Here is a 111,586-nt window from a genome sequence, read left to right as displayed (position 1 = left end):
TCGAGGCGACCTCGATCGACTTGCGCAACTCGTAAAGGTCGAAGATCTCGTGGGCATCGAGCTCGCGGCAGAAGAAGCCCTTGCCTGGCATGAAGCGCAGGAAGCCTTCGGTATTGAGGCGGTTCAGCGCCTCGCGCAGCGGCGTCCGGCTGACGCCGAGGCGTTTGGCCAGCTCGCCCTCGTTGAGCCGTTCGCCCGGCTTGAACGCGTAGCTCACGGCCATCGCCTTGAGCTGTTCATAAACCCGATCGACGATGCTGTCCGACGCCAGTTCCAGATTGCTCTTCATAGACTGCATTTTATACCGGGCCTGCGGAAGCGATGGCAATGCAAACAAGACATGAGCCACGCTTGTTCAGAGCTTTGCGACAGCGGACTCTCAAGCAAAGACGCGCGGGCGCAGCCCGGCATGAAACCAGGTGATCATGGAATAGATGTCGTAGACCGGCAGCCCGACCTCGGCCTGAAGCGCAGCCGCGTAAGGCGGCATGTTGGTGCATTCGAGCACGATGGCGCCGACATCGGGATGTCTGGCGACAAGCTCCTTGCCGGCCTCGACCACGTCGCGCTCGGCTTGCGCGACGTCCATGTCGTCCTTCTCGGCCTTGATCAGGACGCGGAAGAACTCCTTGCCGTTCTCGGTGCCGACCAGCGGCGTGTCGAGCGGCACGCCGGCGCCTTCGAGATGGGCCGGCGACAGCGTCGAGCCCGACACCGTGACGAGGCCGACGCGCTTGCCCGGCGGCAAGGTCGCCTGCACCCACGGCACCTGCATCAGCGACGAGGTCGCGACGGGAACGCCGACCGCGGCTGCGATCTCCTTCTGGAACAGCGAGAGAAAGCCGCAATTGGTGGTGATGGCCTCGGCCCCGAGCCGTACCAGATCCTTGGCCGCGTCGATGAAGTCGGGCAGCAGGCCGGCCGCGCCCTTCAGCACCACCTTCTCCGGCGACGCGCCACTGACGACGCGATACAGCACCGGGAACGGCCAGGTCGTGCCGTTGCCCATGTCGCCGGGGATGCGGGGGAAGCGCGCCTCCAGCATCAGGATGCCGAGCGGCGCGCCGTAGATGGCCTTGCCGCCACGGGCGATGCGGGAGGATGGAGTGGCTGCGGTGCTCATGGCTGCGCTCACAGGAAACGATCGGGCGCGAAGGGGCCGAGCGGAATCTCCGGCTGCTTGCCGCTCAGAAGCTGAGCGACGAGACGGCCCGTCCGCGCCGAGCCGACCAGCCCGACATGGCCGTGGCCGAAGGCATAGACGATGTCGCGCGAGGCCCGCGCATTGCCGATGCAGGGACGTCCGTCCGGCATGCTCGGCCGATGACCGAACCACGTTTTTATGCGCGAGGCGGGGATGTCCTTGGGCAGCTTGGGAAACATGCTGAGAAGGTGGTCACGCAGGATCTCGGCGCGCTTCCAGTTCGGCGCGGCCTCGAGGCCAGCGATCTCGACGGTGCCGGCGGCCCGCAGGCCCCTGTCGGTCCAGTTCACCACCATCTTGGCATCCGACGCCATCATCGAGCTGCGCGGCCCCGATTCCGGATTCTCGATCATGACGTGATAGCCGCGTTCGGTCTCCAGCGGCAACGGATCGCCAACGGACGCCGTGAGCTGCTTCGACCTCGCGCCGGCCGCGACCACCGCAGCATCGCAGGCAATCTCGCCGGTCTCGGTGAGGACAGCGACGAGCCTGTCGCCGGAGAGTTTTAGGCCCGTCGCCTTGGCCCGCACGTGCTTCGCTCCGCTGGCGAGCGCGTGATTGGCGAGCGCTGCGACATAGGCGCCCGGATTGCGGCAGCGGCCGGCCTCCTCCACCACCACGCCAAAGGTGTAGCGCGGGTGCAGGTCCGGCTCGCGCTGGCGCATCTCGTCGGCGTTCAGCTCCAACCATTCGACGCCGACCTTCTTGCGTAGCCGCCAGCCGAGATCGTTGTCGAAATTGCCGCGCGACGGGAACACGTGCATGACGCCGTTGCGCTCGATCAATTCGGGCACCCCGGCCTCTTCGGCGAGCTTCCTGTGCAGCAGCGGCGCATCCTTCAGCAGATCGCGCAGCGCAAAGGCTGTCGTCTCGATACGCGCCTCGGTCCAGCCCGACAGCAGATACTTGATCAGCCAGGGCAGCGCCTTTGGCAGATAAGACCAGCGGATCGCCAGCGGCCCGAGCGGGTCCATGAGATAGCCCGGCACCTTCTTCCAGACGCCGGGCTCGGCGGGCGGGATCACCGAATGCGACGACAGCCAGCCGGCATTGCCATAGCTCGCCGCCTGTACGCCGCCGGGCTCGCCCGGGTCGATCAGGGTGACGCGGTGGCCCTCGCGCAGCGCCTCGATGGCGCTGATCACGCCGACCGCGCCGGCACCGATGATGGCGACGTGACGGCTGGCCGGCATCGCGTCAGGCCTTCACCGCTGGAACAAAATCCTTGCCGACCGAGATCGCGCGCGGATCGATGATGCAGTGGAGGATCGACGGCTTGCCGGAGGCGAGCGCCCGCTCGAAGGCCGGTGCGAATTCTTCGGTGCGTTCGACCCGCTCGCCGTGGCCGCCGAACGCCTTCGCATACATCGCAAAGTCGGGGTTCTTGAGCTGGGTGCCGACGACACGGCCGGGATAGTCGCGCTCCTGATGCATGCGGATGGTGCCGTACTGCGAATTGTCGACGATGATGACGACCAGGGGTGCATCGTACTGCACGGCGGTGGCGAATTCCTGGCCGTTCATCAGGAAGCAGCCGTCGCCGGCAAAGGCGACGACGACTCGATCCGGGTATTGGCGCTTGGCCAGCACGCCGGCCGGCACGCCGTAGCCCATCGAACCCGAGGTCGGCGCGAGCTGCGCGGCGAAGCTGTGGAAGCGGTGGTGGCGATGGATCCATCCGGCATAATTGCCGGCGCCGTTGCAGACGATCGCGTCCTTGGGCAAGCGGTCGCGCAGCCAAGTCATGACCTGGCCGTACTGGAATGTGCCCGGCAGCTCGCGCGCCTTCTCGGTCCAGGCGAGATAATCGGCATGCGCCTTCGCCGCCTCGCCCTTCCATGCGACGGCCCCGGCAGGCGTCAGCGTCTCGACGGCGGCGGCGAAGGCGGCCGGCGTCGCCTGGATCGCCAGCGCCGGCTGATAGACCCGGCCGAGCTCTTCGGAGCCCGGATGCACATGAATCAGCTTCTGCTGCGGCGTCGGAATGTCCAGCAGCGTGTAGGACGAGGACGGCATTTCCGACATGCGGCCGCCGATCAGCAGGATGACATCGGCACCCTCAACGCGCGCCTTCAGGCCCGGGCTCGGTCCGATACCGAGATCGCCGGCATAATGCGAATGATCGGCATCGATTAGCGAGGCCCGGCGGAACGAGGTTGCGACCGGCAGGTCGAACCGCTCCGCAAAGCGCGCGATGCTCTTGCTCGCCTCATCGGTCCAGCGCGAACCGCCGAGGATGACGAGCGGCGCCTTGGCGCTTGCGAGCATGGCGCCGAGCTTGTCGATGTCGGCCGGTGCGGGCCAGCTCACGGCGGGCTCGATGCGCATGGCATCGGCAACGGCCGCGGTCTCGGTCAGCATGTTCTCCGGCAGCGCGATCACCACGGGACCGGGGCGGCCCTGCATGGCGACACGGAAGGCGCGCGCCACCAGCTCCGGAATGCGGTCGGGGCGATCGATCTCGACCGCCCACTTCGCCATGGGGCCGAACACCGCCTTGTAGTCGAGCTCCTGGAATGCCTCGCGCTCGCGCATGCCGGTGTCGACCTGGCCGACGAACAGGATCATCGGCGTCGAATCCTGCATCGCGATGTGGACGCCATGGCTGGCATTGGTCGCGCCGGGCCCGCGGGTGACGAAGCAGACGCCGGGCCGGCCCGTGAGCTTGCCATAGGCCTCCGCCATCATCGCAGCGCCGCCTTCGGCGCGGCAGATCACGACATCGATCGGGCTGTCATGCAGCGCATCGAGCGCTGCCAGATAGCTCTCGCCCGGCACGCAGGTGACGCGCTCGACCCCTTGCGCAACCAGCTGGTCGATCAGGATCTGGCCGCCGGTGCGGGTGTTGCGAATGGTCATGTCGGCTCCCTCAAGGCTCCAGCGATGCGCCTCATCGCTTGGCGAGAATGTCGTTCGAAGCTGGCGTATGACAGGCCGGCAGGAGGCGCAAGATCGAAAGGCTTGCCGCAGCCTGCGCAGGCGTCATGCCCGCCCCTGCTGTTTGCACTAGCGCCCATTCGCGATGATGCGGCGGCAATGGTCGAGTGCTGCGCCGATGAGATTGTCGCTCGCCTCCGGCGTGCGGAACGCCGAATGCGCCGACAACGTCACATTCGGCAGCTTCGTCAGCGGATGGCCTGCCGGGAGCGGCTCGACCGTGAAGACGTCGAGGCCGGCATGGGCGATGTGGCCCGCGCGCAAGGCGTCGAGCATTGCGTCCTCGTCGACCACCGCGCCGCGCGCGGTGTTGATCAGGATGCTGCCGGGCCGCATCATCGCGATGCGCTCGCGCGACAGAAAGCCCTTGGTCTCGTCGTTGAGGAGCAGATGCAGCGAGACGACGTGGCTGTCCGCGAGCAGCTGCTCCAGCGGAACGAAGGCGACGCCCGCATGCGTCTTCGGCGACCTGTTCCAGGCCATCACCTTCATGCCGCAGCCGAGCGCCATGCGCGCCGTTTCCGCCGCGATGCCGCCGAAGCCGATCAGGCCGAGCGTCTTGCCGGTGAGCTGCATCGCATCGCGACGCAGCCAGTTGCCCTCGCGCATGCCGCGATCCATCTCGCCGAAATTCCGGGCGGAGGCCCACATCAGCGCGATGGCGCATTCTGCGACCGCGGTGTCGCCATAACCCTTGATGGTGTGAACGGAGATGCCGCGACCAGCCAGCTCTTCCGGATTCATGTAGCTGCGCGCGCCGGTGCCGAGGAAGACGACGTGCTTCAAGGCGGTGCATTTGGCGGCGATCGCGGTCGGCACCGCGGTGTGATCGACGATCATGATCTCGACCCCGTCGAGCAGGCCGGGCAGGTCGTCGGGCTTGATGGAAGGATTCCGGTTGATGCCGACCGGCAGGTCCTGGATGCCCAGCAGCTTTTCGGTCACCGCAGCAAGAGTGTCGTTGGCGTCGACGAAGAGAGCGCGCACTCGGGTCTTTCCCTGTCCGTTAAAAAATACCGTATTGCATTTTAGTCTGAATACAGAAATAGTCCAGACGCCGGGTTCGAGTCCAGAAGCGCAGGAGAACTGCCATGAATCGCAGGGACGCACTCACCACTGTTGCCCTCGCCGGTGCCGCGATGGCCGCAACGGGTTCGGCAAAGGCTGATACTGCAGCCAGTTCGACGCTCGAGCGCATCAAGAAGAGCGGCGTGCTCCGGGTCGCCGTCATCGCCGGCCAGGATCCCTATTTCCACAAGGACCTCACCACCAATCAATGGTCGGGTGCCTGCATCGACATGGCCAACGATATCGCCGCCAAGCTCGGCGCCAAGCTCGAGACGCTGGAATCGACCTGGGGCAACCAGATCCTGGATCTCCAGGCCGAGAAGATCGACCTCGCCTTTGCCGTCAATCCGACGCCGGAGCGCTCGCTGGTCATCGACTTCTCGACGCCCATCCTGGTGCACTCCTTCACCGTCATCACCAAGAAGGGCTTTGCCAAGCCGCAGACCTGGGCGGAGATCAACAAGCCCGAAGTCAAGATCGCCGTGGACATCGGCTCGACCCACGAGACCATCGCGCGACGCTACTGCCCGAAGGCGACGATCCTCGGCTTCAAGGAGCGCAACGAGGCGATCCTCGCGGTTGCGACCGGACGGGCCGACTGCAACATCTCGCTGGCCGTGCTGTCGGTCGCGACCTTGAAGAAGAATCCGACGCTCGGCGATCTGACGGTGCCGCGGCCGCTATTGACCCTGCCGACCAACCTGGGAATCCGCGCCGAAGCCGACCGGCGCTACAAGGACTTCCTCAGCGCCTGGGCCGATTACAACCGCTCGCTGGGCCAGACCCGCGAATGGATGTTGAAGGGTTTCCAGGCGGTCGGTCTCGGCGCGGACGACATTCCCGGCGAAGTGCAGTTCTGAGCCGGCGCTCGTAAATCCAGGGCACAGCCACCAGGCATCATGACGCCGCGATCAGCGGCCTCGATGATGTGATGTCCACATACCCGCAGCCATGATTGAGAGGGGCGCCGCCCCCAGCGTGCAAACTTCGGTTTCTTCCACTACGATCCGGTCGAACCAATCCTTGGGAGCACCGGAATGCGGACCATCGGCCTGATCGGGGGCATGAGCTGGGAGAGCACCGCGCTCTACTACAAGCTCATCAATGAGCGCGTCCGCGACCGCATGGGCAAGCTGCATTCGGCCCCGCTGCTGATGTACTCCTATGATTTCCAAGGGATCAAGGAGATGCAGTATGCCGGCCGCTGGAGCGAGGCGGCGGCCAGCCTCGCGGAGGTGGCGCGGCGGCTCGAAAACGCCGGCGCGCGTGCGATCGTGCTGTGCACCAACACGATGCACAAATTGGCCCCCGAGATCATTTCGGGCCTGACCGTTCCATTCATCCACATCGGCGATGCCACGGCGGAACGAATTCGGGCGAAAGGGTACCGGCGGGTCGGACTGCTCGGCACCAGATTCACGATGGAGGAGCAGTTCTACATCGACCGGCTGCGCGCGCATGATCTCGACGTCCTGATTCCTCCCCCCGACGCGCGCGCCGACGTGAACCGCATCATCTACGACGAGCTGTGCCTTGGCCTGGTCACCGATCCCTCGCGCCGGCGCTATCGGGACGTGATGGCAGCGCTCGTCGCGGCGGGAGCGGAGTGCATCATCCTCGGCTGCACCGAGATCACGATGCTGGTCGGCCCGGACGACACGACGGTCGAGACATTCGACACCACCGCGATTCACGCCGAGACGGCGGCCGATTTCGCCATCGGATGACCTCTAACCAGACAGCGATGCTCGAACGCATGCCGCTCCCATCGAAGCGCACCAACGATCCCGAGCGCACCAAGCGCGACATCCTCGAGGTGGCGATGCAGGAATTCGCCCGCGAAGGCTATTCCGGTGCGCGGGTCGACGCGATCGCCGCAAGGACGCGCACGTCGAAGCGGATGATCTACTATTATTTCGGCGGCAAGGAGCAGCTCTACCTCGCGGTGCTGGAGGAAGCCTATCGCAGCATCCGTGCGCTGGAGGACCAGCTCGACATCGAAAGCTGCGATGCCCGCGAGGGCTTGCGGCGCCTGATCGAAGCCACATTCGACCATGACGAACGCAATCCGAGCTTCATCCGCCTCGTCAGCATCGAGAACATCCACCACGGCAAGCATCTGAAGCAGAACCTGCAACTGCGCCAGCTCAACGCCAGCGTGATCGCGACGCTCGACGGCATCCTCAAGCGCGGCCGCAGCGAAGGCATCTTCCGCGACGACGTCGACGCCATCGATTTGCACCTCGCCATCAGCTCCTACTGCTTCTTCCGCGTAGCCAACCGCCACACCTTCGGCGCCCTGTTCGACCGCGACCTCAGCGAGCCCGGGGTGCTGGCGAAAAGCCGGACGCAGATCGTGGAGATGATATTGGCTTGGCTGGGAGCGAAGTGAGACGGCACCGACTCGGCCTGGCGAAAGCCAGGACGACGATCATCCTCAACCACCCTTCTTCTGCCGCGTGCTCGCCAGCAGCACCAGCATGAAGGAGGCCGCCGTCATCAGCGTCGAGATCGCGGCGATGGTCGGATCGATCTCGTCGCGCAGCGCGGTGAACATGCGCTTGGTCAGTGGCTGGTACTGGCCACCGGAGATGAACAGCGCGACGATGGTCTCGTCCATCGCCGAGATGAAGGCGAAGATGCCGCCGGCAACCACGCTGGACTTGATCTGCGGCAAGGTCACCGCGAAGAAGCTGCGCAGGCGGTTCATGCCGAGGCTGCGCGCCACCATCTCCTGCGCCGGATCGAAGCTCTGCAGGCCCGCCAGCACCGAGATGACGACGTAAGGCAGACCCAGCATCACGTTCGCCAGCACGAGGCCGGGCATGGTCGCGACAAGGCCCACCTTGGCGTAGACGAAGAAGATGCCGACCGCGGTGATGATGATCGGCACCACCAGCGGCAGCAGCAGCGTCATGTGGATGATTCGCATGATGCGCAGCTTCGACTGGCTGATGGCATAGGCGGCGGCCACGCCGAGCGGCGTCGCGATCACGACGGTAAGGAGCGCCACCGTCAGCGTCACCTGCGTCGCCTGCATCCAGGCCGGGTTGGCGAAATATTGCTGATACCAGCGCAGCGAGAGCGACGGCGGCGGGAAGGTCAGGAAGCGCGCGCTGGAGAACGAGATCGGCGCGATGATCAGCACGGGCAGGATCAGATAGACCAGCACCAGCGCGCTGATCACGTAGAGGACAATCCGTGCGGGCGAGGCGCGCATCATTTCTGCCCCAGCACGCGATCGAGCGAGATGAAGCGGCTGACCACGAAGAAGATCGCGAGCACGCTGACGAGCAGCACCACCGCGACCGCACTCGCTGCGCCGAACTGGTTGTAGAGCTCGACATTGCGGCTCACCAGCATCGACACCATCACCGTGCGGCCGCCGCCGAGCAATTCAGGCGTGATGTAGAAGCCCAAGCACAGCACGAACACCATGGTGCAGCCGGCGAGCACGCCCGGCATCGACAGCGGCAGGAACACGCGGAAAAATGTCAGCGACGGGCTCGCGCCAAGGCTGGCGCCGGCCTGCATCAGGTCGGCCGGGATCTTCTGCATGGTCGCATAGAGCGGCAGCACCATGAACGGCAGCAGGATGTGCACGGTCGCAACCACCGTGCCGAACGTGTTATGGACCAGCGCGAGCGGCTCCGAGATGACGTCGAGATAGCGCAGGAACTGGTTGATCACCCCGGTGCGTTGAAGCAGTGCCAGCCAGGCATAGGCCCGCACCAGCACGCTGGTCCAGAACGGCAGCACGACCAGCGCCAGGATCAGGATGCTCCAGCCCTTCGGCACCGAGTTGGCGAGATAGGCCACGGGATAGCCGAGCAGCAGCGCGATCAGCGTGACCGCGAGGCTGATCTCGAATGTCAGCGCAAAGCTGCGCCAATAGATGTCTTCCGTGAAGACGCGGCGATAGTTCTCCAGCGTGAAGCCGTCATGATAGACCGACTGCCAGGCCAGCCAGCCGACCGGCAGCACGATCAGAGCCAGGATCACCAGCAGCGCCGGCGACACCAGTGCCAGCATCAGCGCATGTTCGCGGCGCTGATGCTTCTGGGAGGGATCTGGCACGGATGTCGTCGGCATTGGCGCTCTTTACTTCTGCATGAACGACGCCCAGCGCTTCTCGGCGGCTTCGCCCGCGGGCGAGGACCACCAGGCGTAGGACATCAGCGCCTGCTTGGCCGCGTTGGACGGCTCGCTCGGCAATTGCGCCGCGCGCTCGGGCTTGATCACATTGGTCTCGAATGCCTTGGGATTGCCCGGGCCGTAGTCGATGTGGAGCGGCAGATTGGCCTGGTGCACGGGATCGACGGCCTCGTTGATGAACTTCACCGCGGTGGCGAGATTCGGCGCGCCTTTGAGGATACAGAGCGAGGTGCTCTGCAAAATGCCCTGGTTGTAGGTGAAGGACACTTTTGCGCCCTCCTTGGCGACAGCGCTGACGCGGCCGTTCCAGGCCATCTCCATGTCGACCTCGCCGTCATTGAGCAGCTGCGCCGACTGCGCGCCCGAGGTCCACCACACCGTGATATGCGGCCTGATCTCCTCCAGCTTCTTGAAGGCGCGGTCGACGTCGAGCGGATAGAGCTTGTCCGGCGCGACACCGTCGGCCATCAGCGCGGCTTCGAGCGTTGCGAAGGGATGGTTGCGCAGCGCGCGGCGGCCCGGAAACTTCTTCACGTCCCAGAAATCCGCCCAGCTGTTCGGCGCATCCTTCGGGAACGTCTTCTGGCTGTAGGCCAGCACGCTGGAATAGAACTCGTAGGACACCGAATAGGGACTGCGATAGGCCTCCGGCATCGCCGCGCCGTTCGGAATCTTCGAGAAGTCGAGCTTCTCCATCAATCCCTGCTCGCCCCCGCGCAGGCAGTTGCCGGTCGGCGTGTCCACCACGTCCCAGATCGGCTTGCCGCTGCCGACCTGCGTCTTGATCGCGGGCCAGGCATCGGGAATGGAATCCTGGTTGATGGTGATGCCGAGCTTCTTGGCGGAGGGATCGAGGATCGCCACCGTCTGCGCCTGCTGATAGGCGCCGCCCTGCGAGACGAAGGTGATCTGCTCGGCGGCGCCGGCCGCCGTGCCGCCACATGCGAGCGCGCCCAGCAGCGCGCAGCCAAATCCAACATTCCGTGTCGTCGTCATCCTTGCCTCCTCCAGCGTCAAAGTGAACTCATCGACCGATCGCATCGAGAAACTGGTACCAGCCGGCGACCATGCGGACGGCCGGCTCCCGCAGCGGATAGAACGGAATGGGCTTCATGCGGCCGACGTCGAGCAGGCCGACGTCGGGGCTCTCGCCGCGCACGAAGGCTGCGAGATAGCGGCCCATCAGGCTGGACATTGCAACGCCGGCGCCGTTGTAGCCGAGCGCGACCAGCGTGCGGTCGTCGATCCGGCCGATATGCGGCACCGAGTCCAGCGTCATCGCGACGAGGCCCGACCATTTGTAGGCGAGCGGGACCTCGGCGAGATCTGGGAAGATGCCGACCATCGCCTTGCGCAGCGCGTCGAAGGCGGCTTGCGAATCCTGCTTGCCGAAGGCGCCGCGACCACCAAAGATCACCCGGTTGTCGACCATACGGAACCAGCGCATCATGCGCTTGGTCTCGGTATAGGTTCGCCCGCTGGGCATCAGCTTTCCCGCGAGATTGCGCGGCAATTGTTCGGTCGCGACCATGGCGCTGCGGAACGGGATCAAGGTGCGCTGCATGTGCGCGGTCGCACCGGTGAGATCCGAATAGCTGTTGGTGGCGATGATTGCCTGCTTGGCGCGCACAGCGCCTTGCGGCGTCTCGGCGACGATTCCGCCGTTCTCGCGCCTGAGCTTGACGACCGGCGACTCCTGAAAGATCGGAACGCCGCGGCTTGCAACGCCATTTGCAAGGCCGCGCAGATAGTTCAGCGGATGAACGCCGCCCGAGCCGGGATTGAGCACACCGCCCACAAAGATGCCGGAGCCGGTCTCGTCGCGCACGCCGTTCTTGTCGAGAATGCGGACCTCGGCAGAGCCCATCTCGCGCGTCATCCAGTTGGCTTCCTCGATCGCCGCCTTCAGCGTCGTCTCGTTATGGGCGGCCTTGACCTGGCCGCTGCGCGTCAGATGCGCGCTGGTGATGCCGAACTCGGACACCAGTTCCTCGACCATGTCGGTCGATTCATGCGCGATCTTGTACATGCGCCGCGCCATGGCGCGGCCGTGCACGGCATCGATCTCACGGAACGAGAGGCGGAATTTTGCGGTGATCACCCCGCCATTGCGGCCGCTCGCGCCCCAGCCGGGCCGGTTGGCCTCGAGCACGACCGGCGACAGGCCATCCTTGGCGATGTGATGCGCGGCGGAAAGTCCGGTGTAGCCGGCGCCGATGATCACCACATCCGCCTGCTGCTCGCCCGACAGCACGGGAAACGTGCGCGCCGGCTCTGCCGTGGCTTCCCACAGCGAGTTGACCGATGGCAGTGCGCGCCAGTCCCGTGTCATGTCCGCCTTCACGGATTTACGCCGCCGGCCCGATCGCCGCGTCGGCGAGCGCCTTCAACGTCGGATAATGGAAGTCCGGCTTGGTCAGCGTCTCGACGGCCGGCGTGCCGCCGAAACCGGCGATGCCCTGACGGCGCTCGATCCAGCAAACCTTGTAGCCGAGCTTCCGCGCGATCCCGATGTCGTGATACTGGCTCTGCGCGACGTGCAGGATGTCGGACTGCTTGTAGCCGAAAGCGGATTGGCGGCCCTTGTTGTAGGCGAAGAACTCAGGGTTCGGCTTGGCGACGCCGGTGTCATCCGCGCAGACCGTGTCGTCGAAGGGATCGCCGAGCGCATGCGCGTAACAGGAGAGCGCCACGCGGTCGGCATTGGTCATCGCCACCAGGCGGAACCTCGTGCGCAGGCGCTTGAGCGCCTCGACCGAATCCGCGAACGGCCCCCAGCGCAGCACCGAGAGCTGGAACGCATCGCAGGCCGCATCGTCGGCGGGCAACCCGAGCTCGGTGGCGAGATGGCGATAGACGTGGAACATCGCCTCGCTGGAGCGCTCGTAATGCTTGTCGCGGCCGCGCTTGTAGGGTTCGAAGATCTGGTCATCGCTGAGCTCGGCTGGCGTCTTTCCCGAGATCTTGCGAACCGCGGAGATCACGCCGGTCTCGAAATCGATCAAGGTGCCGACGACATCGAAGGTGAGAACCTTGAAATTGCTGAACGCGGCTTGGGTCGACATGTCAGTTTCTTCTCTCAGGTTGAACAAGGCTTGAGTTCAGTCCACCCTGGGCACGACGATGGTGTCCTCGGGGTGAAGGGTGACGGTGAGGCTGCCGCCGAGCGGGGGGATGCGGCTATAGGCCTGGTGATAGCTCGGCTGGCGCAGGCTGAGCGCGATGCCGTTGGCCAGCGCCAGGAAGATGCGCAGGCTCTCGCCCTGATAGACGATGTCGGTGACCGTCCCGGTCAGCCGGTTGCAGGCGGCATCCTGCGCGCCGTCGTCGATCAGAAGCTTCTCGCTGTGAACGGCGAGCATGAGGGCGTCGCCTGAGGGAATGGCGCGGGCGCTGCGCAGCAATGCATTGCCGAGCGCGACGCAGGCCGCATCGACGCGACGGACCGGCAACATCGTCGCCTCGCCGATAAAGCTCGCGACGAAGGAATCGGCGGGATGATCGTGCAGCCGTTCGGGCGCGTCGATCTGGATCAGCCGGCCATCCTTCATCACCGCGACGCGGTCGCTCATGGTCAGCGCCTCGCGCTGGTCATGGGTGACATAGATGATGGTGGCGCCGATGCGCTTGTGCAGCGTGCGCAGCTCGATCTGCATGGATTCGCGGAGCTGCTTGTCGAGCGCGGAGAGCGGCTCGTCCATCAGGATCAGGCGCGGCTCGAAGATCATGGCCCGCGCCAGCGCCACACGCTGGCGCTGGCCGCCGGAGAGCTGGGCAATGCCGCGCTCCGCATAGCCGGCAAGGCCGACCATGCTGAGCGCCGCGCGCACCTTGTCCGGCCAGCTCGTTTTCGGCAGGCGACGCGCACGCAAGGGGAAGGCGACGTTCTCGCCGACGCTCATATGCGGGAACAGCGCGTAGTTCTGGAAGACGACACCGATGTCGCGCTTGTGCGGCGGCATGTAAGTGACGTCACGGCCGCCGAAGAGAATCGTGCCCGACGTCGGAAGGATGAAGCCGCCCAAAATGCCGAGCAGCGTGGTCTTGCCGGAGCCTGACGGGCCGAGCAAGGAGACGAACTCGCCGGCGCCGACATTGAGGGAGACGTCATCGAGAGCGCGAACGGCGCCATAGGTCTTGCTGGCGGACCTGATCTCGACGCTTTCCGCTCGTTTGTCCAACGATCGACCTCGCCTCTCCCAGAATGGCGTGCCTCACTGCGCGCCATAAGCCTGCTTTATAGACAGCGAATTTGGCCATTCACGATCGAAGCGTGCACCGCACCATCTCTTCTCCCGCAAGCCCTGTCGTTAGGCTGTCATGCCAATGACACCAGACTTGCCAAAACCCGGCAATTGCCAAATTCTCACCGGCCTTATAACATGAAGTTATGCCTGAGCTGCGCCGCATGCTGCCGTCCAGCAACGCCCTGTTCGTCTTCGACGCAGCGGCGCGCAACGGCAGCTTCACGGCGGCCGCCGCCGAGTTGAACGTCACGCAGCCGGCGGTGAGCCGGATGCTCGGCCAGTTCGAGGAGCATCTCGGTGTCCGCCTGTTCGACCGCACGGCGGGCCGCGCCGTGCTCACCGAGGAAGGCGAGTTGCTCTATCGCCGCGTGCTGGAAGGCTTTCGCAGCATCGAGAGCGGCCTCGTCGAGATTGAGCGGCGCCGCAAGGGCACCGAGACGGTGACGCTGTCGGTCTCCTCCGCCTTCACCACGCATTGGTTGATGCCGCGCATCGACAAGCTCCAGAAGCAGTTTCCGCAAGTCGATCTGCGCTTCCAGCTGATCTCCGGCGCGCTGCGCGGGCCGGTGGAGAATGTCGATCTTGGCATGCGCTTCCGCGATCGCGACGAGCCGTCGTCCGGCGGCACGCTGATCATGAAGGAGGTCATGCTGCCGATGTGCAGCCCCGCCTATCTCGGCGAGACCGACCCCGCCGAAGGCAACACCATCATCCGCCTTGCCGAGACGCCGGGCGACTGGGCCGCCGATTACGCATCGCTTCTCACCGGACGCCGCGGCGCCGCCAAGGCGCTGAGCTTCACCGACTACGCCGTCGTGGTGCAGGCCGCCCTGCTCGGTCAAGGCATCGCGCTCGGCTGGCTGACCGTTGCCTCGCACTGGCTCCTCACCGGCGCACTGGTGCCGGCCTCCGACAGGCTCACCACCACACGGCGCCTCTGTGAATTCCTGCCGCCGCGCAACCGGGCGATGCGACCCATCGCCGCCGAGATCCGCGACTGGATCATCGCGCAGATGAAGAGCGAGATCGCCGCGATCGACCGGCTCTATCCGAAGCTCGGCGCGATGGCGGCGTGTTATTGAGGGAGCGAGGCAATGCTCTCGCTCGAAGATGAGGTCGTCATGCCCGGGCTTGTCCGGGGCATCCACGTTCTTCGTGCGACGTGGTTAGGCGTGGATGGCCGGGACAAGCCCGGCCATGACGTTTTGAGACGCGGAGGCACAAATCACCGATGCTCGATCGCGCGGATCGCGCCGCGGAGCTCGGCGAGGCCGCGGAGGCGGCCGATCGCGGTATAGCCGGGATTGGTGCGCTTGGTCGCAGCGAGATCATCCAGCATGCGGTGGCCGTGGTCGGGGCGGAACACGATCCTCTGGTCGGGCGCACGCCGCGCGTTCTCCTTCAACAGCGCCTTGAGCACCGCGACCATGTCGACGTCACCGTCGAGATGATCGGACTCGTAGAACGACAGGCCGTCGACTTCGCGCTTGGTGGCGCGCAGATGGGCAAAGGCGATGCGGGGGCCGAAACGCTCCGCCATCCCGGGCAGATCGTTCTCCGCGCGCACGCCGAGCGACCCCGTGCACAGGCAGATGCCGTTGGCCTTGGACGGCACGGCGTCGAACAGCGCCTGATAATCGTCCGCGCTGGAGGCTATGCGCGGCAAGCCGAACAGCGGCCGCGGCGGGTCGTCCGGATGCAGCGTCAACGACACGCCGAGCTGCTCGGCGACCGGCGTCACGCGCGCCAGGAATTCGGTGAGATGCTGCCGCAGGATCTTTGGCGTGATGTCGCGATAGGTTTCCAGCCTGTCGCGGAATTGCGGAATGGTCATCGGCTCGGTGGTCGAGCCCGGCAGCGCGCTGGCGATGACCATCACGAGATAGTCGATGTCGGCCTGGCTCATCTGCTCGAACAGCTTTTTCGCGCGCGCCTGCTGCTCAGGCGAGTACTCCTGAAGCGCGGCCGGGCGCTTGAGGATATGCAGCTCGAATGCCGCAAAGCGGTCCTGGTCGAAGCGCATGGCGCGGGCGCCGTTCGGCAATTCCCATTCCAGATCCGTGCGGCACCAGTCCACGACCGGCATGAAATTGTAGCAGATGCTCTTGATGCCGCTTGCGGCCACCGCCTCCATGCTCGCGATCCACGCCTCGATCGACTTCGTCGCTTTGCCGCCGAGCCGCTTGACGTCGTCGGGAATGGGAATCGATTCCACCACCGACCATGTCAGCTGCGAGCGGCCGGGCTGGCCGTTCTCGATGAAGTTCTTGCGCTCCTCGACGGCCTTGCGGGTCCAGGCTTCGCCGATCGGCACCTGATGCAGTGCCGAGACGATTTCGCTCGCGCCGGCCTGCCTGACATCGTCGAGCGAGACGGGATCATCCGGCCCGTACCAGCGCCATCCCTCCAGCATCATGGGCCTCTCCTATCAATTCGCGGTCAGCACGACCTTGACGCTCTGCGAGCGATCGAGCGCCAGCCTGAGCGCATCGGGCGCGGTCGACAGCGGCCGCTCGGCGGTCACTAGCGACAGCACGTCGACGCTGCCGTCGGCGATCAGCTCCACCGCAGTCATGAACTCGAAGCCGAACCGGAACGAGCCGCGCAGGTCGATCTCCTTGGCCATCACCGCATTCGACGGCGTCGGAATCTGCCCGCCCGGCAGATTGCCGATCTGCACCACGACGCCGCCGCGCCTGACGATACCGATCGCGCTGGCAAGGCCTGCGGCAGTGCCCGAGACCTCGAAGGCGACGTCATAGGGGCGCGAAGCGGCCTGCGCCTTCAGCCCCTCCTCGCCACCAGCGACGTTCTCGACGTGCGAGGCGCCGAGCTTGGTCGCGAAGGCGAGCGGCGCCGGCGCGATGTCGGCCACCGTGACGTCAGTCATGCCGGCGCGGTGGGCGGCGAGCATGGTCAGAAGCCCGATCGGACCGGCGCCGAAGATGATGCCGCGCTTGCCCTCGATGTTGCCGGCACGCGCGACCGCGTGCAGGCAGACCGCGAGCGGCTCCGCCAGCGCCGCAGCCTGATAGGACACGTGATCGGGAATCTTCACGCACTGTGCAGGAACGGCGTCGAAATAGTTGGCGAAGCCGCCCTGCATGTGCGGCGTCTTGGAGGCCGAGCCCATGAAATAGATGTTCTCGCAGTTCGGCCGGCCCTCGCGGCAAGCGACGCACCGGCCGCACCAGCGCGACGGGTTGACCGCGACGCGATCGCCGACCTTCAGATTGGCAGCAGTGCCGGAGATCTCCACGACCTCGCCCGAGATTTCATGACCCAGCACCAGCGGCGACTTCACCACGAAGTCACCGGTGCGGGCATGGCGGAAGTAGTGCATGTCCGAACCGCAGATGCCGCCCGCGCCGAAGCGGAGTCGCACCATGCCGTCTGCGAGCTTGTCGAGCGGATGCTCGACCATGCGCAAATCTTCGGGACCAAACAGGGTCGCGGCGAGAGCAGTAGAGGTCATTTGGACAGTCCCATGTATTTCGGCAGCCAGAGGGTCAGTTCGGGGATGAAGGTGATCGCGATCAGCGCGAGCATCAGCGGCACCAGCCAGGGCAGGATCGCCACCGTCGTGCGCTCGACCGAGAGCTTTGCCACGCGGGCGAGCACGAACAGCACCATGCCGAGCGGCGGGTGCAACAGGCCGATCATCAGGTTCAGCGTCATGATCAGGCCGAAATGAATCGGATCGATGCCGAGCTTGAGCACGATCGGCAGCAGGATCGGCACCAGAATGGTGATCGCCGCCGTGGTATCGATGAAGCAGCCGACGAACAGGATCAGGACGTTGGCGAGCGCCAGGAACACCCATTTGTTCTGGGTGATGCTGAGCATCCAGTCCGACAGCATCTGGGCCGCCTGCGACACCGTCAGCAGCCAGGCGAAGATCGAGGCTGCCGTGACGATGAACAGCACCGAGGCGGTGGTCTCGATAGTGTCGAACGTCGCCTTGGCGACGGTCCGGAACGTCATGGTGCGATAGCGCACGAGGCCGAGGAACAGCGACCAGATCACCGCGGCGACCGCGGCTTCCGTCGGCGTGAACCAGCCGAGCGTCATGCCGCCGATCAGGATCACCGGCGCCATCAGCGCCATCACCGCCGAGAAGTCGAAATACCAGTCGATCAGGAGCAGCGTGCCGAGTCCGATCACGACCGCCATGTTGACCGAGAGGCCGGCGAGCACCATCAGCCAGATCGCCATCGGGAAGGACAGCACGATCAGGATCTCGAGGCCGGCCGAGCCGAGCTGCGGCCAGGAGAACGGCGTGTCGCTGCCCCATTTGTTCTTGTGCGCGAAATAGGTGACGGTGACCATCATGAACAGCGTCAGCACGACGCCGGGAATGACGCCGCCCAGGAACAGCGCGCCGATCGAGACGTTCGCCATCATGCCGTAGATCACGAAGGGCAGCGACGGCGGGATGATGGGCCCGAGCGTCGCCGAGGCCGCGGTGACGCCGACCGAGAACTCGGTCGAGTAGCCGTGGTCCTTCATCGCCTTGATCTCGATGGTGCCGAGACCGGCGGCGTCGGCGATCGCGGTGCCGGACATGCCTGAGAAGATCACCGAGCCGATGATGTTGACGTGGCCGAGGCCACCGCGCATCCAGCCGACCAGCGCGACGGCGAATTTGTAGATGCGGCCCGTGACGCCGGCGATGTTCATGAGATTGCCGGCCAGGATGAAGAACGGCACGGCGAGCAGCGGAAAGCTTTCGACGCCGGCGATCATGCGCTGCGCCAGCGTGACGTCGGGCGTCACGCCGCTGACCAGGATGTAGAGCAGCGACGACACGGCCATGGCGATCGCCACGGGCACGCCGAGCAGCATCAGGACGAGAAAGCCTCCGAGCAACAGCAGCATGGCGTTATCCTTCCGATCCGTCGTAGGCACCGGGACGTTCGAGGACCGAGTAGCCCTGCCGCCAGTTCTGTACGGCCACCTGCACGGAGCGTGCGAACATCAGCACGAAGCCGAGCAGCACGGCGTAATAGACGTAGTCCTTGGGAAGATTGATCGTGGTCATCTGCTCGTCGCCGATGATCTGGATGTAGACCCAGACCAGTTTGATGGCGTAGCCGAAGAAGGCGATCCGGATCAGGTCGATGGCCGTCGACAGCGCGCGCGCCACGAGGTGCGGCAGATAGCGATAGACCAGGTCGACCTGGATGTGCCGCGACAGCCGCACGCACATCGAAGAGCCGATGAAGACCACGCCGATCAGGCAATAGGTCGCGATCTCCTCGGTCCAGGCGTAGCTGTCGTTGAGCACGTAACGGGTGAAGAACTGGAGGAAGACGGCGAGCGCCATCACCCAGAAGATCGCGAGCGCCACCCAGTCCTCGAACGCGTAGACGCCGAGATCGACCTTCGGCGTCGCCTCTTCCTCGAACGTATGCGCGATCTCGTCTGCGGTGATCTGCCGGTGGATTTCGGCGGTGGACATGGGGTGCTCCTGAAACCTGACCGTCGTTCCGGGGCTCGCGAAGCGAGAACCCGGAACCTCGAGATTCTCAGGTGCGCAATTGCGCACCATAGTTCGGTCCTGCGGACCGCTCCGGGATGACGACTATGTCGTCACTTCACCGCCTGGATCTTTTCCCAGTCGGCCTTGCGATAACCGAAGGTCTCGAACGCGACGTTCTTCAGCACGGTGTCGCGGAACTCGTTCTTGTCGACCTCGGTCACGGTCAGGCCCTTCTCCTTGAAGAAGGCGACCAGCTTGGCTTCGTTCTGCTTGATCTCGCCGGTCGCCTTGGCGGCGGCTTCCTGGGCCACGTCGGTGAAGGTCTTCTTGTCCTCGTCGGAGAGCTTCTTCCAGAGCGCGCCGGCGATCACGGTGTTGAGGTGGTCGACGATGTGGCCGGTCAGCACGATGTGCTTCTGCACCTCGTAGAACTTCTTGGCCTCGATCGTGGTCAGCGGATTCTCCTGCGCCTCGACGGTGCCGTTCTGGAGCGCGAGATAGACTTCGGCGAAGGCGATCGGCGCGGTGTTGGCGCCGCAGGCGCGCGGCATGGCGAGGTAGGCCGGCACGTCGGGCACGCGCATCTTCAGGCCCTTCATGTCGGCGCAGGTCTTGATCGGCTTGTTCGACGAGGTCTGGCGCACGCCGTAATAGGTCACCGCGACGATATGGTGGCCGCTCTTGTCCTCATAGCCCTTGGTGAGCTCCTTGAAGATGTCGCTCTTGGTGTAGGCGAGCAGATGATCGGCGTCGCGGAAGGTGTAGGGATAATAGGTCACGCCGATCGGCGCGAAGCTCTTGGCCGCGAAGCTGGAGCCCGAGATGATGATGTCGACCGAGCCGAGCGCGAGGCCCTGGTTGATGTCGGCTTCCTTGCCGAGCTGGGAGGCCGGATAGACCTCGATCTGGTAGCGCCCGTTGGTGCGCTTGCCGATTTCCTGCGCGGCCCAGACCGATGCGGTGTGGAACGGCTCCGAGGTCTCGTAGACATGGGCCCATTTGAGCTTGGTCTGCGCCAGGCCTGCGCCGGTCGCAGCCAGCAGCGTGGCGGCGGACATCGCCGCGGCAATCGTCATCTTCTTCAACATCGACTTTTCCTCCATCGTTCTAGTCTGCTTCTTGTTCGCCCACCCCTAAAAGGATGCGGGCCGCCCAATCTCATCGCCGACGCGCATCTCTGCTCGCGGTTCGCTTCTTTGGCGCCTGTTTCGGCTTTGCCGGTTTGGCCGCAACTCGCACCGTGCGGCTGCGCCCGGACGACGATCCTGCCGGAGTCTCGGCACCGAAATTCTGCGCAAAGCGCGCCTGGGAGCGCGCCAAGTGCTCGCGCATCGCCTCGCGGGCTGCATCGGGATCATGCGCCGCGATCGCATCGCGCACCGCGCGATGCTCGTCGAGCGCCGTGCGCCAGGTGCCCGGGCTCTCGAAATAATGCGCAAGCTGCGCGAAATAGGGATTGAGGCGCTGGTCGAACAGCTCGCCGACCACGCGCACCAGGACGGCATTGCCGAGGCTTCCCGCGATCGCGACGTGGAAGGCGCGGTCGTGGACCATCGAGGCTTCGCCGGGATGCTCGACATTCTCCATCGCGACGAGCGACGCATCGATGCGGGCGATGTCGTCCCTGGTCGCGACGCGCGCGGCCTCCTCGGCGATGGCGCTTTCCAGGAATTCGCGGGCGCGGAGCAGCTCGAACGGTCCCTCGATGACGGCGGCGGGCGCCGGCGCAGCCACGGCAGCGGGCTCGATCACATAGATGCCGGAGCCGACACGGATACGGAGGCGGCCTTCGACCTCGAGCGCGATCAGGGCTTCGCGCACCGTCGGCCGCGACACCTTGAGCTGCTCGGCGAGCTCGCGCTCGGTCGGCAAGCGGCTGCCGACCGCGTACTCGCCGCTGTCGATCAGGCTTCGCAATTGATCGGCGACCTGGCGATAAAGCCGTCTCGCCTCCACAGCTTCCAGCGGCACGCTGGTCCTCCCGAAAGGGTCGCGCGGCACCTCCCGGCGCCCGCGGCCTGCCAATTTTGGAAAATTGGTCTTACCAATTGACCGGAGCATTGACCCGATACGGGCGCCATGTCAAGCAGCGGCAAAGCAAAGGGGAGACGTCCATGCGCCAGAGTTCGACGCGTCTTGGCCGCGCCAATCTCGACCGGCTGCCGGCTGGCATCTGGCGCCCGGCCTATGACCGTTCGCGCGTCACGTCCGGGATCGTGCATCTCGGCCTCGGGGCGTTCCATCGCGCACACCAGGCCGTCGTCATCGATGATTGCCTTGCTGCAGGCAGCACATCATGGGGCATCGTCGGAGCGAGCCTGCGCAGTCCTGATACGCGCGATGCCCTCGCCTCCCAGGACCATCTCTACACCGTTGCCATCCGTTCGGCCGAAGGCACCGAGCACCGCGTCATCGGCGCGCTGCTCGACAGCGTCGTCGCGCGCGAGAACCCGGCGCAGCTGGTCGGGCAGATGGCCGATCCCGCCACCCGCATCGTCTCGCTCACGGTCACCGAGAAGGGATATTGCCATACGCCGCAGACCGGCGATCTCGACGAGCGGCATCCCGACATCGTGCACGACCTCAATGACCCTGATACGCCACGCTCGGCGCCCGGCTTCCTCGTGGCTGCGCTGGCGCGCCGGCGCGCCCAGGGGCTCTCGCCCTTCACGGTGCTGTGCTGCGACAATCTCGCCGCCAACGGCCACACCGTGCAGCGGATCGTGACGCAGTTCGCCGCGGTGCGGTCGAAGGATCTCGGCAAGTGGATCGCGGACGTGGTCGCCTTCCCCTCGACCATGGTCGACCGCATCGTGCCTGAGACGACGGACGACGATCGGGATGCGGTGTCATCGGCACTGGGCATGCGCGACGCCTGGCCGGTGATGACCGAGCCCTTCACGCAATGGGTGGTCGAGGATCGTTTCACCGCAGGCCGGCCCGATTTTGCCTCAGCAGGCGTCGAACTCGTCAGCGACGTCAAGCCGTTCGAGCTGATGAAGCTGCGGCTGCTCAATGCCAGCCATTCGGCGCTCGCTTATCTCGGCTATCTCTCGGGCTACGAGACCATCGCCGACACCATGCAGGACGCCCACTTCGCACGCCTCGCCGCGCAGGTGATGGAGGAGGCCGCGGTGACGCTGACCATGCCTGTCGGCACCGACCTCGCCGCCTATCGCACCTCGCTGCTGAAGCGCTTCGCCAATCCGGCGCTGCACCACCGCACCTGGCAGATCGCGATGGACGGCTCGCAGAAGCTGCCGCAGCGCCTGCTCGGCGCGATGCAGGATCGCCTGCGCAAGGATTTGCCGATCGCAACCCATGCGCTCGCGGTGGCCGGCTGGATGCGCTACGTCACCGCGACAGACGAGCAGGGCCGCGCGATCGACGTGCGCGATCCGCTCGCCGCCGAGTTCGCGGCGCTGGCGCGCGAGGCGGGTCCCGTCGCCGAGCGGCTCGCGCCCGCATTGCTCGCCGTCGCGAAGGTGTTCGGGCCGTTTGGTGCCGAGCCGCGCCTGCGCGAGGCCGTCACCACGGCGCTCGGCCGCCTCTACAAGGATGGCGCGCGACGGGCGGTGGAGGCGCACGTCACGGCCTGAACACACGGCGGGCAATGCTGCACTGCGTTCAAAGTCGACGGAAGTCGCGCTTGATTTTTGCCTGTCATTGCCGCACCCGGGAGGCATGGCAAAGGACAGCAAGGTCATCGCCGCGAACGCGGCCTTCTACGCCGCCTTTTCGGCCGGCGATTTCGAGGAAATGCAGCGGATGTGGGCGGATGACGACGCCATCTCCTGCATCCATCCCGGCTGGCCGGCGATCATCGGCCGGGCCACGGTGATCGGAAGCTGGCGCGACATCCTGCAGAACCCGGAACGTCCCCAGATCGTGTGCGCCGAGCCGCAGGCCATCGTCGACGGCGACAGCGCCCGCGTGCTCTGCATCGAGATTGTCGACGGCACCGCCTTGGCTGCTGCGAACCATTTCCGCCGCGTTGGCGACGGCTGGCGCCTGGTGCATCATCAGTCGAGCCCGATCGCACAGATTGTCGAGCAGTCTGAAGACGATAGAGCAAGTCATCGCGTCCACTGAGGACGGCGATCACGCCGGCGTGAGCTACTGTGCATGGGGTTGTTTTCCGACTTTGGCCCGTCATCCGAGCCCCGACAAATCGTCCAGCACGACCCGCGCATCGCTGAAATCATCCTCCCGGAAGAACAGGCTGCGGGTGATGAGCACCGGAATGTTGGCCCGCGAGGCCGCGATCAGCCCGTTGGCGGAATCCTCGATCGCGACGCAGTCGGGCGCATCCAGCCGCAGCCGCGCCAGGACTTCGAGATAGACGTCCGGTGCGGGCTTCTTGTGCCTGACATCGTCACCGGCAACGACGGCGTCGAAATCCACGGCCCAGCGCGGCCCCAGCGCCTGCGAAAGCAGTGCATCGATGTTGCCATGCGAGGTGGTGGTCGCGATCGCAAGCCGCTGGCGGCGCGCCTTCGCCGCCGCCAGCAGTTCCGCCACGCCCGGCCGCAAGGGACAGCAGCCGGTCTCGATCAGCCCGGCATAATGCGCGGTCTTGACGCGGTGCAGCTCCGCGATGTCCGCGTCGGATAGTGGCACGGCTGTCTCCAGCCTTGCATGATAGGCACGCATGCGCTCCTTGCCGCCGGTCACCCGCAACAGGTCCTTGTAGACCGCGCGGTCCCATTCCCAGCCGAGCCCGTACCGCGCGAAAGCATGGTTGAAAGCCTGCCGGTGCAGCTCCTCGGTTTCGGCGAGGGTGCCGTCGACGTCGAAGATCAGCGCGGCGGCCTGCCGGATCAGGTCGGCGGCGCCCGATGGTGCGATGGTGACCGCTTCTACATGCATCGTCATGAGCAACCATCGCCCGGTGCTGCGGCCGAGACAAATCGCAATATCTTTTGCCCGCCCCAAAAATCTCTTATGAGCGGAGATGCGCGCAGCGGCGCGATGGAACTCCGACCGGCACGGCAGAGGCATGCGGCTCTTCATTCTCGGCTATGGCTATAGCGCCCGCCACTTCGTCCGCAGATTCGGCGGCGCCTTCTTGCATATCGCCGGCACCGTTCGCGACCCCGCACAGCGGGATGATCTTGCCGGCATCGAGGTGCATGCGTTTTCCGGGAGCGATCCGGACCGCAGGACGGCCGAACGCATTAACGAGGCCGATGTCCTTCTCGTATCTATCCCGCCCGGCAGCACCGGCGATCCCACGCTTGGTGCATTCGGTGACACACTGACCGCGCGCCGCCGCAAGGTCATTTATCTCTCCACTATCGGCGTCTATGGCGATCACGCCGGCGGATGGGTGGACGAAAGCACGCCGCCGCAGGCTGCGGTCGAGCGGACGCAAATGCGGATCGCGGCGGAGCAGGCCTGGATCAATATGACAGGTGGCGATGCCGCGATCCTCCGGCTCGCCGGCATCTACGGCCCCGGCCGCAACGCACTGGCGACGCTGCGCGCTGGAACGGCCCGGCGCATCATCAAGCCGGGGCAGGTCTTCAACCGCATCCACGTCGACGACATCGCGAGCGCGATCATGGCGGTTATTCATCACCCGAACGGCGGCACCTGGAACGTGTGCGACGACGAGCCCGCGCCGCCGCAGGACGTGATCGCCTATGCCGCGCAGTTGATGGGCGTTGCGCCGCCGCCCGAAGAGCCGTTCGCCATCGCCGAGATGTCGCCGATGGCGCGCAGCTTCTATGCCAGCAGCGCCCGCGTCTCCAATGCGAAGCTGAAGCGCGAACTCGGCGTCACCTTGGCCTGCCCGACCTACCGGCACGGCCTCGATGCGCTGTGGCGCGCGGGCGAAGCACGATAGGTTCCCGCATTTCCCGCGCGTCCCAGACATGCCCTGCCTGCGCTTGACTTCATTCCGGTGCGGTCGTGATCTGGTTGTCGAGCGAGCCACGGCCTAACGTGCTCGCCTCTTGGGAGGATGCAATGAACAAGACGATCGCCATGATCGCAGCGGCTGCCATCATCACGTTCGGCGCAGCCAACGCTGCGCCGCTGCCCGAAACCAATCCCGACGACGCCGGCATCTCCAAGCCGGGGCTCGCACGGCTCGATAACTTCTTCGCGCGCGAGATCGCCGCCAAGCGCGTGCCCGGCGCGGTCGTCGCGGTGGCACGCGACGGCAGGCTCGTACACTACAAGGCCTATGGCATGCTCGACCCGGACAAGGGCACGCCGATGCCGATCGACGCGATCTTCGCGCTGGCCTCGATGACCAAGCCGATGGCGGCGGTCGCGGGCCTGACGCTATTGGAGCAGGGCCGGCTGCCGCTCCAGGCCAAGCTCTCCGACTACTATCCCGGCTTTGCGGACATGAAGGTCGGCGTGCCCCAGCCGGACGGATCACTCAAGCTCGAACCGCAGGCCTCGCCCATCTTCATCCATGACCTCTATCGCCACACGTCCGGCCTGATGTATGGCGGCCGCCCTGACAGCTCAAGTCCGGTGGCTCGGCAATATCCTGACGGCATCGCGCCCGCGATCGAGGGCGACACGCAGGCCTTCATCGATCGCATCACCAAGCTGCCGCTGGCACATCAGCCCTCGACCGTGTTCGAGTACGGCTTTTCGATCGACGTGCTCGGTGCGGTCGTCGAGAAGGTGAGCGAGCAGAAGCTCGGTGACTACCTCGCCGCCAATGTGTGGCAACCACTCGGCATGAAGGACGCAACGTTTCACCCGAGCGAGGCGCAGCGCCCTCGCCTCGCCCGCCCCTTTGCCAATGATCCGCTGACCGGCAAGCCGCAGGCGATCAAGCTCTTGGACACACCGACCAAGTTCGATTGCGGCGGTGCCTGCGCGTTCGCGACGATCGGCGACTATCTCCGCTTCGGGCAGATGCTGCTCAATGGCGGCGAGCTCGACGGCCAGCGCATTCTCGGACCGAAGACTGTCCATCATATGACCACCAACCATCTCGGTCCCGAGATCAAGAACAACGTGGCGAATGTCGAGCCGCATCGCGGCGGCTTCGGCTTCGGCCTTTCGGTGGCGGTCCGCACCAGCGAGGGCCTGTCGTCGGTCCCCGGCAATCCCGGCGAGTTCACCTGGAACGGCGCTTACGGGACGCAGTTCTTCTGCGATCCCAAGGAGCGTCTCGTCGTCGTGGTGGGAACGGCAGCGCCGGGCGAGCTCAGGAAATATTATCGCGAGCAGGTCCAGGACATCGTCTATGGCGCCATGGTGAAGTGAGACCGTTGCGCTGAAATCAAAAGGGCGGCCAATCGGCCGCCCTTCGTATCCAGCGTCAGCTCAGAACACCATATTTCCTGAACCAGGCCTGCGCCTGCTTCCAGGCGTCTTCCGCGGCATCCTTGCGGTAGCTACCGCGGTAGTCGGCATGGAAGCCGTGCGGCGCTTCGGGATAGATCTTGAACTCGGCCGTCTTCCTGTTCTGCGCGAGCGCGGCCTTCATCTGCTCGACCTGCGCGACGGGAATGCCGGTATCGGCACCGCCATAGAGGCCGAGCACCGGCGCCTTCATCTCGGGTGCGAGCTGCATCGGGCTCTTCGGCCATAGCGGATTTTCGGGATCGACCACGGTGCCGTAGAAGGCAACGCCCGCCTTGAGTGTGCTGCTATGTGCGGCATATTCCCAGACCGTGCGGCCGCCCCGGCAGAAGCCGATGATGCCGAGCTTCGCGGTGTCGCCGCCTTGCGATCCCGCCCATGCCACCGTCGCATCGAGATCGGACAGCAGCTCGGCGTCGGGCTTGGCGTTGACGATCGGCAGCAGGTCCTTGATGTCCGAGATCTTGGTGAGATCGGTGCCCTTGCGGAAGTAATAGTCCGGCGCGATCGCGAAGGCGCCGAGCTTGGCGAGGCGGCGCGTCACGTCCTTGATGTATTCGTGCAGGCCAAAGATCTCCATCGCCACGATGATCACAGGCGCCTTGGTGTTGCCGGCGGGGCGGGCGAAATAGGCCGGCATCTCTTCGGAGCCGACCTTGATCTTGGCCTCGCCGGCCTGGAGGCCGTTAGTGTCGGTCGTGATCGCCTCCCCCCGGACCGGACCGGCCGCAAGCGTGTAGCCGGCGGCGACGGCCGCGGTGGCGCTCATGAATCCGCGGCGCGAGACCGGCGCGATTTTCGTCAGGCCGACGACGTCGGATGTCATGGTGGTTTCGAAGCTCATTGGTCTATCCCTTCCTGCTGCCTGGTATCCCGGCGGCGACGCATTCGCCAGTAATTGCCGGCGAAACGCAAATCACCAGCCCGCGAGTGCGCTGTTGTCCGATTTGTCCAGCGCAGCGCTCCGGTGCAATCTCCGGCATCGGGCTCATCGCAATCGGTGGTGGCTGCAAATGCCGTACGCTTGACGTTGAACGGCGCTGCTTGTCTTTCCTGACGACACTCTGACATTCCGGCACTCGCTCGTGCTGCGGACTTAACCGTCCAGCCGCATCGCATCGCAACATCCATTAACCGAGAAAACGGTTCAGCCACGCCGCGCGGCGCTGCAGGGAATGCGTCGACTCACGCTTCTGGGACGCTTCGACCGCAACAAATGGACATCGCAGTGGCGACAATGACGCATCATGTTGCGCAGTCACCGCACATCAGCGTCAATCCACGCGTGAGCCGACGCGATTTGATTGAAATTTTCGGATGAGTTGAGCCGAGCGATTTACTCGAACTTTCTTTGTGGCGCTCTAGTTCCACGACCGGAAGTTCCACTTCCGGACATGAAGACAATCTTCCCGCGCGATCTGCCGTCCGGCACGACGAAAGACCGCTCGAGTGCTTCGTTCTCGTCCACCCAGATTGCGCTTACTCCATGGCCCAATTGAATAAAGCTTTATCCGACCTGGAATTGAAATGAGTTTGGCTCGCGAATCGATTGAACTGTTGGAGCAGGTCGCGCGCATCCTGTGGTTCGAAGGTACCAAGCACGGATTGCGCGACCGCGAGTGGATGGCGTTGCGATTCCTCTCCCGCGCCAACCCGTTCTCCCGAACGCCGTCGGCGCTGGCGAGCTACGTCGGCACCACGCGCGGCACCGCCTCGTTCATCATCGGCGAGCTCGAGCGGCTCGGCTATCTCGAGCGCAAGCGCTCGACCAAGGACAAGCGCTCGGTGACATTGAGCGTGACGCAACAGGGCAAGAAGTTCCTGGTGCGCGACCCCGTCAACGTGCTTATCGAGGCGATTGCCGTCCTCGACGACGACGTCAAGGTCCGCTTTCGCGACACGGTCCGGCATGTGCTGGATCGGTCGGACGCGGCCGAGCAGCGGCATCACACCGACGTCTGCAGGCGATGCATCTTCCTCCGGGAGGATCGCACCGCCACGGACAACAAGACCACGGTGGAGTTCAGCTGCCGCCTGTTTCGCGCGCCGATTGCGGAGACCGAGGTCGATCTGCTCTGCACCAGCTTCGAGCATCACCGCCAGTAGAAGGTCGCGCCGGTCACGGCGCCGCCTTGCGCGACGAATAGACGACGCCCCCGCTGGACTCCACCACCAGGCGCCCGTTCTCGTTCCTGATGTCCTCGATACGGCCGAGCCCGGGCACCTGCTGTCCCAGCACGGCTTCGATGACGCCATTCGGGCTTTGCAGGATCGCAATTCCCTCATAGGCCTGCCGGACCGACCAGCCCTTGATGACTTTGCGCGGCGCCGACGGCGGAATCGAACCCGTGACCTCGGGCGCAGCGACCGATGCCATCATCGGCATCGCCTGTGCCGGCGATGGCTGCGATGCAACGGTTGCAGGTACCGGGGCCTGAACCTGTGCTTGGGCGAGCTTGTCGAGCTTCGCCGTGGAGGACGAGCTCACCCGCTCGATGCGGTCCAGGTTCTCGGCAAACCTGCCGAAGCGGTCGTTGGTGGCCTTGCTCGACTGATCGACCGCGGTGCGCAGGCCGTCCAGATTTTCGGACACGCCCGACACCTGTTTGCGCAGCTGCGCCACCGTCTCGCGCAGATTCCTGATCTCGGCGTTGGCCGCAACGCTGCTCTGGGCGGGCTGGGTCGTGGTGAGATAGGCGATCACGCCGGTGCAGGCACAGACCACTAGGATGGCGGCAACCGCCAGCGTGGCGAGCGGCACGACCCATGTCGGGCGCGGCGGCGGCGGCTTGGCCACGATCACGGCTGGCTTGATCACAGCCGGCGCAGGTTTCGGTATCGCCATCTTGTCGAGGCGCGCCTTGGCGCGAATACGCTTCAAGCCCTCGAGCGCCTCTTTCGCCAGAGCTTCGTCACTCGCCGCAACACGCTTTGCGCTCGTGGCGGGCTTCGCGGTTCGTGCAGCATCGTCCTTTGTATCGCGCGCCTCCGGAGCCGGCCTCGCCGCTGCGGCAGCATCAACGGTCACGTTGGGGCGAGCTTGTCCATCGGACAACATGTGGCAATGCTCCGTTCGGTTCGATCTGTCGAACGGCAACGTTACGTGCCGAAGCTTGCCTGAAACGTGCGGATCGAAAACACTTTCGTCGCGCGCGAAGCGACGTCACATGAGCAGAAACGCATCGCGCACGTAGCGCGAGTGCGACTCGAAAGCCACACACTCGCCAAGATTTCGCCAAGCTCGAGTCCAGTCGCAATACATGAGTCGAATTGTCGCATGTGGAAACAGGACTTTGACCGTCAATCCCGGGTTGAAAACCCCTCGATTTACATGACGAACCGCACCACCCAAAAGAGCTGAAATTGTACGGGGATGCGGAACTGTAGACCGCCTACGTTGCAGAACTGGTTTAGTTTCCAAATCAACTGATGCGATTGGATATACCAAGAAACAACTCGAAGCGAACCAACAGCATCAAGCACAAATAGCAATCGCTTTGTGGCGCACGCTTGATCGGAAAACGGCAATCGTTACGGTCCTAGACAAGTGATTCTCGCCAGTTGGCGAGGAGAACGACACGGTTTCAGTTGCGTTCGGACGCGATGAGCAACTTGGCGCAACTGATCTAGGTCGTTTCTCGATCCGCTCCGCGAGGTGATCCGTAAGACACCCGCCGGACCTCACACAGTAAGCGTTTCAGTATCGAGTCGAAGTAGCAGGCCTGCGAGACGCAGGCACTGAATGCGTAGGGCTGCCCGCGAATATCGAAACCACAATAACGGTTCGCGGGATGGAATGTCGTCAAACAGCATCGTTGCCGAGCCGGGGCATCACAAACAACCAACCGGCCGCAACAAGTGCGAAACAGGGGCGAAAGACTGATGTATATTATCGTTGATGATCGCGAGAGTGTCGCGAACAGCTACGTCGGAGGGCTCGTTCGCGAAGGTGTCTCGTCGATCGGCTTCTCCTCCGGAGAATTCTGGGACTGGCTGCAATCTGCGAGTGAATCGGACCTCGCGGCGGTGGACGCCTTCCTGCTCGGGGACTGCGATGGCCGCGGAAGCCTGCCGCGGGCGATGCGCAAGCGCTCCTCGGCTCCCATCATCGCCATGAGCGGCCAGAAGATGCTCAAGAACACGCTGGAGATGTTCGAAGCGGGCGTGGACGACGTCGTGCACGTGCCGATTCACCTGCGCGAGATCCTAGCCCGGACAGCCGCGATCGCGCGCCGTCGGGTGGGCGAGTTGCCGAGGCCCTGCGAGAGCAGGATCCGGGTCTTCTTCAACGGGCGTGACCCCGAGATCGCGGGCCACGCCCTCACCCTGCCCCGCCGCGAACTGCGCATTCTCGAATATATGGTGAGCAATCACGGCAAGTGGATCACCAAGACGCAGATCTTCAACGCGGTCTACGGCATATTCGAATCGACCTTCGACGAGAGCGTGATCGAGAGCCACGTCAGCAAGCTGCGCAAGAAACTCCGCGACCGCCTCGGCTTCGACGCGATCGTGGCCCGGCGCTACGTCGGCTATCGACTCAACATTCCGGCCGGCGAGACCCTCGACGTCCCGATGCAGGAGCTCGACGAGGTCGGAATGCTCCTGAACAGGGCGCATGCCGTTCCGACTGCGTATCCGGCGGGCAACTAGCGCGGCACAGCGCTGCAAAATCGACGACGGCCTCTGCGGAGTCCCCTTCGCAGAGGCCGTTGACGTTCAGCCGCGGAGATCACGGAATCCAGACCCGCCCGAACGGAAGCATCGCGTCAGGGCAGTCCTACGGCTTCTGCTGGAATTCTTCCTTCGAGACGTAGTTGAAGTCCTCGACCAGGACGTCCTGGACCACGTCGGCCTGCATCCGTTCGTTGACGCGCTGCTTGATGGCCGTCGTGAGGATGGAGAGGTCGTAACGCGCAAGCTTCCTGAAATCGAGCCGGTCGTCGGCGTAGATCCTGCGGAAGGCCTCGTCGACGACGAACGGCTCCGGCGGAACGTTGAGCTGATGCAGGGTCCGTCCTTCCACGGTGTAGACGAAGCGCGCGACGATGTAGCCCTGCACGTTGCCGTTCTCGACCATGGGTACGCTCAGCGCCCGCGTCTTCTGGTATTGCAGCCCCTCGAGATATTCGTCCTTCGCGGCCAGCAGGCTGCCGTTCTCCTTCCAATAGGCCACGGCATAGCTCGTCCCTGCCGTCAGGATGCATACCCAGAGCCCGGCCAGCACCAGTCTGATCATTTTCCGCCCTGTGTTGCGCGGCCGGTATAGGTGCCGTCCGATTCGGCGTCCTTGACCGCCTTGACGATGATGGTCGCGACCTCGCGCACCGCGTCGTAATGCATTTCGAGCACGGAGCGATTCCGTTCCAGTCTCTCGCGCAACCGCTGGATCTCTTCGGTGATCTCGATTTCGGCGCCGAGGTGCATCCTTGCCCGCATCAGGCGGACGAATTCGAGCATGCTCCGGCTCTTCCGGGCGCTGAAATCGTCGAAATCGACCTTCTTTCCGGTCGTAAGCGCGACCGTCTCCTCCTCGACGATGCTTTCGAGCCGGCGGATCGCCGCCAGCAGGCCGCGCATCTCGTCAGATTTCGCGGTGTCGGTGGCATCGACGATCACCTCGCCGCCGGGATTCGGCAACAGCGCGGGCAACAACGCATCCCTTGCTTCCGCTTCCGTCGTCGCCTCGATGTCCACGACCGGCTGCTCCATCATCGGGGTCGCCGCGTTTTCTTGTGCCTGCATCACGAATTCACCCTTCAACTTTTGTCACCAATTGCCGGATCACCCGGCTTTCCCCGTCACGCCCGGTCCTGCCGGCTGCCCGGCGGCGAGCCGCGTAGCAATGCCGATGCCCTTGCCCTTAGCCAGCTGGCTGCCGAGCTGTTCCGCCAGCATCGACTTCCAGATGCCGCCGGCCGTGCCCTTGCCAAAGACCTCCTCCGACTCCTTCGGCAACATCGCCTCGACGAAGGTCTGGAGGATGTAGGCTTCGAACTTCCGGTACACCTCGCCTGAGGCAGGCGCCTTGATCACTTGCACCGGCGCGCCGTTGACGGCGCCCGGCTGCGCCTCGGACAACTTCGTTGCGGATTGTTCGGCAGCCGCCTTGGCCTTGCCGGCCTCCGCCTCCATCGTGGCGGCAAAATCGGCATCCGTTGATTTGAGGGCGTCGAGCTTGGCGGTTGCCGCGCGTTGCGCCAGGGGGTCGGCGGCTTCGAGCACGTCGAAGAGGAGGTCTTGTGTCGCTGTCACGATCATGTCTTGTTCCGGCTGGCTGGCCGCGGCGTCCACTCGCGCACGGCTGGGCTTGCGCCCGTCATTTCCTCGAGCGATCGCTTCTCTGCCTCGCGAAGCTTGTCGGCGAGAGCCGCCTTCGCGACCTCTTCGAGCTGCCTCACGCGGCGACTTTCGCGGCGAACCTGGTCAAGCTGCAGCGAGGCGTGCTCCTTCACGGCGCGGGCGCCCACGCTCGTCCTGTTGAGACGCCGCGCGATCGAGTCGCTCGACGATCCCACCGGCGGCTTGCCGTCGTTCAAGGCCCTGACCAGCCATTCCTGCTCATCGTCAAGACTGCGCTCCTGCTGCCGCAGATGCGCGAGCTGCCATTCGGACAGCCGCAGCTGGAGCTTCACCAGCGAGACCATCCGGCCGAGCTTGTCAGCGCGCGACGTCATGACCCATCACTCCGCCAGCCACGAGGAGACGCCGAGCATGAACTGCGTCAGGAGCTCGTCGCTGGTGAGATAGAGCAGCAGAAAGCCGCCGAACAGCACGAAGGGTACCGAGATGAAATAGACCGGAATTGCCGGCGTCAGCTTGTTGATCAAGCCGACCGCGAGATTGACGATGACCGAATAGACGATGAAGGGGCTGGTGATCCGCAGCGTCAACACGAACGCTTCCGACAGGCGCCCGACGAGCTGGTCGAGCGCCATGCTGCCGCCGAGCCTGTTGCCGGGATGCCAGACGTCGTAGGAGTTCATCAGTCCGCGCAGAACCTGCCAGTGCTGGTCGGTCATGAAGAACAGCGTGGTGACGGCCGCCATGATCAGCGGCACCAGGGCCGGCGCCGGATCGGTGTCGCCGACCGGCGTGCCGGGGATGTTGCTCAGCCCGATCGCGCTCGCCATCACGGTTGCCATGGTCTGGAGCGCGAGGAAGAACACGCGGCCGCCGAGCCCGATCACGCTGCCGACCACGAGCTCCGAGCAGATCAGCAGCGCCAGCGTCAGGGGCGCGGCATTGTCGGTGAGAGGTTTGAGGATGGCGATCAGAATCGGCGTCAGCGCGAACGTCGTGACCAGCGCGACGAACAGGCGAACCTGGGCCGGCACGTTGATGCTGGAATAGCCGGGCACCAGCATCAGGCAGGCGCCGATGCGGCAAAACACGATGAACGTCACCAGCACGCTGTCGGTAAGGCCGGAGATCACGACACGGCTCCGAGCGCCCTGATCTCGGCGCTGCGCGCGACTTCGACGTGCGACAGGATGGGCAAGGTCGGGAACACCCGCTCCAGGATCATCCGGACATAGGGCCGCGCTTCCGGCGTCACCGCCAGCACCACGCTGGTGCCGTTCTCGGTGAACTTGCGGATCGCTGTGCTGGCTTCGGTCGCGAACTGCTCGATCAGGCGCGGATCGGCGTCGAACTCGACGACGTCGCCTTTGGCATCGCGCTTCAGGCTCTGGTGGAACGCGAGGTCCCAGCGATTGCCGAGGCGGACCACGTTCAACACGCCGTTGTCGGAGAGGTCGCCGCAGATCTGCTGGGCGAGACGGGTACGCACGTGCTCTGCGACCTGCTCGGAACGCCGCACATGCGGCGCGATCTCGGCGATCGCCTCGAGGATGAGGTGAAGATTGCGAATGGAGACCCGCTCCGCCAGCAGGATCTTCAGGATCGCCAGCAGGCCCGAATAGGAGATCTGCGACGGACAGAGATCCTCGACCAGGCGCTTGTATTCGGGATCGAGCCGGTCGAGCAGCGCGCGCATGTCCTTGTAGGACAACAGCTGGGCGAGGTTGGCCCGGATCACCTCGCTGAGATGCGTGAGCAGCACCGACAGATTGTCGACCGGCTTGCAGCCCTGACGCTTGACCTCGTCGGTGAAGGCTTCCGTCACCCACAGCGCCTTCATGCCGAAGGCGGGCTCGATCACCTCCTCGCCGGGCACGTCGGGCTTGCCGTCCTTGTCGACCAGCACCAGCACCTCGCCGAGCCTGAGCTCGCCATGGGCGACGCGGGTATCGTGGATCCGGATCTGGTAGCCCTTGGGGTCGATCGAGAGATTGTCGCTGAGCTTAATCTCGGGAATGACGAAGCCGTACTGCTTGGCGAATTTCTTGCGGATCTTGGCGACGCGGTGCGCAAGCTCGGTGCGCGAGCCGAGCAGATGGACCGACAGATGGCCGCCGAGCGCCAGCTCGATCTCCGCGGTCCTGAGCTGCTCCTTGACGGATTCCTTGGCGTCGGCCTGGGCGCGCTCGTCGGCCTTGCGCGCATCCTCCTTCTGCTTCAGCGCCGCCTGCCGCTTCGGCAGGGAGTAGCCGACGAAGGCCATGACGCCGCCGAGCAGCAGGAACGGCGCCATCGGTAGCCCAGGCATCAAGGCGAGCACGAACATCATCAGCGCGGCGGCCGACACCGCACGCGGATAGCCGCCGAGCTGCCGCAGCACCGCCTGCTCGGCCGAGCCCCTGGTGCCGCCCTTGGAGACCAGCAGGCCCGCCGACAGCGACACGATCAGGGCCGGCATCTGCGACACCAGGCCGTCGCCGACGGAAAGCTTGGTGTAGACGTCGGCCGCGCGCGACAGCGTCAGGCCGTGATGGGTGACGCCGATGATGATGCCGCCGAAGATGTTGATCGCGGTGATGAGCAGGCCGGCGATGGCATCGCCCCGGACGAATTTCGAGGCACCGTCCATGGCACCGAAGAACGCGCTCTCCTCCTCGAGCTCGCGGCGCCGGCGCTGGGCTTCCTTGTCGTCGATCAGGCCGGCCGACAGATCCGCGTCGATCGCCATCTGCTTGCCGGGAATGGCGTCCAGGGTGAAGCGGGCGCCGACCTCGGCGATACGCGTCGCGCCCTTGGTGATCACGACGAAGTTCACCGTGACCAGGATCGCGAAGATGATCAGGCCGATGACGAAGTCGCCGCCCATGACGAATTTGGAGAAGCCGGCCACGACGTAGCCGGCGGCGTGCTCGCCCTCCCCGCCGCGCGACAGGATCAGGCGCGTGGTCGCGACGTTCAGCGCCAGGCGCAGGATCGTCGCGATCAGCAGCACGGTCGGAAAAGCCGAGAAATCGAGCGGCCGCTGGATCCACAGCGCCACCATCAGGATCAGCGCCGACAGCGCGATGGAGAAGGCAAGGCCGAGATCGATCAGGATCGGCGGGATCGGCAGGAACAGGATCGTGAGCATGGTCACGATACCGGCCGCGAAGAAGGCGTCCGCCCCAAGGCGTCGCGGGCTGGGCAGGCTAGCAGCTAACGTATCGGCCATGGGTCACCGGCAGAGGATCCGGCTCGCAATCTGCCGCGCAAAGCTTACGCGAGGGTGGTGGCCCCCGAAGCGCGATCAGATTTGGATGAATCATAATCGCGCTTCAGGTTGTTGTTTACGCATGATCTTTCCGGAAAACCGCTTCGCACTTTTCCGGATCATGCTTTGGCGATCAGAAGCCGTGCTCGATCCGCGAATAGACCATCTCGGTGAAGGTGGACAGATGTGCGCCGATGAACGAGCCGGAGACGGCGACGACGAGGAGAATGACGATGATCTTCGGGACGAAGGTCAGCGTCACCTCCTGGATCTGGGTCAGCGCCTGGATCAGCGCAATCACGGTGCCGACCAGCATTGCCGCGCCGACCGCGGGCCCGGAGGCGACGATGATGGTCCAGATCGCAGCCTGGACGATGTCGAGGGCGTCCCGCTCGTTCATGACTGGCTGATCGTGAGCCCGGGGCCGACCGCGACCTTGGTACCGTTCTCGAGGGTCGCGATGGAGCCGTCGCTGTTGATGGAGACCGATACGACCTTGCCGGTGAAGCTGGCGCCGGTCGCATCGGTGAAGCTGACGGTCTTTCCGATCAGCCCGTTGGCCTGCGACAGCGACTGCGAGGACAGCAGCGCGTCCAGCTTCGAATTGGTCTGCATGGCCTGTTCGACCGTCGAGAGCTGCGCGAACTGGCTCATATATTGCGCGGTGTCCATCGGATTGGTCGGATCCTGGTACTTCATCTCGGCAACGAGGAGCTGAAGAAACGTGTTGTAGTCGACGCTGTTGCTCGACGTGGTCGTCGTCAAGTTGGACGACTTGCTGGTCGTGTCGGTCGCACTGGTGACGTTCATCTGGCCTCTCCGCTGTCAGGCAGCCTGGAATGGGGAATGGGTCGCGGCGCCGGCCAGGATGGCCTGCTCCACCGGGAACAGCGCCCGAATGCGCTTGAGCGCCTCGAAATAGCGTGTCGTGCCGACCAGCTCGTCGACCGCGGCGAGCCCGTCGAGCATCTCGCGGTTCTCGCACACGGCAAGCAGGGCGGCGTGGTGCTGCGCGTAGAGCACGGACGCGTCCCGGACGTCGGTCGGGTTCATCAGCATCAGCTGGACGATGAAATAGAGCTGCCGCATCGCCGTGGTGGCGTCGGACGCCTGCATGACCTGCCCTTCGAGCAGGAACATCACGTCGTTGACGAGTTCGACGGAGACCTTGCGGTCCACGCGCAGCACCGCGCCGTTGACGTAGATCCGTTCGCCGGCGCGCAAGGAGATCTTCATCAAAGTGCGTCTCGGATCAGGCGGTTGATTTCGATGAGCTGCATCACGTCGCTCGACTTCTCGTCGCGAACGCGGTCGGCTTCCCTGACCACCCACAGGCCGATCGAGATGATGTCGGCCCGCAGCTGGTCCGGAAGCCCGTTCTCAGGATGCGAGAGATCCTCGATGAAGATGGTCCACAGCCGCCGGACATAGAGCAGGCTCTCGACCTGCTCCTCGATGTGGAATGGGCCTCGCTGAATCCGTTCGAGCCGGTCGATGCCGAGGCTGAGCGCCTGCCGCTCGCGGCCCCGCGCCTCATGGCCGCTCTCGTCGACAACCGCTTCATAGGCTTCAAACGTCATCTGAACCACTCTGCACGGGAAACCAATCAACAGGACAGGATCGCGAATGTCTCAGAGATAGTTGATGAGACTGATCTGCTGGAGCTGCGAGGTCAGCGCGAGCGCCGTCTTGATCTGGGTCTGCAAGGTGTTGACCCGGACCGAGGCCTCGGTCGGATCGACCGCCTCCAGCTTCACGATCTGGTCGTTGAGGATGTCTTTCTGGATCTTCAGCTTCTCGGTCGCGCCAGTGACGCGTTGCTGGATCGAGCCGACCGTGCCGCCGAGCACGGCGAGGTCGTTGATCGCACCGCTGACGAGGCTGATGGCCTTGTCGACGACGACCTGGAACGTATCCTTGCTCAGGCTCGTGTTACCGAGGTCGGTCAGCATGGTGTAGGCCTCGGCCAGCTTGCGGAAGCCGGGCTGGTTGGCGCTGACCGAGCTGTCGACGACCTCGGTCGTGGAGATGCGGCTCGACAGCGTCTGATCGGTGGCCGACGACCAGTTGGTGTCCCAGGCCGGGCTCGCGAACTCGGGGTCGAGGGTGTTGTCGAGGAAATTCTGCATCTGCGCCGGCGTGATGGTGCTCACGCTGGCCGACGATTGCGCAAAGCCGAAGCTCGCCAGGAAGTCGGCATCGAGCTGGTTCTTGCTGGCCGAGCCGGCGACGTAGTTCGTGATCGGCTGGGTCTGCGTATTGATGCCGCCGAACAGGTACGAGCCGTTGTAGGAGACGTTGAGCGCGCCGACGAGATCCTGGAGATTGGCGGATGCGCTCGGCAGGATGATCCGCGCTCCGCTGTCGGCGTCGCGCGCTGCGATCAGGTTCTTGAGGAAGTCCGATGCGGTCTTGCCGAGTTGCGTGATCCGATTCTGGGTCACGTCGAGCCGGCCGGCGACCAGCTCGTTGGTGTCCACGAGCTGGTCGGCGAAATTGAACTCGGCGCGCAGGCTGACGTCGCGGCCCGTGCCGGTGCCGAGTTCGAGGCCGACATCGGCGAAACGGCCGGTGGTCGCCTCCTTCGTGGCTTTGCTCAGCGCCGCCTGATTGTTCGTGATCGAGGACCTCAAGGCCGAGGACAGCATCAGGGTCGAGATGTAGTTCGCGCTCATCATGACTTAGTTCCCCACGGCAGCCAGCAGGCTCTGCAACATCTCGTCGACGGTGGAAATGATCTTCGATGATGCGGAATAAGTGCGCTCGACCTGGAGCATCAACGCCATCTCGTCGTCCATGTTGACGCCGTTGAAGTTGGACAATGCCGCGGTGCTGCGGTCGAGCAGCGTGTTCTGGTACTGGACGCTGTCGTCCGCGGTCTTGCGCTGACTTTCGATCCAGCTTGCCGAGGACGAGGCGAACTCGATCACGCTGCCGCTTGGCTTGGCCTGCGCCGCGGCGGCGAATGGCTGCGGCGCGTCCATCTCGTTGATGAGCTGCTGGAGCCGTGCCGAGAAGCCGGCATTGCCGGTCGTGTTGTAGTTGAAGGCCGCGTTGCCGCTGATGGCCCCATCGCGCAGCAGGTTCGGGTTGCCGCCCGCGGCCGGATCGACCGACGCGGCCACGCTGATCATCCCGGCAAGGCCGACTGAGATCGTGGCGCTCGCGGGCATCGCCGGTGCGCCGGGATAGGTAAAGAGGCCGGGCCTGTCGGCTAGCGTCGGGATTGCCGACTGATCGCTCTCCTTGAAAGCGTCGATCAGGCCGCGCGCGATTTCGTCGAGCTGGCTCTGATACGTGACCGTGGCCTTGTCGCGCAGCTCGGCGAGGCCGGCGAGCTTGCCCGTCTTGAGCGGCATCACGGAATTGGCGCCGGTGACCGGGACGCCATCGATATAGACCGCATTGCCGGTGGTGCCGGGCGTATAGACATTGGTCGCCGCAAAGCTCACCGTTCGCGCCGTCTTGTCGAACAGCACGACGCCGCTGTCGGTGTAGAGCGCCGCGTCGCCATTGGCCCGGAGCGACATCGAGACACCAACCTCCTGCGACAGCCTCGAGACGATGTCGTCGCGCTGGTCGAGATAGTCGGTAACGTCGTCCCCGGAGATTGTCCCCTTCACGATCGCGGTGTTGACCTTGTCGAATTGGGCGAGCAGCTGGTTGATGTTGGCGACCGACGTCGCCATGTCGGCATCCGCACCCTCGCGCACGGACTGCACGGTCTTGGTCGCCTGGTTGAGCGTGGTCGCCATGTCCTTGGCTGACGTCACCGCGGCCTGCGCCAGGGTCGCATTGTCGGTCGAGTTCGCGTATTGCTGGAGCGCCTGCTTCAGCTTGGTGAGCTGCGCGGTCGGGGACTGCTCCAGCTCGGGATCGTCCACCGTTGCGGCCGCGATCTTCTGGAGACCGTCATAGATCACGCCCTGCTTGGCGGAGGCAGACGTCGCGGTGAGGACGTTGGTGAACAGGCCGCCGCTCGCGGCACGCTGGATCGCCGCGACATAGACGCCGGTGCCGGGGAGATTGTCCAGCACGGCGATCTTGCGCGAATAGCCGGTTGCGCTGGCGCCGGCGATGTTGCGCGAGATCGTCGAGGACTGGATGCCTGACGCCATGAGCGAGGCGCGGGCGGAGTCGAGAGCGGCGGTAAGGGACATGATGTGCTCTTGCCCGGGACGGGCGCTTCAGGATTCAGCGCTTCAGGTTGACGACGACGTCGAGCAGGTCGGCGCCGGTCTGGAACGATTTCGAGTTCGCGGTGAAGCCGCGCTGCGCCTCGATCATCCCGGTCAGCTCGTCCGCGAGATCGACGTTGGAATCTTCCAGCGCACCGGACTGGATCGTGCCGAGCCCACCGGTGCCGGCGTTGCCGGCCTGGGCGTTGCCGGAATTCATGTTGGTCGAGTAGACGTTGCCGGGCTCGGGTGTCAGATTGTCGGGGCTCGCGACGTCGGCAAGCATGATCGTGTACAGCGTCAGCTGCTGCCCGTTCTTGAGGATCGCCGTCACGTGGCCGGCCTCGTCGACGTCGACCTTGTCGATGGCCGCGGGAACGCTGCCGTTGACGGTGGCCTTGAAGCTGAAATCTGCTCCGACCTGCGTCATGTTCGACAGGTCCAAGGTCATCGCCGCGCCGCCCGGGACGGTGAAGGCGAGGCTCGTCGGACTCGCTCCAGCCAGCGCGCCCCTGCCGGCCGCGGTGGTGTCGAAGGTGAAGGTGGTGGCGGCGCCGAGCGAGGTGCCCGTCGCGGAATTATAGACCTGGACCTGCCAGGTGTCCGAACCCGCAGCGGTCGCAGTGTGGGACATGTAGACGTCGAGCGTGACCGCCTGGCCGATATTGTTGTAGGCGACGATCGAGCTCTTCGACGAGTAGGACGCCGGGCCGGGCGGACCGGCGATGACGGCCGCCTTCGGATCCAGATTGCCGGTCGTGAGCGTTCCGGCCGTCGTCGGCACCGGCACCTGCGAGACCTGCGCGATGTTCACGATCTGCATGCCCGCCAGGCTGTTCTGTGAGAAATTGGTCACGAGCCCGGGCTGGCCAAGCAGATAGTAGCCGGCCGCGTTGACCAGGTTGCCCTGGCTGTCCGGCACGAACGATCCGGCGCGCGTCAGATATTGCTGCGTGTTGTCGGCATTCGACACCACGAAGAAGCCGTTGCCCTGGACGGCGAGATCCGTCGTCGACGTGGTGAACTGAGTGTGTCCGGCGTCGCTGATGGCGTAGCGAACGGTCGTCTCGACGGCGCCGGAATCGTAATTGCCCGAGCCGCTCTTCAGGATCAGCGAGGAGAATTCGGTGGAAGCCCGCTTGTAACCCGTGGTGTTGACGTTCGCGATGTTGTCCGAGACCGTCGACAGCTTGTTGGACTGCGCAGACATCCCGGAAACGCCGGTGCGCATAATGCCGTAGAGGCTCATCGATTGGGCTCCTGTGGTAGGGTGCAGTTACAATGAGGGTTCTTGCTTGCGCGGGGCTGATGGAGAGGAACCATGCACAACTTCACGTCGTCAGGTTGTCTTCGGCTGACAGAACGAGCGGGCCTTGTCGGTCCACGCGCCGAAGCCGCTCGAGACGAGATGGGCGACGATGTGACAGACGTAGCGCTTCTGCGCCGGCTGATTGTTCGGACCTGCATTGTAGCGGGCGACCGCCATGGTCCAGCTGCCCTCGCGCTGCTTCAGCTCCTTCAAGAAGCGCGCGGCGTATTCGACGTTTCGGGCCGGATCGAACATCGCGCGCACCGAGGCGAACTTGTCGCCGTGATAGTAATGGTTGATCTGCATGCAGCCGAGGTCGACCAGCTTGATGCCCTTGCTTCGCATCGTCTCGAAATTCGCAATCGCGTCATTGATGTCCTTGGCGAACACGGTCTGCCCATCGGCGCCGAGCGCGTAAGGATGCAGCGCGCCACGGCGCCCGGTCTCGGTGAGACCGACCGCATAGAGAATGCCCAGCGGAATCCCGTGCTGCTGGGCCGCACGCGCCATCTCGCGCTCGCAGGGCCGCGCGCTGTCGGCAGCCGCCTGCGCAGCTCCCGCGTTACAGATAAACAGGGCCACGACGAATCTGCGGCGCCACGTCCTGGTCATGACGCGTCTCCTGGTTGGGCTGGCGCTCTTGCCGGGCCTGCCTCGCCTCGCCGTCCGACTGCCCCGACGACGAGCTGGCGCCGCCGAACGAGCCTTGCGACTGCGACGGCGGCTGCTGCTGGCTCGAAAGCTGCGACTGTGATTGGCCGGAGCCGCTCTGGAATCCATCCAGCGTGCCGTGCTGGACCGGCGCGACGTCAGCGACATAGCCCGCCGACTGCATGAGATCGCGGATCGAATCGCGCTGCTGGTCCAGCAACTGGCTGGTATCCTTGCGTTCGGCCGCAAGGTGGACGGACACTTCGGTGCCGACGAGACGCAGGCGCACGGTGACGTTGCCGAGCGCCGGCGGTTCGAGATTAATGGTCAGGATCTTGAGCGGTTGGTCCGGCGCATTGGCCTGCGACGCCGTGGGATCGGGGAGAGCGGAGGCCGCGGCGGATTCCTTCAGCTCGGCGACGACAGCGCTTGCAACCTGTTGCGGCGCATTGAACTGCGCCGGCGGCAGATGGGTTTCCTGCTGGAGCACGGTGACCTTGGTCGCCTCGGGCAACGCCTCCCGCGCCGAAGCCTTCACCGCGCGCTCCACATTGGCCGTGACGGCCTCGAAGCCAGATGCTGCCGGCATTGGTTTGGCGGTGACATCGCTGCCTTGCGGCGTGGCCGCGGCCGCCTGGGAAGCCGAGCGTGCGCCTGTCGGAGCGGCCACGGACGGCGCTGAATCGACTGCGCCGTTTTTGGCCGTGTCCGCACCCCGAGTCTCGCGCCTGGTCGTGGACGGACGCTCCTCACGCGCAGCATCTTTCCTGTCGTCCATTGCCGATGGAATCTGCGATTTCGCCGCCGGCGCAGCAGCGAGCTCCTGGCCGGCCATCGCAACAACGCTGGAGCGATCCGTGACGTCCACCTTTGCGGTGGGGTCGGCTGGGCCTTCCGACGGCAAGTCGGAAGACTTGCGGCTTGACCTGGCTTCGTCGACTGGGTCCGTGCGCTCGTGAACCGTCTCGTCGCTCGTCTTGCCCTCGGCGGGCGGGGCCAGATGCGACCGCAACGATGCGGCCTTCACGCTCGTGTCTGCGTTCGCGTCGTTGAGCGCCTTCTTCGCCAGATTGGAGACGTTGCGGAGCAGATCGTTGAACGACGAGTCCGCCTGTGATTTTGCCCCGGCGCCCTTCGTCGAGCGCGACGTGCCGCGCATGTTGAGAGTTTCGGCGAGGCCCGAGAAAGCCTGTCCGGAGGTTCCGTTGAGCTTGGTCATGGACGGCGATCCCTGGTGAGACGTTCGAGCTCGCCGAGCTGCTTCTGCGCACGCGCGACGGTCGCGGTCGACGATGCGAGGTCGAGCCGCGCCGGCGTTGCAGGAGGCTTGTCGGCTGCAGCTGCAGATCCTGCGGCGAACGGTTTTCGGATGTCGATCGCGAGCTGCACCGCCGCATTCAGAAGGGGAACGTCGCGCTCGGGCAGCTTCGATCGATCGAGCGCCTTCAGCTCGGCGAGACCGCCGTCATACTCGTCGGTGAGCGTCCGCGAGGCGCCACGGAAGAGATGCGCACGCTCGCGGTCCATCGACGCATCGGCGCTGAGCATCAGGGCGCGCTCGCTGGCTAGCCGGGTGACAGCCATCCGTCCGCGCAGCATCGCCGCGCGCGCGATCACGAGATAGAGCTTGAGACGGTCGGCGCGATCGATCTGCTCCAGCAGCGTCGCGATCCGCACAAATCGCCGCTCGTCAAGCGCGAGGCTCGATTGCGTCAGGCCCGTGGAGAAGCGCTGCCAGAAATCGCCGGCATAGATCGAGTTGCGGTAATGGCGGATATAGGCCAGCGTCAGGAACTCGAATTTGTCGAAATCCTCGGCTTGCCCGACCAGCAGGATCTCGCGCCGCAGCGCCGCCTCCTCCACCAGCGTACCGGGCAGGAGCAGGCGCGCATCGTCCAGGCGCTCGATCGCGAACGAGGCCTCGCTGCGCGCGAACAGCGCACCCTGGACCAGCGCGACCTGTCCGCCGAGGCCTGAAGGAAGCGTCCGCGGCTTGACGTCCTTGAGCAGCTCGCGTGCCTCGTCCTGGCGGCCCTCGACATAGGCGAGCGCACCATTGAACAGCCGCTCGTCGATGGTCATCCTGTCGCGCGGCAGCTTGCGGACGATCTGCGGCGCGCCGCCGCTGAGCAGGTAGATAACGACGGCCTGACCATTCTGCGCACTGCTCCACACGCCGGCATCAGCGGCGAGAAATTTCTCGCCGATCTGCCGGATCAGCGCGATGTGGCTGCCATGCGCCGCAGTGTCGCCGTTGGCAATGCCGTCCTGCACGGCCTGCAACGCGCGCACCAGCTCATACGGCTGTTCGGCTGACGGTGGCGACGGCTCGGCAAACGCACTTGCCCCCGCGAGCGGCAGCAGCAACAGCACGGCGCGGAGGAACGGCCTGATCAAGAGCGCTTCTCCCGGATCAGGATCTCGATCCGGCGGTTCTGCGCGGCCGCCGGATCGTTCGGCAGTTTCGGCCGCCGGTCGGCGTAGCCTTCGATGTGCTCGATCCGCTGCGCATCGACGCCGGCGCGGACGAGCATGTAATAAGCCATCTGCGCACGCGCGGTCGACAGCCGCCAATTGTCGTAGGCCTCCGACCGGTACGGCCGGTTATCGGTGTGGCCACGGACGATGATCAAGCCTTGCCGCTTCGTCAGCAGCGGGCCGATCTTGTCGATCACGCGAATGAGCTCAGGCCGCGGCTCGGCCGAGCCGACCGCGAACATGCCGAAGCTCGCATCGTCGGTCAGGCTGATCAGAAGCCCCTCCTCGACCTGACGCACCTCCGCCGCCGGGCCCGCGCCGGCCTTGATGTCCGACAGCGCATCCGCGATGGCGGACTGAAGCTGCTTGACGGTCGGCTGCTGCGTCTGCGCGGCATCGCGCGGTTCGGACTGCTTCGTCATATCGCCGGGACGCGCCTGCGCGGCGGCATTGGCCTGAGCGCCGGCCTGGGCATTGCCCTCGCGTGAGGCCTGCGACGGCGCCGGCCCCGGCGGCAACAACGGCGACAGGCTTGCGGACGCGCTGTCTGCGTTCGGCGCCACGCTTCCGCCGGCCTCATCCGCCTTGGCACGGCGCGCCTGCGGCTCGCTCTCGATGATGCGATCCGCGTCCTTGGACGCCTGCGGCGCCAGCTTCCAGTAACCGGGATCGAAGGGATCACGGTAGGCGTCGCCGCCCTTGAGACCGTCCTCCTCGGCAGACGTCAACGCGCCGGCGCGCCGCTGGCCGGAAGCCTGGTTCGCGCTATTGGCGATCTCGGCGAGAGTCGCATAGGGATCGCGGAACAGGACCTTCTCTTCGTAGGAGGCCGGCTTCTCCGCCGTCGGCGAGTCGCCGCGCCGTTCCTCGTTCGGCCCGGCCGGCTTGCGCCTGCCGTCCTGCCCCTCGAACGACGAGGGCTCCTTCTTGGAGAGATCCTTCAGGCCCTTCGGGGCAGGTGCGTTCTCCGCGAGCTTGATCGGATTGAAGTAGCTCGCGACCACCTGCTTCTGGTCCTGGTTGAGCGCGTTCAACAGCCACATCACCAGGAAGAACGCCATCATCGCGGTCATGAAATCCGCATAGGCGATCTTCCAGACGCCCCCATGCGGTTTCTCGTCGTCGAAGGCGCTCCGCCGACGGATGATCACGAGCTCTGGTTTGACCTCATTCATGGCGAACTACCGGCGCGCCTCCTTGAGGCGTTCGCTCCAGGCCGAGATCTGCGTCTCGATCACGGTCTGGTCGGCCACGGCGCGAACCTCGAAGCTGTCGGCGGCCTCATAGGCGATGCCCGTCCGCCGGGACTTCTCGAGCTGCACCCGCACGAGGTCCAATAGCTCGCTCGGGCCGGTGACCTTGAACACCGGCATCGGCGAATTCCCGGTCAAGGCCGCGATCTGTTCGACCAGCGATCCGATCGCCTTGTCGCGAACCGCCTCGTTGAGGAACGGCAGCAAGATCCGCGCAACGGAGCTCGCGATATTGCTCTCGATCTCGCGGCAAGCCGCCTCGAAACCGTTGACGATCGTGGCCGCCTGCTGATCGGACCATTTCGCGCGCTCCTCGCCGAGCCGGATGGCGCTACGGACGCGTTCCTCCGCAAGCCTGGCGTCGCCTTCCGCAACGCCGGCCGCATGGCCGCGCCGATAGGCATCGTCGAGGAGATTGACCGGCGGAGCTTCCGGCGCGGGCGAAGGCGGCTGAAGCTGCGGCTGGGCGTGCGGCTGCGGCTGCGACTGAGCTTGCGGCTCGCGCCGGACTTCCTTCGGCCTTGTCAGCACGTCCTGGATCTTGGGCGGCGGAGGCGTCGGCGACTTGGCGCGGCCGTTCGCGTCGAACTGCGTCAGGAATTTTCCGATTGCCGCGTTCATGCCGCCTCCTCGCGCCGCATCCAGTCTTTAAGGATCGCCGCCGCCTGTGCTTGATCGAGCCGGACGATCTGCTCCAGCCGCTTCTGTGGCGTTCGCTGCAGCTTGCCCTCGAGATCCTCGACGAGGTTGAGTTCGGCCTCGTCGCTGTCCGGCAGCGCAAGTGCGGCCGCGGCTTCGAGCTCGGCTACCTCGGCCGCTTCGGCCTGCTCCTGCTCGGCGCGATGGGTCAGAATGCCGTTGACTGCGGGCCTAAGTCCGAACCAGACCAGCATCGAGGCAACGGCGAGAATGGTCACCGCGTTGATGACGCTGCCGAGCTGCTTGTTGATCATCTCGACGAAGGTGATCGGCGGCACCGGCGCCAGCTCGCGCGAGCCCTCGATGAAGTCGACGGCCGTCACCTGAATCTGGTCGCCACGCGTCTTGTCCAACCCACCCGCCGTCGCCGCGAGCTGGCTGATCTCGGCGAGCTTGCTGTCGACGATGGCCTGGTTGCTCTTGTCGCCGAGATCGGCGACGAGACGGGCGCGGTTGACCAGGACGGCGATGAACAGCTTCTTGACCGAATAGCCGTCGCTCACCGTCGTCGTCGTCTTGGACGAGACCTCGAAATTGGTGACGTCCTCGCGGCGGGTCTTGTCCTCGCTGGAATTCTTGCCGCCGCCCGCGTTCACCTGCTGATCCGGAAGGTTCTGCTGCACCGTGGTCGGCGTCGAACGGTCCGCGTTCTGCGAGGACTCCTTCTCGCGCACGTTCCGCACCGAACGTTCGGCGCGGCTCTCGGGATCGTAGACGGTCTCGTTGATCTGCCTCTTGTCGGTGGAGAGCTGCGGCGCGACGCTCACCTCAAAATTATCCAGGCCCAGATACGGGGTCAGCGCCTTGCGGATGTTCTCCTGCACCATGCCGCCCACGGTCTTCTGCAGGCTCGCCATCTTGGTCGGTGCAGCGCTGGCCTCGTCCTCTTCGGCGAGCAGCATCGAGCCGTCGGCGTCCAGCACCGTCACCTTGTCGCGGTTCATGCCGGGGACGGCGGCCGCGACGAGATGGCGGATCGATTGTGCAGTGCGCGCCTCGATCGCGCCATCGGTGCGCAGCACGACGGAAGCGGATGGCGGCTGCTGGGTCGCGCGGAACGAGCCGCGCACCGGCAGCACGATGTGCACCCGCGCCGCCTTGACGCCCTTCATCAGCTGCACCGTGCGCGCGATCTCGCCTTCCAGCGCCCGCAGCTTGGTGACTTCCTGCATGAACGAGGTCAGGCCGAGCGAGCCGATCTTGTCGAACAGCTCGTAGCCGGAATTGGCGCTGGTCGGCAGCCCCTTCTCGGCGAGCAGCATCCGTGCCTGCATGGTCTGGCTCGGCCGCACCGAGATCGCGTCGCCGGCCGTGTTGACGTCGAAGGTGACGTTCTGCTCGCGCAGCGCCGCGCCCATGCGCGTCACGTCCTCGCGAGTGAGGCCGGTATAGAGCGTCTCGAATTCGGGCCGGCTCAGATAATAGGCGCCGCCGACGACGGTGACGAGAACGGCGAAGCCGATCAGGCCAAGGGCCATCAGGCGTCGCGGCCCGAGCTCCAGCAGATTGTTGAGCAGTTGCTGTATCTGCGCGCGACTGAGCATATGACCTCGTGGCAATGCGAACGTGTGCGACACTCCGCTGCCAACCTTGTCTGAAGGTTGCGCGAAGACGCGAGCATGCCGGTTCGCGGACGAGGCGTTGCAATTTTACAAGGGTTTGGTGACGCGATCGATGTCGGCAACCGCGGGCCGGACGATGGCGGCTCGAACGGTCGCGCCATGTCGCATTAGCTTCAGGAAGTCGATGTCAGGGCACACATCGCGCGCTCATGTCCGCCGTTCACGGCGGTGACCGTGCTCCCCTGGGGAGCACGGTCGTGTTCGAAACCGCCGCTTAGCCGCGGAACAGCGACAGGATGCTCTGGCTGTTCTGGTTGGCGATCGAGAGCGCCTGAACGCCGAGCTGCTGCTGGGTCTGGAGCGCCTGGAGGCGGGTCGATTCCGCGTTCATGTCGGCGTCGACCAGCTGGCCGATACCGCGATCCACCGAGTCCATCAGCGACTTCACGAACTCCGTGTTGTTCGAGATGCGGTTCTTGATGGCGCCGAGGTTGGCAGCGGACTGGCTCACCGTGTTGATCGCGGCAGTGACCTGCGCGATGTAGCCATCGATCGTGGTCTGGTCGGCCGCCGAATCGGTCAGCGCGCCGATGTTGATCGTGTCGACCGAGGCGCTGCCGCTCACCGTGTCCAGGATGCCGCCCGTGGTCGAGGTGTAGAGCGAGTAGTTGGCGACCGTCACCGTGATGGTGTTGATCGTCGGCGTGCCGCCGACGCGCGAGAACGACGACACCAGGTTGACCGTCGCCGGGGTGGTGGCGTTGGTGCTCAGCCAGTTGACGCCATTGAACGTCGCCGCGTTGGCCACGTTCTTCATGTCCTGCTGGATCTGGGTGATTTCGGCCTGGATCTTGGTGCGGTCGATGCCGGCGGTCTTGGCTTCGACCAGCAGCGCCTGGAGCTTGGTGAGGCCGGAATTGCTGTCGCCGATGACCTTGTTCAGAGCGGTGTATTCGGTATCGACGGTCGCAGCCGACAGGCCGAGCGAGTCGGACACCGCGGAGAGGGCGGCGTTGTCGGCGCGCATCGAGGTCGCGATCGACCAATAGGCCGAGTTGTCCGAAGCGGTCGCGACGCGCTGGCCGGTCGAAATGCGATTTTCGGTCGTCTGCAGGCTGGCGCTGACATTCCGGAGGGTCTGGAGCGCAGTCATTGCAGCGGAGTTGGTAAGCAGGCTGGAAGCCATCTTTGATGTCCCTTTGAAAGCAGATTGGATTTGGGGACATACCGGGCTTGCACCGGTACGACGGGGCGGCATCATGCCTTTGGGCTGGGCAAATGCGCGCGTGAGCCCAATTCGTCGTAGCGGGGAGACTAGTCGGCGAAGCTTGTGCGGGGCTTGTGGCGTTGTGATCCGGCTACAACAGGGCAGCCAGAATCATGGCGCAGCATCACGCCAAACGAAAGGGCCGCGCTTCGCGAGAAGCGCGGCCCTCCCGGGACTGACTCGAGGCTTAGCGGAACAGCGACAGGATGCTCTGGCTGTTGTTGTTGGCGATCGAGAGCGCCTGAACGCCGAGCTGCTGCTGGACCTGGAGGGCCGCCAGACGGGTGGACTCCTGGTTCATGTCGGCGTCGACGAGCTGGCCGATACCGCGATCCACCGAGTCCATCAGCGACTTCACGAACTCCGAGTTGTTCGAGATGCGGTTCTTGATGGCGCCGAGGTTGGCGGCACCGGAGGAGACCGTGCCGATCGCCGCGGTGACCTGCGCGATGTAGCCATCGAGCGTGGTCTGGTCCGCCGCGGAGTCGGTCAGCGCGCCGATGTTGATGGTGTCGACCGATGCGCTGCCGCTCACCGTGTCCAGGATGCCGCTCGTGGTCGAGGTATAGAGCGAGTAGTTGGCGACGGTGACGGTGATCGAGCCGGTGGTCGGCGTGGCGCCGACGCGCGAGAACGACGACACCAGGTTGACCGTCGCCGGCGTGGTGGCGTTGGTGCTGAGCCAGTTGACGCCGTTGAACGTCGCCGCGCTGGCCACGTTCTTCATGTCCTGCTGGATCTGGGTGATTTCCGACTGAATCTTGCTGCGGTCGACACCGGCGGTCTTGGCTTGGACCAGCAGCGACTGGAGCTTGGTCAGGCCGGAGTTGCTGTCGCCGAGAACCTTGTTGAGAGCGGTGTACTCGGTGTCGACGGTCGCGGCCGACAGACCGAGCGAGTCGGACACGGCGGAGAGCGCGGCGTTGTCGGCGCGCATCGAGGTCGCGATCGACCAATAGGCGGCGTTGTCGGAAGCGGTGGCCACGCGCTGGCCGGTGGAGATCCGGGTCTGCGTGGTGGAGAGTTGCGAGCTGACAGACCGCAGGGTCTGGAGCGCGGTCATGGCGGACGAGTTCGTGAGCAGGCTTGACATTGCGAATGTCCCTTTATGTACGCGTTACATTTTCACTTGGGGACATACCGGGCTTTCACCGGTACGGAGGGGCGGCATCATGCCTTTGGACCGATGTGGGTGAGGTCCAACCCGCCGTGACGCCTTGCTACCACGCCGAATCTTGCCGCCGGATTAAAATGGCCTTGAATTTCATGGCTGTAACCGGGGTCTCGCGGTTACCATCCGCTAACCATGATCGCGCGGTTCGAGCCTCGCTCCGTCACGAGAATGAGCGCACCAGTCCGGACGCCAGCAGATTCCAGCCGTCGATCAGCACGAAGAACAGCATCTTGAACGGCAGCGCGAGGATGGTCGGCGGCATCATCATCATGCCCATCGACATGGTCAGCGTCGCCACGATCATGTCGATGACGAGGAACGGCAGGATGATAAGGAATCCGATCTCGAACGAGCGCCGGAGCTCGGAGATCATGAAGGCTGGAATGATGACGCGCATGTCGATGCGCTTGTCGTCGAACTTCTTGCGGAAGCTCTCGGCGGCGAGCGCTTCGAAGGTCTGCAGATCCTTGTCGCGGACATGGGCCAGCATGAACTCGCGGAACGGATCGGTGATCTTCAGATAGGCCTCCTCCTCCGAGATCTCGTTCTTCATCAGCGGCTGCACGCCGCTCTCCCACGCGCGGTCGAAGGTCGGCGCCATCACGTAGAAGGTCATGAACAGCGCGAGGCTGATCAGCACCAGATTGGCGGGCGTGGTCTGGAGGCCGAGACCGGCGCGCAGGAACGACAGCGCCACCGCGAACCGCGTGAAGCTCGTCACCATGATGAGCAGACCGGGCGCCACCGACAGCACGGTGATCAGCGCCATCAGCTGGATGATGCGGCCGCTGGTGGAGCCATTGCCGGGCGGCAGCAGCGAGTTGAGGTCGGGAATCTGGGCGAGCGCCACTTCGGGCAGCACGGCCAGGACCAAGGCAAGCAGCAGGACTTTCACTCTCACTGGATCACCAACGTCTCAATGATCAATTCGCGCACCTTTCCGGAAGAGCGGACATTGGCGCGCTCGGTGAGGTCCTCGCGCAGATGCTGGAGGCCGCGCGATCCTTCGAACTGCGCAACCGAAGCGGAGCGCAGGTAAGTGACGATGTCCTCGCTGATGTGGGCGGCCAGAATTCCGGCGTCCTCGTCGCTCATGCTCTCGGTCACCATGGAGGCTTCGACGCGGGCCCAGTTGTTGGCGGGGGCGGCAAGATTGGTCACGATCGGCGACAGCTTTCGAAGCCGGGCGCTGCCGGCGTAGCTCGACGCAAGGGGCGGCGGCGTGGCGCTCTTCTTCGCGTCGGCGACGCGCTCGGCCGCCGCGAACAGATGCAGGCCGGCCAGCGCGCCCGCACCGATCGCGACGAGGGTCAGCACGACGACGGCCGCAATCAGGCGCATCACGTCCCCTGCTCCCGCGATGCGGCCCGGCCGGCGCAGATCTCAGAATGGTGCCACGGCGTCATAGATCCGGTGTCCCCATCCAGGCTGTTGCACGTCCGACAGATTTCCGCGACCGCCATAGGACACGCGTGCCTCGGCGATCTTGTCGTAGGAGATCGTGTTGGCCCGCGAGATGTCGCGCGGACGCACGATGCCGCCGACATTGAGCACGCGCATCTCAGTGTTGACGCGAAACTCCTGCGAACCGCTGATCATCATGTTGCCGTTCGGCAAGACGTCGGTGACGATGGCCGCGATGGACAGCTTGATGTCCTCGGTGCGATCGATCTGGCCGTTGCCCTTGATCTGGGTGTTGGTGCTGAGATTGGCGTTGGCCGAACCCGTATCGTTCCATCCGGCAACGTCCATCAGCCAGTCGAGCCCGAACTTGATCTGCGAATCGCGCGAGCGATCGGTCTTGTTGTCGAGCTTGGCCTTGTCCTGCATCGAGATGATCACCGTGACGACGTCGCCGGTGCGCCGTGCCCGGGGATCGCGGTAGAGATCGGTGCCATCGTCCCAGGTCGAGCGATAGCTGACGGGCGTGCGCATGCGCGGCGTCACGGGAATCGGATAGGCCTGCGTCCGCAGGCCGCTGCCGACCGGCGACAGTCGTGGGCCGGTCAGGACTTCGGCCGGGTCGTGGTAGCATCCGGCCAGGGGCGCCGATGCGAGCGCGAGGATGAGGATGAGGATCGGCTTCTTCATCTATCTGGTCTTTCCGTCGTCCACGCGGCGCATCCCGCCCAGCAGGTCCGCAAGGTGCGCCGCGCGCGCCGTATCCATCTCGTTGAAGATAGCGCTCGAGCTCCGCGGGCTCAGCTTGGCCAGCACCGCGGCGGCGGTCTCGTCGGACATTCCGGCGATCTGGGTCGCCGCAGCCTCGGGCTTCATGCGCGAATAGATCTCGACCACGCTGGCTTCGGCCTTCTTCAGGAACTCGTCGCGTAGCGCCATCCACTTCTCGTATTCGGCACGCTTGGTTTCGACCTCGGCGATGCGCTCGCGCAGCAGGCTCTCGGCCTTCTCCAGTTCCTTGAGCTGCCAGGCCAGCCTTGCATCGACGGCAGGGTCGGCGACATTGCTACAGAACAACGCGACCTCGTTGTCGGCGGGGACAGTGGCCTGTGGCGCGGCGGGCTTCGGTGGCGCCGTGACGCTGCCGGGCTTGGCTGCACGGACAGGCGCCGGCGTCTCCGCAGCCGGCACTGCGCCGGTGATGGCAGGTCCGGAGTCCTCGGCCGCCCATGCGGTGGCACGGATAGCGTCTGCGCCTGGAATCGGAGAGGCCAGCTTCTGCGATCCGGATGCGCGGGCACGCGCGAAGGACAGCAAATTGAGCGGCTTCGACGCTTTCGCCTCGTCCAGCGCCAGCACGGGCGAAGCGCCCGCAAGCGTCCATACCGCGACGAGGAGGAGTTTGGCTTGGTGATCCAGTTTCAGCATCGGGCCGCGCGCGATTCTCGGTCGAGACCAGAGCATTGCGCGACCAAGCTTGCACGACGCTTATGCATCATTGCACGATGACGTCAGCCTGCAGTGCGCCTGCCGTCTTGATCGCCTGGAGGATGGCGATGATGCCTGACGGTTTCAGGCCGATCTGGTTCAGCCCGCGGACCAGGCGCTGCAGATCGACACCGCTGAGGATCGCCACCTGAGATCCAGCCTCGTTGGCCTCGACCACCGTCTGCGGAACGACCACCGTCTGCCCACGCGAGAACGGCGCCGGCTGCGAAACCACCGGCATCTCCGTGACGCGAACCGTCAAATTGCCGTGCGTCACGGCAACGGTCGATATCCGCACGTCGCGTCCGATCACCACCGTGCCGGTGCGCTCGTTGATCACCACCCGCGCCGGCGTATCCGGCTCGACCGTCAGCTCGCCGATTTCAGCCAGGAATCGCACCGGGCCGATGTGGCGCGGCTTCGACAGCACAATGGTGCGATAGTCGCGCTCAAAGGCGATCTGCGCGCGATAGCGGCCGCCGGCATAGCGGTTGATGGCGTCGAGGATGCGCGTTGCGGTGACGAAGTCGGGGTTCTTGAGCTCCAGCACCAGGAACTCCATTTCATGGAGACTCCCCTGCACCTCGCGCTCGACCAGCGCGCCGTTCGGAATTCGCCCCGCGGTCGGCGTGCCCTGGCTGACGTTCTGTGCCTGGCCGCCGACACTGTAACCGGCGACCGTGATCGCGCCCTGCGCGACGGCATAGACCGCGCCGTCCGCCGCCCGCAGCGAGGTCATGACCAGCGTGCCGCCGAGCAGCGAGGTCGCATCGCCGAGCGACGACACCGTCACGTCCATCCGCTCGCCGGCTCCGATCGAGGGTGGCAGGTCCGCGGTCACCATCACGGCCGCGACGTTGCGCGTGCGCAGCGTGGTCGGCCGGGCCGGGTTGTTGATGCTCGTGGCCTCGTTCCTGACATTGATGCCCATGTTCTCGAGCATCGATTGCAGGGACTGCTCCGTGAACGGCGCATTGCGCAGCGTGTCTCCGGTGCCGTTCAGGCCGATGACGAGACCATAGCCGACGATCTGGTTCTCGCGCAGTCCCTTGATGTCCGCGATGTCCTTGATGCGGACGGCGGCCTGGGCGCTGGCGGCGGCGAAGAGAAGGACGAGCGCGAGCAGGATTCTGGTCATGACCCGTCCACGACCTTGACCGTGCCGTCCGGCTGTACGACACCCCTGATGATCACGCCGGTGTCGGTATTGCGCACCGGAATGAGCGCGCCGGCCGCGCCCGACTGCATCGCCGAGCCGTAGGTGACGATGGACAGCCCGCTGTCTTCCACCACGACCTTGACCATGGCGCCGCGGGCGACCGTCCAGGGATCCTCCACCGCATTGGTCGGGATCGGCTGGCCCGGCAATAGCGTGCGCCGGGCCATTCGACCGACCAGGACCTGGCGTCCTTCGATGAACATGGCGACGCCGAGCAGATTCGGCGCGAAGCCGCGCTCGATGATCATGTCGTCCCGGATCAATTCGCCCGCCCGGATCGAGACGGCCGGCACCGGCAGCCGCTTCTCCTCGGCCGCGGCGAGGCGCGCCGAGACGAGCACCAGCAGCACGGCGGCCAACCCGCGCATGATCAGGCCCACCCTGTTCAACATCCAGACACCGGAACTAGCGCATGCCCTTCGACACGGTCGAGGCCATTTCATCCGAGGCCTGGATGACCTTGGCGTTCATTTCGTAGGCGCGCTGGGCCGAAATCAGCTCGGTGATTTCCTTGACCGGATCGACGTTGGAGGCCTCGAGATAGCGCTGGTTGATCTTGCCGTAGCCGGCATCGCCGGGCAACCCGACCACCGGCGTGCCGGAGGCCGTGGTCTCGCGGTAGAGATTGCTGCCGAGTGGCTCGAGACCTGCTTCGTTGGCGAAATTGGCGAGATTGAGCTGGCCGATCTGCCGCGGATTGATTTCGGTGTCCAGCTTGGCGAACATCTGACCGGTCTGGTTGACCGTGACCTCAACCGTGCCCTGCGGCACCGTGATCGCGGGATCCAGCAGATAGCCGTCGATCGTGACGAGCTGGCCGTTGGCATTGGTGTTGAACGAGCCCGCGCGGGTGTATTGCACCTCGTTGTTCGGGCCAAGCACCTGAAACCAGCCGCGGCCGTTGATCGCGAGGTCGTAGGGATTACCGGTCTGCGTCAGCGCGCCCTGGATGTGCAGCTTGCGGATCGCCGCCGACTTGACGCCGAGGCCGAGATTGCTGCCTTCCGGGATCGGCGAGGAGCCGTTGACGTTGGCGACGCCCTGCATACGGTCCATCTGATAGAACAGATCGGTGAACTCCGCACGCGCGCGCTTGTAGGAGGTCGAGTTGATGTTGGCGATGTTGTTGGCGATGACCTCGACGTTGGTCTGCTGGGCGTTCATGCCGGTGGCCGCAATGGCGAGCGATTTCACGATCGTCACTCCCTCAGATCAAATCGACATCCGAACGACTTCCTGGTAGGCCTGCACGACCTTGTCGCGAACGGCGACCGCGGTCTGCAAGGCCTGCTCGGCCGACATCAGCGCCTCCACGACGCGCCGCGTCGATTCCTTGCCCTGTATCGCCGAGATCGACGCCGCCTCGCCCGCCTTCAGCGTTCCGATCGCGTCCGTCGTCACCTGCTTCATCACCGATTCGAAGCCGACCTCGTCACCGGACTGGATCGCGGAGGTTGCCGCCGACGAGATGGCCTGCGTCTCGGTCGCCCGGCTTGCCGCTTGGCCTGCGGAGACCGCCGTGGATGAAATTGCCTCGAGCATTGTCAGCTCCTCAGGAGATCGATGGTCATGCCCAGCATCGATCTCACCTGCTTCACGACCTGGAGATTGGCTTCATAGGACCGGCTGACCTCGCGCATGTCGGCCATCTCGATCATCATGTTGACGTTCGGCAGCTTGACGTAGCCGGCCTTGTCGGCAGCGGGATGCCCCGGATCGTACTCGACGCGATACGGCGTGGTGTCGGCCCCGATCTCCTTGACCTTCGCCAGCTGCGCGCCCGAAGCGCGATCCATGGCGGCATCGAAGGTGATGGTCTTGCGCTGATACGGATCGGCGCCGGCGGTGCGCCCGGTCGATGTCGCGTTCGCCAGGTTTTCCGACACGATGCGCATGCGGGTCGATTGCGCTTCGAGCCCGGAGCTCGCGACCGTCAATGACGATTGAAGAGAGTCCAGCATGTCAATTCACCTCAGGCCTTTGCGCTCGACAGGACCATGCGGTGAAACGACCGCACGATTGCCGAGTTCATCGAATAGTCGCGACTGACATCGCTGCCCTTGATCATCTCCTGCTCGAGGCTGACGGAGTTGCCGGAGTGCACGACTTCCCAGCTGTCCTTCTTGTCGATCTTGCGTGTGTCGGTCTCGGCTGCGGACAGCTGCATGTGCGAGGGCGACGTCATCGCGAGCCTGACCGGCATGCCATCGAGCACCTTGTTGAAGGGCTCGACGTCGCGCGCCTTGAAGCCAGGCGTGTTGGCGTTGGCGACGTTGGTGGCGATGGTCGACTGGCGGAGTTCGAGATAGCGCGCCTGCGACGATGCCAGTCCGAAAAGATAAAGCGGTCCCACGACAACCCCGTTATGTTCTGTTGGGGCAAGCTTAGGGTCGCAAGCTTTCGTCAGGCTGATGCAGCCCGCGCCGTCCTCGGAAATCTATGGAACCTTCTCGGACCGCGCCGCCTGCTTGGACTGCAGGAAGTAGATGATTTCGGCGACGGGGCGAAAGAATTCGGCCGGAATCACCTGATCGACCTGAACCGCCTCGTAGAGAGCGCGTGCCAGCGCCTTGTTCTCGATGACGGGAATCCGGTTCTGCTCGGCGACTTCGCGGATCTTCAGCGCGATCACGTCCATGCCCTTGGCGACGACGAGCGGCGCGGCGTTCTCCTCGCGCTTGTAGCGCAGCGCGATCGCGAAGTGCGTCGGGTTCGCGATCACCAGTGTTGCGCGCGCGGCGGAGGCGATCATGCGCTGGCGCGAGCGGTCACGCGCGAGCGAGCGCAGGCGCGCCTTGATCAGCGGATCGCCTTCCGCCTGCTTGTGCTCGTCCTTGATCTCCTGCTTGGTCATGCGCAGCTCGCGCCGCCAGTGGAAGCGCGACCAGGCGAGATCGATCGCGACCAGGACGATGGTCGCGATACAGATTGCCGAGACGATCCGCATCGCGATGTTGAGGATCATCTCCGGCAGCGCCACCGGATCGGTGTACATCGCCTCGAATGCCTTCGCTTCCGACGACCGCAGCACGAAGGCGACGACGGCGGATACCGAGGCGAGCTTGAACAGCGACTTGGCGAACTCGACCAGGCCCTGCGATCCGAACAGCCGGCTCCAGCCGCTGACGGGGGAGATGCGCGACAAGTCCGGCTTGATGCGGTCGAGCACGAGGCGCGGCGCATTCTGCAGCAGCGAGGATGCAAGGCCGAACGCCATCAAGATGACGACCAACGGCACCAGGAATCGCAGCGCCTGCAGCCCCACCACGATGAGCAGGTTCTGCGCATCCGCCCCGGTCGTGAGGGGGAAGCCTTCGGGATCGTCGAGGAAGCTCCTCAGCGTCGGCGTTAGTTGCTGCACGCCCTGGCCGATCAGAAAAGACAGGATCACCATCAACGCCGCCATCGAGGCGAGGATGGAAGCCTCCCGAGAGACCGGGATTTTGCCCTGTTCGAGCGCGTCACGGACTTTCTTCTCGGTCGGCTCTTCTGTTTTGCTCTCCTTATCGGATGTTTCTGCCATGCCCGTTCAGCGGTCAGCGGAAGACCAGCTCATCCTCCTGCTCGGGGTTGAGCTCGATTTCACCCTTTTCCGCGAGGTCGAGCGCGAGATCGGTGATCACGCGCCGCGCCTCCAGCACGTCGCGCTGGTTCGACGGCTCGCCGATCGCGAGCTCGTGCTCGACGACGCGGCGGACGCGCGAGGCGACCGACGACAGGATCAGCTCGCGGAAGTTCTTGTCGGTCCCCTTCAGCGCGACGACGATGCGGTCGGTCGGCACCTGGTCGAAGATCATGGTGCGCGCCTTCGGCGTCAGGTTGACGACGTCATCGAAGGTGAAGAGCAGCTCCTTCAGCACTTCGGCCGATTTCGGCCGCTTCTCCGACAGGCTTTTCAGCATGTCCTCGATGTGGCCACGCTCCATCTTGTTGATGATGTCGGCGACGCGGGCGTAGGTGTCGGCGCCGAGGTTGCGGGCGAAGTTGAGCGTCAGGTCCTCATGCAGCGTCTTCTCGATGATGCGCATGGCGTCGTCGACGATCGGCTTGAGGCTCAGGACGCGCCGCATCAGTTCGTTGCGCAGGCTCGAGGGCAGCTGGCTCATGACCTTGGCGGCACAGGCCGGCTTGACCTTGGACAGGATCAGCGCCGCCGTCTGCGGATGCTCCTTGGAGAGGTAGCTCGCCAGCGAATTCTCGGACACCGACGAGACCCGATCCCAGACCGACCGGCTCGAATTGCCGAGCAGATCGGACATGATCTGCGAGACCTGGTCGGCCGGAAGCACGTCACCGAGCACGGCTTCCAGGCCGCCGAGCGTGCCGAGGATGTTGGCTCCCATCGAGAACTGCTGGGCGAATTCCTCGACGATCCCTTCCAGCTCCTGCGCCGTGATCGGCCGCAGCTCGGCGGCGGCCTTGGTGACGATGCGGATCTCCTGCGGCTCGAACTGCTGAAGCACGCTCGCGGCCGCCTGCCGGCCCATGGCCAGCAGGAGCGCCGCGACCTTCTCCGTGCCGCCCAGCGTGGCGACGCCTCGCGGCTTGACGGGAGCGATGCCGACCTGTGCCGCCATGGTCAGGTATCACCCTGCCCCAGCGGACCGACGATCTCCGTCAGCGAGACGCCGAAGCGGGAATTGTCCTCTTCGACCACGACCACCTCGCCGCGGGCCACGATGCGGCCGTTGACGACGACATCGACGGGCTCGCCGACCCGGTGATCGAGCGGCACCACGGCGCCGCGCCCGAGCTTCATCAGGTTCGCCACCGGAATGGTCGCGGACCCCAGCACCACCTGCATGGTGACGGGAATGCGCAGGATGGCATCGACATTGGCGAACTTGCCGGTCTCCTCTGCCGTGCGCGCGGCGATCTCCGCCAGCCGCTCCAGTGGAGATGTGTCGGCATGCCCCTCGTCGGATGCCGATGCTCGCGTGGCAGACTCATAGTCGAAGGATTGCGCCATGTGGTATCGCCTCTTGGTATTTCCGCTGCCGGAGCGCCGTGGCGTTCCGGCCGTATCGCCTTCGCCGGCTTCGGCTTCAATGCTTGTTCACTTCGACACCGGCGCTCGCGGTGGGCCGGAGCCCGGACCTCGCATCGAGTGCCGCGATCGCCTCGTGGGCCTGATCGATCTTCGTGCTCAGCACATTGGCGAGCCGTCCGAGATTTGCGGTGGAATCGTGCGCCGCATGGATGACCGTGTCGAACGCCCCCGCCGTCTCCTGGACGATGGTCGAGAACTCGCCCTGATAGCTGCGCAGCCGCGCCAGTTCGCGGTGCATCTTGGTCACCCGCATGCTGGTGAAGGCGAGCGCGATCAGCAGCACGGCATCAACGAGATAGGATATCATCGACGAACTCCCGTTTCTGATCGACCGGATCGGCCACCTGCATGGCGTAATAGCCGTCGAGCTGGCCGATCTGGCACCAGAACAGCACCTGGTTGTTGCTTTCGAGCCGGGCGAGCGTGCGCGGCGTGGCTTCGAGCTCGAGCACCTGCCCGACCTGGAATTTCACGACATCGCCGAGGGTTATCATCTTCTCGTCGAGCACCGCGCTCAGCGTCACCTCGGTGCGGTGAACCTCGCTCTCCATCTGCTCGCGCCAGCGCGGATCGGACGCGCGTCCGTCGCTGACGACGACATGCGCCAGCTTCTGCCTGAGCGGGTTGAGCGCGGAGTGCGGAATGATCAGGAACATCTGGCCGCCGCGATAGAGCGCCTGCAACATGATGTTGGCGCAGATCGACATGTTGCCGCTGCGTCCGATCGCCAGCGAGGCCATGGCCGTCTCGACCCGCTCCACGCGGAACGTGACGTTGGAGGTTCCGGCAAAGGCGGATTGCAGCGCCTTGGCGAACCGCTCGAACAGCGCCTGCACCAGACGAATCTCGATGTTCGAGAATGCGCGCTCGACGTCGAGCGGCGGCTCGGCGCCGTCGGACCCGAACATCGCCTCGACCATGGTGAACACGAAATCGCGGTCGAGCATAATGATGACGCGGGAGTCCCATTGCTCGGCATAGAGCACCGCCGCCACCGCGTTGGCCTCGTAGGGATTGATGATGTCGCCGACGCGGTCATTGGTGATGCCGTTGACCGAGAAATAGCAGGGCGTTCCGGCCATCGGCTGCAGGCTGTCGGTGCACGATGCCGCCATGCGATCGAAGATCACATTGAGCATCGGCATGCGCTCGATGGAGATACCCGCCGCGTCGAGCAGGTAGTTCGGCAGCTGCTTGCGCTGATCGACCTCGACGTCTTCCATCATCATGCGCGGGCAGCCTTCGGTTCGGCTTCGGCTGGGACGGCCTTGGGACCCGTGATCGTCTCGTTCTCGACGACGTCGATCGACGGCCGCTCGGTGCTCGCGATCATCTTGCGGCCGTGCTCGACGGCGATCTGCGGCATGGCACCGTTCATGAATGCCAGCAGCGTCTGCTTGACGATGATATAGGGCCGGCACTTCTTCTCGCGCGTCATCTTGATCTTGATCGCAAAGGGCGAAAGGACGCCGTAGGACAGGAAGATGCCGGCGAAGGTGCCGACCAGGGCCGCGCCGATGTAACCGCCGAGCAGCTTCGGCGACTGGTCCAGCGCCCCCATGGCCTTGATGACGCCGAGCACGGCGGCGACGATGCCGAGCGCCGGCAGCGCCTCGGACACCGTCACCAGCGCATGATAGGGCGACAGCTTGCTCTTCACGATGGTGTGGATCTCCTCATCCATCAGCGCCTCGATCTCATGCGTGCGCGCATTTCCCATGATGATGAGGCGGACATAGTCGCAGATGAACTGGAGCAGCGCCGGGTCGGAGAGCACGCTCGGAAACGCCTTGAAGATCTCGGATGAGGAGGGATCGTCGATATGCGCCTCGACCTCGTTGCGGCCCTTGCCGCGCAGCTCGCGCATCAGGGCATGGAGCGCACCGAGCAGGTCGAGATAATAGCGCTCGCTCGGCACGGCCCCGGTGATGGCCTGCATGCAGGCGACCCCGGTGTCCACGACCGTCTTCCACGGATTGGCCACGATGAAGGTGCCGACGGCGGTGCCCATGATGATCACGAACTCCCACGGCTGCATGAGCACGGCCAGATGGCCGCCCATGGCGGCAAAGCCGCCGAGCAGTGCCGCCACCGTGATGAAAATCCCCACGAAACTGCCCAACACGCCGCTCCATCACCGATCCCACCGGAGATATCTAGTCGGCGAGCCTTGCGCGAAGCTGGCTTGCGGGCCGCCAGCCCCGCGCAAGCAATTCGCGGCAGCTTGCGACGACGTCGCGGGAGCGGCCAGAGGAACGCGTCTCATGCTATCCACCATCGCGGATTACACCAGACTGACCAAGGACATGAGCAAGTCGCTGACGCAGGTCGCGACGCAGCCGGATGTCAGCCGCGAGACCGACTATTTCCTCAGCCACATCGGCGACGTGAAGACGATCGACGATTTCCTGAAGGACTACCGCCTCTACTCTTATGCGATGAAGGCTTACGGCCTCAGCGACATGATCTATGCCAAGGCGTTCATGCGCAAGGTGCTGACCGAGGGGGTCGGCAACAAGAACACCTTCGCCAACAAGCTCACCGACGTCCGCTACCGCGAATTCGCCAGCGCCTTCAACTTCGCCGCCCTCGGCAGCAATGCGACCAAGACCGCCCAGGCCACGACCGGGACGGCGACGCAATATGTCAGGCAGACGATGGAGCAGAAGGCCGGCGACCAGAACGAGGGCCTGCGGCTGGCGCTGTATTTCACCCGCAAGGCTTCCACCATCACCACCTCCTATCAAATCCTCGCCGACAAGGCGCTGACGCAGGTGGTTCAGACCGCGCTCGGCCTGCCCTCGACGATCAGCGCGGCCGACATCGACGCCCAGGCCAAGATGATCACGGACAGGATCAAGCTCACCGACTTCCAGGACCCGGCCAAGGTCATGAAGTTCGTGCAGCGCTTCGCCGCGATGTGGGATGCGACCCAGGCCCAGAGCGACAACTCGACCAACCCCGCGCTGGTCCTGATCGGCGGTGCCTCGTCGATGGCCAGCATGGATATCGACATGCTCTCGAAACTTCAGTCCATCCGCTTCGGAAAGTAAGTCATGCAATCCGCTCTCTATGTGGGATTGTCGGCGCAGGTCGCCCTCGAAAAGCGCCTCCAGACGATCGCCAACAACGTCGCCAACGTCAACACCGCGGCGTTTCGCACCGACGTGGTGAAGTTCGAGACCGTGCTGTCCAAGGCGGGCGCAAGTCCGGTCGCCTTCTCCTCGCCGGGCGACAACATCATCTCCCGCGAGATGGGCAACATCACCGAGAGCGGCAACCCGCTCGACGTCGCCGTGGTCGGGCAGGGCTGGATCGCCTTCGCCGGTCCGAACGGCACGGTCTATACGCGTGACGGCCGCCTCCAGATCGCCCCCAACGGCGACCTTCAGACCGTATCGGGCTTTCCCGTGGTCGATTCCGGCGGCGCGCAGATCACGCTCGACCCGAACGGCGGACCGGTGTCGATCGCGCGCAGCGGCGCCATCACCCAGGACAACAACGAGATCGGCACCATCGGCCTGTTCAACATTCCCGCCGACGCCAATCTCGAGCGCTACGGCAATTCCGGCGTCACGCCCGACCGTCCCGCGACCGCCATCGCCGATTTCTCCCGCGACGGCTTCAAGCAGGGTTATGTCGAGGGATCCGGTGCCAACCCGATGATGGAGTTGACCAAGCTGATCGCGGCCTCGCGCGCCTTCGACGGCACCAATTCGATGATCGAGGGCACCGAGAGCTCGCTCCAGAACGCAATCCGCACGCTGGGCGAACCCGGCAAATAGACTGCGCCCCGCGCGCAATGAGGTTGGACGGTTTCCTTGAACGCTCTTCGGCAACTCGAATGGGCGCTGCTGGAGCTTCAGCAGAGCACCCCCCTGGCAAGCGTCAGCGGCGCGATCTCCGAGATCGCACCGACGCATTTCCGCGTCTCCGGCCTGTCGCGCTTCGTCAGGCTCGGCGAACTGATCGGCGTCAATTCGGCCGGCACGCCCCAGATCGGCGAGGTGATGCGGATCGACAGCGAGGGCATCATCGCCAAGCCATTCGACCGCCAGTTCGCCGGGGGCCTCGGCTCCGTCGCCTACCGCATGCCGCCGCTGTCCTTTGCGCCCGATCCGAGTTGGAAGGGCCGCGTCATCAATGCGCTCGGCGCGCCGCTTGACGGCCAGGGTCCGCTCACCCCGGGATCGCGCGCGGTCTCGGCGGAAGCCGAGGCGCCTTCGGCCATGAAACGCTCGCGGGTACACAAGCCGCTGCGCACCGGCGTGCGCGTCATCGACCTGTTCGCGCCGATCTGCGCCGGCCAGCGCGTCGGCATCTTCGCCGGCTCCGGCGTCGGCAAATCGACACTGCTTGCGATGCTCGCCCGCAGCCAGGGTTTTGACACGGTCGTGCTGGCGCTGGTCGGCGAGCGCGGCCGCGAGGTGCGCGAGTTCATCGAGGACGTGCTGGGGGCTGACCGTCATCGCGCCGTCACAATCGTATCGACGGGCGACGAAAGCCCGATGATGCGGCGGCTGGCGCCAAAGACGGCGATGGCGGTGGCCGAATATTTCCGCGACCGCGGCGAATCGGTGCTGCTGATGGTCGATTCGATCACCCGCTTCGCTCACGCCGCCCGCGAGGTCGCACTGGCCGCCGGCGAGCCTGCCGTTGCGCGCGGTTACGCGCCGACGGTCTTCACCGATCTGCCGCGGCTTCTGGAGCGCGCCGGCCCCGGCGAGGAGGGATCCGGCACGATCACCGGAATCTTCTCCGTGCTGGTCGACGGCGACGATCACAACGAGCCGATCGCCGACACCATCCGCAGCACGCTCGACGGTCACATCGTGCTGTCCAGGCACATCGCCGACCAGGCGCGCTATCCAGCCGTCGACGTTCTGGCCTCGGTCTCCCGCCTCGCACATAGCGTCTGGGATCCCGAGGAGCGCGAATTGGTCAGCAAGCTGCGCGCCATGATCGCGAAATACGAGGACACGCGCGACCTTCGCCTGATGGGCGGCTATCAGTCGGGACGCGATTCGGGCCTCGATCAAGCGGTCGACATGGTTCCGAGAATCTATAACGCCATGCGGCAGGACGCTTCGGCGCCGCCGAGCGCCGATCCGTTCCGCGAGCTCCGCGACATGCTCAAAGGCGACTAGAGCGCGTCGAGAATCATCATCGCGCTTCAGGTTGCTGCATAGTTTTCCCACTCCTGGGCCGGCGCGCGATGCGTGCGCACGCCGCTCGACGTTTTCGACAGGTGTTTGCGCATGCCGCCACGCTTCCAGCGCATGCACAGACATGACCGTCACTGGCTTTCACGGCTTTTTGCGTGTCCACCGTTCAGGCAAGAGCAGCGAGCGGCCGCGATCGACGGGCCATTCCAAGCCCGAGGCAACGACAACCGGCGCGTGCAATCCCTGCGAATTCCCTCAAATCTCCCGACGGATCGTACAAGTTGTGGATGACATGGCGATGCGCATCGTCTTCATGCACAACCTTCGATCAACTTGCATCAACGGCAGACAATGACGTGCCGTGCAATCAAACCGTCGCAGAATTGCGTGCATGCTGCGCGTCTCAGCGTATTGCGTTCACCTTCATGTGTTCGGACGCGCGAGATTGTCTTGAACGTTACATTCGCCTGCTTCGACATCCAATCTCCGCGAGTGTCTTGACTTGATTTTGTTGAGAAGCTCATTCATCGTTTCGGTTGAATACAAGAAACGTCTGCTCGTGACTTGAACTTTAGGGGCTTCGGTTGAGCTACTCCGATCCATCGTCTGCTGGCGACGGCAACTCGGGCCCCCGTGCGACGGCGACGCCATTGGTGTGCCACAAGCGACCCGACCTTTCGCTCCGGACCATGCGGGTCCCGTCGGTCCAGGTCGGGTGCGTCGTGAATCGCGCCTTCGAACGAGAGCGCGCTGCGGTTTTCTCATCGCGCACCTCCAGCGCTCTGACGCTTCGCGATGGAGTCGCGCGCCAGGACGCAAAGCGGCTTCGGGACGCCGCAGACGAAGTTCCGGGGACGAGGTAGATTCATGCCATTGGCACGAGAGGCCGTCGAGCTGCTGATTCAGGCGGCGAGGGCCTGGTATTTCGAGGGCCATCAGCATGGACTGCGCGATCGCGAATGGATGGCGCTGCGCTTTCTCGGCCGTGCCAACCGATTTTCACGCACGCCCTCCGCGCTCGCCGGCTTCATCGGCGCCACCAGAGCGACGGCATCGCAAATCGTGAAGACGCTCGAGAGCAAGTCCTATTTGGTGCGAAAGCCGTCGCACGAAGACAAACGTTCCGTCGTGCTCCACGTCACCGCCCAGGGCGAGAAATGCCTGAGTCAGCACGACCCGATCAATCACGTGATGAACGCGGTCACCGCGCTCGGAACCGAGGAATGCATCAGGCTTCGCGACTCGCTGCGGGAGGTTCTCAATCATCTCGACGCGGCCCATCAGCGACTGGATGCGAGCATCTGCCGGGATTGCATGTTTCTCGCCGAACGCGGCCCCGGCAGCGGCAAGGGACGCGCAACGGCCGAGTTCATGTGCCGGTTGTATCGCGCTCCGATATCGCTCGAGGAGACGGAGCTGTTGTGCACGAGCTTCGAGCGCACCCGGGACCGTCCGAAGATCGAGGAACATCTCGGTCGCGCGCGCGTGGCGAGCCAGGGATGAGGTGCGTGCGCAGTCGTTCCCGCGGTCGTGCGACCTTCGCGCGACCGCTTCAAAATGACGGAGCAAGGTGAGCCAGGGGCGGCACGGTCCATGCGGAGAGATGGGCCCCGGCTCTGCAGCGCATCGTCGAAGGGACGCTGCGCTGCGTCCGGGGCACGAGAGCGGAATGCGGCGCACACTCTCTCCACGTCATTGCGAGGAGCCCCTGCGACGATGCAATCCAGAGTCCTTTCGTGGAGGGATTCTGGATTGCTTCGTCGCTTCGCTCCTCGCAATGACGGAATTTGGAGCAGCATCCCATCTCCAACAAAAAATATATGACGCGCGGACACGGCTTCGCAGCCTCGCGGCGCATTTCGCCCGAGCTTTGCTTGATCGCTCCACCCTCATAGCCAAGAGGGTGCAGGGAAGGCCGGGTGCCGGCGGCACCCGCGGTCCGCTGCGCAAAAGCACACGCAGGAAGAACCGCACAGCAGCATACAGGTGAAGCCCAACACACGGCCTTCCCTGCGCGATGGTCGGACGGCTTATGCCGTGCTCTCCCGGGAGCCGAGTTCCTTCTGGCCTCCCTCACCCTCACGGAATTCACCGGCCCTGCGCCGGTTGGCGCAGACGCCGCCTCCGCAAGGGCTTGACCGTAGCAACGACGGCCAGGACCACACGGTTTTGCCGTACGCACGGTTCGTTGGCGCCACAGGGTTCGGCGGCGTTGTGCACGTTGCCACCGGAATATGACGCGACGAACCTGACAGCGCCGCTCGTCCGCGCGATGCCTCAGGGCTCACGGAGAGCAATCCGCCCTGCCCTTGGCTTTCGCGCACGACGCTGCTGCGTCCACCGCAAGCCCGGCTCTGCGACCACACGACAACATGACCGCCCCTCAAGGGTGAGCCGGGATGGGCGACACATACGCCAATTCCGAATTTCGGTAAAGTGGAATATTTTTCCGAATCTGGGTTGACAGAGGGCGACACATGCGAATGCGGTAGCCCACGGATCGCTGCACAAAAAAACACCCGGCGGTTTCCCGCCGGGTGCTCATTCAGCCGTTGCGAAGATATTACCAGTTGCGCTGGGCGCGGAGCAGCAGGGTGATGCTGTCCTGGTCCTTCAGCTGGTACAGGGCGGCCGGCTTGGCCGTCGTACCGGCACCGGCGTAACCGACGGTTCCAGAGTACTTCTGGTCGAGGCGGGTCCAGTTCAGGTCGCCCGAGAACGTCAGGTTCTTGACCGGGGTCCAGCGGGTGATGAGGCCGACCTGGCCGATGGCGAAGTCAGGGTTACAACTCGTGACACCGGCGAGACCGCCGAACACGCCGCCTGCACCGCCAGCGCCGCAAAGAGCGGTCTTGGCGAGCGAGCCGTACTGCGCCTGAGCGTAGGCACCGTACAGCGCGGTGTTCCAGTAGGGATCCCAGTTGTGGGTGTAAGCACCGCGGAAGCCCCAGGTCTTGACCGTCTCCTGCTGGCTGCCCGTGATGAACACGGTGTCCGGAGCATAGGCGAAGCCGACGCTCTGGTAGGCAACGCCCGAGTTGCCGAACATCGAGTAGGAGCTGCCCGCCAGGTTCTGGAAGTTGTAGCGGGTCGCACCGTCGGTGTAGACGCCCGAAATGTTGATCACGTCACCCGCACCGGTCGGGATGTTCTTGATCGACAGAGCGAGCTGAACCGCCCAGCCCCACTTGTCGTCGGGGTGGCCAGTCGGCTCGGTCGCGCCGTAGTAAGCGACGTGGTTGTCATGCGCAGCGACCGACGCCTGGAACATACCCCAGGCCTGGTCGACACGGACCATACCGACGAGGTTCGGCGAGCGCGAACCGCCGATGGCGTTGGTGCCATACGTACCACCGATCATGCCGCCTGCGGTCGCGCCGGTCAGGTTGACGTTGCCGGCCTGATAGTAGGCCGTCGCGTCTTCCGCCGAGAACGACGCCGTGATGCCCTGACCGAAGTCAGCGGTGTAGGTGAACTGGTTGACACCAGTGACCGTGCCGGAGCCGCCGACGAGGCTGTCGATGTTGTTGCCGGGATAGTTGGTCCAGGGCGCGTCGAACTGCGACACGGCCTTACCCATGGTGAAGCCGGCGAACTGGATGAACGCGTAGTACACGCCGAGCGAACCGGCCGAGGTGTTGCCGTCGGTGCCGTTGACCGACGAACCGACGAGCGCCGGCGTCGCGCCGGAGGTGTTGAGGCCGAGGTTGCCGGTATAGACCGTGCCACCCGTCGCAGAGCCGGAGCCCTGATAGCCGCCGGTGGTCCAGGTGAACACGCCGTCGAAGAAGGTACGGACGACGCCGTATTCGGTCGCGGTGCGCGTGTCGATGTTGAGATCCTGACGAGCGCGCATGTTGTAGTAGTTGCTCAGGCGGTTGTGCGCACCGGCCGGAGAGCCGTTCGAGATGCCGTAGTTGCTGTTGGTGTTGAACGCGACTTCAGCGCGCAGATAACCACCCAGCTTGATGCAGGTGTCGGTGCCCGGGATGTAATAGAAGCCGGCTCCGTACAGCGAGCAGATCTTCACGTATTCGACCGCCTTGGCCTTCACGGGGAGATCGGCAGCGAACGCCCCGGAGGCGGCCATCAGGCCGGCAGCCGAGCCGAGCAAAAGCGTCTTCGTTAACTTCATTAGGTAAACCTCCAGGTCGATTCAGGGGGCTCGGCTCCTCGGAGGACACCGCTTCACCCTCATATTTCCGTTCAATTCAGATCCGCACTGAAGGTCCGGTCTGAAACGACAGCGAGGTGCCCCCCCTCCGTCGTGCTTCACGTATAGTTTATAAAAACAACCGCCTCAATTTATTGATTTGGTGAACTGAAAGTTCGGCGACAGATGTTGCTCGCGAGCAACAGAGCAGCGGGAATTCCACCTAACACGTTGAATAAAAAGTAAAAAGCCCTCAGGGGGCATCCCGAGGGCTTTCTTGGAGGTCTCACATCGCTGTCCATCGACGGGGTCAAGAGCAGCAAGGAATGAGTGTACGGAGACGTAATTGAATTAATTGATTTCTGCAAGCATCAAATCGTCGGACCATTTCAACAATGTCGCGCCTTTGGCCCTTGTCGGAGCGCGACATAGGAGACGTCCCCGCGATATCCCGATAGAACATTGATCCAAGAACAAGAAAAAGAAGGATCAACGTCATTACGGGGGGCAACGCGGCATGATCGAGAAGAAGCTCGACAAAACGATCAGGGAATTCATCTGGAACATCGTCGAAATCCACGCGCAGCTGGACGACATTCACACCAGCTGGGCCGGACTGTTGGGCATTACCCAGCCGCAATGGCTGATCTTGATGGCGATCACCGAGCTGGACGAAGGGCGAGGCGTTGCCGGCATCGAGATCGCGAACAAGTTGCGGGTCCACCCGGCCTTCGTGACCAACCAGACCAAGATCCTGGAAAAGGGCGGCTTTCTATCGCGGCAGCCGGCAACGGACGATGCCCGCTTCATTCTGATGTCGCTGACCGCGAAGGCGACGGCGGAAATCGAGAAACTGTCCAAGAGAAAGCTCGCCTTGAACTCGACCATGTTCAACGAGCTCGACGAGAAGACCTTGAGTGAACTGAATGCCGCGCTCGCAACCATTGCCAGGAACGCCCGGCTGGCGGCACGATTGCTGGCTATCGACGCCTCGTGATCGGCCTTCATGGCTCGCGACATCCACTCCAGCTCTTCACGACGAGGCCAAAGCGCGCACCGCCATGGCCTGACCGCGCTACAGGTATGTCACGGGTTCATGCTGACGGGCAGTCCCGAGCTTGCTGTCGAGCCAATCGAGCACGAAGTTGTCGACGGCGATGAAATTCTCGACCTCGCCGAGCGGGTGCGGCACGTTGTTGGGCACGACGACCGAGCAATCCGCTCCACTCTCCCGATAGCCGGCTTGCAGGTCGAGAGCATCCTGCTCCCAGATCATGGAGCGAGTCCCGACGACCATGAGCAGCGGGCACGGAAGCCGGCGCGATGGCAGCAACGAACCCGCCGAGGCTCCGTCAGGGACGGCCGGTCCGAAACTGGTCATCCGCCGCAGCGCTCTCCGCATGACCGGCGTCGAGACACCGCCGTCGCACACCGCCGCCGCGATCCTGCGATCCGAGAGGGCGAGACGCGACGCGTGGGAGGCGCCCGCCCCTTCACCATAGATCGCGATCCGCTGCGAATCGACATCGGGGCGAGCTTCCAGATAGTCCAACCAGCACTGAAGCCTGTGCTCCGGCTTGAAGGAGCGATGAACAGTCGAATTGCCGGCATTGACGAGCAGCAGCGACATGCTCCCGCAGAGCGAGGCCGGCAACAGCCTGCTCATCATCGAGCCCAGGGTGATGTCCCCGTCGCTGACGCAGATCACCGCCGGCGCGGTAGGTCCGCGACGGAGCGCCGGCAGGAAGAAGCCGGCCAGCACCCCTTGATCGAAGAAATCGATCTTGACGCGCTCAATCGCCAGACCAGCCTCGGCCTCGAAGCCTCTCAGGCCGATACCGACCTCGTCTGCGAGATCGGCACTTTCGACATCCCCCGGACAGGACAGAGTCCTGACGACTTCGAGGGCCGTCAACGAGCAGAGCCACGCTTCCCGCGCAATCTCGGCGGACCCAACGTCGCGCGCGCTCTCGGCCAATGTGCGGTAGTCGTCTGCGAGTCTCAGCCAGTCCGAAATCCACAGACGCCGGTGCGTCTCACGCACGAGCTCGGCGACGGACAGGCTTTCGAAAAATTGTGACGCGCGATCCCGCAAGCGGGCCAGATTTTGCCCGGCACCGTCGCATGCGCCGCAAGGCCAATGATCCCCTTCCATCTCAGCCCCCGAGCGACGCCGTCAACAATTGCCCGGACTTGTGTCCAGACCGGCGAATTTCGCGTTCTGCACAGCGCCCTGCGCAACTGCTCGATGCCATCGCAGGCGCACCGTTTCATCTAGGCGTCGCGCGGCGGGGGCACTGCGCGAGACGGCCGGCATCCCAAACGAGCCAACTTGGGCACCAAGTCGAGGCCGGCTCAACTCAATCGTCACGTCCCAGCTCCATCGCTGTTGCACAAGTCATTCGCCGCGCACACTTGCGATGCGGGCCTCGTCGTTTCTCGTTGCGATCGGCGATGAAGACAACTTAACCGCCGATAGAACAGACATGCCTGTCTGTGCCGTCATTGTGAAACCACGATATGGTGAGCGATGCGGCGGTTTGCCGCTTCATCGAAGCCAACCGGCGACATGACAGGACGATGACAGCGAGCCGGCCAACTTGCTGATCTTCTGCACGCGACGTGCGACGACGTATGATCGCACTTCACAGAGCGCCCGAACGGACGGGACATCCGAGAGATCGGATTCGGTGAAGTCAATTCGGTGACGCCTGCGGGATTGAGCAAGCGGACCGGGCGGCATGCGTCGAAGCCGCGAGCGCCTTGACCCGTCGCGCGACAAACGAGCGTCCGTGGCCAGATCGCGCGAGGCAGGCCGGCGTTCGCGCCAGCGGACGGAATGGTCGTCGAATTGCGCACCCCTCCATCCGGACGACCCAGACTCCGGTGCGGCCTTGTATGCATTATCCCAGTTGCCATCCCCGCGGACTTCGCTTTACATGCTGGCAACTCGCCCGCGGATGACGGCCGGGGCTCAAAAATCACACACATTCTCAAGGGGACGGAGCATGGCGCGCAACATATTGATTCTCGGGGCTTCTTACGGCTCACTGCTGGGCACGAAGCTGCTGATGGCGGGTCATAACGTGACCCTGGTCTGCCGCGCCAAGACGGCCGCGCTGATCAACCGCGACGGTACCGAGGTGCGCATCAAACTGCGCGACGAGGCGGTGCACCGGGCAATCTTCTCGCGCAATCTGCCCGGCAAGCTCGATGCGGTGACGCCGGCCGATGTCGACCTCTCCCGCTACGATCTGGTCGGCCTTGCGATGCAGGAGCCGCAGTACACCAACCACACGGTGCGCGTTCTCATGGTCAAGATCGCCGCGGCGAAGCTGCCGTGCCTGTCGATCATGAACATGCCGCCGCTGCCCTATCTGAAGCGGATTCCGGCGCTCGCGGACATGGATCTCGAGGAGGCCTACACCAATGCGCAGGTGTGGGAGCGGTTCGAGCCGGGTCTGGTGACGCTCTGCTCGCCCGACCCGCAGGCGTTCCGTCCTCCGGAAGAAGCCGCGAACGTGCTTCATGTCGGCCTGCCCACCAACTTCAAGGCGTCGGTGTTCGCCGACGAGAAGCACAACAAGGTGCTGCGCGAATTGGAGGCCGACATCGACGCGGTGACGCTCGACGGCCTCGACGTGCCGGTGAAGCTGAAAGTGTTCGATTCGCTGTTCGTGCCGTTGGCGAAATGGTCGATGCTGCTGACCGGCAACTACCGCTGCATCACGCCCAACGAGCCGCAATCGATTCGCGACGCCGTGCATGGCGATCTCGAGCGCTCGCAGACGATCTACGACCATGTCGACGCGATCGCCCGCAAGCTCGGAGCCGATCCGCAGGACCAGGTGCCGTTCGCAAAATATGCCAAGGCCGCGGAAAGCCTGCTCAAGCCGTCATCTGCCGCGCGCGCGGTCGCGAGCGGCGCACCCTTCATCGAGCGCGTCGATCTCCTGGTGAAGCTGATCTCGCATCAGCTCGGCGCGCCCAACCCCGAGATCGACCGCACGGTCGAGACCGTGGATCTGAAGCTGAACGAGAAGATCGTGCAGGGCGGATCCGGCGCGCAGTAGCGCGCTGTTCCGGCGGACGCCGGTCTCACGCGCCCAGGAACGATTGAACCCAGATCAGGCCGGTCACCGCGACCAGCGTGACTGCGCCGGTGCGCGTGATGAGGTCGGGATGTCCGAGGCGGCGGGCGCCGCGGCCGAGCGTTGCGCCAAACGTCACCCACGCAATGCCCGCCGTGACGATCAAGAGCGCGATCACGGCAAGCCGGGGCACCAGCTCGAACGGCCCCGCCTGGAGCGGCAGGAGCAGGAAGGCGAACACCAGCGCCTTGGGGTTCAAGAGCGTGGTGAGCAGCACGTGATTGAAGGTCACCGGTGCGCTACCCCGCAGTTCACGCGACCGGAACCGCCAGAGCATGACGGCCAGGCACAGGATGTAGACCGTCACCGCCACGCGAAGCACCATGGCCGCGAGCGGGATGTCGCTGACGATCGGACCGAGCGCGAGCCGCAGCAGCGTGATCGTCAGCAGATAGCCGGCGAGCTCGGCCGCGAGCAGATGCAGCGAGCGCGCGATGCCGCCCCCCGCCCCCGATGTCGCGAGCAAGGTGTTGGTCGGCCCCGGCAATGCCAGCAGGAAGCAGGTCGCGGTGAAGAAGGTCAGAAAACTCATCGGCCCAGCTAACAGGTTGCGGGCTCACGGACCTTGATCTGAATCATTCTCCGCCGCGAATGGGGATCCCTCATCTGCACCGTCGCTTGCTTCCAGGCGCGGCGCTGTTCGCGGTGTGGCGCAAACCCAACGACCATCATCGCCCCTGGTCGCGCGACGGATCGCCTTCGTGCTCATGCGTGGCCGGCCGATATCACGACTGCGTGAGACGATCGCAGGGCGCACGTCACATCCCGGCATCCGGCGAGCAAAGCAAACCGCTTCCACACGAAATCGGCGCCCTCGACGTGTACGCCCTCTGTTCGCGCAAACGTTGCATGCGCGCAGCACGGGCTCGGCTTCTTGCCCAGCTGCAAGAGAAATGAGCAACATATCTTTTCAAGTCAGGTGTCTATGACCTGTTTGCCGGTCTGTTTTTCCGGCTGGAATCGCAATGCACGGCTGAAACCGAGAAGAACAACAACAATGGATCAGGCGATGCTGACCGTCGTCCGCGCCGTGGAGGCGGGCGCGACGACGTTGAAGGGCGTGATCGACGCCACCGGACTGTCCCGTCTCAAGATCGAACGTGCGTTGAATCTGCTGGAGAAGCAGAAGCTGCTGGTCCGCAACGGCCAGGGCTTTCGCGCGACCGGCCTGCCGAAGGCGGTGCGGCCCGCTCGGCAGTGCGGCTCATGCAACGCCTGCTGCGATATTCTGGAGGTGGCCGCCGTCGACAAGCCGGTGAACCAGCTCTGCAAGCATTGGCAGACCGGTACGGGCTGCACCATCTACGATCGCCGCCCGCAGATGTGCCGCTCGTTCGTCTGTGCCTGGTTGCAGGGCCATCTCGACGAGTCCTGGTTTCCCGCGCAAGCGGGCCTCGTGGTGCATTTCAGCCAGGACGCCGTGAACGTCACCGTCGACGACGAATGCCCCGATCGCTGGCGCGAGGAGCCCTATTTCAGCAAGCTCGTCGAATGGTCGCTGAACGGCATCCGGCGGATCGGCAACCGCGGCTATGCGACCCTGGTCGTCGCCGGCGCGGACCGGTTCCTGCTGCTCGGACGCACCGTCGTTCCGGAGCCGACGCTGTTCGGAACTGCGTTCCTGCCGCTCACTAGCGATACATTCCGGTTCTGGCGGGCGACGTCGCCGGAGCATCTGCAGCGGTTGCACGAGCGCATTGCCGAGATCGAACGCATCAGGCAGGAATTCGGCTCCTGCGCCATCCCCGAGAACGAAGACGACGATCCGCACGCGCCGTATCGGCCCGCACTTCTACGGTTGTCGCATCACGCCTGAACTCTGCCGTGGGCAACGCAGCCTGATTCGCGCCCTGGCGCTCGACGCGCGCCGGCCGGGTTGATAAGCCGCTGTCCGCGAATGACGGGGACTTGAGTCGGGACATGACGGTTGCGATCGAGATGGGGCAGACCACGGCGGGCGCCGCGGCGGCCATGGACCTCGAGGAACTGCTGGCGACCCGTCTCCTGGTGCAGGGCAATTCGGGCTCCGGCAAGTCGCATCTGTTGCGGCGGCTGCTGGAACAGAGCGCGCCCTGGGTGCAGCAGGCCATCATCGATCCCGAAGGCGATTTCGTCACGCTGGCGGAGCGCTTCGGCCATCTCGTGATCGAGGCCGAGGATCACACCGAACGCGGCCTTCAGGTCGCCGGCGAGCGCGCGCGGCTGCATCGCGTCTCCACCGTGCTCAATCTCGAAGGCCTCGACGCCGAGAACCAGATGCGCCGTGCGGCCGCATTCCTCGGCGGCATGTTCGATGTCGACCGCGACCATTGGTACCCGATGCTCGTGGTCGTCGACGAGGCGCAGCTGTTCGCGCCGGCGGTGGCGGGCGAAGTCTCGGACGAAGCGCGCAAACTGTCGCTCGGCGCGATGACCAATCTGATGTGCCGCGGCCGCAAGCGCGGCCTCGCCGGCATCATCGCGACGCAGCGCCTGGCAAAACTCGCCAAGAACGTCGCGGCGGAAGCCTCCAACTTCCTGATGGGCCGGACCTTCCTCGACATCGACATGGCGCGCGCCGCCGACCTGCTGGGCATGGAGCGGCGGCAGGCCGAAGCGTTTCGCGATCTCGAGCGCGGACAGTTCATGGCGCTGGGGCCTGCGCTGTCGCGCCGTCCGCTGCGTTTGAACATCGGCCCGACCGATACGAGCCCGCGCAATTCGACGCCGCGGCTGATGCCGCTGCCGGAAGCGACGCTGGAAGATGTCCGCGCCGTGATCCTGGCGGCGCCGCCGCCCGATGCCAGCCGGCCGCAGCGGCGGCCCGCGCCGGATCTGCTCGAGCAGCTCCGGGCGGCGAAGGCCGCCGCGATCCCGGAGATCCAGCCCGAAATCGTGGAGGCGCCGGTCAGCGCCGAGGAGCTCGCGCAGCGGCGCGAGCGCGTCGATCGCACGCTGCGCGCCGTGCTGGCCGAGCCCGACGCCGGCTTCCGCGCCATCGGCGTGCTCTATCAGGAGTTCGTGGTTCGCTGCCGCATCGAGGGGCTTGGCGCGGCGGTGCCCGATCTCAACGAATTCCGCCGCATGCTGACGCATGCGCGGGCCGGGCTCGGCACGGATCTCGCCGAGGACGACGCCTGGCAGGACGTCTCGCTGCGCGCCTCGATCCTGCCCGACGACATGCAGGGCGTGTTCATGATGCTCGCGCGCGCGGCCAGGGAAGGCTGGCCTTGCCCCGGCGACGCCGCGATCGCCCGCGCCTACGGCTCGCATTCGCTGCGCCGCGCGCAGCGGCTGCTCGGCTATATGGAGGAGCAGGGCCTGATCGTCGTCCAGGTCGACGGCGGCGGCCGCCGGATCGTGACGCTGGTGGAGCTGGCCTGGGCGACGGCGCCGGGCGATCCCAATGGCGACGATGTGCCGGCGGAGCCCGCGCGGAGCGCGGCGGCGCTCTGATCCGCCGATTTAGAATCGTCTCAGGCCGCCTCGAAGCCGCGGGCTGCATCTGGCGCACGGCGCGCCCCATCCGCAAACATGCGGCGATAGAGCAGGACCGAGACGAGCCAGGCCACCGCAAACAGCGCGACCACGACGAAGCCGACATTCGCCAGCGATTCGTTGAGCCCTTCCACCACCGCCCAGAAGCCGCCGGACAAGCCGAGGCGTTCCGCGATCAGGCCGAGCGCCTCGACGCCGCCGATGAACAGCGCCACCGCGACGGAGGCGCCCGTGATCGTGAGATTGTACCAGAGCTTGCGCAGGGGATCGACGAAGGCCCAGCGATAGGCGCTGACCATCAGCGCGGAATCGGCGGTATCGACCAGCGCCATACCGGCTGCGAATAGCGCCGGAAAAACCAACACGTCGACAAGCGAAGCGCCGCGCGCGGCTTCGCCGGCGGAGATGCTGAGCAGGCCGATCTCGGTCGCGGTGTCGAAGCCGAGCCCGAACAGGAAGCCGAGCGGATACATGTGCCAGGGCTTCGTCACCAGGCGGAACATCGGGCCGAGCAGCCGCGCCAGGAACCCGCGCTTGGCGAGCAGCGCATCGAGGCCGGCGGCGTCGTGAATGCCCTGCTCGCGCGCCATGCGGAACGTCCGCCACAGGCCGGCGAAGATGGCGAGATTGATGGCCGCGATCAGCAGCAGGAACAGCGCCGAGACCGAGGTGCCGATCAGGCCGCCAATCTGCTCGAGCAGGCTGTCGCCGCCGAGGCTGACGACGCCGAGCGCCAGCAGCATGGTCGCGACCACGACGACGGTGGAATGGCCGAGCGCGAAATAGAGCCCGACGCTGCGCGGCGCGCCGCCCGCCTGCATCAGCTTGCGCACGACATTGTCGATGGCGGCGATGTGATCGGCATCGACGGCATGCCGGAGGCCGAACACCCAGGCCAGCAGCGCGGTCGCCATCACCGTGGGACGGTCGCCGAACGCCGTGAAGGCCCAGGCCCATGCGGCGACATTGGCGGCGACGAGCCCGCCGAACAGCAACACCACGCCGGGCTCGACCGCCCGCAAAGACCATCTCGTCACGATATCATTCCGTCCGCTGCACGCCCCGTCGCCACCGGTATGATATTTTCACAGGATGGTCATACTGACCAGTGCCGACTTTGGCCTGCCGAACGCCTATGCGAGTTTGCGGGAGGTCGTCATGCCCGGGCTTGTCCCGGGCATCCACGTTCTTCGTGCCGCAGGGCAAGCCGTGGATGGCCGGGTCAAGCCCGGTCATGACGTTGTGGGGGCATTTAGGACTACGCCGCCTCGGAACCGCCGAGATAGGCGTCGCGGATGCGGGGATCGTCCTTCAGTGTCCGCGCCGGGCCTGACAGCACGATCTTGCCGGTCTGAAGCACATAGGCTTCATGCGCGATCTCCAGCGCGAGGCTGGCGTTCTGCTCGACCATGAACACCGAGACGCCCTCCTGGTTGATGGTGCGGATCAGCTCCAGCACGCGATCGACATAAAGCGGCGACAGGCCCATGGTCGGCTCGTCCATCACGATCATGCGCGGCCGGCTCATCAGCGCGCGCGCCATCGCCACCATCTGCTGCTCGCCGCCGGAGAGCGAGCCGGCGCGCTGCGACAGGCGCTGGCCGAGCTTTGGGAACAGCGTGAGCATCCTGTCGAGATCCTGCGCCACCGCCTCGCGGTCGTTGCGCACGAAGGCGCCCATCAGGATGTTCTCGCGGACGCTCATGTCCGCGAACAGCCGTCGCGCCTCCGGCACCGAGGCGATGCCGCGGCGGACGATCTGCGGCGTGGAGAGGCCCAGCAACGAAGCACCATCGAACGTCACGTCGCCGGAGCGCGGCTTTACCAGACCCAGAATGATCTTCATCGTCGTCGACTTGCCGCTGGCATTGCCGCCGAGCAGACAGACGATATGGCCGCGCGCGACCGATATCGAGAGGTCGAAATGCACCTGGGCCTGGCCGTAGAAGGTATTGACGTTCGACAGCGCCAGCAGCGGTTCGGCGGAAGCGTTGGTCATGCCGCGCTCTCCTGCTTCGTCGCGAGGCCATGACCGAGATAGGCCTCGATCACCTTGGGATCGCTCCGCACCTGTTCGCCCGGCCCTTCCGCGATCTTCTTGCCCTCGTCCATGACGATGACGCGGTCGGACAGGCGCATCACCATTTCCAGCTTGTGCTCGATCAGGAGGATGGTCAGCCCTTCCGCCTTCAATTCGGCGACCAGCGCCTGCATCTCCGCGGTCTCGGTCGGGTTCATGCCGGCGGTCGGCTCGTCGAGCAGCAAGAGGCGCGGCTTCAGCGCGAGCGCACGCGCGATCTCGACGCGGCGGCGGTTGGCGTAGGACAGGCTGTAGGCGGGCTGGTCAATCCGCGACAGCAGCCGCTCGCCGAAGCGAGCGAGAATGGCCTTCATCTCTTCGCGCAGCCGCTCCTCCTCCGCCTTGACGCTGGCAGGACGCAGCAACGCCAATCCGAGCTCCAGCAGCGGGCCGATCACGGGCACGGCCGGCTTCACGGCACGCAGCCGCGTATGCGCGCCGATCAGGACGTTGTCCATGACGCTGAGATTGCCGAAGACGCGGCCGAGCTGGAAGGTGCGCGCGATGCCTTCGGTCGCAATCCGTTCCGGCGATAGACCCGTCACGTCCTGGCCTTCGAAGCTCACAGTACCGGCGTCGGGCCGGTCGAGGCCGGTCACGAGATTGAACAGCGTGGTCTTGCCCGCGCCGTTTGGACCGATGATGCTGACGAGCTCACCTTTGGCGAGGTCGAGATCGATGGCGTCGACCGCGGTGAGACCGCCGAAGCGGCGGGTCAGCCCGCGCAGGGACAGCATGGAGTTGGGCCGCTCCGCCATCAGACCGTCCCCAGCAGGCCCTGCGGCCTGAACCGCACCAGCAGCAGCAGCACGATGCCGTAGATCAGGATGCGGTACTCCGCCGCGATCCGAAAGACTTCGGGCAGGCCGACCAGCGCGACCGATCCGAGGATCGCGCCGACGACGTTGCCGAGGCCGCCGAGGATCACGACCGTCAGCGCCAGGATGGATTGCTGCGTATTGAAGGTCTCGTGGTTGATGTAGGAATAAAGATGCGCGGCGATGCCGCCGCTGATTCCGGCGGCGAACCCGCCGAAGATGAAGGCGAGCGATTTATAGCGGTTGAGGCCGAGGCCATAGGCGCGCGCGGCGATGTCGTCGTCGCGGATGGCGCGAAAGCTGCGGCCGAGATGCGAGGTCAGCAGGCGCCCCTGGAGCAGCGCGAGCACGACCATCACCGCGAGGCTGAACCAGTAGATCGACGTCGGGCCGATCAGATCGTAGCCGAACAGCGACAGCGGCGGGATGCCGGAGATGCCGATCGGCCCGCGCGTCACGCTTTCCCAGTTCAGGATCACCAGCGCCACGATCTCGCCGATGGCGAGCGTTGCGATCGAGACGTAATGCCCGCGCAGGCGGAACGACGGCGAGATCAGGAGCGTGCCGAGCGCGGCACTCATCAGGCCGCCGCCGATGACCGCGAGCCCCACGGGAACGGCCAATGTCAGCGACAGCAACGCGGAGGTGTAGGCGCCGATCGCGAGCAATGCGGCATGGCCGAGTGACACCTGCCCCATCGTGCCCGCCACCAAAGTCAGACTCAGCGCAAGCATGCCGAGCAGCCAGGCGTTGATCAGGGTCTGGAGCACGTAGAAGGACACCGGGAACAGCGGCAGGATCGCGAAGCCGGCAACCGCGACCAATAGCGCCCAGCGCGGAATGTGCACCGGGCGGCTCGGCGCGATGAACGTGCCGGTGAGCGGCTCGGGCGGCGCCTGCCGCGCGCTGACGAACAGGCCGTTCGGCCGCAGCACGAGCACCACGACGAGCAGCAGGAACGCGAACAGATTGCGATAGCTGGTGCCGAGCATGGCCACGCCGTAGCTCTCGACCAATCCCAGCAGCAGACTGCCGATGACCGCGCCCGGCACGTTGCCCGCGCCGCCGACGACTTCCGCGACGACGCCCTTGAGCGTCGCCTGAAGGCTCATCGCGGTGTCGATCTGGTTATAGTACATGCCGACCAGCAGGCCGGAGACGCCGCCGAGCGCCGCCGCAATGCCGAACACGGCTTGATTGACGCGATTGACGTCGACGCCCATCTGCATGGCGGCGTCACGATCCTGCGCGGTGGCACGCACGGCCCAGCCGAGCTTGGTGTAGCGCAGGAACACGAACAGCAGCAGCGCGCTGGTGAGGCCGACGCCGGCGATGAGCAGGTCGAGTGGTCCGATCGTCCCGCCACCGACCTGGAAGCGGATATCGGGCAACTGGCTCGGCAGCGCGCGCGGATTGGGCGAGAAGGTCAGCATCACCAGCTGGTCGAGCACGAAGCTGATGCCGATGGTCGCGAGCAACGGCGCGATGCGCACGGAGTTCTGCAGCGGCCGCAGGCCAAAGCGCTCGATGATTAGGCCGACCACGGCGGCGGCCACGGCGACCACGATGATGGTGAGCGGCAGCGGCGTGTGCAGCTGCACCACCGCGACCCAGCCGATATAGGCGCCGACGAGGTAGATCGAGCCTTGCGCGAAGTTGATCAGCCGGCTGACGCCGAAGATCAGCGCGAGCCCGACCGCAACGAGCGCGTAGACATTGCCGACGATCAGCCCGTTGATGGTGTAGTCGAGCCAGGAGGACACGCAGAATTCCTAATCAACGAGAAACCGGCTGGAGCGATCGCTTCGGCCATCACATCAGGTCGGCTTGCCGTCCCAGAGTGCGAACTGGCCCTTGCGCACGACGAGCTCGGCATTCATGGCGCCCTTGACGCGACGGCTCTCGACGTCGAACGTCGCCTGGCCGAAGATGACGCTGGAAACGTCCTTCACCTTGGCGAAGGCGTCGCGGATGGCGCGGCGGTCGGTGCCGCCGATCTTCAGCACGGCAGCCGCCATGTTCATCGCGTCGTAGGAATAGGCGTTGAAGGCGTCGGGCTCCTGCCCGCCATACTTCGCCTTGAAGCCGGCAATGAACTTCTTCACCTCGGGCCGCGGGTCTTCCGGGAAATAGCGCGTGCCGAGATGCACGTTCTCGACCGCCTCTCCGCCGAGCTCCAGGAATTTTGGCGAATAGACTGAGCTTGCGGCGCACATGGTCTGCTTCAGGCCGACCTGGCGCGCCTGACGCGCGATCAGCGCGCCGTCGGAATAATAGGAGATCAGGATCAGACCGTCGGGATTGGCATCGCGTACACGCACCAGCGTGGAGCGGAAGTCGCGCTCCTCCGCGATATAGCCCTCGGTCACCGCGATCTCGGCGCCATATTCCTTGGCCGCCTTGACGAAATAGTCGCGGCTGGTGCGGCCCCAATCGGTGTTGAGATGCAGCACCGCGAGCTTCTTCAGGCCGAGCCGCTTCACGGCATAGGACGCCAGCAGCGGCTGCTCGTCGGCCTGGCTCACCGACGTGCTCCACATGAAGTCGCCGCCCTTGGTGAAATCAGGGTGCGAATTGGTGAAGCCGAACTGCACGAGGCCGCCGCGCTGATAGATCGGCGAGGCTGCCATCGAGGCGGGGCTGGAGAAATCGCCGAGCTCCATGACGATGCGGGGATCGGACACGAATTTCTGCGCGATCGCCACCGACTGGCGCGGGTCGCTCTGGCTGTCCTCGAACTGGTAGGCGAGCTTGCGGCCGTTGATGCCGCCGGCAGCCTGGATCTCGTCGAGTGCGAGATCAAAGCCCTGCTTCCATTGCGTGCCATATTGCGCATTCGGTCCGGTCAGGGGTCCGCTGACGCCGAGCAGGATCGGCTCGGAGGATTGCGCGAAGGCGGCGCGCGAGAAAGCCGCGCCCGCCATCATCGTGGCGAGGGAGCCTTTGACCAGGGACCGACGATCGATGTTGCTCATTTCCCGCTCCATCCACTCAGTGTTGATAAGATCAGCAATTCTTGTGCCGATCGGATTGCTCATTTCGAAGGCTCGCCGAGCGACAGCATCAGCCGGTTCGCCCAGTTGAAGAATGAAGCACCGTTGATGACGTCGACGATCTCGGCGTCGTCGAGCCCGGCCTGGCGCAGCTCCTCGACATTGTCAGGGCCAAACGCGATCGGCGTTGCAGCCAACGCCACCGAGGCCTTGACGATTGCACTCCAGCGCTCGCCGAGATCGGCACCGACGCCTTCATCGAGCAGCCGCTGCACGTCGTCGCGGCGCTTGGAATAGGTGCTGGCAAAGCGCGCATGCACCGAGGCGCAATAGATGCAGCCATTGTAGCGCGAGGTCGCCGCCGCCGCGAGCTCACGCTCCGCGCGCGGCAGGCCGTCGGCGACGTTGTAGAAGATGTCCTTGTCGGTCTTGGTACGGGCTTCCAGGACCTCGGGGTCACGCACCAGCAGGCGGAAATACTCCGACTTGGCGCGGGCCCGATCGACGAAGCCGGCGAAATGCCGTTCGGTCAGCTCGGCCTCGGGCAACGGATCGATCCACGACACCCAGCCGAGTTCGTCCTGGGTGAAAGCGACGGGCGGATTGACGGGAGCGCTCATCTTGCAGCCTCTTTTTGTGCGTTCGCTGCGGCGAGCGTGCGCAAGCCGCTGACGACGCGCAACTGGAACGACAGAAACGCAATCAGCTGGGACAAGGTGACGATCCCGGTGGTCGACCAGCCGGCGGCCAGCAGCGCCTTCATGTCTGCGGAAGCGGCATCGCGCGGACGAAACACCAGGAGATGCGCATGCTCGAACGCCGCAACGAGCCGGGCGCCGAGCTCGGGCTTGCGCTCCGCGCTGACGCGATAGATCAAACCGGCCTTGTTCTCGATCGACAACGGGCCGGCCGGAAAGGCGCCGTAGGGGCCGGAGGTCCGACCGCGCTGAATCTCGACCTGGATCGCCTCGACGAGCGCCGCGCCATCCGTAGTCGCGGCAAGCTTCTCCCGATAGAAGGACGCGACGGGCGACTCGCCATGCAGTCCGGTCACGAAGGTCGCGATCGCGAAGCGCTCTGCAAGCGCGAATTCGTTCGCATCGACCGGCTCGAACAAAGCGAGATAGCTCTTCTGCGCGTTCTCGCGCGCCTGAAGGCGGCGGGCGCGGATGGCATCAGGAGCCGATCCCGGCTCGATCCCGGCGAGCGTGTCGATGATATCCCTGGTGCTCATCCTTCAGCCTCGTGCAACGCGATCCCGTTCATTGCGGCTATTTGTTTGCGCATGATCTTTTCGGAAAACCGCTGCGCACTTTTCCGGATCATGCTTTAGCCCGCCAACGCCACGCCAGGTGCGGTCCGGGTCCATCCCAGCGCCGGCGCGACCTTGTCGGCGACCAGCTCGATCGAACGCAAAATATAGGGGTGCGGCGCGTCGACCGAATGTGCCTGGAACACCAGATCGGTCACCCGCTCGAGCGTAGCGTCGGCGCGGAGCGAGGCGATGACCGCGTCCGCCGCGCCGACATGGGTATCGAATGCCGTGATCATCTCCTCCAGCGTGTCGCCCGGAGGGAGATGGCCGCCCTTCATGAACTGCGGCAGCGCACGCCGCAACCCGATGTCCGCGAGCCGCATCGCTTCGGCATGGTCGTCGGCGACGAAAACGCTGCGCGAAGCCATGATGCGGGGCTCGCATCCCACAGGAAGCGCCGCGAGATAGGCGTCGATGATCGGGTTCTGGATCTCGGCGAGTGTCGCGCGCGGCGCATCCTTGCTCCGCGGCTGCGTGCGCGACAACAACAGGCCATCGCCCGCCTTGCCGGCGCGAGCACCACCGGCGACGGAGAATGTCGCCTGCCAGATGCGCCTGTCCAATTCCGGCCGTTGCGGATAGAGCGTGTCGCCACCGTCGAGAGCCTTGCCGACCAGCGCGGCACGGACCACTTCCAGGTTGCGGGCAAAGATCTCGTTGCGCTGGGCGCTGTCGAGGCCGAAGGCGGCGAAGGCCGACGGGTTGCCGCCGGTGCCGACGCCGAGCTCGAAGCGGCCGTTGCAGAGCAGGTCGAGCACCGCGGCGTCCTCCGCCACCCGCACCGCATTTTCCAGCGGCAGCGTGACGATGCCGGTGCCGAGGCGGATGCGCGAGGTCTGCGCGGCGACGTAACCGAGGAAGGCGAAGGGCGACGGCAGGCCACCTTCGCGCTCGTGGAAATGATGCTGCGCGATCCAGGCGGAATCGAGCCCGGCCTTCTCCGCGCGCACGATCTGCTCGGCGGCGAACCGGTAGCGCTCGGCCGGCGAAGCCTCGTCCAGCAGGCGCGTGAAGAAGCCCAGTCGTTTCAGGTTTGCAAAGCGTTTCATACGACCCCTGTCGGCCGAGGAAGGGCCCCGATGATGTCGGTTGCCGCAGGTCCAGACAAGCGGGCATTGCGCAAGGCTAATACGCAAGGCTGCCGCCGGGATCGTCCCTGCACTGAAGCCGGACTAGGCAGACTGCCTACCAGCTCGGCAGTACCGCGCCCTTGAACTTGGTCAGGACGAATTCCTTGACCTCAGGCGTGTGGTAGCTGCTGACGAGGGTCTTGACCCAGGGCTTGTCCTTGTCGGCGGCGCGAACGGCGATCAGGTTGACGTAGGGTCCCTTCGGGTCCTCGCGCAGGATCGGGTCCTTGACGGGGTCGAGGCCCGCCTGGGTTGCATAATTGGTGTTGATCGCGGCGGCGTCGACGTCGTCGAGCGCACGCGGCGCCTGCGCCGCATCGACCTCGATGAACTTCAGCTTTTTGGGATTGTCGGTGATGTCGAGCACCGTCGGCTTGAAGCCGGTGCCGTCCTTCAGCTTGATCACGCCCTTGTCGCGCAGCAGCAGCAGCACGCGGCCGCCATTGGTCGGATCGTTGGGGATCGAAACCTTGCCGCCCTCGGGGATGTCGCCGAAGGCCTTGTGCTTCTTCGAATAGACGCCGATCGGGAAGTTCACGGTGAGCGCGACGGCCTCGATCTTATAGCCGCGGTCGGCCTTCTGATTGTCCAGGTAAGGTTGGTTCTGGAACGAATTCGCCTGGATCTCGCCGGCATCGAGCGCGGCGTTGGGCACGACATAGTCGGAGAACTCGATCAGCTGGAGGTCGAGGCCCTGCTTGGCCGCGATCGGCTTCACCGCCTCCAGGATCTGCGCGTGCGGTCCCGGCGTGACGCCGATCTTGATGGTCTCGGCGCGCACCGCGGCGGACCAGAGAGCGAGCACGGTCGAGAGGATCAGCGGGAAGCGAAAAGACATTTTGGTCTCCGTGGACTTCGGCAATGATGGAACCGTATTCGCCTCTCTGCAGTGCGAAATCAATGAAATGGAAATCCATATTGGCCAGCGGCAGCGGACGCACTTTCTCCATTCGGCGCCAACCAGGAAACGAAACGTTCCGCCGCCTGGCGTCTCGGATTTTCGCATCCCGGCTGCCCAGACGGGAACAGCGCCCGGCCTACGGCGTTCCACTGCAATCATTGTAGAAGAGGAGTCTTTTATGGGTTTCTTCACCAAGGACATCAAATCGATGGAGGACTTGCTGATCCACGGCCTCCAGGACATTTACTACGCCGAACAGCAGATCCTGAAATCGCTGCCGACGATGATCGAGAAGGCCACTAACAAGGATCTCGTTGCTGGCCTGAAGGCGCATCTGGAAGAGACGCGCAAGCAGGTCGAGCGGCTCGAGAAGGTGTTCGCCAAGCTCGGCAAGGAGCCGAGCGGAACCCACTGCCCGGCCATCGACGGTCTCATCAAGGAGGCCGACGAGACCGCCGGCGAGATCGAGGACAAGGCGGTGCTGGATGCCGCCATCGTCGCGAACGCGCAGGCCGTCGAGCACTACGAGATGTGCCGCTACGGCACGCTGATCGCATGGGCCGAGGAGCTCGGCCACGACGAGATCGTGCGCTTCCTCACCACCAATCTGAACGAGGAGAAGGCCGCGAACACCAAGCTCAACACGGTGGCGCTGCGCAAGGGCGTCAACACAAAGGCTTCCAACACAAAGGCTTCCAACGCCGCGTGACGACAGATGGCGGCTCCGCCTGCGGAGCCGCCACGATCACGGACGAGGTTGCGTCGTCTCGCTGCGACATCTTCGACTCCCCCCGCGCTCCCCTCCTGAGCTAGAGTGCGTCACTGACGCTGACGACTTGTCTTAGGAAGAGCGGGGAGCATCCCATGAACGAGAACGAAATCCGCAATCTGATCGCGGAGGTGAAGCAAGGCACGCTGTCGCGACGCTCGTTCATCCAGCGCGTTGCCGCCATCGGGATCACCGCGCCGATCGCGAGCCAGATCCTGGTCTGGCACGACGTCGCGATGGCCGACGCCAGGCTCCCGTACAAACCGACCAAGGCGGGCGGCGGCGGCCCGCTCAAGATCCTGCTCTGGCAGGCCCCGACCCTGCTCAATCCGCATTTCGCGATCGGCACCAAGGACCAGATCGCCTCGCGCATCTTCTTCGAGCCGCTCGCCGGCTGGGACAAGGACGGCAACCTCATCCCCTGCCTTGCTGCCGAGGCTCCAACCAAGGCAAACGGCGGCATTGCGGCAGACGGCATGAGCGTGACCTGGAAGCTCAAGCAGGGCGTCAAGTGGCATGACGGCAAGCCCTTCACCGCCGACGACGTCGTGTTCACCTGGCAATACGCCGCGGACCTCACGACCGCGGCCTATACCACGGGATCGTACAAGGACATCAAGGTCGAGAAGATCGACGACTACACCGTCAAGGTGATCTACAAGGCGCCAACGCCGTTCTGGGCCGATCCCTTCGTCGGCGGCTCGGTCGGCCAGATCCTGCCGAAGCATCATTTCGGCGACTTTGTCGGCGCGAAGTCGCGCGAGGCACCGGCGAATCTGAAGCCGGTCGGCACCGGGCCATACAAGTTCGTCGAGTTCAAGCCGGGCGACCTGATCCGTGCCGAACGCAATCCCGACTATCACGTCAAGAACCAGCCGCATTTCGACACGATCGAAGTCAAGGGCGGCGGCGATGCGGTGTCGGCGGCGCGCGCGGTGCTGCAAACCGGCGAATACGACTTTGCCTGGAACATGCAGGTTGAGGAGGAGGTCCTCAAACGCATGGAGGCAGGCGGCAAAGGCAAGCTCGACATCACGCCTTCCGGCAATGTCGAATTCATCATCCTCAACACGACGGACCCCTGGACCGAGGTCGACGGCGAGCGTTCGAGCGTCAAGACCAAGCACCCGACGCTGTCCGATCCGGCCGTTCGTCGCGCGATCAACCTGTTGATCGATCGCGATTCGATCCAGAAGTTCATCTACGGACGCGGAGCCATCGCGACCGCGAGCTTCGTCAACGCGCCCAAGCAGTTCAAGTCCCCCAAGCTGAAATACGAGTTCGACATCGACAAGGCCAGCAAGATCCTCGACGAGGCCGGCTGGACCAAAGGCGCAGACGGCATTCGCGAGAAGGACGGCAAGAAGCTCAAATACGTCTTCCAGACCTCCACCAACGCCCCCCGCCAGAAGACCCAGGCCATCATCAAGCAGGCCTGCCAGAAGGCCGGCATCGAGATCGAGGTCAAGGCGGTCACCGCGTCGGTGTTCTTCTCCTCTGATGTCGGCAATCCCGATACCTATTCGAAATTCTATGCCGACATGGAGATGTACAACACCACGCAGCCGCAGCCCGACCCGGAGCGGTTGTTGAACCAATGCGTGTCCTGGGAGATCGCCACCAAGGACAACAAATGGCTGGGCCGCAACAATTCGCGCTATTCCGATCCCGAAGCCGACAAGGCCTACAAAGCCGCACAGAACGAGCTCGATCCCGCCAAGCGCGCGGCGCTGCTGATGAAGGTGGACGAGATCTTCTGCGAGGCCAACGTATTCCTGCCGCTGCTCTCACGCCACATCGTCAACGCCAGCGTCAACAATCTCATGATCGACATTTCGGGCTGGGACACCATCACGTGGAATCTGGCGGCGTGGTATCGCAGCTGAGGCTGGCACGATCGGGGGGAGCGCTCTCTCCGCAAGTGCAGGGCAACCGTATATGGCATTTTGCGCGACCTGAGCACGCGCCTCGTCCTTCGAGACGACCGCTTCGCGGTCTCCTCAGGATGAGGCTCAGCAGCATCGGTGCTCGTCCAAACTGCAGCCGCGCACTCGATCCTCATCCTGAGGGCCCGCCAACGGCGGGCGTCTCGAAGGATGGCCACATGCGAGATCGCTCCCATCTGCAATCCCCTGCTCCACGACAGGTCACGTGATCATGGACGCATGCGTCAGATGAACGGCTTGCCACCGGTGACGGCGAGCGTCGCCCCTGACGTATAGCTCGAGAGCGGATCGGCGAGCATGACATAGGCGGTGGCGAGCTCGGCCGGCTGGCCGGCGCGCTGCATCGGGACCTGCTTGCCGAAGTTCTTGACCCTGTCCTCCGGCATCGTCGAGGGAATCAGCGGCGTCCAGATCGGACCGGGGGCGACAGCGTTGACCCGGATGCCCTTCTCCGCCAGCATCTGGGCCAATCCCCCGGTGAAATTCTGAATGGCTCCCTTGGTGGTGGCATAGGCGAGCAGGGTTGGATTCGGCATGTCGGAGTTCACCGAGGCGGTGTTCACGATGGCCGCGCCTGGACGCATATGCGGGACGGCGGCCTTGGTCAGGTAGAACATGGCGTGGATGTTGGTCTCGAACGTCCGCTGCCATTCGTCGTCGCTGATGTCGGCGATGTCCTTGAACGTCGCCTGATGAGCGGCATTGTTGACGAGGATGTCGATGCCGCCGAGTTCCTCGACGGTGCGCCGGACGATGGTGCGGCAATGCTCGGGACTGCGGATGTCACCGGGGATCAGGACGGCTTTGCGCCCCTCCCGCTCGACCAGCGCCTTGACCTCGCCGGCATCCTCGTCCTCGTTCAGATAGGAGATGACGATGTCGGCGCCTTCCCTCGCATAGGCGATCGCGACGGCGCGGCCGATGCCGCTGTCACCGCCGGTGATGATCGCCTTCTTTCCAGCCAGGCGTCCGGCGCCCTTGTAACTCTCCTCGCCGTGATCGGGCCTGGGATTCATCGCCCGCGTCGAGCCGGGCATCGGTTGCTGCTGAGCAGGAAAAGGCGGTTTTGGATAATCGGTCATGGGAGGGGCTCCGGGGGCTTGTCCCGCTAACGGAGAGCGGAGGGAAGCGTTCCTCGGACGTCCGACGTCTACCCCAGCGGACTCAGCCTCAATGCGCGTGCCGACCCGCACGGTCGGTGTTCCCGTCCTTCGCGACCTCACGGACGCACTCGGCGTCCGCCCCCGTCATGCTCTTCATGCACAGGGCCAGCGTGGCAAAGCCGCAGGTTTGATGCCCGTCATCGCGGAGGCAGAAGCGATCGCCATATGGCTCCGGAGGTTCGAGCGTCGCCTCGGAAATGCCGATGATCGCAACGAGGGCACCACCGAAAATCAGCGAGGACATCACACGTCTGCGCCTGGACATCGCAACTCCCGTGTTTCTCGTTCGGCGCGGCATCGCTCGAACATCTCGCGTTGCCGCCGCTTCTCGAATGTCGCTTACTTGGCCGATCCGTTGTATGCTATCGCGCGACCGCCGTGACACTGGCCTTGCAGAAGGCGAAGATGAAGCGGCCGTAGAGCGCGCCGAGCCCCAACCCCGAAGAGGCCAAGCGGTAGGAGTTGCCGAGAGCCCGGGCAAGTTCGATCCAGCCCGTGACCTCGTTGTGCGCGGGCGTCATGTGGATGCCGGCCAGCGGCAGCATCAGGAGCTGAATGCCGAGCTCGCTCATGACGGCACAGCTTCCGGGCGCGGCAGCGGCATGAACTGCGCGAGATAGGCGCTGCGCCATTGATAGGGCGTATCGCCGACGAACCGCTTGAACACCGTCGTGAAGTGCGCCTGGGTCTGGAATCCCACCGTCAAGGCGGTGTCGACCAGCGAGACGTCGCCTTGCTTGAGCAGCTCCTGGGCGCGCTCGATCCGGCACTTCAACAGATATTCGTGAGGCCGCATCCCGACAGCCGCCCGGAACTGCGCGGCAAAGTGCATCCGGCTGAGCCCGGCAACGGCAGCGAGCTGCTCCAGCGTGATCTTCGCGCCCAGATTTTCGTCGACATATTGCATCACGCGCTTGAGGCGCCATTTCTGCAACGACCGCACGATGCGGCACGCGCGGCCCTCATGCGCTTCGACATCGGGCTCTCTGAGCGGGCTCGCCGTCTGTGCGCTGGCGCGGCGGGTCACGATGGCAAGACGCAACGCGTCGGCGAGGATGGCCGAATGCGGATGGTGCATTTCTTCCGTCGCTACGAGCGCATCCGAAAGACGCCGCATCACGGGATCCGTCGTCTCCTCCGCACCGCAGTTCCGATCGAGGCGCTTGGCGGACACCCTGAAGCCGGACCCGCGAGCGGACCTCTGCATATCCGGCGCCTCGATGGCGAGTGCAACATCGAGATGAACCAGAGACAGCGTCGTCCCCTCCTTGCCAGCCTGACCGGAATATCCCGAGCGCCGGCGCCTGCTGCCGTCGATCTCCGAGACATCGATCGAGCCGAATGCATGATCCTTGGTGGTAAGCGGCTGTGACAGCTGTAGCGACATCGTCGAAGCTCCTTGTCCCGTTTCGATCCGGCGAAAGCCTGGCCGGCTTGTCCGAACGTCATGGCAGCAGAGTAATTCGACGGGCCGCGCGCTCCATTCTACGCGCGGGTGGACTGATAGGTTCTCGGGTTGATCGCATCATACCTAGGTATGATCGCGGCCCGCCGTTGGATTGGGCCGCGGCCGCATCGACGAATCGGCCGGGCCGCGCTGCGCGATGCACCTGCGGTAAGTTGACGCGCCATCGCCAGGTAAAACGTGGAGAACCGCTGTTTTTCGAGGGATTACCCTCTCTCATCGGCCGGGCCGCCTTCGGCTGGTCGCGCGGTCTTCCAAGAGAGCACGAAAATCACGCGGCCAGATGTTGTCGGCGCCACAAAATCGCGGCATCAACGCCGCTGGAATGAAGCGAACGACGACCAGCGACGATGACGACTCCTGATCGGGTTACGGGCTCTTCCGTGAGCCGCGCAGGCCTGCGGTTCTGGTCCGCAATCCTCGCCCTCGCGGTTTTCCTCATCGATGTCCTGACGCCGCTCGAAGGCGCGGTCGCCGTTCTCTACGTCGTTGCGATCCTGCTCGCTGCGCGGACGAACCGGCGCAATGACATCGTGGTCGCGGCGAGCGGCTGCGCGGTGCTGACGATCACGGCCTATCTGCTCTCGCATGATCTCCAGCACATCGCCTCGCCGGCCCTTCGTGCCGTGGTGAGCCTTGCGGCCATTGCCATCACCACGCTGCTGGCGCTGCAGAATCATGCCGCAACCAATCGCCTGGCGGCGCAGGCGCGCCTGCTCAACCTCTCGCATGACATGATCTTCGTCCGCGATCGCGCCGGCATGATCAGCTTCTGGAACAAGGCTGCGGAGCAGACCTATGGCTGGCCGTCAGACGATGCGCTGGGGCGGTCCGCCGACGCGTTGCTGCGGACCAGCTATCCCGACAAGCGAGAGGCAATCGAGCGTGTTCTGCTCGAGACCGGCCGCTGGGAAGGCAGAGTGGAGCAGCGCACGAAGGACGGTGCCACACTTGCGGTCGATGCGCGCTGGGCCGTGCAGCACGACCATCTCGGCAAGCCGGTCGGCGTGCTCGAAACGCACACCGACGTCACGGATCGCGTGGCGGCGCACAGCGCGCTGGTGCAGAGCGAGCAGCGATACCGCCGGATGTTCGACGCAAGCCGGATCGGTGTCGTGGAGGAGGACTGGACCGACGTACGCGCCGCGCTGAAGGCGCTGGACACCGGCGGCGCTGGCCTGCGCGATCATCTGGCACGACATCCCGATATCGTCCGCTCCGCCCGCCGGCTCGCCAGAATCACCGATGTCAATCCGGCCATGCAGAAGATGGCGGGCGCGGATGGCTCTTCGGCCTTCATCGCCAATGTCGACAAACTCCTCGGCCAGAATGACCGCAGCTTCCTCGGCGCATTGCTGGCATTCGCCGAAGGCGAGCCATTTTACGAAGGCGAGACCGAGATCGTCAGGCTGGACGGACGAAAGGTCCCCGTGCTGTTCACGATCACCTTTCCGGCTGAGCCGGATGGAGATCGTAACGTGCTCGCCTTCGTCATCGACATCACCGAGCGCAGGCAAGCGCAGGATGCGCTGCTCGCCGCGCAAGCGGACCTCGCGCATGCGGCACGCGTCGCCACCTTGGGCGAGATCAGCGCCTCTATTGCCCACGAAGTGAACCAGCCGCTGGCAGCGATCGTCACCAGCGGCGAAGCCGGCCTGCGGTGGCTGCGGCGCGACGTGCCCGATCTGAAGGAGGTCGCGACCACGATGGGCCACGTTGTCGCTCAGGGCCGGCGAGCCAGTGAGATCGTGGCCCGCATCCGCAATTTCCTCAAGAAGGCACCGCCCCAGAAGGATCAGCTGCAGATCAGCGAGATCATCGAGGAAGCCACCTCCCTCGTGGCGCGCGAGTTCGCAAAGGACGACATCGTCCTCGCCATCGAGACGGAACCTGGCTTGCCGCCGATCCGTGGCGACCGGATCCAACTCCAACAGGTGCTCGTCAATCTGCTGATCAATGCCGGCCAGGCCATGTCGGGCCAATCCGGTTCCCGCATCGTCACGCTGCGCACCGGCACCGCCGATGGGGAGAGCATCGTCATCACGGTGCAGGACAGCGGCCCCGGCATCAGCCCTGACGACCTGCCGCGCCTGTTCGATCCGTTCTTTACAACCAAGCACGGCGGAATGGGCATGGGACTTGCGATCTGCCGAACGACGGTGGAAGCTCATGGCGGCCAGTTGTCGGCAGAGAGCATCCCCGGCTCGGGAGCGACATTCCGCCTGACACTGCCATTCAGCCAACAGCACGCCTCGCCATGACACGACCAAGCCAAGCGCATCCGCCGGCCACCCCCTCCAGTTCAGTCGTCATCATCGTCGATGACGACGCGGGCATTCGCGCCTCGCTCGACAGCCTGTTCAGGTCCGTCGGTCTGGAGACACGCCTTTTCGGTTCACCGGCCGAACTGCTTGGCAGTACGCTGCCTGACGGCCCCGGATGCATCGTGTTGGACGTCAGGCTCCCGGGCGTGAGCGGGCTCGACCTCCAGGGCCAGTTGACCCGCCAAGGCATCAACTATCCCATCATCTTCATGACCGGCCATGGCGACATACCCATGTCGGTGCGCGCCATGAAGGCCGGCGCGATCGACTTCCTCTCCAAGCCGTTTCGCGACCAGGACATGCTCGACGCCGTGACCGCGGCGCTCGAGCGCGACGCGCAGCATCGTGCCGAAGCCGCGGCGAAGGAGGATATCCGGGCTCAATACGAGACCTTGACTGCACGCGAGCGCGAGGTCATGGGCCATGTTACCGCCGGGTTGATGAACAAGCAGGTCGCCGGCCTGATCGGCCTGAGCGAGATCACGGTCAAGATCCACCGCGGGAACGTCATGCGCAAGATGGGCGTTAAGTCGCTGGCCGACCTCGTTCGCAAGGCCGAGGCGCTCGGGGTTTCCCAGACCCGCAGGACTACGGACCAAACCTGAGTATAGTTTCGGCAAGGCTCCTCCGCGGTCATATAAGGTGCCATCGGCCGCGCAAATGGGAGATTCCCTCCTTGCGGAACACCGCGGCCAGGATGTGTGCCAATGGGCAAGACCCCGGTGATTGCGATCGTGGACGACGACGAAGGCGTTCGCACCTCGCTCACGAGCCTGGTGCGTTCGCTCGGCTATGAGGCGCATGCCTATGAATCCGGGGTCGATTTCCTGCGGCAACCGCCGGGAAACGATCCGGAATGCATGATCGCCGACGTCCAGATGCCGGCCATGACCGGTGACGAGTTGCAGGCGCAGCTGGTTGCCTCTGGCCGCCGTTTCCCGATCATCTTCATGACGGCGTTTCCCAGCGAGACCGTCCGCCAGCGCGTGATGGCGGCAGGCGCGCATTGCTATCTCGGCAAGCCCTCGAGCGGCGACGAGATCATCCGCTGCCTCGAAGAAGCGCTGGCGGGTGACGCAACGCATTAGTCGCCGTGTCATGAGCGCGCCGGCCAGATGCCCAACGTGCATTCCGGCAATCAGATTGATGGCCCGGAAATACCGGCCATAGCGCAAGCTTCATAATCGCGCGACGTCACGACATTGGCGGTACCACCTTCGCCGCCGAAGGGATGCTGCGCAATGCAAGTGAACTCCGGCAGTGCCGTCGCCGAGATGCGACCATCGGTCTTCGCCGGCTTTCCGGCGAGTTCCTGGGCTTTCGCGCTGCGGCTCTGGCTGGCAATGCCCATTGAGCTCTATGTGAGCTTTTGGCTTGAGCTCGAATCGCCATCCTCGGCGGCGCTGACCGTCGCGGTGCTGGCGCTGCCCACGCGCGGCCAAGGCATGGAAAAGGCCGGCTACCGGCTGGTCGCGACAGCTATCGGCGTGGCGGCATCGATTGCGATCGCTGGCGTGTTCTCGCAGACCGGCGGTCTGCTGCTGGCGTCGCACCGCAGATCTCGGGCAAGATCGTGGAGCTGCGGGTGGCCGACAACCAGTTCGTCCACAAGGGCGACGTCCTCTACGTCATCGATCCCTTCGACTTCGACGTCGCCGTCCGCATCGACAAGGCGCTAGTCGACCAGCGGGCGGCGGATCTGGAGGTGAAGCAGGCCGAGTTCGACCGTCGCCAGCACCTGTCGGACCTAGCCACAACGCCGGAGGAGCAGCAGATCTTTGCCGGCAATGCAGCGCAGGCGAAAGCTGCGTTCGAGGCTGCGGCGCATCAGCTCGCACAGGCGGAGCTGAACCTGAAGCGGACCAATGTGGTCAGCCCAGTCGACGGCTACGTCACCAACCTGCTGCTGCGCGTGGGTGACTATGCGACAACAGGTGTGAGCAATATCTCCGTCATCGATTCCAACAGCTTCTGGATCGACGGCTATTTTGAAGAGACCAAGATGGCGTGCGTCTGCGTCGGCGATCGCGCGGAGGCGCAGCTCATCGGCTATTCCAGGCCTATCATCGGACACGTGAAGACCGTGACGCGCGGCGTGAGCGTGTCGAACGCCGCGGCCGGCACGCAAGGCCTGCCCAATGTCGACCCGATTTACACCTGGGTGCGGCTTGCACAGCGTGTTCCCGTTCGCCTCGCCATCGACACGGTGCCGGTGGACGTGCCGCTCGTCTCCGGCATGACCGCCACGGTGACGATCCGGCAACCCAGCGCGGATGATCGGCAAAGCTGGACCCGACGCTTCGGTGCTGCGCTGGTGAATCCGATCTTCGACGTGCTCGGCGCTGGCGAGCCACCGCGCCGGGATTGCCTCCAATCTGCGCCCCAACAACCTGCCCAGGTCAGCGCACTTCCCTATGCCCGGGTGCCCCCGATCCCGTCGGCGGCAATGCTCGCGCCGGGTCTCACGCCCGGCATCGATGCTTCGCCTCGGCTGCCCTGAATAAAGACGCCGCACAACAATCCTAAATCGAAGCCGCACGCGTGACGAGAGATTGGATTCCACGCAAGCCATTGATTTACTTGCGTAAACATCCGCCTTGCGATCTCCGGCCGCAGCCGCTGCATTCGCAAAATCTAACACGATTTAAGCAACTCTAACGAGCCTTGTGACGTCTTCAGACCTATCGTTCGACATGGACGAATGACAGCTGCAGTCGCGGCGGCAGTTGTATCAAGGACGGGACGAGCGATGTTCACCGAAATGCAAGCGGCGGGCGCCCGGTTGACGTATCAACCCAGCCCGCACGAACCGGATCTTCCTCGGGACCCCCGCGCATTTCCCCACGAGCGACGATGGCGCCAGCCCGAGCGACGAACTGGCAATGGGCGCGAGGACATTATGATCTCGCGTTGGACCTCCACGCAGACGACGATGTGGCGGGAGGAAGCGACGACGCCTGCCGACCGCTACTTCTTCGCCATCGCCCTGAAGACGACTCGCCTCAAGCTGACCAGAGGCGCCCTAACCCTATTCGACGGCATCATGCCTGCCGGCACGCTCTATGTCGGCGCGCCGTCGAAGCTGCTTAGCGCACAGTTCCATGCGCCATGCGATTTCCTGCACTTCCACGTTCCGGCCAAATGTCTGCCGTCGCTGGGAACGGGAAAGCGATCGGTCAGGTCCGACGAGCTGAACGACCTCATTCTGCTGCGCGACCCGTTCGCCGACCAGCTCGCAAAGGCGCTGACCGAGCGTGACCATCTGGTCGATCCGGACTTCGCGCGCTGCATCGCTCAAACCCTGGCAATGCATCTGGCCCGGCGCGAAGTCCCACGCACGAAGGTCAACGCTCTGCCGAAATGGCGTCTGCGCCGCATCGAGGACTATGTCAGGACGCATTTCGACCACTGCATCAGCCTATCGGACCTTGCCGGCGTCGCGGGGTTATCGCGGATGCATTTTGCGGCGCAGTTCCGGGCCGCAACCGGATATCGGCCGCGCGAATACCTGCTGCATCAGCGCATCGAGCAGGCGAAAACCCTGCTGCTGAACTCCGAGACGTCCCTGGCCGAGGTGGCGTTGGCGGTCGGCTTCTGCACGCAGGCGCATTTCTCCACCGTCTTCAAGCGGATTACGGGGAATACCCCGGCTCGCTGGCGATGCGCCAGCCGGAACGCGCTGGTCTCGCCGGCGCCGGCCGGCGACGATCCAGCTTCGGGACGCAAGGCCGTGTCTCACGTTCTTCCGGCTACGCTGTCGTGAATCATGCGAAATGAGAAACAACCTTCTTACTTGAAATACTTCCTCCACCCGATCGGCGATGCTGCAGGTGTTAGTGACTAAGACCCCAAGTCACGGCTCGCGCCTTTCCTCCCAGGCCTACGAGCATTAGGGCCGTCCTCTTCCCCAAGGAGGACGGCCCCCTTTTTTTCGGCGGCTCGCGCGCGACGTTCGAGACCTGAAGGAATTGACGGAATGGTCTAGTCGCCGAGATGACGCGAAAGCCAAGTGCGCACACCCTCAAGACTCCTGAAATCATCCAGCGAATGTGCCGGCAGATCGGGCCGGATGCCCCTGACCATCGCGCTCAGCGCATGTCCCGGCCCAAGCTCCAGGAACGCCGTGGCGCCCGCCTCCAGACAGGCCTGCAGGCAGCTCTCCCATTGCACGGTTTGCGAGATCTGCGCGGCGAGCTTGTCGAGACCGGTTTCCGCGGAAGCGATGGGCGCGCCGTCGATGCCGCTCAGGACACGCGCACCGCCGGCCGGCGGGAACTCCACACATGCTGATCGCAGGATGTCGCGAAATTCGGCCGATGCCGCAGCGAGCCGTTGCGTGTGGGAGGCGACCTCGACAGGCAGATCGACGATTCTTGGCCCATGCATCGCCCTTGCAGCCACGGCGATCCCGTTCAACGCCTCGCGGCTGCCGCCGATCACGAAGGCATCGCCCGGATTGACGATGGCGATCGCCGCACCGTAGCGCTCGCAAAGCCGGTCGACGTCGCCGCGCGAGAGTCCGCGCACAAAGACCAGTCCGTCGCCGGCGCGCGTGGCCGCATCCATGGCTTCTGCCCGGCGCGCCACGATGTTGAGCGTATCCGGTGGTTCAAACAGACCGCCGACGCCCCAGGCCGCGACCTCGCCGACACTATAGCCTGCGACGATGGCGCCGTTCGGAATGGAAGCTGCGAGCGCTGCCGACGCGGCCAGCGCCTGCAAGGTGCATAGGATCTGGCCGGCGCGGTTGCGATGCAGAGCTTCATCGGTTTCGCTGCGCACGAACGCGCGCGGATCGCTGGCGCCCAGCAATGTCGCCGCGTGCGGAAACAGGTGCGCAGCCTCCGGCACATCGCCGGTCAGAGCGAACATGTCGCGGTGCTGCCTGCCTTGTCCCGCACACAGGATCGCCAGCGTCATGGTTGCGGCCTAGCTAGGAAAGAGCATGGCAATCGCGATCGCCAGCGTGATCGCACTCACGCCAGTGCTCGCGATGACCACGGAGCCCACCGTCGCGGAATCCAACCGATAGTTGACGGCAAACAGGATGCCGAAAAAGCCGGAGGGTACCGCGGCAAGCAGAATGGCCGTCCTCGCGGTATCGGGCGAGATCGGGACGACATGAGTGACTGCAATGGCAGCGAGCGGCCGAACGATGTCCGCAGTCACCGTTGCGGCTGCGACCTTCAAGTTCAGCTGGAACCGGTGCGCCGACAGAATCGCGCCGGTCAGGAACAGGGCGACGCCCGCGGCCGAGCTGCCGATCAGCGCGAGGCACGCATGGGCGAGCGCATCAAGGCTGACATTCGATAGCGAGAACATGATGCCGAGCGCGGGGCGCGAGCACCACGGGCTTTGTGATTGCGCGGCCGATGGCGGTCAGGATCTGCCGTAACGCCATGTTTTCGCCGCGCGCCTTGGCGGTGTCCATTTCCGCGATGATCAGGGTCACCGGGCTGATCAGGATCGAACCGGTCGCCAATGCGACGGCGACTGGAACGACTCCGGCCGGTCCGACGATGGAGGTCAGGATCGGAAGACCGACGCCAGCAAGATTCGGGAAGCCGATCGTCAATGCCTGGATCGACGCATCGGGCCGCGAGACCTTGGCCAGGCCGCGCGCGGCAAGATACCAGGCGACATAAAGCAGCGCCATCGTCACGGCCAGGACGATGAAGAGCGGAATCTGCTCGATCATTTCCTTGCGCGGCGCAGATGCGGTCGCCGCGAACAGCGATGCCGGCACGGCAAAATCCATCACCAGCGCATTGAGCGCATCGACGTGGAGATTGTCGACGATATGAAGCCTGCCGGCGGCATATCCCAGCAGCAGGACGAAGAACACCGGCACCAGCGCCATCAGGATTGCATTGGACATCAGCGCTCCGCTCCCTCTTCGGCACCGACGAAGAGCGACATGGCGAGCAGGTCTGCCGATCCACCGGGGCTGAGACGGCGGGCCACGAAACTGTCATGGATCGATCGCGCGCGTTCACGCCATCCCGCCGCACGCACGCCGCCGGCCTCGATGAACTGGCGCGCCGCGCGGTGTGCGAAGCGAAGCCCGTCGAGCCCGCCCCGATGCAACAGGTTTGTGTCTTCGACGGACGCGATCAGCGCAAAGCAGGCCTCGACCCGGGCAGCTTCCGCGTCCCCTGGCACGGCTGACATAGCCCTCCGCAAGGCGGGCAAGCCGATCCGGTAGATGCTGGGAAATCCACTCGCCGCCTCGAGACTGGCGCCGCCCGCATGGAAACGGCGCCGTACGGCGCGGCCGTGGCTGTGCAGCAGCAGCGGACCATCGATGATACCGGCGCCCCAGCGGCGAGCCACGACGTCGCCGAGCGGCAGGACCGGATCGGCCAACCCGCCGGCCCGCGCACCGGCCGCCGCACACAACAGGCCGAGCCCGAAGATCGCGCCGCGATGCGTGTTGACGCCGTCTGTCGCTGCAAACATCGCCCGCTCGGCGTCGAGACCGATGATCCGCAACCGTCCCATGCCGCAACCGCGCGCGCCCGCCTCGGCAAGGGATTGCAGATAGGGCTTGATCGCCTCGGCGCTCCGTCGAAACGTACCCGCATCCATGTCGTCGTGACTGCCTTTGTCGACATGACTCACCAGCCCCGGCTTCGGCCAGGTTTCCAGCTCCATGACGAGACAATCGGCAGCGAGATCGCCGATGGCCGAGACATCGGGCGCAGGTCGCGCCCGGCGTGGAGCCAGCGGTTCAGCGCCACGCAAGGCTGCGGTGATCATGATCCCGTCGCTCCCGAGATGAACTGGTCCCTGTTCAGAAGGGCCACGCCGTCGAGGCTCTTGACCAGAAGCTCGCTCGCACCTGCATAGAATTCGCGCCAGTTCACCGCCGCGCCATCGGCGCGCATCAGCTCGCCATCGAGCCGCATCGGGGCTTCGATCTCGATCGCCGCCAGATCGGCGACAAGGCGATCCAGGTCGGTTTCGGGTCGCGTCTCGAACAGGAGGTCGAGATCCGAGCTCGCGGTGACGTAGTCAAGCCCGGTCATCGCCTGCCATGCGAGGCTGCCGAACGCGCGCGCGGGCGTCGAATGCCGAAGCGCGAGCTCCTCGAGCCGATCGAGCGTGGGCCGCCAGCACGGCGGCGCGGACGCATGCGCCTTCCTCAGCGACGGGGGTCTCGCAACCGCGATGATGTCATCGCGCCCGGCGAGAAAGGAGAGCCGCTTCTTGCCGGCGGACGGGGGCAGCGGCAAGCCCAGCGCGAGACCGGTTGCCTCGGATGGCAGCGCACGCCGCCTGATTGTCGGCCATCCCAGTTCTGCCCAGTAAAGGACGAGGGGATCGCACGCGAGTTCGCCATGCGGTTCGAGCATCGCGCGCCAACCTTTCGGGCTGACGAAGACGAGGTCGTGACGACCGGCCGGACGCTCAGCGGATTTGCAGGGCGAGATCACGAACACGCTCCACAATATCGGCCGCCTTCGGCCGGCCACCCCGCGCCTTGCCGAGCGCATCGCGTCGATCATTCACCGCCGGCATATCAGCGAGCAGCGCCTCTAATTGATCGACGAGTGGAGCGGCATCGCTCCAGATCATGTGGATGGCGCCCATCTGCTCGAGATTGGACAGACCAGGGGCGAAGACCGGCGTCGATTCCGCCTTCTCCTCCAAGGCTTCCATCGACAATTTGGTCACTTTCGCCATCGATGGCAGGTCCATCACCGCGGGGCTGGCGCCGGGCAGTCCGACCAGCACGCGGGTGGCAAGGCCCGTTGCAAGCAGGGCCCCTGCGGCCGAGTGGCCGTAGAGAATGCCGATGGTCGGGCGTCCGTGCATGTCGGCATGGATCAGCACCTTCGCCAGATGCGCCAGGAATTCGTTGAGCCCGAGCAGTTCGTCGCGCTTGCTCATACGCTGACTGTCGCTGTCGACCAGCACCAGGATCGGTCCCGTGTCCCGATCGATCGACTCCAGGACATGCCGGGACAGCCTGAGCGCCTCGTCGACGCCAAGCGCGGTCCGATCTGTAACGCCGATGACGAGCATTCTGCCGCCGGCGCGCAGTTTTGCCGAACCGGCGATGACCCCGCCATCTTTCCTGATCTGATGGCCGTCGGGAAACAGCGAAGCGATAATCTCATCGAGCGTCACGGCTGGCCCTCCCGATCCTGTTGGCAAGCGCAATGAACTGATCGGCCGGCAATTCCGGCACCGCCTCTGCATGCGCAATGCCTTCGGCGGTCCAGATGTCGATGGCGTCCTCGCAAGCACCGAAGCGGCGCAACCGGTCCGCAAGCCGCACCTGCTCTGCTTTCAGCCGATCGAGATCGAAGGCCCCGATCGAGCCGATTAGTTCGAGCGCGGCCTCGCGAAAATCCTGCACCGTGTCGTCGGCAAAGACATCGGCCGCGCCGAGCAGCCGCCGATGCTTGCCGCCCATGGTGCGCCAGACCAGCGCCCGGTCGCGCGAGTCGAACTCCTCGACGCCGCGATTGGTCTCGATCACCTCGGGGCCCGAGACCGCGATGCGCCCGGGCTCCGACACGGCGAGCGCGGAGCAGCAGCCGGCGATCAGGCCGCCGCCGCCATAGCAGCCGGAGCGCCCGCCGATCAGGCCGATGATTTTCACGCCGGCGTTTCGTGCCTCCATCACCGCGCGCATGATCTCGGCGATGGCGAGCTCGCCGGCATTGGCCTCCTGCAAGCGGACGCCGCCGGTGTCGAACAGGATGAGGACCGGGATCGTGCCGATCTCGCGCGCCGCGCGCAGCAGCCCAGTCAGCTTGGCGCCGTGCACTTCGCCGAAGGCGCCGCCCATGAAGCGTCCTTCCTGCGCGGCGACGAACACCGGCGCGCCATCCAGGCGGCCGTGGCCGATGACGATGCCGTCGTCGAACTGCTCGGGCAGATCGAATATCTTCAGATGCGGACTGATCTCGCGCTGCTCCGGCCCGATGAACTCGACGAGGCTGCCGGCATCGAGCAGCAGCTCCAGCCGTGTGCGCGCCGACGCCTCATTGAAGCTGGTGCTGCGGGCCCGTTCGGCCGGCGCAATGTCCTTCGTGGCAATCATTGGCCGTTCTCCGCGATCAGTCGCACCGCCTGCGCCAACCGAAGCGAGACCGTGTCGGGACGCGCGCCGCCGTCGTTGATCGAGAACTTCAGTCCGCCAGGCGAAAAGCGCTCGACGAAGTCGTCGACAACGGCGGTCCAGACGTCGCCGAAGCCAACTGCCGCGGTCCTGACCACGACGGAGCATTGCGCATCCGGCAACACGCGCTCGACCAGCACTTCCAGATTGCCCGAGGCGACTACGCCGACAAGGGCGCTCTGCCTAGTGCCATCCGCACGGGCGCGAACCTGGTGTTGAAAGCTGAGATCTTCCATGATCCGTCCTCACCAGTTCCTGAACTTCGATGGCGGCGCATAGAGCCCGCCCGACCAGCGTACGAGATCCCTGATCGACCGCGCCGCCAGCAGGCTGCGGTCCGCATCGAGCGGATTGATGCCGAGATCCTCCGGGCGGCAGATCACGCCGCACTCGCGCAGACGCGCCACCATGGCATGATCCCGCCTTCGGCCGACGTCGGTGTAGCCGGCGACACCGCGGATCGCCTGCTCGCGCTCCAGCGCGGTGCGGCAAAGCAGGAGGTTGGCCACGCCCTCTTCAGTGACGATGTGCGTGACGTCGTCCCCATAGATCATGACTGGCGCGAGATCGAGCTTCAGCTTCTCCGCAAGCTCGATCGCATCGAGCTTCTCGACGAACAGCGGTACGTTCTTGTCGCCAAAAGTCTCGCCAATCTGCACCACCAGCTTGCGGCCGCGGCGCATCAGGGCCGAGCCGTCGGGATCGGCCTCCGCCCCGGCCTTCAGCCAGGGCTCGCTCGGGTGGCGCCGACCGCGCGCATCCGCCCCCATGTTCGGCGCGCCGCCGAATCCGGCGATGCGTGAGGCGGTGACGGTCGACGAATTTCCCTGCAGATCGATCTGCAGCGTCGAGCCGATGAACATGTCGCAGGCATAGAGCCCGGCGGTCTGGCAAAAGGCGCGGTTGGACCGCAGCGAACCGTCGGGGCCGGTGAAATAGACGTCGGATCGGGCGCGGATGTAGTCGTCCATGCCGACCTCCGAGCCGAAGGAGTGGATCTGCCGGACCCAACCAGACTCGATCGCAGGAATCAGCGCGGGATGCGGATTCAGGGCGAAATGCGTCGCGATCCTGCCCTTCAGTCCTAACCGCTCGCCGTAAGTCGGCAGCAAGAGCTCGATCGCGGCCGTGCTGAAGCCGATGCCGTGATTGAGCCGCTGCACGCCATAGGGCGCATAGACGCCCTTGATCGCGAGCATCGCAGTGAGGATCTGGCCTTCGGTGATCGCGGCCGGATCGCGGGTAAACAATGGCTCCACGAAGAAGGGCTTGTCCGATTTGACGATGAAATGGACGCGGTCCGCAGGGATGTCCACCCGCGGAACCTGGTCGACGATCTCGTTGACTTGGGCGATCACGACGCCGTCCTTGAAGGCCGTCGCCTCCACGACGGTCGGCGTGTCCTCGGTATTGGGGCCGGTATAGAGGTTCCCCTCGCGATCGGCGCTGGCGGCGGCGATCAGCGCAACATGCGGCGTCAGATCGATGAAGTAGCGGGCGAACAGTTCGAGATAGGTATGAACTGCGCCCAGCTCGATCTTGCCGCCGAAAAGCATGCGCGCGATGCGGGCCGATTGCGGCCCGGAATAGGCATAGTCGAGCTTCTTCGCGACACCTCGGTCGAACAGGTCCAGATGCTCCGGGAGAACGACGCCTGACTGCACCATGTGCAGATCGTTGACCTTGGAGCGATCGACGGCGAGCAGCGCGCGGCTGAGCAGATCGGCCTGCTTCTGGTTATCGCCCTCCAGGCAGACCCGGTCACCGGACCGGAGCACAGCCTCGAGCAGGCGGGTGGCGTCCCGGGCTTCAACGACCTTGCCACGGGCCAACGCGGCGCCCGCTGCGATGCGGGCATCACGCGCCACGCGGTTGTTCTGCCAGCTCGTCATGGCCTTTGCTCCTCGCGACTGGCGCCGGTCGTCTCAATCGGTTGATGGAAACTTTCGGGATAGGCAGTCAGGCCGGCGGGAGTGCTGTCTCTCCCGCCGTCCTTCCCTTCGCCGGCCGTGCGTCAGGACCGGCAAAATAGGTCATCAGCGCGCGGCCTGCTGATCAAGGCTGCGTGCGGCCCGCGTGATGACGGCTGCCACTTCCTTGGGATGCGACTCGTAGACGGAGTGGCTCGCGCCCGGGATGACGGTGGTGTGGCTCTTGGCACGCTCGTAGTACCAGCGCTCCAGATCGGGATTGATGATCTGGTCGCTGCCGGCAACGATGCCCCAGCTCGGCTTGGTCTTCCACGCCGCCGCCGTGAGCGGCGTGCTGAACACCTGTGCCGCAGCCGGAACCTGGGAGCGTGCGACGAACTCGGCGCGCTCACGCGGCAGATCGGGCGCGAACAGCTTTGGGAATTGCACGGGATCAAGATAGGTGAACTTGTCGGGCGTGACCTTGATGACGCCTTCGGTCTTTCCAAGCACGCTCGGCGTCTTCTTGCCCAGCGCCGATTCGTCCTCGCCGACGTCGGGGGCGTGCGCGGCGACGTAGACGAGGCCGACGACGCTCGGATGAACGCCTGCTTCGGTGATGATCGAGCCGCCGTAGCTGTGGCCGACGAGAAGCGTCGGGCCGTTCTGGAGATCGAGAATCCGCTTCGCCGCCGTGACGTCATCGGCGAACGACGTTTCCGGTTCCTGGACCATGGTGACGTGGAAGCCTTCCTTGGTCAGGATCTCGTAGACCGGCTTCCAGCCGGACGCATCCACCCAGGCGCCGTGCACCAGGACGATGTTCTTCAGGGGCTCCGCGCGCGCCGTGTCGACGGTCGCGAACAGCGAAAGGGCGGCGGCGAAGGCGAGGCAGGCGCTATGAGGTTTCATGTCGGGATCACTCCGGGTTGGAATGGTGCGACACTAGGTCGAGACCGGTCCCACGTATTTCCGCAAATAACTGTCCTTGCCACTTCGCACGCCCGGACACATCGATCGTGGCAATGATCCCTCGCGATTCTCGAGAACGCGACCTAGCTATGCGCGCATCCCGCATGCACAGGATCGAACCGATGACATCCACCGCAAAATTCCCTATCGCACTTCTCATTCTGCTGTGCGCCGCATCGTCGGCCCTTGCAGGCACCTGCGCAGACGAGATTGCTCGCACTCAGGTGCAGCTGGATCGTGCCATTGAGAAGGATGCCGGCTCCCACGGCTGGAAGCCGGAGAGCCTGAACGCGCTGCGCAGCCATCAGCCGACGCCCCGCTCCCTTGCCGAAGCCGAGAGCGGTGACGGCGTCGATTTCACGGTTGCGTTGGATTCGCTTGATCGTGCTCGTGCCGCCGATCACATCGGTGACATGCGCGCGTGTCGCCGGGAACTGGCCCACGCGCGGGCCATTCTGAGATAGCGAAAGCAAAAGTTAGAACCACGCCGCGCTGCTGCCAATGCCGCGCGGCCGCTTGATCGTGCGACAGAGGGCGCAGCCGTCCGAACGCAAACACCTCTTGTGTTCGTGCAGGCCGGGAGTGGGACGTGCTTTCTGGAAATACCCGCGCTCGCACACCTTTCTAAGGTTCGACGGCATTCAGCCGGAGCAATCGTCCATGCGGGACCAGCATTCACCGAACCATGTCGTAGGGACATCAGGATCGCACCGGCTCGCCGCGATGCGTCCAGGCATGCTGCTCGCAGCCGGCCTTTGGCTCGTGTCGGCTGCGGCAATCGCTCAGACGGCGATGCCGGGAATGCAACCCTCCCCCGGGATGCTTCCGACGTCGCCGCTCAACACGCAATCGACCCGGCCCGTGGGTATCCCGCTGGGATCGACCGAGATTGCAACGCCCGGCACTTCGCCACTCAATCCCGGGCAAGACATGACGAACTGTCCGACATCGGCAAATTCCGCTTCGCCAGGCGCATTATTCGATGGTGGCGGATTTGCCGGCACCTCGTCGACTGCTTGCACCGGCAACATGACCACTCCGTTGCCGCTGTCCTCGCCAACCACGGTCGGACGCGTCGGAATTCCATTGGGCGCCACCGAGCTCGGCGGTGCCGGAATCAGCCCGTCCGTTCCAGTGCCAAGCCCCGCCCCTACCGACAGCACGACCTCGATCAACGGCATGCCGTCGATCAACGGCGCGGGCCTTCCCTGACATCATCGAGGATCATCACCGTGAAACGCCCCCTCACCATTGCGCTCGTCGCTTTCGCCGCCATCGGCGCCGGATCAGGTTTGTGGTTCTTCGCGGACCGCAAGCCGGTGGTGGCGGCCATGCCCGTTTCGATGCCCGCTGCCGTGCCGGTGGTCGCTGCCGCCGTCACGGGCAGGGACGTTCCGATCGATCTGAGCGGCATCGGCACGGTGATCGCCTACAACACCGACGTGGTGCGCAGCCAGATCCAGGGGCAGATCGTCAAGATCGCCTTCACCGAGGGACAGGCCGTCAAGGCCGGCGACCTGCTCGCCCAGATCGATCCGCGCCCCTATGAGGCTCAGATCGAGCAGCTGACCGCCAATCGCGACAGGGACCAGGCGCAGCTCGCGAACGCCGAGGCCAATCTCTCGCGCTACAACAAGCTCGGCGACAAGGGCTATGCGACGCCGCAATTGATCGACACCCAGACGGCCCAGGTAGCTCAGCTCAAGGCAGCCGTGAAGGCCGACCAGGCGCAGATCGACCAGGCCAACGTCCAGCTCAGCTACACGCGCCTGACCTCGGCCATCCCCGGCATCACCGGCGTCCGCCAGATCGACGTCGGCAACGTGATCCATCCGACCGATCCCAATGGCCTCGTCGTCGTCACCCAGATCGAGCCGATCTCGCTACTCTTCACCTTGCCGCAGACAGACCTGCCGTTGATCCAGGAGCACGCCGCCAAGGGCACGCTGAAGGTCATCGCCTACAGCCAGGACAACAAGATGAAGCTGGACGAAGGCAAGCTGCTGCTGGTCAACAACGAGATCGCGGGAACGACGGGCACCGTCCAGCTCAAGGCGGAATTTCCCAACCGTGAGCACCGACTGTGGCCGGGGCAGCTCGTCAACGCGCGTCTGCTGCTGGAGGTGCGGAAGGATGCGCTGACAGTGGCCGGCTCGGCGGTCCAGCAGGGCCCGAACGGCAGCTACGTTTATGTGGTGTCCCCTGACCAGACGGTCGCCTTGCGACCGGTTCACGTCGCGCAGATCAGCGATGGTCAGGCGCTGATCGACCAGGGGCTGAAATCGGGCGACGTCGTCGTGGTCGACGGTCAATACCGGCTCACCGAGGGAAGTCGCGTTCACGAACTGCACGGCAAGGCCGCGCGTGAGGCGGACCTGCAGAGCGCCGTGCAGGACGCAATCCCATGAACCTCTCTGCGCCCTTCATCCTGCGGCCGATTGCAACCGCCCTGCTGATGGCAGGCCTGCTGTTGCTCGGCCTTGCGGCCTATCCCTTGCTGCCGGTCGGCGCGCTCCCGAACGTCAACTACCCGACGATCCAGATCTCGGCGCAATTGCCGGGTGCAGACCCAGGGACCATCGCCTCATCTCTCGCGACGCCCCTCGAACAGCAGCTCAGCCAGATCCCGGGCGTCACCCAGCTCACTTCGTCCAGCGCCCTCGGCGTCGCCCAGCTCACGGTGCAGTTCGAGCTCTCGCGCACGGTGGACAGCGCCGCCGTCGATGTGCTCGCCGCCATCAACGCCGCCAGCCCCTTCCTGCCGCCGAACATCCCCTACCCGCCGACGATCCGGAAGGTGAATCCCGCGGAGACGCCGATCATGCTGATCGCGCTGACCTCGGATTCGCTGCCGCTGACCACGGTGGACGCCTATGCAGAAAACATCCTGCTGCCCAAGATCTCGCAGGTTCCGGGCGTGGGCCTCGTCGGACTTGGCGGCCAGCAGAAGCCCGCGATCCGCATCCGCGTCAATCCGCAGGCGCTTGCCGCCCGCGGCATCGGCCTCGAAGACGTCCGCAACGTGATTGCCGGCGCCAATGTCGATCTGCCCAAGGGCACGCTCAACAGCCCGCGCGTGACGTATACGCTCAACACCAATGATCAGCTGCTCAAGCCCTCGGCCTATGAGGATCTCATCATCGCCTATCGCAACGGCTCGCCGGTGCGATTGCGCGACGTCGGTACCGCGATCGAAGCGCCCGAAAACGATCTCCTCGCAGGCTGGTACGGCAAGGACCCCGCCATCATTCTGGCCGTCCAACGCGTTCCCGGCGCCAACGTCATCGAGACCGTCGACCGGGTCAAGAAGCTGCTGCCGCAGCTGCAAGCCTCCGTTCCGCCGGCGATCAAGGTGACGATCGCGGCCGATCGCACCGCCACCATCCGCGCCGCCGTCTCCGACGTCCAGTTCACCCTGCTGCTGACGGTCGCCTTGGTGGTGATGGTCATATTCTTGTTCCTGCGGAATTTCTGGGCCACCGTCATCCCGGCGATCACCGTTCCCCTGGCGCTGATCGGGACATTCGCGATCCTCTATGTGCTCGGCTACAGCCTCGACAACCTCTCGCTGATGGCGCTGTCGATCGCCGTCGGCTTCGTGGTCGACGACGCCGTGGTGGTCATCGAGAACATCGTCCGCCATCTCGAGCAGGGCATGACGCCGATGGAGGCGGCGCTCAAGGGCTCCAGCGAGATCGGCTTCACGATCGTCTCGATCACCTTCTCGCTGATCGCGGTGTTCATCCCGCTGTTCCTGATGGGCGGCTATGTCGGCAAGCTGTTCCAGGAGTTCGCCATCACGATCACGGCCTCGCTGCTGCTATCGCTGATCATCTCGCTCACGCTGACGCCGATGATGTGCGCGCGCCTCCTGAAGGACAATTCGCGCAGGAAGCACGGCCGGCTTTACCTCCTGTTCGAGTGCGGCTTCGACGCCCTGCTTGCGCTCTATGCGCGGGGCCTTCGCGTCGTGCTGCGCCATCGCTTTGCGACACTGCTCGTGATGCTCTCGACGATCGCCCTGACCGGCTATCTCTACGTCATCATCCCCAAGGGCTTCTTCCCGCAGCAGGACACCGGGCAGATCGTCGGCATCACCGAGGCCGCCCAGGACATCTCCTTCCCGGCCATGTCCGAACGCCAGCAGGCCATCGTCGGCATCCTCTCGAAGGATCCGGCCATCCAGTCGGTGGCCAGCTATATCGGCCCTGGCGGCCCGACGGCGACGCTCAATCAGGGCCGCATCTTCATCGTCCTGAAGCCGAAGCCCGAACGCAAGGCCAGCGCCGACGAAATCATCAGCCGGCTGAGACCGCAGCTCGCCCACATCCAGGGCATCACGCTCTACATGCAGGCGGCCCAGGACATCACCATCGGCGCGCGTCTGTCGAAGGCGCAGTATCAGTACACGTTGACGGACGCCGATTCCAACGAGCTCACCCACTGGTCGGCGATCTTCCTGGAGAAGCTCCGCGCGCTCGACATCATCACCGACGTCGCGAGCGATCAGGCCGATGCCGGTCCGAGACTGCAAGTCACCGTCAATCGCGAAGTCGCCTCCAGCTTCGGCATCCTTCCGACGACGATCGACAACGCCCTCGACGACGCCTTCGGCCAGCGCATCGTCTCCACCATGTTCACCTCGCTGAACCAATATCACGTCGTGATGGAGGTCAATCCCAAGTTCCAGTATGGCCCCGAGGCGCTCAAGGACATCTACCTGAACTCGGCCAGCGGCCAGCAGGTCCCGCTCAGCACGCTGGTTCACAGCGTCATTGAGCCTGCGCCGATCCTGATCAACCATCAGGGCCTGTTTCCCTCCGTCACGATCTCGTTCAACCTGCGGCCCGGCGCTGCACTCGGCGATGCCGTGGCGGCGGTCCAGAAGATCGAGAAGGAGACCGGCAAGCCGGCTTCGCTCTCGACCTCATTCCAGGGCAATGCGCAGGCGTTCCAGTCGTCGCTATCAGGCACGCCGCTTTTGATCGGGGCGGCACTGATCGTGATCTACATCATTCTCGGCGTGCTCTATGAGAGCCTGATCCATCCGATCACGATCCTGTCGACGCTGCCATCCGCCGGCATCGGCGCACTGCTGCTGCTGCTCGCGGTCCACACGGACCTCAGCGTCATCGCCATCATCGGGATCATTCTCCTGATCGGCATCGTCAAGAAGAACGGAATCATGCTGGTCGACTTCGCCCTCGACGTGGAGCGCCAGCACGGGCTGAGCCCCGAGGAGGCGATCTACCAGGCCTGTACGCTCCGCTTCCGTCCAATTCTGATGACGACGATGGCGGCACTGCTTGGCGGCGTACCTCTGATGCTCGGCACCGGCACCGGCGCGGAATTGCGCCAGCCGCTCGGCTACACCATCGTCGGCGGCCTGATGCTCTCGCAGATCCTGACGCTTTACACGACGCCCGTGGTCTATCTGTATCTCGATCGGCTCGGCAACTGGTTCACTGGACGCACGGCGGAAGCGAGCGAAACGCCCAGCCCTTCCCAGACCAACGCAGAGACGGGATTGACCCACGAATCCGCTTGAGGTGATCCGACCGCGGCGTCGTGCGTTTTGGCAAAGAACCTGCGGAAACGCAAAAGACGGCTCTTCCGCACTGCGGTAGACGTCCGCGCATGACGTCCGAACGCCTGGATGGCCCCCACCGCATACAGCTCCGGCGATGGTGGCACCGCGTGCTGCCGACCCAAACCGGGCAGAATCGCGTTCTCCTGTGGGCCTGGGGCAGCGTCGCCTTGAGCCTGTTGACGCTCGCCTGCTTGCTGCTCGAATACGATTTCACGGTGATCGCCGTCGCTGCTTTTCTCGCTGCGACGCTGACGCTCGTCACGGCGGTCATGGACATCGCCGCCCGGAACAAAGCGATCGCCGAACTGGAGCGGAGCGAGCAACGTTATCGCCAGCTGTTCAGCCGCATGCCGATCGCGCTCCGGCAGCTCGATGCCACCAAGCTTGTGGTGCTGTTCCGGAAGTTGCGCGCCGAAGGGGT

Annotated in this window: 113 protein-coding genes and 2 pseudogenes (2 of these 115 cut by a window edge); 30 read left to right on the top strand and 85 right to left on the bottom strand. The window is 64.8% G+C overall.

All coding sequences use genetic code 11. The annotated features are described in order from the left end of the window. The 5 genes from LPJ38_RS13450 to LPJ38_RS13430 form a co-directional block, all read right to left on the bottom strand. A protein-coding gene (locus LPJ38_RS13450) for a GntR family transcriptional regulator (RefSeq protein ID WP_231088633.1) crosses the window boundary here: on the bottom strand, positions 1 to 289 show its 5' portion. It extends 416 nt beyond the left edge of the window; the window shows 289 of its 705 coding nt (coding positions 1-289); the start codon lies at positions 287 to 289; its stop codon lies off the left edge, out of view. A gap of 90 nt (positions 290 to 379) precedes the next feature. Next, complete coding sequence (locus LPJ38_RS13445) at positions 380 to 1,123, bottom strand: aspartate/glutamate racemase family protein (protein WP_145635829.1); 744 nt, start codon at positions 1,121 to 1,123, stop codon at positions 380 to 382. A gap of 8 nt (positions 1,124 to 1,131) precedes the next feature. Further along, entirely contained in the window at positions 1,132 to 2,397 is a 1,266-nt protein-coding gene (locus tag LPJ38_RS13440; protein WP_145635832.1) for an NAD(P)/FAD-dependent oxidoreductase, read from the bottom strand. A 4-nt stretch (positions 2,398 to 2,401) separates the two neighbouring features. Continuing rightward, positions 2,402 to 4,063, bottom strand: coding sequence for a thiamine pyrophosphate-binding protein (locus LPJ38_RS13435; RefSeq protein WP_145635836.1), 1,662 nt, complete (start codon positions 4,061 to 4,063; stop codon positions 2,402 to 2,404). A gap of 147 nt (positions 4,064 to 4,210) precedes the next feature. Continuing rightward, the gene (locus tag LPJ38_RS13430; protein ID WP_145635839.1) at positions 4,211 to 5,128 is read right to left on the bottom strand and encodes an NAD(P)-dependent oxidoreductase; all 918 of its coding nucleotides are present in this window, start codon (positions 5,126 to 5,128) and stop codon (positions 4,211 to 4,213) included. Positions 5,129 to 5,232: 104 nt separating this feature from the next. Here LPJ38_RS13430 and LPJ38_RS13425 point away from each other — a divergent pair, with 104 nt between their 5' ends. The 3 genes from LPJ38_RS13425 to LPJ38_RS13415 all read left to right on the top strand — a co-directional run bounded on the left by LPJ38_RS13425 (position 5,233) and on the right by LPJ38_RS13415 (position 7,601). Next, on the top strand, positions 5,233 to 6,069 hold the full coding sequence (locus tag LPJ38_RS13425) for a transporter substrate-binding domain-containing protein (RefSeq protein WP_145635843.1): 837 nt from the start codon (positions 5,233 to 5,235) through the stop codon (positions 6,067 to 6,069). 177 nt (positions 6,070 to 6,246) lie between these two features. After that, a complete protein-coding gene (locus LPJ38_RS13420) occupies positions 6,247 to 6,936 on the top strand; it encodes an aspartate/glutamate racemase family protein (RefSeq protein WP_145635846.1) in 690 nt (229 codons plus the stop codon). 17 nt (positions 6,937 to 6,953) lie between these two features. Further along, positions 6,954 to 7,601: a TetR/AcrR family transcriptional regulator gene (locus LPJ38_RS13415; RefSeq protein ID WP_145635849.1), complete on the top strand. Its 648-nt coding sequence runs from the start codon at positions 6,954 to 6,956 to the stop codon at positions 7,599 to 7,601. A gap of 45 nt (positions 7,602 to 7,646) precedes the next feature. On the opposite strand, the gene LPJ38_RS13410 is transcribed toward LPJ38_RS13415, so the two are convergent. Genes LPJ38_RS13410 through LPJ38_RS13385 form a run of 6 tightly spaced genes read right to left on the bottom strand, consistent with a single transcriptional unit; the run spans position 7,647 to position 13,545 of the window. Continuing rightward, on the bottom strand, positions 7,647 to 8,432 hold the full coding sequence (locus LPJ38_RS13410; protein WP_145635852.1) for an ABC transporter permease: 786 nt from the start codon (positions 8,430 to 8,432) through the stop codon (positions 7,647 to 7,649). Then, positions 8,429 to 9,301 (bottom strand): ABC transporter permease, encoded by an 873-nt coding sequence (locus tag LPJ38_RS13405; protein WP_231088632.1) that lies wholly within the window; start codon positions 9,299 to 9,301, stop codon positions 8,429 to 8,431. The genes LPJ38_RS13410 and LPJ38_RS13405 overlap by 4 nt, the downstream gene beginning before the upstream one ends. A gap of 9 nt (positions 9,302 to 9,310) precedes the next feature. Next, a complete protein-coding gene (locus LPJ38_RS13400) occupies positions 9,311 to 10,360 on the bottom strand; it encodes an ABC transporter substrate-binding protein (RefSeq protein ID WP_167520514.1) in 1,050 nt (349 codons plus the stop codon). A 28-nt stretch (positions 10,361 to 10,388) separates the two neighbouring features. Continuing rightward, positions 10,389 to 11,696, bottom strand: a complete 1,308-nt coding sequence (locus tag LPJ38_RS13395; protein ID WP_167520515.1) for an NAD(P)/FAD-dependent oxidoreductase — start codon at positions 11,694 to 11,696, stop codon at positions 10,389 to 10,391. Between the two features lie 16 nt (positions 11,697 to 11,712). Beyond that, a complete protein-coding gene (locus LPJ38_RS13390) occupies positions 11,713 to 12,429 on the bottom strand; it encodes an HAD family hydrolase (protein WP_145635861.1) in 717 nt (238 codons plus the stop codon). Between the two features lie 36 nt (positions 12,430 to 12,465). Further along, the gene (locus LPJ38_RS13385; RefSeq protein ID WP_145635864.1) at positions 12,466 to 13,545 is read right to left on the bottom strand and encodes an ABC transporter ATP-binding protein; all 1,080 of its coding nucleotides are present in this window, start codon (positions 13,543 to 13,545) and stop codon (positions 12,466 to 12,468) included. 209 nt (positions 13,546 to 13,754) lie between these two features. Here LPJ38_RS13385 and LPJ38_RS13380 point away from each other — a divergent pair, with 209 nt between their 5' ends. After that, positions 13,755 to 14,693, top strand: coding sequence for a LysR family transcriptional regulator (locus tag LPJ38_RS13380; RefSeq protein ID WP_145635867.1), 939 nt, complete (start codon positions 13,755 to 13,757; stop codon positions 14,691 to 14,693). A 143-nt stretch (positions 14,694 to 14,836) separates the two neighbouring features. On the opposite strand, the gene uxuA is transcribed toward LPJ38_RS13380, so the two are convergent. From uxuA to LPJ38_RS13350, 6 genes are all read right to left on the bottom strand, one after another. Continuing rightward, entirely contained in the window at positions 14,837 to 16,027 is a 1,191-nt protein-coding gene (uxuA, locus tag LPJ38_RS13375; protein WP_145635873.1) for a mannonate dehydratase, read from the bottom strand. A gap of 12 nt (positions 16,028 to 16,039) precedes the next feature. Next, on the bottom strand, positions 16,040 to 17,086 hold the full coding sequence (locus LPJ38_RS13370) for an L-idonate 5-dehydrogenase (RefSeq protein ID WP_145635876.1): 1,047 nt from the start codon (positions 17,084 to 17,086) through the stop codon (positions 16,040 to 16,042). Beyond that, the gene (locus tag LPJ38_RS13365) at positions 17,083 to 18,489 is read right to left on the bottom strand and encodes a TRAP transporter large permease (RefSeq protein WP_060735097.1); all 1,407 of its coding nucleotides are present in this window, start codon (positions 18,487 to 18,489) and stop codon (positions 17,083 to 17,085) included. Before LPJ38_RS13365 ends, LPJ38_RS13370 begins: the two co-directional genes overlap by 4 nt. A gap of 4 nt (positions 18,490 to 18,493) precedes the next feature. Continuing rightward, entirely contained in the window at positions 18,494 to 19,072 is a 579-nt protein-coding gene (locus tag LPJ38_RS13360; RefSeq protein WP_145635878.1) for a TRAP transporter small permease, read from the bottom strand. A 131-nt stretch (positions 19,073 to 19,203) separates the two neighbouring features. Beyond that, a complete protein-coding gene (locus LPJ38_RS13355) occupies positions 19,204 to 20,169 on the bottom strand; it encodes a sialic acid TRAP transporter substrate-binding protein SiaP (RefSeq protein WP_231088663.1) in 966 nt (321 codons plus the stop codon). Between the two features lie 82 nt (positions 20,170 to 20,251). Continuing rightward, positions 20,252 to 21,064, bottom strand: a complete 813-nt coding sequence (locus tag LPJ38_RS13350) for a FadR/GntR family transcriptional regulator (RefSeq protein ID WP_167520517.1) — start codon at positions 21,062 to 21,064, stop codon at positions 20,252 to 20,254. Between the two features lie 143 nt (positions 21,065 to 21,207). Here LPJ38_RS13350 and LPJ38_RS13345 point away from each other — a divergent pair, with 143 nt between their 5' ends. Both LPJ38_RS13345 and LPJ38_RS13340 read left to right on the top strand, forming a co-directional pair. Further along, entirely contained in the window at positions 21,208 to 22,692 is a 1,485-nt protein-coding gene (locus LPJ38_RS13345; protein WP_145635886.1) for a mannitol dehydrogenase family protein, read from the top strand. An 85-nt stretch (positions 22,693 to 22,777) separates the two neighbouring features. Then, complete coding sequence (locus LPJ38_RS13340; protein ID WP_145635889.1) at positions 22,778 to 23,185, top strand: nuclear transport factor 2 family protein; 408 nt, start codon at positions 22,778 to 22,780, stop codon at positions 23,183 to 23,185. Positions 23,186 to 23,245: 60 nt separating this feature from the next. Here the strand turns inward: LPJ38_RS13340 and LPJ38_RS13335 are convergent, their stop codons facing one another. Next, a complete protein-coding gene (locus LPJ38_RS13335; RefSeq protein WP_167520525.1) occupies positions 23,246 to 23,962 on the bottom strand; it encodes an HAD family hydrolase in 717 nt (238 codons plus the stop codon). Positions 23,963 to 24,092: 130 nt separating this feature from the next. On the opposite strand from LPJ38_RS13335, the gene LPJ38_RS13330 reads away from it, so the two are divergent. Then, positions 24,093 to 24,941, top strand: a complete 849-nt coding sequence (locus LPJ38_RS13330; RefSeq protein ID WP_145635892.1) for an SDR family oxidoreductase — start codon at positions 24,093 to 24,095, stop codon at positions 24,939 to 24,941. Between the two features lie 122 nt (positions 24,942 to 25,063). After that, positions 25,064 to 26,329, top strand: coding sequence for a serine hydrolase domain-containing protein (locus LPJ38_RS13325; protein WP_145635895.1), 1,266 nt, complete (start codon positions 25,064 to 25,066; stop codon positions 26,327 to 26,329). A 55-nt stretch (positions 26,330 to 26,384) separates the two neighbouring features. On the opposite strand, the gene LPJ38_RS13320 is transcribed toward LPJ38_RS13325, so the two are convergent. Then, the gene (locus tag LPJ38_RS13320) at positions 26,385 to 27,272 is read right to left on the bottom strand and encodes a dienelactone hydrolase family protein (RefSeq protein WP_145635898.1); all 888 of its coding nucleotides are present in this window, start codon (positions 27,270 to 27,272) and stop codon (positions 26,385 to 26,387) included. A gap of 683 nt (positions 27,273 to 27,955) precedes the next feature. On the opposite strand from LPJ38_RS13320, the gene LPJ38_RS13315 reads away from it, so the two are divergent. Further along, positions 27,956 to 28,534: a MarR family winged helix-turn-helix transcriptional regulator gene (locus LPJ38_RS13315; protein ID WP_145635901.1), complete on the top strand. Its 579-nt coding sequence runs from the start codon at positions 27,956 to 27,958 to the stop codon at positions 28,532 to 28,534. 13 nt (positions 28,535 to 28,547) lie between these two features. On the opposite strand, the gene LPJ38_RS13310 is transcribed toward LPJ38_RS13315, so the two are convergent. After that, on the bottom strand, positions 28,548 to 29,486 hold the full coding sequence (locus LPJ38_RS13310) for a hypothetical protein (RefSeq protein ID WP_145635904.1): 939 nt from the start codon (positions 29,484 to 29,486) through the stop codon (positions 28,548 to 28,550). 824 nt (positions 29,487 to 30,310) lie between these two features. On the opposite strand from LPJ38_RS13310, the gene LPJ38_RS13305 reads away from it, so the two are divergent. Continuing rightward, positions 30,311 to 31,081 (top strand): response regulator transcription factor, encoded by a 771-nt coding sequence (locus LPJ38_RS13305; RefSeq protein WP_167520518.1) that lies wholly within the window; start codon positions 30,311 to 30,313, stop codon positions 31,079 to 31,081. A gap of 127 nt (positions 31,082 to 31,208) precedes the next feature. On the opposite strand, the gene LPJ38_RS13300 is transcribed toward LPJ38_RS13305, so the two are convergent. The 37 genes from LPJ38_RS13300 to motA form a co-directional block, all read right to left on the bottom strand. Continuing rightward, complete coding sequence (locus LPJ38_RS13300; protein WP_145635910.1) at positions 31,209 to 31,667, bottom strand: hypothetical protein; 459 nt, start codon at positions 31,665 to 31,667, stop codon at positions 31,209 to 31,211. After that, on the bottom strand, positions 31,664 to 32,173 hold the full coding sequence (locus LPJ38_RS13295) for a flagellar biosynthesis protein FlgN (RefSeq protein WP_145635913.1): 510 nt from the start codon (positions 32,171 to 32,173) through the stop codon (positions 31,664 to 31,666). The genes LPJ38_RS13300 and LPJ38_RS13295 overlap by 4 nt, the downstream gene beginning before the upstream one ends. Positions 32,174 to 32,212: 39 nt before the next feature. Further along, positions 32,213 to 32,689 carry a rod-binding protein gene (locus tag LPJ38_RS13290; RefSeq protein WP_167520526.1) on the bottom strand — a complete coding sequence of 159 codons (477 nt, stop codon included), beginning with the start codon at positions 32,687 to 32,689 and terminating at the stop codon, positions 32,213 to 32,215. Then, positions 32,686 to 33,105: a hypothetical protein gene (locus LPJ38_RS13285; protein ID WP_145635919.1), complete on the bottom strand. Its 420-nt coding sequence runs from the start codon at positions 33,103 to 33,105 to the stop codon at positions 32,686 to 32,688. The genes LPJ38_RS13290 and LPJ38_RS13285 overlap by 4 nt, the downstream gene beginning before the upstream one ends. Before the next feature lie 6 nt (positions 33,106 to 33,111). Further along, positions 33,112 to 33,864 carry a flagellar biosynthesis protein FliR gene (gene fliR / locus LPJ38_RS13280; RefSeq protein WP_145635922.1) on the bottom strand — a complete coding sequence of 251 codons (753 nt, stop codon included), beginning with the start codon at positions 33,862 to 33,864 and terminating at the stop codon, positions 33,112 to 33,114. Then, a complete protein-coding gene (flhA, locus tag LPJ38_RS13275; RefSeq protein ID WP_145635925.1) occupies positions 33,861 to 35,942 on the bottom strand; it encodes a flagellar biosynthesis protein FlhA in 2,082 nt (693 codons plus the stop codon). The genes fliR and flhA overlap by 4 nt, the downstream gene beginning before the upstream one ends. 172 nt (positions 35,943 to 36,114) lie before the next feature. Continuing rightward, on the bottom strand, positions 36,115 to 36,381 hold the full coding sequence (gene fliQ, locus LPJ38_RS13270; RefSeq protein WP_027572776.1) for a flagellar biosynthesis protein FliQ: 267 nt from the start codon (positions 36,379 to 36,381) through the stop codon (positions 36,115 to 36,117). Further along, positions 36,378 to 36,791, bottom strand: coding sequence for a flagellar hook assembly protein FlgD (gene flgD, locus LPJ38_RS13265; protein ID WP_145635928.1), 414 nt, complete (start codon positions 36,789 to 36,791; stop codon positions 36,378 to 36,380). Before flgD ends, fliQ begins: the two co-directional genes overlap by 4 nt. 15 nt (positions 36,792 to 36,806) lie before the next feature. Then, positions 36,807 to 37,217, bottom strand: a complete 411-nt coding sequence (flbT, locus tag LPJ38_RS13260) for a flagellar biosynthesis repressor FlbT (RefSeq protein WP_008560289.1) — start codon at positions 37,215 to 37,217, stop codon at positions 36,807 to 36,809. Then, the gene (flaF, locus tag LPJ38_RS13255; protein ID WP_167520519.1) at positions 37,217 to 37,561 is read right to left on the bottom strand and encodes a flagellar biosynthesis regulator FlaF; all 345 of its coding nucleotides are present in this window, start codon (positions 37,559 to 37,561) and stop codon (positions 37,217 to 37,219) included. Before flaF ends, flbT begins: the two co-directional genes overlap by 1 nt. 51 nt (positions 37,562 to 37,612) lie before the next feature. Further along, positions 37,613 to 38,659, bottom strand: a complete 1,047-nt coding sequence (locus LPJ38_RS13250; protein WP_145635934.1) for a flagellar hook-associated family protein — start codon at positions 38,657 to 38,659, stop codon at positions 37,613 to 37,615. Positions 38,660 to 38,662: 3 nt separating this feature from the next. Next, a complete protein-coding gene (gene flgK / locus LPJ38_RS13245) occupies positions 38,663 to 40,141 on the bottom strand; it encodes a flagellar hook-associated protein FlgK (RefSeq protein WP_145635937.1) in 1,479 nt (492 codons plus the stop codon). 34 nt (positions 40,142 to 40,175) lie between these two features. Next, on the bottom strand, positions 40,176 to 41,408 hold the full coding sequence (locus LPJ38_RS13240) for a flagellar hook protein FlgE (protein ID WP_145635940.1): 1,233 nt from the start codon (positions 41,406 to 41,408) through the stop codon (positions 40,176 to 40,178). Positions 41,409 to 41,498: 90 nt separating this feature from the next. Next, positions 41,499 to 42,080 carry a transglycosylase SLT domain-containing protein gene (locus LPJ38_RS13235; RefSeq protein ID WP_145635943.1) on the bottom strand — a complete coding sequence of 194 codons (582 nt, stop codon included), beginning with the start codon at positions 42,078 to 42,080 and terminating at the stop codon, positions 41,499 to 41,501. Further along, positions 42,031 to 43,338 (bottom strand): flagellar hook-length control protein FliK, encoded by a 1,308-nt coding sequence (gene fliK, locus LPJ38_RS13230; protein ID WP_145635946.1) that lies wholly within the window; start codon positions 43,336 to 43,338, stop codon positions 42,031 to 42,033. Before fliK ends, LPJ38_RS13235 begins: the two co-directional genes overlap by 50 nt. After that, positions 43,335 to 44,516: a chemotaxis protein gene (locus LPJ38_RS13225; protein WP_145635949.1), complete on the bottom strand. Its 1,182-nt coding sequence runs from the start codon at positions 44,514 to 44,516 to the stop codon at positions 43,335 to 43,337. The genes fliK and LPJ38_RS13225 overlap by 4 nt, the downstream gene beginning before the upstream one ends. After that, on the bottom strand, positions 44,513 to 45,772 hold the full coding sequence (locus LPJ38_RS13220) for a MotB family protein (RefSeq protein ID WP_145635952.1): 1,260 nt from the start codon (positions 45,770 to 45,772) through the stop codon (positions 44,513 to 44,515). Before LPJ38_RS13220 ends, LPJ38_RS13225 begins: the two co-directional genes overlap by 4 nt. A 6-nt stretch (positions 45,773 to 45,778) precedes the next feature. After that, a complete protein-coding gene (locus tag LPJ38_RS13215; RefSeq protein WP_145635955.1) occupies positions 45,779 to 46,471 on the bottom strand; it encodes a hypothetical protein in 693 nt (230 codons plus the stop codon). Next, positions 46,468 to 48,093 carry a flagellar basal-body MS-ring/collar protein FliF gene (gene fliF / locus LPJ38_RS13210; protein ID WP_167520520.1) on the bottom strand — a complete coding sequence of 542 codons (1,626 nt, stop codon included), beginning with the start codon at positions 48,091 to 48,093 and terminating at the stop codon, positions 46,468 to 46,470. Before fliF ends, LPJ38_RS13215 begins: the two co-directional genes overlap by 4 nt. 292 nt (positions 48,094 to 48,385) lie before the next feature. Then, positions 48,386 to 49,297 (bottom strand): flagellin N-terminal helical domain-containing protein, encoded by a 912-nt coding sequence (locus LPJ38_RS13205; protein ID WP_008560347.1) that lies wholly within the window; start codon positions 49,295 to 49,297, stop codon positions 48,386 to 48,388. 268 nt (positions 49,298 to 49,565) lie between these two features. Further along, a complete protein-coding gene (locus LPJ38_RS13200; RefSeq protein ID WP_008560349.1) occupies positions 49,566 to 50,471 on the bottom strand; it encodes a flagellin N-terminal helical domain-containing protein in 906 nt (301 codons plus the stop codon). Between the two features lie 241 nt (positions 50,472 to 50,712). After that, positions 50,713 to 51,453, bottom strand: coding sequence for a flagellar type III secretion system pore protein FliP (gene fliP / locus LPJ38_RS13195; RefSeq protein WP_145635960.1), 741 nt, complete (start codon positions 51,451 to 51,453; stop codon positions 50,713 to 50,715). Next, complete coding sequence (locus LPJ38_RS13190; RefSeq protein WP_167520527.1) at positions 51,450 to 51,893, bottom strand: flagellar basal body-associated FliL family protein; 444 nt, start codon at positions 51,891 to 51,893, stop codon at positions 51,450 to 51,452. Before LPJ38_RS13190 ends, fliP begins: the two co-directional genes overlap by 4 nt. Positions 51,894 to 51,935: 42 nt before the next feature. Next, the gene (gene flgH, locus LPJ38_RS13185) at positions 51,936 to 52,643 is read right to left on the bottom strand and encodes a flagellar basal body L-ring protein FlgH (RefSeq protein WP_145635967.1); all 708 of its coding nucleotides are present in this window, start codon (positions 52,641 to 52,643) and stop codon (positions 51,936 to 51,938) included. Next, entirely contained in the window at positions 52,644 to 53,381 is a 738-nt protein-coding gene (locus LPJ38_RS13180) for a MotE family protein (protein ID WP_167520521.1), read from the bottom strand. Between the two features lie 67 nt (positions 53,382 to 53,448). Continuing rightward, entirely contained in the window at positions 53,449 to 54,579 is a 1,131-nt protein-coding gene (gene flgI / locus LPJ38_RS13175) for a flagellar basal body P-ring protein FlgI (RefSeq protein ID WP_145635973.1), read from the bottom strand. Beyond that, positions 54,576 to 55,052: a flagellar basal body P-ring formation chaperone FlgA gene (gene flgA / locus LPJ38_RS13170; RefSeq protein ID WP_167520522.1), complete on the bottom strand. Its 477-nt coding sequence runs from the start codon at positions 55,050 to 55,052 to the stop codon at positions 54,576 to 54,578. The genes flgI and flgA overlap by 4 nt, the downstream gene beginning before the upstream one ends. A gap of 13 nt (positions 55,053 to 55,065) precedes the next feature. After that, a complete protein-coding gene (gene flgG, locus LPJ38_RS13165) occupies positions 55,066 to 55,854 on the bottom strand; it encodes a flagellar basal-body rod protein FlgG (protein WP_008560375.1) in 789 nt (262 codons plus the stop codon). Positions 55,855 to 55,872: 18 nt separating this feature from the next. After that, a complete protein-coding gene (gene fliE / locus LPJ38_RS13160) occupies positions 55,873 to 56,202 on the bottom strand; it encodes a flagellar hook-basal body complex protein FliE (RefSeq protein WP_145635978.1) in 330 nt (109 codons plus the stop codon). 2 nt (positions 56,203 to 56,204) lie between these two features. Next, entirely contained in the window at positions 56,205 to 56,621 is a 417-nt protein-coding gene (gene flgC / locus LPJ38_RS13155; RefSeq protein WP_145635981.1) for a flagellar basal body rod protein FlgC, read from the bottom strand. 11 nt (positions 56,622 to 56,632) lie between these two features. After that, positions 56,633 to 57,013, bottom strand: coding sequence for a flagellar basal body rod protein FlgB (flgB, locus tag LPJ38_RS13150; protein ID WP_145635984.1), 381 nt, complete (start codon positions 57,011 to 57,013; stop codon positions 56,633 to 56,635). Between the two features lie 84 nt (positions 57,014 to 57,097). Next, positions 57,098 to 58,183 (bottom strand): flagellar biosynthesis protein FlhB, encoded by a 1,086-nt coding sequence (gene flhB, locus LPJ38_RS13145; RefSeq protein WP_145635987.1) that lies wholly within the window; start codon positions 58,181 to 58,183, stop codon positions 57,098 to 57,100. A 13-nt stretch (positions 58,184 to 58,196) separates the two neighbouring features. Further along, positions 58,197 to 59,237, bottom strand: coding sequence for a flagellar motor switch protein FliG (locus tag LPJ38_RS13140; protein ID WP_145635991.1), 1,041 nt, complete (start codon positions 59,235 to 59,237; stop codon positions 58,197 to 58,199). Positions 59,238 to 59,239: 2 nt separating this feature from the next. Next, the gene (fliN, locus tag LPJ38_RS13135) at positions 59,240 to 59,629 is read right to left on the bottom strand and encodes a flagellar motor switch protein FliN (RefSeq protein ID WP_145635994.1); all 390 of its coding nucleotides are present in this window, start codon (positions 59,627 to 59,629) and stop codon (positions 59,240 to 59,242) included. 76 nt (positions 59,630 to 59,705) lie between these two features. After that, positions 59,706 to 60,017 (bottom strand): hypothetical protein, encoded by a 312-nt coding sequence (locus LPJ38_RS13130; protein WP_145635997.1) that lies wholly within the window; start codon positions 60,015 to 60,017, stop codon positions 59,706 to 59,708. Beyond that, a complete protein-coding gene (locus tag LPJ38_RS13125) occupies positions 59,998 to 60,939 on the bottom strand; it encodes a flagellar motor switch protein FliM (protein ID WP_008560388.1) in 942 nt (313 codons plus the stop codon). Before LPJ38_RS13125 ends, LPJ38_RS13130 begins: the two co-directional genes overlap by 20 nt. After that, positions 60,936 to 61,832: a flagellar motor stator protein MotA gene (motA, locus tag LPJ38_RS13120; protein WP_145636000.1), complete on the bottom strand. Its 897-nt coding sequence runs from the start codon at positions 61,830 to 61,832 to the stop codon at positions 60,936 to 60,938. Before motA ends, LPJ38_RS13125 begins: the two co-directional genes overlap by 4 nt. A 142-nt stretch (positions 61,833 to 61,974) precedes the next feature. On the opposite strand from motA, the gene LPJ38_RS13115 reads away from it, so the two are divergent. The 4 genes from LPJ38_RS13115 (at position 61,975) to LPJ38_RS13100 (ending at position 66,378) form a co-directional block, all read left to right on the top strand. Beyond that, positions 61,975 to 62,763: a DUF1217 domain-containing protein gene (locus tag LPJ38_RS13115; protein WP_145636003.1), complete on the top strand. Its 789-nt coding sequence runs from the start codon at positions 61,975 to 61,977 to the stop codon at positions 62,761 to 62,763. 3 nt (positions 62,764 to 62,766) lie between these two features. After that, positions 62,767 to 63,495 (top strand): flagellar basal-body rod protein FlgF, encoded by a 729-nt coding sequence (gene flgF, locus LPJ38_RS13110; protein WP_145636006.1) that lies wholly within the window; start codon positions 62,767 to 62,769, stop codon positions 63,493 to 63,495. 36 nt (positions 63,496 to 63,531) lie between these two features. Next, the gene (gene fliI, locus LPJ38_RS13105; protein WP_145636020.1) at positions 63,532 to 64,857 is read left to right on the top strand and encodes a flagellar protein export ATPase FliI; all 1,326 of its coding nucleotides are present in this window, start codon (positions 63,532 to 63,534) and stop codon (positions 64,855 to 64,857) included. 885 nt (positions 64,858 to 65,742) lie between these two features. Then, the gene (locus LPJ38_RS13100) at positions 65,743 to 66,378 is read left to right on the top strand and encodes a MarR family winged helix-turn-helix transcriptional regulator (RefSeq protein ID WP_145636139.1); all 636 of its coding nucleotides are present in this window, start codon (positions 65,743 to 65,745) and stop codon (positions 66,376 to 66,378) included. Between the two features lie 1,060 nt (positions 66,379 to 67,438). On the opposite strand, the gene LPJ38_RS13095 is transcribed toward LPJ38_RS13100, so the two are convergent. After that, positions 67,439 to 69,010 (bottom strand): porin, encoded by a 1,572-nt coding sequence (locus LPJ38_RS13095; protein WP_231088631.1) that lies wholly within the window; start codon positions 69,008 to 69,010, stop codon positions 67,439 to 67,441. Positions 69,011 to 69,545: 535 nt separating this feature from the next. Here LPJ38_RS13095 and LPJ38_RS13090 point away from each other — a divergent pair. Continuing rightward, entirely contained in the window at positions 69,546 to 70,025 is a 480-nt protein-coding gene (locus LPJ38_RS13090; protein ID WP_008560426.1) for a MarR family winged helix-turn-helix transcriptional regulator, read from the top strand. 78 nt (positions 70,026 to 70,103) lie between these two features. Here the strand turns inward: LPJ38_RS13090 and LPJ38_RS13085 are convergent, their stop codons facing one another. Continuing rightward, a complete protein-coding gene (locus LPJ38_RS13085) occupies positions 70,104 to 71,183 on the bottom strand; it encodes an alpha/beta hydrolase family protein (protein WP_145641541.1) in 1,080 nt (359 codons plus the stop codon). Positions 71,184 to 72,036: 853 nt separating this feature from the next. Between LPJ38_RS13085 and LPJ38_RS13080 the strand changes: the two genes are divergently transcribed. Beyond that, positions 72,037 to 73,101, top strand: coding sequence for a ketopantoate reductase family protein (locus LPJ38_RS13080; RefSeq protein WP_145641543.1), 1,065 nt, complete (start codon positions 72,037 to 72,039; stop codon positions 73,099 to 73,101). Positions 73,102 to 73,126: 25 nt separating this feature from the next. Here LPJ38_RS13080 and LPJ38_RS13075 read toward each other — a convergent pair whose 3' ends face one another. Then, positions 73,127 to 73,711 carry a LysE family translocator gene (locus tag LPJ38_RS13075; RefSeq protein WP_145641545.1) on the bottom strand — a complete coding sequence of 195 codons (585 nt, stop codon included), beginning with the start codon at positions 73,709 to 73,711 and terminating at the stop codon, positions 73,127 to 73,129. Positions 73,712 to 74,176: 465 nt separating this feature from the next. Here LPJ38_RS13075 and LPJ38_RS13070 point away from each other — a divergent pair, with 465 nt between their 5' ends. Then, on the top strand, positions 74,177 to 74,995 hold the full coding sequence (locus LPJ38_RS13070; protein ID WP_145641547.1) for a YkgJ family cysteine cluster protein: 819 nt from the start codon (positions 74,177 to 74,179) through the stop codon (positions 74,993 to 74,995). Between the two features lie 104 nt (positions 74,996 to 75,099). After that, on the top strand, positions 75,100 to 76,614 hold the full coding sequence (locus LPJ38_RS13065) for a helicase HerA domain-containing protein (RefSeq protein WP_145641549.1): 1,515 nt from the start codon (positions 75,100 to 75,102) through the stop codon (positions 76,612 to 76,614). Positions 76,615 to 76,634: 20 nt separating this feature from the next. Here LPJ38_RS13065 and LPJ38_RS13060 read toward each other — a convergent pair whose 3' ends face one another. From LPJ38_RS13060 to LPJ38_RS13020, 9 genes are all read right to left on the bottom strand, one after another. Further along, a complete protein-coding gene (locus LPJ38_RS13060; RefSeq protein ID WP_231088630.1) occupies positions 76,635 to 77,693 on the bottom strand; it encodes a HoxN/HupN/NixA family nickel/cobalt transporter in 1,059 nt (352 codons plus the stop codon). Positions 77,694 to 77,914: 221 nt separating this feature from the next. Then, on the bottom strand, positions 77,915 to 78,655 hold the full coding sequence (locus tag LPJ38_RS13055; RefSeq protein WP_145641550.1) for an ABC transporter ATP-binding protein: 741 nt from the start codon (positions 78,653 to 78,655) through the stop codon (positions 77,915 to 77,917). Then, the gene (locus tag LPJ38_RS13050) at positions 78,652 to 79,494 is read right to left on the bottom strand and encodes an ABC transporter ATP-binding protein (RefSeq protein ID WP_167520744.1); all 843 of its coding nucleotides are present in this window, start codon (positions 79,492 to 79,494) and stop codon (positions 78,652 to 78,654) included. The genes LPJ38_RS13055 and LPJ38_RS13050 overlap by 4 nt, the downstream gene beginning before the upstream one ends. Next, positions 79,494 to 81,317: an ABC transporter permease gene (locus LPJ38_RS13045; protein WP_145641554.1), complete on the bottom strand. Its 1,824-nt coding sequence runs from the start codon at positions 81,315 to 81,317 to the stop codon at positions 79,494 to 79,496. Before LPJ38_RS13045 ends, LPJ38_RS13050 begins: the two co-directional genes overlap by 1 nt. Before the next feature lie 54 nt (positions 81,318 to 81,371). Further along, positions 81,372 to 82,529: an ABC transporter substrate-binding protein gene (locus LPJ38_RS13040; protein WP_145641556.1), complete on the bottom strand. Its 1,158-nt coding sequence runs from the start codon at positions 82,527 to 82,529 to the stop codon at positions 81,372 to 81,374. A gap of 59 nt (positions 82,530 to 82,588) precedes the next feature. Then, positions 82,589 to 83,167: an alkylhydroperoxidase domain protein gene (locus LPJ38_RS13035; RefSeq protein ID WP_145641558.1), complete on the bottom strand. Its 579-nt coding sequence runs from the start codon at positions 83,165 to 83,167 to the stop codon at positions 82,589 to 82,591. Continuing rightward, a complete protein-coding gene (locus tag LPJ38_RS13030) occupies positions 83,164 to 83,781 on the bottom strand; it encodes a CMD domain protein (protein WP_145641560.1) in 618 nt (205 codons plus the stop codon). Before LPJ38_RS13030 ends, LPJ38_RS13035 begins: the two co-directional genes overlap by 4 nt. Before the next feature lie 95 nt (positions 83,782 to 83,876). Then, on the bottom strand, positions 83,877 to 84,911 hold the full coding sequence (locus LPJ38_RS13025; protein ID WP_145641562.1) for a putative FMN-dependent luciferase-like monooxygenase: 1,035 nt from the start codon (positions 84,909 to 84,911) through the stop codon (positions 83,877 to 83,879). 136 nt (positions 84,912 to 85,047) lie between these two features. After that, complete coding sequence (locus tag LPJ38_RS13020; RefSeq protein ID WP_145641564.1) at positions 85,048 to 85,830, bottom strand: MetQ/NlpA family ABC transporter substrate-binding protein; 783 nt, start codon at positions 85,828 to 85,830, stop codon at positions 85,048 to 85,050. A 241-nt stretch (positions 85,831 to 86,071) separates the two neighbouring features. Between LPJ38_RS13020 and LPJ38_RS13015 the strand changes: the two genes are divergently transcribed. Both LPJ38_RS13015 and LPJ38_RS13010 read left to right on the top strand, forming a co-directional pair. Next, positions 86,072 to 86,602, top strand: coding sequence for a YciE/YciF ferroxidase family protein (locus tag LPJ38_RS13015; RefSeq protein WP_145641565.1), 531 nt, complete (start codon positions 86,072 to 86,074; stop codon positions 86,600 to 86,602). Positions 86,603 to 86,757: 155 nt separating this feature from the next. Further along, positions 86,758 to 88,548, top strand: coding sequence for a peptide ABC transporter substrate-binding protein (locus LPJ38_RS13010; protein ID WP_145641567.1), 1,791 nt, complete (start codon positions 86,758 to 86,760; stop codon positions 88,546 to 88,548). A gap of 284 nt (positions 88,549 to 88,832) precedes the next feature. Here the strand turns inward: LPJ38_RS13010 and LPJ38_RS13005 are convergent, their stop codons facing one another. The 4 genes from LPJ38_RS13005 to LPJ38_RS12990 form a co-directional block, all read right to left on the bottom strand. After that, positions 88,833 to 89,690 carry an SDR family oxidoreductase gene (locus LPJ38_RS13005; protein ID WP_145641569.1) on the bottom strand — a complete coding sequence of 286 codons (858 nt, stop codon included), beginning with the start codon at positions 89,688 to 89,690 and terminating at the stop codon, positions 88,833 to 88,835. A gap of 88 nt (positions 89,691 to 89,778) precedes the next feature. Further along, the gene (locus LPJ38_RS13000) at positions 89,779 to 90,015 is read right to left on the bottom strand and encodes a DUF3551 domain-containing protein (RefSeq protein ID WP_145641571.1); all 237 of its coding nucleotides are present in this window, start codon (positions 90,013 to 90,015) and stop codon (positions 89,779 to 89,781) included. A 118-nt stretch (positions 90,016 to 90,133) separates the two neighbouring features. Next, positions 90,134 to 90,343 (bottom strand): hypothetical protein, encoded by a 210-nt coding sequence (locus tag LPJ38_RS12995; RefSeq protein ID WP_145641573.1) that lies wholly within the window; start codon positions 90,341 to 90,343, stop codon positions 90,134 to 90,136. Next, entirely contained in the window at positions 90,340 to 91,158 is an 819-nt protein-coding gene (locus LPJ38_RS12990) for a helix-turn-helix domain-containing protein (protein WP_145641575.1), read from the bottom strand. The genes LPJ38_RS12995 and LPJ38_RS12990 overlap by 4 nt, the downstream gene beginning before the upstream one ends. A 428-nt stretch (positions 91,159 to 91,586) precedes the next feature. Here LPJ38_RS12990 and LPJ38_RS12985 point away from each other — a divergent pair, with 428 nt between their 5' ends. From LPJ38_RS12985 to LPJ38_RS12975, 3 genes are all read left to right on the top strand, one after another. After that, positions 91,587 to 93,497: a PAS domain-containing sensor histidine kinase gene (locus LPJ38_RS12985; protein ID WP_145641577.1), complete on the top strand. Its 1,911-nt coding sequence runs from the start codon at positions 91,587 to 91,589 to the stop codon at positions 93,495 to 93,497. Next, positions 93,494 to 94,165, top strand: coding sequence for a response regulator transcription factor (locus LPJ38_RS12980; protein WP_145641579.1), 672 nt, complete (start codon positions 93,494 to 93,496; stop codon positions 94,163 to 94,165). The genes LPJ38_RS12985 and LPJ38_RS12980 overlap by 4 nt, the downstream gene beginning before the upstream one ends. 102 nt (positions 94,166 to 94,267) lie before the next feature. Next, positions 94,268 to 94,648, top strand: coding sequence for a response regulator transcription factor (locus LPJ38_RS12975; protein ID WP_167520745.1), 381 nt, complete (start codon positions 94,268 to 94,270; stop codon positions 94,646 to 94,648). Positions 94,649 to 94,698: 50 nt separating this feature from the next. On the opposite strand, the gene LPJ38_RS12970 is transcribed toward LPJ38_RS12975, so the two are convergent. After that, positions 94,699 to 94,911, bottom strand: a complete 213-nt coding sequence (locus LPJ38_RS12970) for a hypothetical protein (RefSeq protein WP_145641583.1) — start codon at positions 94,909 to 94,911, stop codon at positions 94,699 to 94,701. On the opposite strand from LPJ38_RS12970, the pseudogene LPJ38_RS12965 reads away from it, so the two are divergent. From LPJ38_RS12965 to LPJ38_RS12955, 3 genes and pseudogenes are all read left to right on the top strand, one after another. Then, positions 94,835 to 95,107 (top strand): annotated as a pseudogene (locus LPJ38_RS12965) (FUSC family protein); the annotation flags it as partial. The gene LPJ38_RS12970 and the pseudogene LPJ38_RS12965 sit on opposite strands and share 77 nt — an antisense overlap. Continuing rightward, positions 95,089 to 96,060: pseudogene (locus tag LPJ38_RS12960) on the top strand (HlyD family secretion protein); the annotation flags it as partial. The pseudogenes LPJ38_RS12965 and LPJ38_RS12960, both read left to right, overlap by 19 nt. A 249-nt stretch (positions 96,061 to 96,309) precedes the next feature. Continuing rightward, entirely contained in the window at positions 96,310 to 97,323 is a 1,014-nt protein-coding gene (locus LPJ38_RS12955; RefSeq protein WP_145641587.1) for a helix-turn-helix domain-containing protein, read from the top strand. Between the two features lie 218 nt (positions 97,324 to 97,541). Here LPJ38_RS12955 and LPJ38_RS12950 read toward each other — a convergent pair whose 3' ends face one another. From LPJ38_RS12950 to LPJ38_RS12905, 10 genes are all read right to left on the bottom strand, one after another. After that, a complete protein-coding gene (locus LPJ38_RS12950) occupies positions 97,542 to 98,480 on the bottom strand; it encodes an acyltransferase domain-containing protein (protein WP_145641589.1) in 939 nt (312 codons plus the stop codon). A gap of 9 nt (positions 98,481 to 98,489) precedes the next feature. Beyond that, positions 98,490 to 98,882 carry an AEC family transporter gene (locus LPJ38_RS12945; RefSeq protein WP_231088628.1) on the bottom strand — a complete coding sequence of 131 codons (393 nt, stop codon included), beginning with the start codon at positions 98,880 to 98,882 and terminating at the stop codon, positions 98,490 to 98,492. Next, the gene (locus tag LPJ38_RS12940) at positions 98,854 to 99,438 is read right to left on the bottom strand and encodes an AEC family transporter (protein WP_231088627.1); all 585 of its coding nucleotides are present in this window, start codon (positions 99,436 to 99,438) and stop codon (positions 98,854 to 98,856) included. The genes LPJ38_RS12945 and LPJ38_RS12940 overlap by 29 nt, the downstream gene beginning before the upstream one ends. Further along, a complete protein-coding gene (gene mdcB, locus LPJ38_RS12935; RefSeq protein WP_145641591.1) occupies positions 99,438 to 100,319 on the bottom strand; it encodes a triphosphoribosyl-dephospho-CoA synthase MdcB in 882 nt (293 codons plus the stop codon). The genes LPJ38_RS12940 and mdcB overlap by 1 nt, the downstream gene beginning before the upstream one ends. Further along, positions 100,316 to 100,996: a malonate decarboxylase holo-[acyl-carrier-protein] synthase gene (gene mdcG / locus LPJ38_RS12930; RefSeq protein WP_167520746.1), complete on the bottom strand. Its 681-nt coding sequence runs from the start codon at positions 100,994 to 100,996 to the stop codon at positions 100,316 to 100,318. Before mdcG ends, mdcB begins: the two co-directional genes overlap by 4 nt. Further along, entirely contained in the window at positions 100,971 to 101,693 is a 723-nt protein-coding gene (mdcE, locus tag LPJ38_RS12925; RefSeq protein WP_145641593.1) for a biotin-independent malonate decarboxylase subunit gamma, read from the bottom strand. The genes mdcG and mdcE overlap by 26 nt, the downstream gene beginning before the upstream one ends. Then, positions 101,680 to 102,615, bottom strand: coding sequence for a biotin-independent malonate decarboxylase subunit beta (locus LPJ38_RS12920; RefSeq protein ID WP_167520747.1), 936 nt, complete (start codon positions 102,613 to 102,615; stop codon positions 101,680 to 101,682). Before LPJ38_RS12920 ends, mdcE begins: the two co-directional genes overlap by 14 nt. Beyond that, positions 102,612 to 102,929: a malonate decarboxylase acyl carrier protein gene (gene mdcC, locus LPJ38_RS12915; protein ID WP_145641595.1), complete on the bottom strand. Its 318-nt coding sequence runs from the start codon at positions 102,927 to 102,929 to the stop codon at positions 102,612 to 102,614. Before mdcC ends, LPJ38_RS12920 begins: the two co-directional genes overlap by 4 nt. Positions 102,930 to 102,938: 9 nt before the next feature. Then, positions 102,939 to 104,585, bottom strand: coding sequence for a malonate decarboxylase subunit alpha (gene mdcA, locus LPJ38_RS12910; RefSeq protein ID WP_145641597.1), 1,647 nt, complete (start codon positions 104,583 to 104,585; stop codon positions 102,939 to 102,941). 144 nt (positions 104,586 to 104,729) lie between these two features. Next, the gene (locus LPJ38_RS12905) at positions 104,730 to 105,515 is read right to left on the bottom strand and encodes an alpha/beta hydrolase (RefSeq protein ID WP_145641599.1); all 786 of its coding nucleotides are present in this window, start codon (positions 105,513 to 105,515) and stop codon (positions 104,730 to 104,732) included. Between the two features lie 182 nt (positions 105,516 to 105,697). Here LPJ38_RS12905 and LPJ38_RS12900 point away from each other — a divergent pair, with 182 nt between their 5' ends. Further along, positions 105,698 to 106,039 (top strand): hypothetical protein, encoded by a 342-nt coding sequence (locus LPJ38_RS12900; RefSeq protein ID WP_145641603.1) that lies wholly within the window; start codon positions 105,698 to 105,700, stop codon positions 106,037 to 106,039. Between the two features lie 318 nt (positions 106,040 to 106,357). Here LPJ38_RS12900 and LPJ38_RS12895 read toward each other — a convergent pair whose 3' ends face one another. Next, a complete protein-coding gene (locus tag LPJ38_RS12895; RefSeq protein WP_167520748.1) occupies positions 106,358 to 106,768 on the bottom strand; it encodes a hypothetical protein in 411 nt (136 codons plus the stop codon). A gap of 39 nt (positions 106,769 to 106,807) precedes the next feature. Here LPJ38_RS12895 and LPJ38_RS12890 point away from each other — a divergent pair, with 39 nt between their 5' ends. The 3 genes from LPJ38_RS12890 to LPJ38_RS12880 all read left to right on the top strand — a co-directional run. Next, positions 106,808 to 107,983 (top strand): efflux RND transporter periplasmic adaptor subunit, encoded by a 1,176-nt coding sequence (locus LPJ38_RS12890; RefSeq protein WP_145641605.1) that lies wholly within the window; start codon positions 106,808 to 106,810, stop codon positions 107,981 to 107,983. Beyond that, positions 107,980 to 111,123, top strand: coding sequence for an efflux RND transporter permease subunit (locus LPJ38_RS12885; RefSeq protein ID WP_145641607.1), 3,144 nt, complete (start codon positions 107,980 to 107,982; stop codon positions 111,121 to 111,123). Before LPJ38_RS12890 ends, LPJ38_RS12885 begins: the two co-directional genes overlap by 4 nt. Positions 111,124 to 111,272: 149 nt before the next feature. Beyond that, positions 111,273 to 111,586, top strand: the beginning of a protein-coding gene (locus LPJ38_RS12880; RefSeq protein ID WP_231088626.1) for a sensor histidine kinase. The gene runs 1,087 nt beyond the window's last position; 314 of the gene's 1,401 nt are visible here — the first part of the coding sequence; its start codon is at positions 111,273 to 111,275; its stop codon lies beyond the right edge, outside the window.

It is taken from the genome of Bradyrhizobium daqingense (genome assembly GCF_021044685.1).
GTDB lineage: Bacteria > Pseudomonadota > Alphaproteobacteria > Rhizobiales > Xanthobacteraceae > Bradyrhizobium > Bradyrhizobium daqingense.
The sequence above is the reverse complement of the archived record's forward strand: the minus strand, read 5'-3'. Positions and strand labels throughout refer to the sequence as shown.

Bases quoted from the DNA above. Each gene is read 5' to 3' on its own strand.
- LPJ38_RS13445 (WP_145635829.1), bottom strand. From the start codon at position 1,123: ATGAGCACCGCAGCCACTCCATCCTCCCGCATCGCCCGTGGCGGCAAG.
- LPJ38_RS13440 (WP_145635832.1), bottom strand. From the start codon at position 2,397: ATGCCGGCCAGCCGTCACGTCGCCATCATCGGTGCCGGCGCGGTCGGC.
- LPJ38_RS13435 (WP_145635836.1), bottom strand. From the start codon at position 4,063: ATGACCATTCGCAACACCCGCACCGGCGGCCAGATCCTGATCGACCAG.
- LPJ38_RS13425 (WP_145635843.1), top strand. From the start codon at position 5,233: ATGAATCGCAGGGACGCACTCACCACTGTTGCCCTCGCCGGTGCCGCG.
- LPJ38_RS13420 (WP_145635846.1), top strand. From the start codon at position 6,247: ATGCGGACCATCGGCCTGATCGGGGGCATGAGCTGGGAGAGCACCGCG.
- LPJ38_RS13415 (WP_145635849.1), top strand. From the start codon at position 6,954: ATGCTCGAACGCATGCCGCTCCCATCGAAGCGCACCAACGATCCCGAG.
- LPJ38_RS13410 (WP_145635852.1), bottom strand. From the start codon at position 8,432: ATGATGCGCGCCTCGCCCGCACGGATTGTCCTCTACGTGATCAGCGCG.
- LPJ38_RS13405 (WP_231088632.1), bottom strand. From the start codon at position 9,301: ATGCCGACGACATCCGTGCCAGATCCCTCCCAGAAGCATCAGCGCCGC.
- LPJ38_RS13400 (WP_167520514.1), bottom strand. From the start codon at position 10,360: ATGACGACGACACGGAATGTTGGATTTGGCTGCGCGCTGCTGGGCGCG.
- LPJ38_RS13395 (WP_167520515.1), bottom strand. From the start codon at position 11,696: ATGACACGGGACTGGCGCGCACTGCCATCGGTCAACTCGCTGTGGGAA.
- LPJ38_RS13390 (WP_145635861.1), bottom strand. From the start codon at position 12,429: ATGTCGACCCAAGCCGCGTTCAGCAATTTCAAGGTTCTCACCTTCGAT.
- LPJ38_RS13380 (WP_145635867.1), top strand. From the start codon at position 13,755: ATGCCTGAGCTGCGCCGCATGCTGCCGTCCAGCAACGCCCTGTTCGTC.
- uxuA (WP_145635873.1), bottom strand. From the start codon at position 16,027: ATGATGCTGGAGGGATGGCGCTGGTACGGGCCGGATGATCCCGTCTCG.
- LPJ38_RS13370 (WP_145635876.1), bottom strand. From the start codon at position 17,086: ATGACCTCTACTGCTCTCGCCGCGACCCTGTTTGGTCCCGAAGATTTG.
- LPJ38_RS13365 (WP_060735097.1), bottom strand. From the start codon at position 18,489: ATGCTGCTGTTGCTCGGAGGCTTTCTCGTCCTGATGCTGCTCGGCGTG.
- LPJ38_RS13360 (WP_145635878.1), bottom strand. From the start codon at position 19,072: ATGTCCACCGCCGAAATCCACCGGCAGATCACCGCAGACGAGATCGCG.
- LPJ38_RS13355 (WP_231088663.1), bottom strand. From the start codon at position 20,169: ATGACGATTGCCGCGGCGATGTCCGCCGCCACGCTGCTGGCTGCGACC.
- LPJ38_RS13345 (WP_145635886.1), top strand. From the start codon at position 21,208: ATGCGCCAGAGTTCGACGCGTCTTGGCCGCGCCAATCTCGACCGGCTG.
- LPJ38_RS13340 (WP_145635889.1), top strand. From the start codon at position 22,778: ATGGCAAAGGACAGCAAGGTCATCGCCGCGAACGCGGCCTTCTACGCC.
- LPJ38_RS13335 (WP_167520525.1), bottom strand. From the start codon at position 23,962: ATGCATGTAGAAGCGGTCACCATCGCACCATCGGGCGCCGCCGACCTG.
- LPJ38_RS13330 (WP_145635892.1), top strand. From the start codon at position 24,093: ATGCGGCTCTTCATTCTCGGCTATGGCTATAGCGCCCGCCACTTCGTC.
- LPJ38_RS13325 (WP_145635895.1), top strand. From the start codon at position 25,064: ATGAACAAGACGATCGCCATGATCGCAGCGGCTGCCATCATCACGTTC.
- LPJ38_RS13320 (WP_145635898.1), bottom strand. From the start codon at position 27,272: ATGAGCTTCGAAACCACCATGACATCCGACGTCGTCGGCCTGACGAAA.
- LPJ38_RS13315 (WP_145635901.1), top strand. From the start codon at position 27,956: ATGAGTTTGGCTCGCGAATCGATTGAACTGTTGGAGCAGGTCGCGCGC.
- LPJ38_RS13310 (WP_145635904.1), bottom strand. From the start codon at position 29,486: ATGTTGTCCGATGGACAAGCTCGCCCCAACGTGACCGTTGATGCTGCC.
- LPJ38_RS13305 (WP_167520518.1), top strand. From the start codon at position 30,311: ATGTATATTATCGTTGATGATCGCGAGAGTGTCGCGAACAGCTACGTC.
- LPJ38_RS13300 (WP_145635910.1), bottom strand. From the start codon at position 31,667: ATGATCAGACTGGTGCTGGCCGGGCTCTGGGTATGCATCCTGACGGCA.
- LPJ38_RS13295 (WP_145635913.1), bottom strand. From the start codon at position 32,173: ATGCAGGCACAAGAAAACGCGGCGACCCCGATGATGGAGCAGCCGGTC.
- LPJ38_RS13290 (WP_167520526.1), bottom strand. From the start codon at position 32,689: ATGATCGTGACAGCGACACAAGACCTCCTCTTCGACGTGCTCGAAGCC.
- LPJ38_RS13285 (WP_145635919.1), bottom strand. From the start codon at position 33,105: ATGACGTCGCGCGCTGACAAGCTCGGCCGGATGGTCTCGCTGGTGAAG.
- flhA (WP_145635925.1), bottom strand. From the start codon at position 35,942: ATGGCCGATACGTTAGCTGCTAGCCTGCCCAGCCCGCGACGCCTTGGG.
- fliQ (WP_027572776.1), bottom strand. From the start codon at position 36,381: ATGAACGAGCGGGACGCCCTCGACATCGTCCAGGCTGCGATCTGGACC.
- flgD (WP_145635928.1), bottom strand. From the start codon at position 36,791: ATGAACGTCACCAGTGCGACCGACACGACCAGCAAGTCGTCCAACTTG.
- flbT (WP_008560289.1), bottom strand. From the start codon at position 37,217: ATGAAGATCTCCTTGCGCGCCGGCGAACGGATCTACGTCAACGGCGCG.
- flaF (WP_167520519.1), bottom strand. From the start codon at position 37,561: ATGACGTTTGAAGCCTATGAAGCGGTTGTCGACGAGAGCGGCCATGAG.
- LPJ38_RS13250 (WP_145635934.1), bottom strand. From the start codon at position 38,659: ATGATGAGCGCGAACTACATCTCGACCCTGATGCTGTCCTCGGCCTTG.
- flgK (WP_145635937.1), bottom strand. From the start codon at position 40,141: ATGTCCCTTACCGCCGCTCTCGACTCCGCCCGCGCCTCGCTCATGGCG.
- LPJ38_RS13240 (WP_145635940.1), bottom strand. From the start codon at position 41,408: ATGAGCCTCTACGGCATTATGCGCACCGGCGTTTCCGGGATGTCTGCG.
- LPJ38_RS13235 (WP_145635943.1), bottom strand. From the start codon at position 42,080: ATGACCAGGACGTGGCGCCGCAGATTCGTCGTGGCCCTGTTTATCTGT.
- fliK (WP_145635946.1), bottom strand. From the start codon at position 43,338: ATGACCAAGCTCAACGGAACCTCCGGACAGGCTTTCTCGGGCCTCGCC.
- LPJ38_RS13220 (WP_145635952.1), bottom strand. From the start codon at position 45,772: ATGAATGAGGTCAAACCAGAGCTCGTGATCATCCGTCGGCGGAGCGCC.
- LPJ38_RS13215 (WP_145635955.1), bottom strand. From the start codon at position 46,471: ATGAACGCGGCAATCGGAAAATTCCTGACGCAGTTCGACGCGAACGGC.
- fliF (WP_167520520.1), bottom strand. From the start codon at position 48,093: ATGCTCAGTCGCGCGCAGATACAGCAACTGCTCAACAATCTGCTGGAG.
- LPJ38_RS13205 (WP_008560347.1), bottom strand. From the start codon at position 49,297: ATGGCTTCCAGCCTGCTTACCAACTCCGCTGCAATGACTGCGCTCCAG.
- LPJ38_RS13200 (WP_008560349.1), bottom strand. From the start codon at position 50,471: ATGTCAAGCCTGCTCACGAACTCGTCCGCCATGACCGCGCTCCAGACC.
- LPJ38_RS13190 (WP_167520527.1), bottom strand. From the start codon at position 51,893: ATGCGCCTGATTGCGGCCGTCGTCGTGCTGACCCTCGTCGCGATCGGT.
- flgH (WP_145635967.1), bottom strand. From the start codon at position 52,643: ATGAAGAAGCCGATCCTCATCCTCATCCTCGCGCTCGCATCGGCGCCC.
- LPJ38_RS13180 (WP_167520521.1), bottom strand. From the start codon at position 53,381: ATGCTGAAACTGGATCACCAAGCCAAACTCCTCCTCGTCGCGGTATGG.
- flgI (WP_145635973.1), bottom strand. From the start codon at position 54,579: ATGACCAGAATCCTGCTCGCGCTCGTCCTTCTCTTCGCCGCCGCCAGC.
- flgA (WP_167520522.1), bottom strand. From the start codon at position 55,052: ATGTTGAACAGGGTGGGCCTGATCATGCGCGGGTTGGCCGCCGTGCTG.
- fliE (WP_145635978.1), bottom strand. From the start codon at position 56,202: ATGCTCGAGGCAATTTCATCCACGGCGGTCTCCGCAGGCCAAGCGGCA.
- flgC (WP_145635981.1), bottom strand. From the start codon at position 56,621: ATGCTGGACTCTCTTCAATCGTCATTGACGGTCGCGAGCTCCGGGCTC.
- flhB (WP_145635987.1), bottom strand. From the start codon at position 58,183: ATGGCAGAAACATCCGATAAGGAGAGCAAAACAGAAGAGCCGACCGAG.
- LPJ38_RS13140 (WP_145635991.1), bottom strand. From the start codon at position 59,237: ATGGCGGCACAGGTCGGCATCGCTCCCGTCAAGCCGCGAGGCGTCGCC.
- fliN (WP_145635994.1), bottom strand. From the start codon at position 59,629: ATGGCGCAATCCTTCGACTATGAGTCTGCCACGCGAGCATCGGCATCC.
- LPJ38_RS13130 (WP_145635997.1), bottom strand. From the start codon at position 60,017: ATGATATCCTATCTCGTTGATGCCGTGCTGCTGATCGCGCTCGCCTTC.
- LPJ38_RS13125 (WP_008560388.1), bottom strand. From the start codon at position 60,939: ATGATGATGGAAGACGTCGAGGTCGATCAGCGCAAGCAGCTGCCGAAC.
- LPJ38_RS13115 (WP_145636003.1), top strand. From the start codon at position 61,975: ATGCTATCCACCATCGCGGATTACACCAGACTGACCAAGGACATGAGC.
- flgF (WP_145636006.1), top strand. From the start codon at position 62,767: ATGCAATCCGCTCTCTATGTGGGATTGTCGGCGCAGGTCGCCCTCGAA.
- LPJ38_RS13100 (WP_145636139.1), top strand. From the start codon at position 65,743: ATGCCATTGGCACGAGAGGCCGTCGAGCTGCTGATTCAGGCGGCGAGG.
- LPJ38_RS13095 (WP_231088631.1), bottom strand. From the start codon at position 69,010: ATGAAGTTAACGAAGACGCTTTTGCTCGGCTCGGCTGCCGGCCTGATG.
- LPJ38_RS13090 (WP_008560426.1), top strand. From the start codon at position 69,546: ATGATCGAGAAGAAGCTCGACAAAACGATCAGGGAATTCATCTGGAAC.
- LPJ38_RS13085 (WP_145641541.1), bottom strand. From the start codon at position 71,183: ATGGAAGGGGATCATTGGCCTTGCGGCGCATGCGACGGTGCCGGGCAA.
- LPJ38_RS13080 (WP_145641543.1), top strand. From the start codon at position 72,037: ATGGCGCGCAACATATTGATTCTCGGGGCTTCTTACGGCTCACTGCTG.
- LPJ38_RS13075 (WP_145641545.1), bottom strand. From the start codon at position 73,711: ATGAGTTTTCTGACCTTCTTCACCGCGACCTGCTTCCTGCTGGCATTG.
- LPJ38_RS13070 (WP_145641547.1), top strand. From the start codon at position 74,177: ATGGATCAGGCGATGCTGACCGTCGTCCGCGCCGTGGAGGCGGGCGCG.
- LPJ38_RS13065 (WP_145641549.1), top strand. From the start codon at position 75,100: ATGACGGTTGCGATCGAGATGGGGCAGACCACGGCGGGCGCCGCGGCG.
- LPJ38_RS13055 (WP_145641550.1), bottom strand. From the start codon at position 78,655: ATGACCAACGCTTCCGCCGAACCGCTGCTGGCGCTGTCGAACGTCAAT.
- LPJ38_RS13050 (WP_167520744.1), bottom strand. From the start codon at position 79,494: ATGGCGGAGCGGCCCAACTCCATGCTGTCCCTGCGCGGGCTGACCCGC.
- LPJ38_RS13040 (WP_145641556.1), bottom strand. From the start codon at position 82,529: ATGAGCAACATCGATCGTCGGTCCCTGGTCAAAGGCTCCCTCGCCACG.
- LPJ38_RS13035 (WP_145641558.1), bottom strand. From the start codon at position 83,167: ATGAGCGCTCCCGTCAATCCGCCCGTCGCTTTCACCCAGGACGAACTC.
- LPJ38_RS13030 (WP_145641560.1), bottom strand. From the start codon at position 83,781: ATGAGCACCAGGGATATCATCGACACGCTCGCCGGGATCGAGCCGGGA.
- LPJ38_RS13025 (WP_145641562.1), bottom strand. From the start codon at position 84,911: ATGAAACGCTTTGCAAACCTGAAACGACTGGGCTTCTTCACGCGCCTG.
- LPJ38_RS13020 (WP_145641564.1), bottom strand. From the start codon at position 85,830: ATGTCTTTTCGCTTCCCGCTGATCCTCTCGACCGTGCTCGCTCTCTGG.
- LPJ38_RS13015 (WP_145641565.1), top strand. From the start codon at position 86,072: ATGGGTTTCTTCACCAAGGACATCAAATCGATGGAGGACTTGCTGATC.
- LPJ38_RS13010 (WP_145641567.1), top strand. From the start codon at position 86,758: ATGAACGAGAACGAAATCCGCAATCTGATCGCGGAGGTGAAGCAAGGC.
- LPJ38_RS13005 (WP_145641569.1), bottom strand. From the start codon at position 89,690: ATGACCGATTATCCAAAACCGCCTTTTCCTGCTCAGCAGCAACCGATG.
- LPJ38_RS13000 (WP_145641571.1), bottom strand. From the start codon at position 90,015: ATGTCCTCGCTGATTTTCGGTGGTGCCCTCGTTGCGATCATCGGCATT.
- LPJ38_RS12995 (WP_145641573.1), bottom strand. From the start codon at position 90,343: ATGAGCGAGCTCGGCATTCAGCTCCTGATGCTGCCGCTGGCCGGCATC.
- LPJ38_RS12990 (WP_145641575.1), bottom strand. From the start codon at position 91,158: ATGTCGCTACAGCTGTCACAGCCGCTTACCACCAAGGATCATGCATTC.
- LPJ38_RS12985 (WP_145641577.1), top strand. From the start codon at position 91,587: ATGACGACTCCTGATCGGGTTACGGGCTCTTCCGTGAGCCGCGCAGGC.
- LPJ38_RS12980 (WP_145641579.1), top strand. From the start codon at position 93,494: ATGACACGACCAAGCCAAGCGCATCCGCCGGCCACCCCCTCCAGTTCA.
- LPJ38_RS12975 (WP_167520745.1), top strand. From the start codon at position 94,268: ATGGGCAAGACCCCGGTGATTGCGATCGTGGACGACGACGAAGGCGTT.
- LPJ38_RS12970 (WP_145641583.1), bottom strand. From the start codon at position 94,911: ATGGGCATTGCCAGCCAGAGCCGCAGCGCGAAAGCCCAGGAACTCGCC.
- LPJ38_RS12955 (WP_145641587.1), top strand. From the start codon at position 96,310: ATGTTCACCGAAATGCAAGCGGCGGGCGCCCGGTTGACGTATCAACCC.
- LPJ38_RS12950 (WP_145641589.1), bottom strand. From the start codon at position 98,480: ATGACGCTGGCGATCCTGTGTGCGGGACAAGGCAGGCAGCACCGCGAC.
- LPJ38_RS12945 (WP_231088628.1), bottom strand. From the start codon at position 98,882: ATGTTCTCGCTATCGAATGTCAGCCTTGATGCGCTCGCCCATGCGTGC.
- LPJ38_RS12940 (WP_231088627.1), bottom strand. From the start codon at position 99,438: ATGTCCAATGCAATCCTGATGGCGCTGGTGCCGGTGTTCTTCGTCCTG.
- mdcB (WP_145641591.1), bottom strand. From the start codon at position 100,319: ATGATCACCGCAGCCTTGCGTGGCGCTGAACCGCTGGCTCCACGCCGG.
- LPJ38_RS12920 (WP_167520747.1), bottom strand. From the start codon at position 102,615: ATGATTGCCACGAAGGACATTGCGCCGGCCGAACGGGCCCGCAGCACC.
- mdcC (WP_145641595.1), bottom strand. From the start codon at position 102,929: ATGGAAGATCTCAGCTTTCAACACCAGGTTCGCGCCCGTGCGGATGGC.
- mdcA (WP_145641597.1), bottom strand. From the start codon at position 104,585: ATGACGAGCTGGCAGAACAACCGCGTGGCGCGTGATGCCCGCATCGCA.
- LPJ38_RS12905 (WP_145641599.1), bottom strand. From the start codon at position 105,515: ATGAAACCTCATAGCGCCTGCCTCGCCTTCGCCGCCGCCCTTTCGCTG.
- LPJ38_RS12900 (WP_145641603.1), top strand. From the start codon at position 105,698: ATGACATCCACCGCAAAATTCCCTATCGCACTTCTCATTCTGCTGTGC.
- LPJ38_RS12885 (WP_145641607.1), top strand. From the start codon at position 107,980: ATGAACCTCTCTGCGCCCTTCATCCTGCGGCCGATTGCAACCGCCCTG.